Source organism: Terriglobus sp. ADX1, from assembly GCF_036877645.1.
GTDB lineage: Bacteria > Acidobacteriota > Terriglobia > Terriglobales > Acidobacteriaceae > Terriglobus.
Map to the genome: position 1 here is coordinate 1 of NZ_JAEDXV010000017.1, position 102,190 is coordinate 102,190.

Annotated in this window: 80 protein-coding genes, 2 tRNA genes, 3 rRNA genes, 1 other RNA gene and 2 pseudogenes; 43 read left to right on the plus strand and 45 right to left on the minus strand. The window is 57.5% G+C overall.

Translation table 11 applies throughout. From position 1 onward, the window contains the following. Window positions 1-413 (plus strand): annotated as a pseudogene (locus JAO32_RS12305) (EF-Tu/IF-2/RF-3 family GTPase); the annotation flags it as partial. A gap of 178 nt (window positions 414-591) precedes the next feature. Here JAO32_RS12305 and JAO32_RS12310 read toward each other — a convergent pair. Further along, window positions 592-1,779, minus strand: coding sequence for an acyltransferase family protein (locus tag JAO32_RS12310; RefSeq protein WP_334240778.1), 1,188 nt, complete (start codon window positions 1,777-1,779; stop codon window positions 592-594). Window positions 1,780-1,966: 187 nt separating this feature from the next. Further along, entirely contained in the window at window positions 1,967-2,656 is a 690-nt protein-coding gene (locus JAO32_RS12315; protein ID WP_334240781.1) for an SGNH/GDSL hydrolase family protein, read from the minus strand. Between the two features lie 183 nt (window positions 2,657-2,839). On the opposite strand from JAO32_RS12315, the gene JAO32_RS12320 reads away from it, so the two are divergent. Then, window positions 2,840-3,670 (plus strand): alpha/beta fold hydrolase, encoded by an 831-nt coding sequence (locus JAO32_RS12320; RefSeq protein ID WP_334240783.1) that lies wholly within the window; start codon window positions 2,840-2,842, stop codon window positions 3,668-3,670. A 308-nt stretch (window positions 3,671-3,978) separates the two neighbouring features. Here JAO32_RS12320 and JAO32_RS12325 read toward each other — a convergent pair whose 3' ends face one another. The 5 genes from JAO32_RS12325 to tsaB all read right to left on the minus strand — a co-directional run bounded on the left by JAO32_RS12325 (window position 3,979) and on the right by tsaB (window position 7,843). Beyond that, a complete protein-coding gene (locus JAO32_RS12325) occupies window positions 3,979-4,974 on the minus strand; it encodes an Asd/ArgC dimerization domain-containing protein (RefSeq protein WP_334240786.1) in 996 nt (331 codons plus the stop codon). A 189-nt stretch (window positions 4,975-5,163) separates the two neighbouring features. After that, window positions 5,164-6,003: a CDP-diacylglycerol--serine O-phosphatidyltransferase gene (gene pssA, locus JAO32_RS12330; protein ID WP_334240788.1), complete on the minus strand. Its 840-nt coding sequence runs from the start codon at window positions 6,001-6,003 to the stop codon at window positions 5,164-5,166. A gap of 1 nt (window position 6,004) precedes the next feature. Beyond that, the gene (locus tag JAO32_RS12335) at window positions 6,005-6,640 is read right to left on the minus strand and encodes a phosphatidylserine decarboxylase family protein (RefSeq protein WP_334240790.1); all 636 of its coding nucleotides are present in this window, start codon (window positions 6,638-6,640) and stop codon (window positions 6,005-6,007) included. Window positions 6,641-6,692: 52 nt separating this feature from the next. Continuing rightward, window positions 6,693-7,175 (minus strand): ribosomal protein S18-alanine N-acetyltransferase, encoded by a 483-nt coding sequence (gene rimI / locus JAO32_RS12340; protein WP_334240792.1) that lies wholly within the window; start codon window positions 7,173-7,175, stop codon window positions 6,693-6,695. Continuing rightward, the gene (gene tsaB, locus JAO32_RS12345; protein ID WP_334240793.1) at window positions 7,166-7,843 is read right to left on the minus strand and encodes a tRNA (adenosine(37)-N6)-threonylcarbamoyltransferase complex dimerization subunit type 1 TsaB; all 678 of its coding nucleotides are present in this window, start codon (window positions 7,841-7,843) and stop codon (window positions 7,166-7,168) included. The genes rimI and tsaB overlap by 10 nt, the downstream gene beginning before the upstream one ends. Window positions 7,844-8,128: 285 nt before the next feature. Here tsaB and JAO32_RS20060 point away from each other — a divergent pair, with 285 nt between their 5' ends. From JAO32_RS20060 to JAO32_RS12360, 3 genes are all read left to right on the plus strand, one after another. Continuing rightward, window positions 8,129-8,701, plus strand: coding sequence for a Fic/DOC family protein (locus tag JAO32_RS20060; RefSeq protein WP_443082596.1), 573 nt, complete (start codon window positions 8,129-8,131; stop codon window positions 8,699-8,701). 442 nt (window positions 8,702-9,143) lie between these two features. Then, window positions 9,144-10,751, plus strand: a complete 1,608-nt coding sequence (locus JAO32_RS12355; protein WP_334240797.1) for a hypothetical protein — start codon at window positions 9,144-9,146, stop codon at window positions 10,749-10,751. Further along, window positions 10,751-12,367, plus strand: coding sequence for a PQQ-binding-like beta-propeller repeat protein (locus JAO32_RS12360; protein WP_334240799.1), 1,617 nt, complete (start codon window positions 10,751-10,753; stop codon window positions 12,365-12,367). Before JAO32_RS12355 ends, JAO32_RS12360 begins: the two co-directional genes overlap by 1 nt. A 212-nt stretch (window positions 12,368-12,579) precedes the next feature. Here the strand turns inward: JAO32_RS12360 and JAO32_RS12365 are convergent, their stop codons facing one another. Continuing rightward, window positions 12,580-12,999 (minus strand): helix-hairpin-helix domain-containing protein, encoded by a 420-nt coding sequence (locus tag JAO32_RS12365; RefSeq protein ID WP_334240802.1) that lies wholly within the window; start codon window positions 12,997-12,999, stop codon window positions 12,580-12,582. A 125-nt stretch (window positions 13,000-13,124) separates the two neighbouring features. Here JAO32_RS12365 and JAO32_RS12370 point away from each other — a divergent pair, with 125 nt between their 5' ends. The 4 genes from JAO32_RS12370 to JAO32_RS12385 all read left to right on the plus strand — a co-directional run bounded on the left by JAO32_RS12370 (window position 13,125) and on the right by JAO32_RS12385 (window position 20,311). After that, complete coding sequence (locus tag JAO32_RS12370; protein WP_334240804.1) at window positions 13,125-14,735, plus strand: hypothetical protein; 1,611 nt, start codon at window positions 13,125-13,127, stop codon at window positions 14,733-14,735. Beyond that, on the plus strand, window positions 14,732-16,822 hold the full coding sequence (locus tag JAO32_RS12375) for a PQQ-binding-like beta-propeller repeat protein (protein WP_334240806.1): 2,091 nt from the start codon (window positions 14,732-14,734) through the stop codon (window positions 16,820-16,822). Before JAO32_RS12370 ends, JAO32_RS12375 begins: the two co-directional genes overlap by 4 nt. A 73-nt stretch (window positions 16,823-16,895) precedes the next feature. Further along, window positions 16,896-19,493: a RelA/SpoT family protein gene (locus JAO32_RS12380; RefSeq protein WP_334240808.1), complete on the plus strand. Its 2,598-nt coding sequence runs from the start codon at window positions 16,896-16,898 to the stop codon at window positions 19,491-19,493. 2 nt (window positions 19,494-19,495) lie between these two features. Then, entirely contained in the window at window positions 19,496-20,311 is an 816-nt protein-coding gene (locus JAO32_RS12385) for a DUF5677 domain-containing protein (RefSeq protein ID WP_334240810.1), read from the plus strand. A gap of 26 nt (window positions 20,312-20,337) precedes the next feature. Here the strand turns inward: JAO32_RS12385 and JAO32_RS12390 are convergent, their stop codons facing one another. Beyond that, window positions 20,338-21,672 carry a hypothetical protein gene (locus tag JAO32_RS12390; RefSeq protein ID WP_334240812.1) on the minus strand — a complete coding sequence of 445 codons (1,335 nt, stop codon included), beginning with the start codon at window positions 21,670-21,672 and terminating at the stop codon, window positions 20,338-20,340. A gap of 358 nt (window positions 21,673-22,030) precedes the next feature. Between JAO32_RS12390 and JAO32_RS12395 the strand changes: the two genes are divergently transcribed. From JAO32_RS12395 to JAO32_RS12410, 4 genes are all read left to right on the plus strand, one after another. Further along, window positions 22,031-22,498, plus strand: a complete 468-nt coding sequence (locus JAO32_RS12395; RefSeq protein ID WP_334240814.1) for a hypothetical protein — start codon at window positions 22,031-22,033, stop codon at window positions 22,496-22,498. Between the two features lie 138 nt (window positions 22,499-22,636). Continuing rightward, window positions 22,637-22,981, plus strand: a complete 345-nt coding sequence (locus tag JAO32_RS12400; protein ID WP_334240815.1) for a hypothetical protein — start codon at window positions 22,637-22,639, stop codon at window positions 22,979-22,981. 114 nt (window positions 22,982-23,095) lie between these two features. Then, window positions 23,096-23,254, plus strand: a complete 159-nt coding sequence (locus tag JAO32_RS12405; RefSeq protein WP_334240817.1) for a hypothetical protein — start codon at window positions 23,096-23,098, stop codon at window positions 23,252-23,254. Window positions 23,255-23,364: 110 nt separating this feature from the next. Next, window positions 23,365-23,835, plus strand: coding sequence for a hypothetical protein (locus JAO32_RS12410; protein WP_334240820.1), 471 nt, complete (start codon window positions 23,365-23,367; stop codon window positions 23,833-23,835). A 32-nt stretch (window positions 23,836-23,867) separates the two neighbouring features. Here JAO32_RS12410 and JAO32_RS12415 read toward each other — a convergent pair whose 3' ends face one another. Next, on the minus strand, window positions 23,868-25,226 hold the full coding sequence (locus tag JAO32_RS12415; protein WP_334240821.1) for an SGNH/GDSL hydrolase family protein: 1,359 nt from the start codon (window positions 25,224-25,226) through the stop codon (window positions 23,868-23,870). Between the two features lie 141 nt (window positions 25,227-25,367). Here JAO32_RS12415 and JAO32_RS12420 point away from each other — a divergent pair, with 141 nt between their 5' ends. The 3 genes from JAO32_RS12420 (at window position 25,368) to JAO32_RS12430 (ending at window position 28,628) form a co-directional block, all read left to right on the plus strand. Further along, window positions 25,368-26,669, plus strand: a complete 1,302-nt coding sequence (locus JAO32_RS12420; protein WP_334240823.1) for a cell division protein FtsQ/DivIB — start codon at window positions 25,368-25,370, stop codon at window positions 26,667-26,669. A gap of 94 nt (window positions 26,670-26,763) precedes the next feature. Further along, a complete protein-coding gene (ftsA, locus tag JAO32_RS12425; protein WP_334240826.1) occupies window positions 26,764-27,993 on the plus strand; it encodes a cell division protein FtsA in 1,230 nt (409 codons plus the stop codon). Window positions 27,994-28,037: 44 nt separating this feature from the next. Continuing rightward, window positions 28,038-28,628: a hypothetical protein gene (locus JAO32_RS12430; protein WP_334240828.1), complete on the plus strand. Its 591-nt coding sequence runs from the start codon at window positions 28,038-28,040 to the stop codon at window positions 28,626-28,628. Window positions 28,629-28,702: 74 nt separating this feature from the next. On the opposite strand, the gene JAO32_RS12435 is transcribed toward JAO32_RS12430, so the two are convergent. Then, window positions 28,703-30,028, minus strand: a complete 1,326-nt coding sequence (locus JAO32_RS12435; RefSeq protein ID WP_334240829.1) for a sugar porter family MFS transporter — start codon at window positions 30,026-30,028, stop codon at window positions 28,703-28,705. A gap of 291 nt (window positions 30,029-30,319) precedes the next feature. Between JAO32_RS12435 and ftsZ the strand changes: the two genes are divergently transcribed. The 4 genes from ftsZ to JAO32_RS12455 all read left to right on the plus strand — a co-directional run bounded on the left by ftsZ (window position 30,320) and on the right by JAO32_RS12455 (window position 35,896). After that, complete coding sequence (gene ftsZ / locus JAO32_RS12440; protein ID WP_334240832.1) at window positions 30,320-31,945, plus strand: cell division protein FtsZ; 1,626 nt, start codon at window positions 30,320-30,322, stop codon at window positions 31,943-31,945. A 142-nt stretch (window positions 31,946-32,087) separates the two neighbouring features. Then, on the plus strand, window positions 32,088-33,485 hold the full coding sequence (locus tag JAO32_RS12445; RefSeq protein ID WP_334240834.1) for a penicillin-binding transpeptidase domain-containing protein: 1,398 nt from the start codon (window positions 32,088-32,090) through the stop codon (window positions 33,483-33,485). A 66-nt stretch (window positions 33,486-33,551) separates the two neighbouring features. Further along, entirely contained in the window at window positions 33,552-35,147 is a 1,596-nt protein-coding gene (locus JAO32_RS12450) for an NAD(P)H-hydrate dehydratase (protein ID WP_334240836.1), read from the plus strand. Between the two features lie 32 nt (window positions 35,148-35,179). After that, the gene (locus tag JAO32_RS12455) at window positions 35,180-35,896 is read left to right on the plus strand and encodes a M15 family metallopeptidase (protein ID WP_334240838.1); all 717 of its coding nucleotides are present in this window, start codon (window positions 35,180-35,182) and stop codon (window positions 35,894-35,896) included. A 9-nt stretch (window positions 35,897-35,905) separates the two neighbouring features. Here the strand turns inward: JAO32_RS12455 and JAO32_RS12460 are convergent, their stop codons facing one another. Beyond that, the gene (locus JAO32_RS12460; RefSeq protein ID WP_334240839.1) at window positions 35,906-37,075 is read right to left on the minus strand and encodes an FAD-dependent monooxygenase; all 1,170 of its coding nucleotides are present in this window, start codon (window positions 37,073-37,075) and stop codon (window positions 35,906-35,908) included. Window positions 37,076-37,241: 166 nt separating this feature from the next. Here JAO32_RS12460 and JAO32_RS12465 point away from each other — a divergent pair, with 166 nt between their 5' ends. Then, window positions 37,242-37,763 (plus strand): hypothetical protein, encoded by a 522-nt coding sequence (locus JAO32_RS12465; RefSeq protein WP_334240841.1) that lies wholly within the window; start codon window positions 37,242-37,244, stop codon window positions 37,761-37,763. A 12-nt stretch (window positions 37,764-37,775) separates the two neighbouring features. On the opposite strand, the gene JAO32_RS12470 is transcribed toward JAO32_RS12465, so the two are convergent. Continuing rightward, complete coding sequence (locus tag JAO32_RS12470; RefSeq protein ID WP_334240843.1) at window positions 37,776-38,231, minus strand: peroxiredoxin; 456 nt, start codon at window positions 38,229-38,231, stop codon at window positions 37,776-37,778. A 58-nt stretch (window positions 38,232-38,289) separates the two neighbouring features. Between JAO32_RS12470 and JAO32_RS12475 the strand changes: the two genes are divergently transcribed. Together JAO32_RS12475 and JAO32_RS12480 are read left to right on the plus strand one after the other, a co-directional pair. Further along, complete coding sequence (locus JAO32_RS12475) at window positions 38,290-39,993, plus strand: hypothetical protein (protein WP_334240845.1); 1,704 nt, start codon at window positions 38,290-38,292, stop codon at window positions 39,991-39,993. Between the two features lie 125 nt (window positions 39,994-40,118). Next, window positions 40,119-40,793, plus strand: coding sequence for a ribonuclease HI family protein (locus JAO32_RS12480; RefSeq protein ID WP_334240847.1), 675 nt, complete (start codon window positions 40,119-40,121; stop codon window positions 40,791-40,793). A 284-nt stretch (window positions 40,794-41,077) separates the two neighbouring features. Here the strand turns inward: JAO32_RS12480 and rrf are convergent. The 6 genes from rrf to JAO32_RS12510 all read right to left on the minus strand — a co-directional run bounded on the left by rrf (window position 41,078) and on the right by JAO32_RS12510 (window position 49,113). Continuing rightward, window positions 41,078-41,194 (minus strand): 5S ribosomal RNA (rrf, locus tag JAO32_RS12485). Between the two features lie 148 nt (window positions 41,195-41,342). Then, window positions 41,343-44,287: ribosomal RNA gene (locus JAO32_RS12490) — 23S ribosomal RNA — on the minus strand. Between the two features lie 281 nt (window positions 44,288-44,568). Then, window positions 44,569-44,644, minus strand: a tRNA-Ala gene (locus JAO32_RS12495). Window positions 44,645-44,696: 52 nt separating this feature from the next. Continuing rightward, a tRNA-Ile gene (locus JAO32_RS12500) sits at window positions 44,697-44,773 on the minus strand. 292 nt (window positions 44,774-45,065) lie between these two features. Beyond that, a 16S ribosomal RNA gene (locus JAO32_RS12505) occupies window positions 45,066-46,567 on the minus strand. Together the 16S, 23S and 5S rRNA genes with 2 tRNA genes alongside form the textbook arrangement of a ribosomal RNA operon. Window positions 46,568-47,580: 1,013 nt before the next feature. After that, the gene (locus JAO32_RS12510) at window positions 47,581-49,113 is read right to left on the minus strand and encodes a S10 family peptidase (RefSeq protein ID WP_334240849.1); all 1,533 of its coding nucleotides are present in this window, start codon (window positions 49,111-49,113) and stop codon (window positions 47,581-47,583) included. 48 nt (window positions 49,114-49,161) lie between these two features. Here JAO32_RS12510 and JAO32_RS12515 point away from each other — a divergent pair, with 48 nt between their 5' ends. The 4 genes from JAO32_RS12515 to JAO32_RS12530 all read left to right on the plus strand — a co-directional run bounded on the left by JAO32_RS12515 (window position 49,162) and on the right by JAO32_RS12530 (window position 52,159). Next, on the plus strand, window positions 49,162-49,833 hold the full coding sequence (locus tag JAO32_RS12515) for a DUF4126 domain-containing protein (protein ID WP_334240851.1): 672 nt from the start codon (window positions 49,162-49,164) through the stop codon (window positions 49,831-49,833). A 63-nt stretch (window positions 49,834-49,896) separates the two neighbouring features. After that, complete coding sequence (locus JAO32_RS12520) at window positions 49,897-50,838, plus strand: branched-chain amino acid transaminase (protein WP_334240853.1); 942 nt, start codon at window positions 49,897-49,899, stop codon at window positions 50,836-50,838. 40 nt (window positions 50,839-50,878) lie between these two features. Next, complete coding sequence (locus JAO32_RS12525) at window positions 50,879-51,319, plus strand: RidA family protein (RefSeq protein ID WP_334240855.1); 441 nt, start codon at window positions 50,879-50,881, stop codon at window positions 51,317-51,319. A 99-nt stretch (window positions 51,320-51,418) separates the two neighbouring features. After that, window positions 51,419-52,159 (plus strand): class I SAM-dependent methyltransferase, encoded by a 741-nt coding sequence (locus JAO32_RS12530; protein ID WP_334240857.1) that lies wholly within the window; start codon window positions 51,419-51,421, stop codon window positions 52,157-52,159. Between the two features lie 119 nt (window positions 52,160-52,278). Here JAO32_RS12530 and JAO32_RS12535 read toward each other — a convergent pair whose 3' ends face one another. The 7 genes from JAO32_RS12535 to JAO32_RS12565 form a co-directional block, all read right to left on the minus strand. Next, window positions 52,279-53,451 (minus strand): Gfo/Idh/MocA family protein, encoded by a 1,173-nt coding sequence (locus JAO32_RS12535; RefSeq protein WP_334240859.1) that lies wholly within the window; start codon window positions 53,449-53,451, stop codon window positions 52,279-52,281. Between the two features lie 107 nt (window positions 53,452-53,558). Further along, on the minus strand, window positions 53,559-54,890 hold the full coding sequence (locus JAO32_RS12540; RefSeq protein WP_334240861.1) for an NAD(P)/FAD-dependent oxidoreductase: 1,332 nt from the start codon (window positions 54,888-54,890) through the stop codon (window positions 53,559-53,561). A gap of 69 nt (window positions 54,891-54,959) precedes the next feature. After that, window positions 54,960-57,797, minus strand: coding sequence for an IPT/TIG domain-containing protein (locus JAO32_RS12545; RefSeq protein ID WP_334240863.1), 2,838 nt, complete (start codon window positions 57,795-57,797; stop codon window positions 54,960-54,962). Then, window positions 57,794-58,459 (minus strand): hypothetical protein, encoded by a 666-nt coding sequence (locus JAO32_RS12550; protein WP_334240865.1) that lies wholly within the window; start codon window positions 58,457-58,459, stop codon window positions 57,794-57,796. The genes JAO32_RS12545 and JAO32_RS12550 overlap by 4 nt, the downstream gene beginning before the upstream one ends. A gap of 40 nt (window positions 58,460-58,499) precedes the next feature. Then, entirely contained in the window at window positions 58,500-59,945 is a 1,446-nt protein-coding gene (locus tag JAO32_RS12555) for a sodium:solute symporter family protein (RefSeq protein ID WP_334240867.1), read from the minus strand. A gap of 47 nt (window positions 59,946-59,992) precedes the next feature. Then, window positions 59,993-61,051, minus strand: a complete 1,059-nt coding sequence (locus JAO32_RS12560) for a YihY/virulence factor BrkB family protein (protein ID WP_334240869.1) — start codon at window positions 61,049-61,051, stop codon at window positions 59,993-59,995. Window positions 61,052-61,135: 84 nt separating this feature from the next. Then, the gene (locus JAO32_RS12565; RefSeq protein WP_334240871.1) at window positions 61,136-61,906 is read right to left on the minus strand and encodes an ATP-binding cassette domain-containing protein; all 771 of its coding nucleotides are present in this window, start codon (window positions 61,904-61,906) and stop codon (window positions 61,136-61,138) included. Between the two features lie 38 nt (window positions 61,907-61,944). Between JAO32_RS12565 and JAO32_RS12570 the strand changes: the two genes are divergently transcribed. From JAO32_RS12570 to JAO32_RS12580, 3 genes are read left to right on the plus strand one after another with little or no spacing between them, the layout of a single operon-like run. Next, complete coding sequence (locus tag JAO32_RS12570; RefSeq protein ID WP_334240873.1) at window positions 61,945-62,322, plus strand: CidA/LrgA family protein; 378 nt, start codon at window positions 61,945-61,947, stop codon at window positions 62,320-62,322. Beyond that, the gene (locus JAO32_RS12575; RefSeq protein WP_334240874.1) at window positions 62,319-63,023 is read left to right on the plus strand and encodes an LrgB family protein; all 705 of its coding nucleotides are present in this window, start codon (window positions 62,319-62,321) and stop codon (window positions 63,021-63,023) included. Before JAO32_RS12570 ends, JAO32_RS12575 begins: the two co-directional genes overlap by 4 nt. 54 nt (window positions 63,024-63,077) lie before the next feature. Continuing rightward, window positions 63,078-64,379 (plus strand): MFS transporter, encoded by a 1,302-nt coding sequence (locus tag JAO32_RS12580; RefSeq protein ID WP_334240876.1) that lies wholly within the window; start codon window positions 63,078-63,080, stop codon window positions 64,377-64,379. A 2-nt stretch (window positions 64,380-64,381) separates the two neighbouring features. On the opposite strand, the pseudogene JAO32_RS20065 reads toward JAO32_RS12580, so the two are convergent. After that, window positions 64,382-66,279, minus strand: a pseudogene (locus tag JAO32_RS20065) (amidase). 105 nt (window positions 66,280-66,384) lie between these two features. Here JAO32_RS20065 and JAO32_RS12595 point away from each other — a divergent pair. Next, window positions 66,385-67,674 carry a glycoside hydrolase family 18 protein gene (locus JAO32_RS12595; RefSeq protein WP_334240881.1) on the plus strand — a complete coding sequence of 430 codons (1,290 nt, stop codon included), beginning with the start codon at window positions 66,385-66,387 and terminating at the stop codon, window positions 67,672-67,674. Between the two features lie 68 nt (window positions 67,675-67,742). Here JAO32_RS12595 and JAO32_RS12600 read toward each other — a convergent pair whose 3' ends face one another. From JAO32_RS12600 to JAO32_RS12610, 3 genes are all read right to left on the minus strand, one after another. After that, a complete protein-coding gene (locus tag JAO32_RS12600; protein WP_334240882.1) occupies window positions 67,743-71,264 on the minus strand; it encodes an efflux RND transporter permease subunit in 3,522 nt (1,173 codons plus the stop codon). A 60-nt stretch (window positions 71,265-71,324) separates the two neighbouring features. Beyond that, a complete protein-coding gene (locus JAO32_RS12605) occupies window positions 71,325-74,489 on the minus strand; it encodes a multidrug efflux RND transporter permease subunit (protein WP_334240884.1) in 3,165 nt (1,054 codons plus the stop codon). 120 nt (window positions 74,490-74,609) lie between these two features. Then, window positions 74,610-76,370, minus strand: a complete 1,761-nt coding sequence (locus JAO32_RS12610) for an efflux RND transporter periplasmic adaptor subunit (RefSeq protein WP_334240886.1) — start codon at window positions 76,368-76,370, stop codon at window positions 74,610-74,612. Between the two features lie 237 nt (window positions 76,371-76,607). Here JAO32_RS12610 and JAO32_RS12615 point away from each other — a divergent pair, with 237 nt between their 5' ends. Genes JAO32_RS12615 through pheT form a run of 4 tightly spaced genes read left to right on the plus strand, consistent with a single transcriptional unit; the run spans window position 76,608 to window position 81,868 of the window. Further along, window positions 76,608-78,134, plus strand: coding sequence for a UbiA family prenyltransferase (locus JAO32_RS12615; protein WP_334240889.1), 1,527 nt, complete (start codon window positions 76,608-76,610; stop codon window positions 78,132-78,134). A gap of 34 nt (window positions 78,135-78,168) precedes the next feature. After that, the gene (gene pheS / locus JAO32_RS12620) at window positions 78,169-79,278 is read left to right on the plus strand and encodes a phenylalanine--tRNA ligase subunit alpha (protein ID WP_334240891.1); all 1,110 of its coding nucleotides are present in this window, start codon (window positions 78,169-78,171) and stop codon (window positions 79,276-79,278) included. Beyond that, window positions 79,275-79,691, plus strand: a complete 417-nt coding sequence (locus JAO32_RS12625) for a four helix bundle protein (RefSeq protein ID WP_334240892.1) — start codon at window positions 79,275-79,277, stop codon at window positions 79,689-79,691. The genes pheS and JAO32_RS12625 overlap by 4 nt, the downstream gene beginning before the upstream one ends. Window positions 79,692-79,744: 53 nt before the next feature. Next, on the plus strand, window positions 79,745-81,868 hold the full coding sequence (gene pheT / locus JAO32_RS12630) for a phenylalanine--tRNA ligase subunit beta (RefSeq protein WP_334240894.1): 2,124 nt from the start codon (window positions 79,745-79,747) through the stop codon (window positions 81,866-81,868). Window positions 81,869-81,967: 99 nt separating this feature from the next. Here the strand turns inward: pheT and JAO32_RS12635 are convergent, their stop codons facing one another. From JAO32_RS12635 to JAO32_RS12645, 3 genes are read right to left on the minus strand one after another with little or no spacing between them, the layout of a single operon-like run. Next, window positions 81,968-82,990: a VWA domain-containing protein gene (locus JAO32_RS12635; protein WP_334240897.1), complete on the minus strand. Its 1,023-nt coding sequence runs from the start codon at window positions 82,988-82,990 to the stop codon at window positions 81,968-81,970. A gap of 12 nt (window positions 82,991-83,002) precedes the next feature. After that, complete coding sequence (locus tag JAO32_RS12640) at window positions 83,003-84,433, minus strand: RluA family pseudouridine synthase (RefSeq protein ID WP_334240899.1); 1,431 nt, start codon at window positions 84,431-84,433, stop codon at window positions 83,003-83,005. Further along, a complete protein-coding gene (locus JAO32_RS12645) occupies window positions 84,423-85,163 on the minus strand; it encodes a prolipoprotein diacylglyceryl transferase (protein ID WP_334240901.1) in 741 nt (246 codons plus the stop codon). Before JAO32_RS12645 ends, JAO32_RS12640 begins: the two co-directional genes overlap by 11 nt. 108 nt (window positions 85,164-85,271) lie before the next feature. Between JAO32_RS12645 and JAO32_RS12650 the strand changes: the two genes are divergently transcribed. Then, entirely contained in the window at window positions 85,272-86,213 is a 942-nt protein-coding gene (locus JAO32_RS12650) for a DUF1684 domain-containing protein (RefSeq protein WP_334240902.1), read from the plus strand. A gap of 51 nt (window positions 86,214-86,264) precedes the next feature. Here JAO32_RS12650 and ssrS read toward each other — a convergent pair. The 8 genes from ssrS to JAO32_RS12685 form a co-directional block, all read right to left on the minus strand. Further along, window positions 86,265-86,451, minus strand: a non-coding RNA gene (gene ssrS / locus JAO32_RS20070) — 6S RNA. Window positions 86,452-86,547: 96 nt separating this feature from the next. Further along, complete coding sequence (locus tag JAO32_RS12655) at window positions 86,548-87,597, minus strand: TlpA family protein disulfide reductase (RefSeq protein ID WP_334240904.1); 1,050 nt, start codon at window positions 87,595-87,597, stop codon at window positions 86,548-86,550. 80 nt (window positions 87,598-87,677) lie between these two features. After that, on the minus strand, window positions 87,678-88,421 hold the full coding sequence (locus JAO32_RS12660) for a ThuA domain-containing protein (RefSeq protein WP_334240906.1): 744 nt from the start codon (window positions 88,419-88,421) through the stop codon (window positions 87,678-87,680). Window positions 88,422-88,645: 224 nt separating this feature from the next. Next, the gene (locus tag JAO32_RS12665) at window positions 88,646-88,978 is read right to left on the minus strand and encodes a cell division protein ZapA (protein ID WP_334240908.1); all 333 of its coding nucleotides are present in this window, start codon (window positions 88,976-88,978) and stop codon (window positions 88,646-88,648) included. Between the two features lie 21 nt (window positions 88,979-88,999). Continuing rightward, window positions 89,000-89,257, minus strand: coding sequence for a hypothetical protein (locus JAO32_RS12670; RefSeq protein WP_334240910.1), 258 nt, complete (start codon window positions 89,255-89,257; stop codon window positions 89,000-89,002). A 126-nt stretch (window positions 89,258-89,383) separates the two neighbouring features. Further along, a complete protein-coding gene (cysS, locus tag JAO32_RS12675; RefSeq protein ID WP_334240912.1) occupies window positions 89,384-90,871 on the minus strand; it encodes a cysteine--tRNA ligase in 1,488 nt (495 codons plus the stop codon). Between the two features lie 80 nt (window positions 90,872-90,951). Further along, complete coding sequence (gene tsaD, locus JAO32_RS12680; RefSeq protein WP_334240937.1) at window positions 90,952-92,076, minus strand: tRNA (adenosine(37)-N6)-threonylcarbamoyltransferase complex transferase subunit TsaD; 1,125 nt, start codon at window positions 92,074-92,076, stop codon at window positions 90,952-90,954. A gap of 168 nt (window positions 92,077-92,244) precedes the next feature. Beyond that, the gene (locus JAO32_RS12685) at window positions 92,245-93,294 is read right to left on the minus strand and encodes an AI-2E family transporter (RefSeq protein WP_334240913.1); all 1,050 of its coding nucleotides are present in this window, start codon (window positions 93,292-93,294) and stop codon (window positions 92,245-92,247) included. 85 nt (window positions 93,295-93,379) lie between these two features. Between JAO32_RS12685 and JAO32_RS12690 the strand changes: the two genes are divergently transcribed. Both JAO32_RS12690 and JAO32_RS12695 read left to right on the plus strand, forming a co-directional pair. Further along, a complete protein-coding gene (locus JAO32_RS12690; RefSeq protein ID WP_334240915.1) occupies window positions 93,380-94,795 on the plus strand; it encodes a CCA tRNA nucleotidyltransferase in 1,416 nt (471 codons plus the stop codon). Then, entirely contained in the window at window positions 94,792-96,120 is a 1,329-nt protein-coding gene (locus tag JAO32_RS12695; protein WP_334240918.1) for a flavin monoamine oxidase family protein, read from the plus strand. The genes JAO32_RS12690 and JAO32_RS12695 overlap by 4 nt, the downstream gene beginning before the upstream one ends. Here the strand turns inward: JAO32_RS12695 and JAO32_RS12700 are convergent. Further along, on the minus strand, window positions 96,117-97,028 hold the full coding sequence (locus JAO32_RS12700) for an EamA family transporter (RefSeq protein ID WP_334240921.1): 912 nt from the start codon (window positions 97,026-97,028) through the stop codon (window positions 96,117-96,119). The two genes, JAO32_RS12695 and JAO32_RS12700, sit on opposite strands and share 4 nt — an antisense overlap. Before the next feature lie 52 nt (window positions 97,029-97,080). On the opposite strand from JAO32_RS12700, the gene JAO32_RS12705 reads away from it, so the two are divergent. From JAO32_RS12705 to JAO32_RS12725, 5 genes are all read left to right on the plus strand, one after another. Further along, complete coding sequence (locus tag JAO32_RS12705; RefSeq protein WP_334240922.1) at window positions 97,081-97,452, plus strand: energy transducer TonB; 372 nt, start codon at window positions 97,081-97,083, stop codon at window positions 97,450-97,452. A gap of 55 nt (window positions 97,453-97,507) precedes the next feature. Next, on the plus strand, window positions 97,508-98,596 hold the full coding sequence (gene ruvB, locus JAO32_RS12710) for a Holliday junction branch migration DNA helicase RuvB (protein ID WP_334240923.1): 1,089 nt from the start codon (window positions 97,508-97,510) through the stop codon (window positions 98,594-98,596). Between the two features lie 9 nt (window positions 98,597-98,605). Continuing rightward, window positions 98,606-99,337, plus strand: coding sequence for a YggS family pyridoxal phosphate-dependent enzyme (locus JAO32_RS12715; protein WP_334240926.1), 732 nt, complete (start codon window positions 98,606-98,608; stop codon window positions 99,335-99,337). A gap of 276 nt (window positions 99,338-99,613) precedes the next feature. Further along, window positions 99,614-99,952, plus strand: a complete 339-nt coding sequence (locus JAO32_RS12720) for a hypothetical protein (RefSeq protein WP_334240928.1) — start codon at window positions 99,614-99,616, stop codon at window positions 99,950-99,952. After that, window positions 99,949-100,245, plus strand: a complete 297-nt coding sequence (locus tag JAO32_RS12725; RefSeq protein ID WP_334240930.1) for a DUF167 domain-containing protein — start codon at window positions 99,949-99,951, stop codon at window positions 100,243-100,245. The genes JAO32_RS12720 and JAO32_RS12725 overlap by 4 nt, the downstream gene beginning before the upstream one ends. Before the next feature lie 11 nt (window positions 100,246-100,256). On the opposite strand, the gene JAO32_RS12730 is transcribed toward JAO32_RS12725, so the two are convergent. Genes JAO32_RS12730 through JAO32_RS12740 form a run of 3 tightly spaced genes read right to left on the minus strand, consistent with a single transcriptional unit; the run spans window position 100,257 to window position 102,000 of the window. Continuing rightward, window positions 100,257-100,574, minus strand: a complete 318-nt coding sequence (locus tag JAO32_RS12730; protein WP_334240932.1) for a helix-turn-helix domain-containing protein — start codon at window positions 100,572-100,574, stop codon at window positions 100,257-100,259. After that, window positions 100,555-100,989, minus strand: a complete 435-nt coding sequence (locus JAO32_RS12735; RefSeq protein ID WP_334240934.1) for a type II toxin-antitoxin system RelE/ParE family toxin — start codon at window positions 100,987-100,989, stop codon at window positions 100,555-100,557. Before JAO32_RS12735 ends, JAO32_RS12730 begins: the two co-directional genes overlap by 20 nt. A 33-nt stretch (window positions 100,990-101,022) precedes the next feature. Beyond that, window positions 101,023-102,000 carry an MBL fold metallo-hydrolase gene (locus tag JAO32_RS12740; protein ID WP_334240935.1) on the minus strand — a complete coding sequence of 326 codons (978 nt, stop codon included), beginning with the start codon at window positions 101,998-102,000 and terminating at the stop codon, window positions 101,023-101,025. Between the last annotated feature and the right edge of the window lie 190 nt (window positions 102,001-102,190).

Genomic DNA, 102,190 nt, shown 5'->3' on the forward strand with positions numbered 1-102,190 from the left:
GCGTGGAAATGTTCAAGAAGCAGCTGGACGAGGGTCTTGCCGGTGACAACGCAGGTCTGTTGCTGCGTGGTACGGCGAAGGACGACGTGGAGCGCGGCATGGTTCTGGCGAAGCCGGGATCGATCACGCCGCACACGCAGTTCAAGGGCGAAGTGTACGTGTTGTCGAAGGAAGAAGGCGGTCGTCACACCCCGTTCTTCAACGGCTACCGTCCTCAGTTCTACTTCCGTACGACGGACGTAACCGGATCGGCGAAGCTGCCGGAAGGCACCGAGATGGTGATGCCGGGCGACAACGTGCAGCTCGAAGTGACGCTGCACACGCCGGTGGCTATGGAAAAGGGTCTGCGCTTCGCTATCCGTGAGGGTGGACGTACCGTAGGCGCCGGAACCATCTCCGAAATCATCAAGTAGTGCTTCGCACCGTTCTCGACATCGCTCTTCGCGATGCTCGAGAACGGAAAGAAGATCAGTACAACAAAAGGCCAGCCGAAAGGCTGGCCCTTTTTTGTATTCAATGGAAGGACACCACCAACCCTCTCGTTTTGCAGCTCCTTCTATTCTCTGTTGCGGGGATACTAAAACCGCATTTTTAACCGCGGAAGGAGAGTCGCTTTCTCAACTTGGGTACGGGACTGTCGTCCTGAAAATGTCGCTTTAGAGACAGGATAGGCTTCTCAAAAAAGTGAAAAGAGAGCATAGCTACAACCACCGAAATAGCCATGGTCAACACTCCTGTTCCAACGATGGCAAGAGCGTTCGAAACATGCTCCCTCAGTAAGGGACGAAAACGAAGCTCGAGCAGTCTGGCGACTGTGAAATGAAAAACGTAGAGTCCGTAGCTGTAGGTTCCGAAGAAACGCAATACGGAAACAGAGAAGGTCCGCTGAGCCAAACTCTCCGGACGAAGCGCGGATGCGATGACCGCGCATGCTACGATCCCCACCACGCTATAACCAATGGTACTCATCCCCGGGTCTCCCACATGGTGAATACCTTTGGCGTGTACGCCATACAGCACCAACATCACAAAACCGAGGCACGCCAATGTGGGCGCAAGCCTCAACACACGATCACGGTATTGAGACCGGACTAACATGGCGAGTACAGCACCAAAGAGAAGCGTATCAAGGCGGGCTGGCGTCCAATCATATGGAAGATAGGGAGACGCCGCAGCTTTTCCGCTAAAGAACAGCCAGAAGCGCACGCCTATAGATATTGCGGCCAGGATAAGAGCGCACGTGACGATTCTCTTTTTCGAACGAAGCAAATATATCGCGGAGGGCCAAAAAAGATAGAAGTGCTCTTCAATCGCCAACGACCAGAACGGAACGAGATTGAACCAGTTCGCAGTCGAGACAGGCCCTGCGGAAAGCAGATTCTGAGTGTATGTCAGATGGATGAGCAGAGACCGGCCAAACCACTGATACCCGATGAGAGTGACTACCAGAATGCCGAAGCATATAAATCCGTAATAAAGCGGACTTATACGCAATGAACGTCTGACATAAAAATTTTTGAAATAATGCTTGCTCTGAACGGTGTCGTACAGGATACCCGTGATCAAAAAACCTGAAAGCGCAAAAAATAAATCCACACCGACCCAGCCTGCATCCGTCGTGCGCGCAAGTAGGCGACCTGCGAAACCTCCGTTGTAATTTGTATTGAAGCCAAATAAGTGGACGACGAGCACCAGGAGAATCGCTACCCCGCGGATCCCGTCAAGGGCAGGAATATGCCGCCCAGTGGTGGAAGTATCAATGGATGATTGCGTGGTCATTCTTAGATACAAACTCGCATGATGGTTACGGGCGGATCAAGCCATGCATTCGAAAGACTGCGTGGACTGGCAAAGATGGAAGAGGGAATTCCCGGTTGGCATGAGACAGATGGGAACACCGCAGCTACTCGGATGCACAATGAGAACTCGTCAACTACTCTCATTATCATCGCGCATAAAATCTGTTTTATTGCCTCTGCAACCAATGACGTAGCTGCGAAGGATAGGTCTCAGGAGTCTCCGGTGCACCATTTGGCGGCCGCACGCCAATGCCGTACGTGAGGCTATCCCCAAAACAAAGAATGGTCGTATTCGCAGGCAGATTCTGAGGAAGCTGCTTGCGGACAGCCTGCGCTAACAAGCCATAGCCCTTCGGCGTAAGGTGAACGCCGTCCAAACTCAACTGGTGGTTTGCACCACCGGCCTTGTTCAGCACATCTCCAAAACGAACCAGCGCTGCGTGTTCCTTCTGCGCAATCTGCGCAATGAAATCGTTCACCACGGCAAGGCGCTGCAACGGCCCAACGCCCCCATACTCTTCCAGTTTGTGACGACTCATCAGCCGAACCATATCCGGCGCATGGATCTGCACCATCACCACCTGCGCTCCAGTGGCCGTAACGCTCTTCACCATCGCTTCCAGATGTCGTTCGGTAAACGCAGTGGGGAGCAGCTTCTTATCATTCAAAGCATCATTGGCACCGACGAACAACACCACAATCTGCGGGTGAAACTCACGCAGCGCATGGTCGATGCGCGAATCCAACTCCTCAGTGTTTTCGCCGGGAAATCCATCATTGATGACACGTACCTGCGCACGAAGAGACGTGCAGCAAAGTAAGCAGCCAGACAGTAGAAAAAGTCCAAGGGAGCGCACGAAGAGAGTATAGGCTCCGCATCCAACTTCGTAGAGTTCCGCTTCATCAGCAATGCCATCGGTTTTTCATAGTCAGTATCCGTGGACGCGGTGATACTGAAGTACCTGACCTCTGCCGTTGCCTACTTCTAAGGCAGCGATGCGCTTCTCTAACAGCCCCGAACGACAAGGAGACGAAACGCCATGGACACAATCACCACGCAGGACGGAGTCAGCATTTACTTCAAGGACTGGGGTCCCAAAGACGCACAGCCCATCGTCTTTCATCACGGATGGCCTCTCAGTGCAGACGACTGGGATACGCAAATGCTCTACTTCCTCGGCAAGGGCTTCCGCGTCATCGCGCATGATCGCCGCGGCCACGGCCGTTCCACGCAGACCGATACCGGCAACGACATGGATACCTACGCTGCCGACGTAATCGCGCTGGCCGACGCACTCGACCTGAAGAACGCCGTGCACATCGGCCACTCCACCGGCGGCGGCGAGGTCGCTCGTTACGTCGCGCGTTCCAAGCCCGGCCGCGTAGGCAAGGCCGTCCTCATCAGCGCAGTACCGCCCATCATGGTCAAGTCCGAGAGCAATCCCGGTGGCCTGCCCATCGAAGTCTTCGACGGCTTCCGCGCAACGCTCGCAGCCAACCGCGCGCAGTTCTACATTGACGTGGCAGCAGGCCCGTTCTACAGCTTCAACCGTCCCGGCGCCAAGGTAAGCCAGGGCGTCATCGACAACTGGTGGCGTCAGGGCATGATGGGCGGCACAAAGGCGCATTATGACTGCATCAAGGCCTTCTCAGAAACCGACTTCACGGAAGACCTGAAGGCCATCACCGTGCCCACACTTGTTTTGCATGGCACCGACGATCAGATCGTCCCCTATAAGGACGCCGGCCCGCTTTCCGCAAAACTCCTGCAAAACAGCACGCTGAAGCTCTACGAGGGTTTCCCGCACGGCATGTGCACCACACATGCTGACGTCATCAACCCGGACCTGTTGGCGTTCATCCAGGGCTGAAACTGGCACGCACCACACACGCCCAATCAGGTACGATAGAAGTGTTCCTGAAGGAGATCTCCATGAGCGACCACCATCACGAAGAACTGTCCCTACCGGACCGCCTCTGGCAGCCGTTTGTTATCAGCCTTGGCGTAGTGGGCGTTCTTTGCCTCATCTTCTTTCATCCCGTCATTCGCTAGTTCGGACGAGGATCACGAAACAGCAAAAAGCCCCGGTATCCGGGGCTTTCGCATGTGCAACAAGAAAAACATTGCGGTCTTTGCAGAGCTTTCTTTGCGCTCGTTGCGTTCTGCTTTTCGTATCACCTACTGCACTTTTCCCAGCGGCCGCAACCGCGTCAGTTCCAGCGCACAGGCCACAGCCGTCCGTGCCGTCAGTTTGAGATTATCCGCAGTCATCCACACCGCATAGCGAGCGCCTTCACCCTTCACCTGCACCAGCACCTGTCCCTGCCCGGCAGACGAAAGATTGCTCGGCGGATCGCCCTCTTCACCCACCAGGTCCATCGACTCGGAAGTGATCGCCGCGCTCACCGCTTCCAGCGTTACGGGCTTCTCAAACTCCACAAACAACGACACCGAAAACCCATGGAACACCGGCGCCTGCAACCACTGCAACATCGGCACAGGCCCACCCGGCAGCAGCGACTTCAACTCGCGCACGACGCGCTCTTCTGTCTTCGCCAGCGGATTCTTTGCAGCCTCCCCCAGCGCGGGCAAAAGGTTAAACGCCACCTGCGTATCAAACTCCTCCGTCGGTGCCGACTGGAAGTTCAAAAGATTAACGCTCTGCTGCTGCAACTCATCCAGCGCCGCGCGCCCATTCTCACTCGCAGGCTGCAACACCGTCGCATACGCGGCCTTCACCGGGGCAACACGCCCAGCCTGCGCCAACGCCAGCGACAACATCGTCGCCACCGGATGCGCCACACGCACCTGTGCCGTCTCCAGATCCAGCGGAGCCGCATCGGCCAGCAGCGGCAACCGGACCGGCGCATCCACATCCGTACCCGTTGCGTCGACTACAGCCGCGCCCATCGCACGCGCCGTACCAGCGTACTCACGCAGCATCTTCGCATCTGCAAAGATCGCCACGTCGACGTTCTCCAGCGCCGCAGGCTCCATCGTCTGCAGAAACGCGGCTTCATCGCCCATCGATTCCAGCGTGCCGCTTGCCTCTTCGTTATCCAGCAGGATCGTCACAGCAGAGGCCAGCGGGCTCTCAACGATCTCGTCGCCAATCTCTTTGCCCAACAGCGACCCTGCGCCTACCACCGCAATGCGGTAATTCGTCTTAGCCATATCTCTCTTTCAGATGCCAGGAATCGCACCACGACTCCACCAGCGAAGCTCATACGGTCAAAGACCGTCATCCTGAACGAAGCGAAGCGGAGAGCTGAAGGACCTGCATTCTTCTCAACCCTCTACAACGCCTCAGGAAGCCGGCAATGCCCCAACAAACGCGCGGCTCTTCGAGAACAGTACGAAGTACTAATTCGTCCCCGGCAGCGGCATGCCCATCCGCCGTGCTCGCCGACTCTGCGCCGCATACATCAACCGAGCCCACATACCGCTGACCATATATGCCAACGCCATGCTGATCAGCAAGTACTCTGAGAACTCCTCCAGCAACACGGCCATCAGCACCAGCAGAACCAGCAACCGCACCGGCTGCTTATCCACCAGCGTGATCTCTTTACCGCTCCAGAAGCGCCAGCGACTCACCATCAAAAATCCGGTAAACAACAACAGGCACAACCACACCAGCGCAATCCACGGATTATCAATGGGCGATCCATTGAAGCAATGCACCACGCTGGCAATCACACCCGCGGCCGCCGGAATCGGCATGCCCACAAAGTACCTGCGCCCCGGTCGTCCGGGATTGCTCGGCTTCGGATTGATGGACACATTGAACCGCGCCAACCGGCACGCGCCGCAGATCAAAAACAAAAACGCGGCCACCAGCCCAAACGCAATCAAACGATGATGGAGGTGTGGATACGCGGTCGCGGGCAGCATACGAAAGCCCCACGTATAAGCCAGGATCGCAGGCGCAACACCGAATGTAATCACGTCGGCCAGCGAATCCAGTTCGCGGCCAAAGTCGCTTTCCGTATTCGTCATGCGCGCAATACGACCATCCAGTGCATCGAACGGCAGCGCAAAAGCAATCGCCAAGGCAGCATGATCAAACGCCGCGTAATCCGTGGCTGTCGCACGCATGCTCTGCGTAATGGCATAAAAGCCAAGCGCAATATTGCCGCCGGTAAAGATCGACGGCAATACATACAGTCCGCGTCTTGGCCGGCCTCCCTTACGAGGCTCCACGTTAGCCTTCCACCGTGTTCTTAGCAGGAACCACTGCCAGGATGGTGCTTCCGCCCTTCACGCGATCGCCGTTCTTTACCTTCAGATTTGCATCCGCCGGCATCAGCACGTCCACACGCGATCCAAACTTGATCAACCCAAACCGCTGCCCACGCTCCAGCGTGTCGCCTGGCTTCACCCAGCACACAATGCGGCGTGCCAGCAATCCGGCAATCTGTTTCACCTGCACCGAGCAGTTCTCGTTCTCAATCACCACAACGTTCTGTTCGTTCAGCACGTTGCTGTCCGCACGCATGGCATTCAGGTATAGGCCGGTCTTGTAGTTCACCAACTTAACCGTGCCTTCAATGGGCGACCGGTTTACGTGAACATCAAACACGTTCAGAAAGATGCTCAGACGCAGACGGCTTCCGTCCGGCGTCTCAAGCCACTCCGCCTCGGTCACCTTTCCATCGGCAGGCGATACCACCGCACCCGGCTCATTCGGGATTCGGCGTGCAGGATCCCGGAAAAACCACAAGAAAAAAACTGCCAGCACCAGCGGAATCGCACTGACGCCAATCGACCGGGTCAACCACCAAAGCAACAGCGCGACCACAATCAGGCCTAGCGCGTAGAAAATACCATCACGAACCATACTGCTCCATGATACCCATGCCGCCGGATTTCCGTCGGAGAGTTTCCCCTACTTATACTTCCCGGGCCATCGTTTCGCGATTCATGCAAACCGCATCTTCCACGGGGTTCGCATAATACTTCGGCCGCATTCCACAGAGCTTGAAGCCTATTCCTTCATAGAGTTTCCGAGCAACAACATTGCTCACCCGAACCTCAAGCCGCAACTCCCTAGCCCCCACAGACTCCGCCCACCACAGCACATCCTGCATCAGCGCCCGTCCCACGCCCTGCCCCTGCCACTCCGGGGCCACGGCAATGCTCTCCAGTTCAGCCTCCACCGGATACACCACAGTCACTGCGGAAACCACAGCAAATCCCACGACCGCCGCACCTGCCGCCGCCACAAGCAAAACGCGCGTCACCGCGCTCTCGCCAGCCGACAGAATCTCCTCAAACTGCGCCAGCGTCCATTGCGGCGCAGAGGGGTTTGCCGCAGCAATTGCGTGCACCTGCGGCAGATCGCCGGCAACAGCCGCGCGCACCGTCACGCGCATTGCCGCGCCCGCAGCGCCAACTCCGCATCCGGCACACGCAGATAGTTCGCATCCAGCAAAGCCGTGTCCGCAAACTCGCCCGCCAGAAACTTGCGCAACGCAATCCCCAGCGCCTCGCGGACACCCACCGGGTTCACCCGAAGCGCCCGTGGCAGCAGCTCCGCCAGCCGATCCTCCATCACCACCACCGGCACATCGCCAGCGCCAGCCACAGCGGCCGTTCCCGGCAGCATCACTTCCTCTTCGCACACCGTTCCGCGATATCGCCCCACAAACACATCGCCACGACCGGCATCCAGCCAGGCCTGCACCGTCTCGCTTCCCGCCTCAGGACCACGGCTCACAAACCAGCGCGAAGCCAGCGACTCCAACCGGGAAACCGCAATCAACGGCACATCCAGCGCGTCCGCCAGCCCCTTCGCCGCCGCCAATCCAATCCGCACCCCGGTAAACGATCCCGGCCCATGCACCACAGCAATCGCATCCAGGTGTGCCCCTGCGACGCCAGCCTCGGCAAAGACCTCATCCAGCGCCACCATCAGGCGCTCCTGCGTCTCGCGCCCGGGCAGCGAACGCTCCGTAACCAGCGCAGCCGCCGCCCCATCCACACGAGCCAGCCCAACACCGCCGCCTTCGCCACAAGTATCCAGAAGCAGCAACCAAGCCATCCCTTGATGATATGCATTCCCAGCTGTCACAGGCTGTTGCCTTTGGGGCTGGCCTTCCAGACGCGATGCTAGACTAACAACGTGGAAAAGTCCGTTACCAAAACGTCTTCCGCAAAGGCTTATGTCATCGGCCAACGCGCTTTTGCCGCCATTACCGCGGTAGAAGGGCTCAAGCTCTCACGCAGCAGTGAAGAACGTCTCAAGGGCAATGCAGCGCTTCCGCCCGCAGAGCGGAGAGCAGCGACGCTACGAGCGTTTTCAGGATCTCGTACCCGCTAGAAGCTTATGTATGACGCATTCGATGATCCGTATGCGTACTCAGGGTCGACAGTCCTACAGAACCTCCTCGACATACGCGATCCCGTTCAACTAGAAGCATTCGAGATAGAGATCTCCACCCTGCGCGCGGAAGAACCACTCCCTGAGGGAAACTTCGATGCACAGCATTACTGTCGCATCCACCACCACCTCTTTCAGGATGTCTATGCCTGGGCTGGGAAATACCGCACAGTCCGAACATCCAAGGGTGGCAACTCCTTCTGTTATCCCGAGTACATTGAGCAAGAGATGAACTCTCTGTGCGACCACTTTCAAAACGGTCAGAAATTCGCGAACTGCGAACGAGCAACATTTGCGACTCTGGTTGCAAAGTTTCTGGGTGAACTCAATGCAATCCATCCCTTTCGTGAAGGCAATGGGCGTTCCCAGCTGGCCTTCATCGGCCTCATAGGCCAGACTTTCGGCCATCCATTCCACTTCGAGCGTCTGGAGAAAGATTCCTTTCTAGCCGCAATGATTGCCAGCTTTGCCGGTCAAATCGATCCACTCACGCATGAACTGGCTCGCTTATCGGAATAGGCCCCTTGCAGCGGGTGCCCCACGTCTCGCTTCTGAGACGTGGGCCAGCGGCAAAGCCCCTCATTACGATTCAAAGAATCGTCATCCTGAGCGAAACGAAGTGAAGCCGAAGGACCTGCATTCCCCTCAACCCTCTACAAATCCCCAGGAAATCCCAAACACATCGTAAGCCGGATCGATGTCTCAAGCGACTTTAGCCGCTCCATCGTGCGAAGAACGTCGACAGAAGCCCGGCTGTCATGACACCCGAAAACAACCTCTTGACAACCCCTCTCCGCGAATGGAATAAACAGTTCGCTTCCACTCGGACCCACTGGGACGCGTTCTCTGAAACGCACCGCCACATTGGCCTGTCGGAAGCAGTTTTTTACGACCCATTGTGAGACGTCTCAAAACGCCCTCAATGGACATGCACTTTTCAGCAATTGAGTGAGGTCTCTGCATGCGGAAACAAGCTCTCTGGTCGCTTTGCGTCGCGGCCAGTTCCTGCGCCTGCCTTTGGGCAGCCAACTGGCCGACCGTGGCCGGTAATCCTCAACGCGATGGTTGGGCCCAGCAGGACACCCACCTGTCCCCAGAGACTGCCAGCAAAATCGTGTTGCTCTACAAGCACAAGTTCGCGGCGGTGAAGGCGGCTGGCCTCAACTCCATCACCTCCACCATCGACGTCGCCACGGTCATCGGCTACACCGGCTTCCATGAGTTCCTCTGGACCGGCTCCGCATCCGGCACCACCTTCCAGAACGACGCCGACCTGAACTACGAGTTCAAAACCGCCACCACCGTCCCCGGCAAGGAAACCGTGAAGGCCAGCGCGCCCACCGTTCTCTGCCCTGGCGGTGTGACGGCAGCACCGGTTCTTGCCGGACTCTCCAGCACCTCTCGTTTCGGCGGCGGCGGTGGCTTCGGTCGCCTCGGCCTTCTCTGGAACATCGGTGAAGACGGCTACGTCTACACCATGCGCCAGCAGGACTCCAATAACAGCTGGGTTCCGCCGCAGAAACTCGCGCCCGCCGGCGCCAATGTCTCCGCCCTGAACATCAGCGCAAAGGACACCTTCATCGCAGCCACCATCAACGGCTGCAACGGCACGGCCAACGGCCTCTACGCCTCCACCTTCACCCCGCCCACGATTGAGAACGAACCGGACAAGCCCTTCAAGACACAACCCAAGTGGTCAGAGCCTGTCAGCTTCCTCACCAACGGTGAAGGCTTCGCTGGAGCCGGTGGCACCGCCATGGATCTCAAGGGCGACTTCGTCTACGGCACCGTGCCTACCGGCAAAGGCGACGTAGCAGGCAACTACAGCGACACGCTCCTGAAGCTCGACGCGGCCACGCTCACCGTGAAGGATTACTTCACGCCAGCCAGCGAGCCCGCATTCCACCCCGGCGATCCCGGCGTTACGCCCGCTGTCTTCACCGAAGGTGGTAAGGAATACATCCTCGCAGGCGATCGCTCCGGCCACGTCTATCTTCTGGATGCCTCGGCCCCCGGTGGCAGCGATCATCACTCGCCACTCTTCGCCTCGGAAGCTCTGGTAAAGCCCGGCAGCGGTGCAGGCATCTTCGGCCACTTCGCCACCGCAGTCGATGAAAAGACCAAGACCCGCTACGTCCTGGCTTCCGTCCACGGCCCGCTGGCCACCACCTTCCCCGGCTCCAAGGGCCCCATCACCCACGGCGCCATCGTCGCGTTTAAGTTTGACGCCTCCTCCGGTCGCGCCAAACTCGTTCCCGCATGGACGTCCGGCGACATGCTCGCACCTGTTGGCCCCGTCAGCATCGGCGGCCTGGTCGCTGGCGTCAGCTCCGGCCTGCCCAGCCTCACCACCGCCAGCGGCAAACTCAAGTCCGTCGCCGAAGTGGAGAAGGAAGCAAAGCCCGGAAAGCTGACCATCTTCAACCTCGCCACCGGCGCAGAAGTCTTTAACAGCGGCGCGTCCATCACATCGTTCGTCAACACGCCGCTCGCCGCTGCCAACGGCCACATCTACGTCACCGCCCACGACAACACCCTGTTGCAATTCGGCATTCCGGAGGAGCGCTAATGTTCAACACCACCAAACTCAAAACGCTCTCCGCAATTGCGACTGTCGTCCTCGGCTGCGGCATGGCCGTTGCGCAGAACGGCAACTGGCTCATGTCCGGCGGCGACATCGAACGCTCCGGCTGGAACAAGGATGAGCACATCCTCTCCAAGACCAACGTGGGCAAGATGAAGCTCCTCTGGAAGACCAAGACCGACGTCTATCCGCAGGGCCTCCACACCCTCATGGATCCGCTCGTCGTCCAGAACGTGCCCACCCCCGAAGGCCCGAAGGAAATCGTCTACATCCTCGGAGTCGGCGACACGCTCTACGCCTTCGACGCGAAGTCCGGCAAGCCTTTCTTCGAGCACCACTTCAAGTACAAGGCGCCCGAGGTGGAAGTCCGCATGGGCCCTGACGGCCAACCCCGCCAGATGCCCGCGCCACCCAAGGACACGCGTCACTACAACTTCCTCAATCCCGGCGGCTCCACCGACGTTCCCGTCATCGGCGAACCCGATGCCAAGGGCGTCCGTCCCATCTACGTCATTGACGGCGGCGGCAATCTGCACACGCTCTCCAACGTCACCGGCGAAGACATTCAGGAACCCATCAAGGGCGGTTCCACCAGCAAGTTCGCCCTGCAGCTCTACAAGGGCAGCATCATCTGGGCAGGCCGCGGCGGCATCTTCTCCGCCGTTGTCGCACCCGGCCCTGACTACGGCAAGGTAACCACCTCCAAGGGCTTCGGCGGTGGCGGTGGCCTGTGGGGTCGTCGCGGTCCCGTCATCACCTCGGACGGCACTGTCTGGACCACCACGGGTGACGGCCCCTACAACCCGTCGAACCCGAACAACCTCGTTCTCGGCAACTCCGTCGTGGGCTTCCACTTGAACGAAGGCCACTGGGAAGTGAAGAACTGGTTCACCCCGCCCAACTGGGACTGGCTACGCCGTCGCGATCTCGATCCCAACAACACGCCGACCGCATTCAACTTCAAAGGCAAGGAATACATGGCTGCCTCCGGTAAGGAATGCCGCCTGTACCTCCTCGATCCGCAGAACCCCGGCGGCACTGCTGATCACCACGAGCCCTTCATCAAAACGAACTACATCTGCAACGAAGCCGTCGACTTCGCTTCCGCCGGATCATGGGGCGCTGTCTCCTCGTGGGAAGACAAGGCAGGCACACGCTGGGTTCTCGTTCCCTTCTGGGGTCCGAAGCACTCACAGTTCCACTTCCCCATCGAAAACACCCCAGCCACCAAGGAAGGCGGCGTAGCCGCATTCAAGCTGGTGGAAGAAAACGGCAAGCCGACATACAAACCAGCATGGGTCTCGCGTGACATGTTCCGCGGCGAGCCGCCCATCATCGCCAACGGCGTGGTCTACACCTGGGGTTCCGGCGACGATACGCAGCAGGTCTGGCCAGACATCGGCCTGAACTTCGACTCCACCAACCGCGCAGCTCTGTCCAACCACGTTACGGTCTACGCCCTCGACGCGGAAACCGGTAAGGAACTGTGGTCCTCGAAGGACACCATCACCTCCTTCAACCACTTCACCGGCATCACCGTAGCCAACGGCAAGGTCTACATGAGCAGCTACGACGGCAACGTCTACTGCTTCGGCCTCTAACCCAACTTTCGTTCGCCTCCAAATGCAACGAAAACCAGAAAGGCCCGCGAAAGCGGGCCTTTTCTCACGCATCGAAATTGACCAGCTTCATTGATTAGCTTTCGCAAGCGAAGCTCATACGGTCAAAGACCGTCATCCTGAGCGAAGCCGAAGGACCTGCATTCCTCTGTGCCCACTACGATGCAAACGAAAGGCTCCAGGACTGAAACCAGCTAAACCTTAAGATCTGCCTTCTTCGCATCCACCTTCCGCGCATCCATCCCCGGAGCCTTCTTCAAATCCTCGACAGACTTGAACCCACCAACCGACTCCCGATACCGCACCACCGCCGCGGCCTCTTTCCGCCGCAATGAAAACGCCGCCTCCAGCTCCACCTGCGAAGCTTGATTGATATTCAGCTTCGGCCCCATCTCCGCCGGAAAGGCCGCAGCCAGATACGCCACAATCTTCTTCTGCTCTACCGCATCAATCTGCGCTCCCAGAGCCTTCATCTTGTTCACGGTCGTCTGCCATCCATCGGCATCCTGCCGCTGACTCATCACGCGATCCGTGTCATGGCACACGGTGCATTTCTTCTGCACCAACGCCGCATCATGCCCCGCCGGCAACTGCGCCAAAGCAGTTCCAGACACGCAACCAAGAACGCCTACGAAGAAAAAAGAACGCCGCATCACGCCCGAATCGTAACACCGATTGACGACCGCGCACTGCCCCGGTAGCCTCTTTTTCTGAGACGATTCAACTTACAGAGGCCGCAGTGAATTTTCGCCACGCCGGAACCCTCCTTCTCCTCGCCCTCGGCCTCTCGGCCAAGGCCCAAACCACCGACTACCTCACCGAAGGCGTCGACAACGGTCGCACGGGCCAGCTCCACGGCGAAACCCTCTTCACCAGGGACAACGTCGCCCAGACGCACCTCCTCTGGAAGCTCCACGTCGACACCCCCACCCGCGAAATGCACAACCTCTTTCCGCCACTCATCGCCTCGCAGGTGCAAACGGCAGACGGTGTAAAGCAGATCGGCATCATGGCTGGCATCTCGGACGACCTCTGGGGCATTGACCTCGCCACTGGCAAGCAGCTCTGGCACCGCCACTACAACTCTGCCTACACACCGCCGCCTAACGCGCGCCCTGCAGGCACGCTCTGCCCCGGTGGCCAGACCGCCATGCCTGCCATGACAAAGAGCAGCGATGGCCACTACACCGTCTACGCCGTAGGCTGGGACGGCCGCCTGCTCACCATCGACCCAGCCACCGGCAAAGACATCGAAGCCCCGCAAAAGTGGCTCCCACCCAACGCCAAGCCTTACGCCCTCAACATCAAGGACGGCGTGGTCTACACCTCCGTCTCGCAGGGCTGCGGCGGCGTAGCCTTCACCTTCTTCTCGTACGACATCGCTTCGAAAAAGAGCAGCCTCTTCGTTCCCACCGGCGGCGGTCTCTGGGGACGCCGCGGTGTCTCCGTCTCCCCGCAGGACGTTGGCTACATGGGCACCGGCGACGGGGAATGGAATCCTGAAGCGGGCCATTTCGGCGACGGCATCGTCGGCCTCCACCTCAACGGCGGCAAGGAATTGCGTCTGCAGGACTACTTCTCGCCTCCCAACGCCGACTACATGTTCAAGCGCGACCTCGACATTAACGTCACACCCGTCGCCTTTGACAGCAAGGGCCGCCATCTTCTCGTCGGCACATCGAAAGAGTGCCGCGTCTGGCTCCTCGACCGCGACGAACTCGGCGGCGACGACCACCGCACCACCCTCTACAGCACACCGCTCATCTGCAACGTGCAATCCAACTACGCCAACGAAGGCGTCTGGGGCGCCATGAGCACATGGGACGACGCGCAGGGCCAAACATGGCTCACCGTCCCGTTCTACGGCCCCATCAACCCTGCCTTCCACGCGCCCATCGACAACGGCACAAACAGCAAGACCAAGGAACGCAACAAGCGCGGCGGCCTCGCCACCTTCAAAGTCAACGAACGCAACGGCAAGTGGTCACTCGATCCCGCATGGATCAGTGAAGACATGGACAACGGCGAAACCGCCATCATCGCCAACGGCATCGTCTTCGCTTACGCCTCCGGCGAAGACGCCATGCAGGCCCGCGTCGATCAGGCCTGGAACGAGCCGCCACCACCACCGCTGCCGCAGATCGCTACCTCCATGCAATCCGCCGTGCGCATCCAGCACTCACGCCGCGCCGTGCTCTACGCCTTCGACGCCGCCACCGGCAAAAAGCTCTGGGACAGCGGCACACAAATCGCAGGCTGGAACCACTTCAGCTCCATCTCCGTAGCCAACGGCCGCGCCTACATCACCACCTTCCAGGGTGACCTCTACTGCTTCGGAGTCGCCAAATGAATCGTTCCCATCGCACGCACGCTTTCACAGCAAAACCCAGCGAAGCTCATACGAACGAAGTTCGTCAGCAGCGAAGCTCCACGGGCGAAGTTCGTCAAGAGCAAAACCATACGGTCGAAGACCGTCATCCGCGAAGCCATACGAACGAAGTTTGTCATTCTGAGCGCAGCGAAGAATCCCAACGCACTCGAACGCACGAAGGCATCATCCAGCTTCCCGCCACAAAAACCAGCGAAGCTCAAACGAACGAAGTTCGTCAGCAGCGAAGCCATACGAACGAAGTTCGTCATCCTGAGCGAAGCGCAGCGAAGTCGAAGGACCTGCATTCCTTCACACCCTCTACAACGCTCAGGGAACCCACGAACCTGGGTATCGCACGAAATGCGGCCATCCACAGCGTCGAGAACAGTACGAAGTACTCGGAAGGGCAGGGCTTTAGCCCTGCCGTTAAAGCCGCCAGGAACAAGCGGCTTCAGCCGCTGAGGGGAATCCTCCTCGCTGCGCTCCTAACCAGCACAGCCCACGCCCAGTTCTCACGCACCGGCCCCGAATGGACCACCTCCGCCATGGACGCGCAACGTTCCCGCTCCGTACCGGCCGACGTCCAGATCACCCCGGAAACCGCAAAAGACTTTCAACTACTATGGAAAGTCTCAGTCCAGAACAAAGGCGAACTCTCAGAACCGGTACAGGTCAACACCTTCATCGCCTACACCGGCTTCAAAGCCTTAACGGTAGTCGGCGGCACCAACGCACTCTTCTCCATCGATTACGACCTGGGCCGCGCCTACTTCGACAAACACTTCACCACCACCGCCAAAGCCTGCCCCACCGCACTAGCAGGCCCCATCGGACGACTCACACCACTCGTCCCGCCACCCATTACCGGCACAGGCCGCAAAGGCGGCTACCACTCCTCCGTCTCCACTCCCGGAGCAGGCGTCAACCTCAGCGAAGTCAGCCGCGCCCGCCCCGTCGCAGCGCCTGTCCCGGCACCGGCATCCACGCAAACACCCGCACCTGCCAATGCCCCTGCACCCAACGGCCCAGCTATCGGCGGAGCATCCGGCCCCGGCGGCATCCCCGCAGACAACAAGCCCATCACCGGCCCTGTCCGCACCGGTCCTGCGCCCGGCACCGGCCTCTACAAAGGCTCGCAGCCACTCTTCTACGTAACGACAGACGGCATCCTGCACGGCATCAGCCAGGGCAGCTTCAAAGAACTCCACAAGCCCACGCCATTCCTGCCCGCAGGCACAGGCGTAGCCTCACTCATTGACGTCGACGACACCATCTACGCCAGCACCGCCAACAACTGCGTCCCCGCGTCCAACTCCGTCTACGCCATCGACGTTTCGCACCCCATCGTCTCCGGCATGGACCCCAACTCGCCGCAACCAGCGCCAACAAAATGGCAATCCGCCACCGGCCCCATCATCGGTATCCCGGCATTCACTGAGTCCGGCATCGTCAACGTCGCCACGCCCAGGGCCATCGCGCAACTCGAACCGAAAACACTCACGCATCGCCTCGATATCCCCGCACCAACAGGCACCACCTTCGCCTCGCAACCCGTCATCTTCCGCGACGAGTCCAGCAAGGAACAACTCGCCATCACCACCGCCGACGGTCGCATCCACGTGCTCTCCGCCACCGCCGCAGCAGGCACACCCGACAGCACCAGCGCAGCCGAAGCCAGCTTCAAACCGAACGCGCTCACCACCTTCGAGAACGAAGGCACACGCTACCTGCTGGCAGTCGACACCAACGCAACCACCGGCACCATCCACGCCTACAAGCTCACCGGCACAGCGCTCGAACCGGCATGGACTTCCGCCACCATCAACACACCATCCGCGCCCATCGCCATCAGCGGCGTCGTCTTCGTCCTGAGCAAAGGCAGCCACAAAACCAACGCCACGCTCTACGCCCTCGACGCCGCCACCGGCAAACCGCTCTGGAACAGCGGCACCCAGATCACCAGTCCCGTCACCACCAGCAACCTGAGCTTCAGTCCCGGCCAGATCACCTTCGCCACCGCCGACAACACCATCTACGCCTTCGGCCTCAAAGTCCCCGCGCAATAACAAAACGGTCCAGCACTGCAATGGCACACAGACACCTGTGTGCCATTGCCATCGGCGCAAGCTAAAATAGCTCATGGACCTCCCGCAGGCGTCTCCTGCGAATCCCGGAAATTCTGATCTCTCCTCGAGCGACTCTGGTCGCAACCTCGAGGCGGCTGTACCTGCGCTCACGCCGCTCTCCCCGCAGAACTCCCATCGCCGAGGACAAACCCTTCCAGTAGCCAACGGCATCGAAGCCATGCTGGAAATGGACAACACCACAAACCTCGCTGAGCCCGAAGGCTCGCTGACGCCCGCAGAGACCACACCTGCGCCTCAGCCCTCCGGCAACCCGAAGTCCGCGCAATACCTCCCCGACTTCCCCGCAGCGCTCACCGCCAAGATTGACGCCGACTTCGAGACCCTGCTCGAAACCGTCCACGACGCGCGCCCCGCCGACGACCTCGAAATCATCCGCAACGCGTGGCTCTTCTGCCTCTCGCAACACGAAGGCCAGAAGCGCGCCAGCGGCGAACCCTACGTCATCCATCCGCTCGAAGTCGGCCAGGTCCTCGCCGAAATGAAGATGGACAGCACCGCCATCGCCGCTGGCCTCCTCCACGACGCCGTCGAGGACACCGACGTCTCCACCCAGGAGATCTCCCGGCGCTTCGGCCCGCAGGTCGCCCACATCGTCGAAGGCGTCACCAAGCTCGACCGCATCAAGTTCGCGAACAAGGAAGACCACCAGGCCGAAAACATCCGCAAGATGCTTCTCGCCATGGTCAGCGACATCCGCGTCGTCCTCATCAAGATGGCGGACCGTCTGCACAACATGCGCACCCTCGCGCACCTCAAGCCTGAGAAGCAGACGCGCATCGCCAAAGAGACCCTCGAAATTTACGCGCCACTCGCCCACCGCCTCGGCATGGGTAAACTCCGCGGCGAATTCGAAGACCTGGCCTTCCAGTACGTCGACCCCGAACGCTACCTCCAACTCGCGCAGGACGTCGAGATGCTCCGCAACCGCGGCGGCTCCGAGTTCCTCAGCACCATCGCGGACCGCCTCAACCTTGAGCTCACCCGCCACGGGCTCCCCGGTCGCGTCGAGTTCCGCATCAAGCGCCTCTACTCCATCAACTCCAAGCTGCAGTCCCACGCATCCGAAGGCGGCTCCACCGAACTCAACTCCGTCCACGACCTCTTCGCCGTCCGCGTCATCACGCAGACCGTGCAGGACTGCTACGCGATCCTCGGCCTCCTCCACAGCATCTGGCGCCCCGTCCCCGGCCGTATCAAGGACTTCATCGCCATGCCCCGCCCCAACCTCTACCAGTCGTTGCACACCACGCTCGTAGCGGAAGGCGGCTATCAGTTTGAGGTCCAGATCCGTACCGAGGAGATGCACCGCATCGCCGAAGACGGGATCGCCGCCCACTGGAAATACAAGGCCAACGAAACCGTCAACGCCAAGGACGAGCAGCGCCTCGCCTGGGTCCGCCAGCTCATGGAATGGCAGAAGGAGATGACCGACCCCAACGAGTTCATGTCGACCCTCAAGATCGACCTGTACCCCGAAGAGGTCTACACCTTCACCCCCAAGGGCAAAGTCGTCGTCCTGCCCAAAGACGCCACCCCCATCGACTTCGCCTACACCATCCACACCGAAGTCGGACACACCACCACCGGCGCCAAGGTCAACGGACGCATCGTCCCCCTGCGCCACCGCCTCCGCAACGGCGACATCGTTGAAATCACCACGCAGACCGGCCACACGCCCTCGCGCGACTGGCTCAGCTTCGTTAAGTCCTCACGTGCCCGCAACAAGATCAAGCACTGGCTCAACGAGCATCAGCGCGAACGCGCCATTGAGATAGGTCGTAAGTTACTCGAACGCGAAGCCCGTAAGTTCAAAGTAAGTCTGCATAAGTTATCCGACGACGATTACACCCGCGCCGCCAATGACTATGGCCTCGGCAACGCCTCTGACTTACTCGGAGCCATCGGCTTCGGTAAGTACTCCGCACGACAAACATTAAATAAGTTAGTCCCCGGCAGCACCACCGGCCACAACGCCGAAGGTCAGAGCAGCGCAGAGTCCACCCAACCCGGCACCGTAGGCTCCGCCATCAATGCAGGCAGCCTCTCCGCCGTGCCGCCCTCGGAACTTAGCAAGATGTCTGACGCCATCAAGCGCGTCTACTTCGGCAAAGGTTCTGAGTCACTCCAGGTCGAAGGCCAGAACGACTTACTCGTCTACCGCGCCCGCTGTTGTAACCCCATCCGCGGTGAAGAAATCGTGGGCTACGTCACAAGAGGCAAAGGAGTCGCCGTCCACGCCCGAAGCTGTCCCAACGTCCAGAACCTTCTCTACGAGAGCGACCGACGCATCAACGTCGAATGGGCTCCCGAGGCCCCATCAGCAGCAGGAGGCCCCAAGCCCACCCGCTACCCCGTCCGCCTCATCATCACCTGCGACGACCGCTCCGGCATGCTCAAAGAGCTAACGGCCATCATCTCCGACGACGACACCAACATCCGCTCCGTCGACAGCCGAGCCAACGAAGACGGCACCACAGCCACAGTCGAATTCGTAGTAGAAACCCTCGACCTACGCCACCTGAACAAACTCACCGTAGACCTACGAAGAGTCCCAGGCGTCCGCGAAGTCCAAAGGGTATCAAAAATCTAATCATGACTGAGACGGAGGTTATCGAGTACATCGCTCTCGCCTCTGACTTCATCGCAGAGTTGCGTTCTCAATTGAATGATCTCGGCGTGGTAAGGCGAGTCGCACACAGATACCCGTTCGACCACTTGGCGTTTGAGCTACTAAGCAAGACCTTTTCACTATGCGACGCTTGCCTCTCACTCATTCGTGACGGCTGGTGCAATGAAGCCTACGGGCTTTCCAGAAGTATTGTTGAGTGTGCGCTCACGTTGAGGTACATCACAGCAGTCCCAGACTTACTTATCAAACGAACGATGAAGTTCGCTTCTGCCTCGAAAGCTGATCGTAGGCTGTGGCTTCATTTTGCTCAGGCCGAGGCGCAGTCTGAGCCTGAGAAGCAACACATCGCAAGGTACGCTGCAGAATGGGGTCTGTATCCAGATACTAAAGCCGCATACGACCATTGGTCTGGAGAGCGATCATTCGCGAAGGCAGCTACCGAAGTCGAACATCCACTCGACCCATCAGATGCTGACATAGGCTACAAGAGAATCCGGAGAGCGTTTGATTACTACTACACATCGCATTTCGTTCACTGCTCACAGACTGCGATGGATTACAGCAAAGTGCTAGACGGTGATCTATTCGCATTTCGAGATGATTCAACGGAGCGCGTACCCGCAATTTCAGAACGCTGCATCACTTTGCTCATTTCTTATTCAAAACAAGTCACTTCTTATGCGATCTACGGAATGGGTATTGTCGTCCCTTCTACGTTCACCGTCCTAGAAAAATTCATCTTCAGTCGTGAAGTAGGTAGATTTATTCGCAAGGAGTAAGAAACGACCGGATCGTCTCTAAAGCTTTAGGAATCACGCCGACGGCTCTGAAACTTTGCTACTGCAGCATCTTTCGGGCCAAATAAAAAAGTAATTTTGTCGTCATCTTCGTCCCTGCATTTCTCGACAGATACTCCCGAAATCAAGTGGCCCGATTCACGCAGACGCGCAAAGACATTTTTCCCGGATTCCGTATGATGCCTATCGAAGCTTTCAAAGCTTAGCCGGCCAGCGAATAAATCAAGCAACTCTCTCGTGGATATGGTGACTTCTACTGAGCCAGTACCATACTTCATTGACCATCCTCCTCGGTATGGAGCATCAGTGATCGTCGCTTGGTGATGCTTCATTTCCAGATCTGAATTCTGTGGGGTCTGTTGAATAGCAGGTAGTCGAACAACCATCGCATCAAATAGTTCTTTGAGCTCGGTTGCCCAGTTTGGAATCTCATTCGCGTTGACGAACAGTTCCGCCTTATAAGCTCGTTCAAATCGGCTGAATACGCCAAAGCTTGTATCTATCGCTATCGTAAGAACAAAATTCACAGAGCTGTTCTGACGGAAAAATTCATTCACGACTTCATGCTTGGTAAATGTTGACCAATTAGACATTTCCCGCAAGATCGTAGCGTCACGGTCACATACGATGATGCCTCGTAAGCCTACATAGCCCGACTTCTTCAATTGTTTGGCTTTTGATTTGAGAGCATTGAAAAGAGGATTGTCGTCTTTAGCTGTGGTTGAGGTGTAGGACACATATGCTCCGACAGTAGCGTGGCCATTTCCGATGCCACTTTCATAAATGAAAGCTACGTCTATTTGTGGAGACTTTCTGACCAGTCGGAAAGATGCCTTAATTCCAGTGGTTTTGACTACCCGAAGGAAATCCTGAAATTCTTCGTCTTGCAAAATTTCCTTCATCTGCGTAACGGGTGGAAGCTGCAATCTCTTACGCCGATTATGAAACCGAGTCACAGACGGTTGTTCTTCGTTTATTTGGACTGTGAAGCGACCAGTAGTTATTCCAGCCGACCTAATCGAGTTGTTAGCGTGTCCGAGAAATACCTCGATTGGATTTCTCTCATGCTGGCTGTGATCTGAAATGGCCACACAATCGGCGCCAAAGTTCAGCGTTCCACGACTAAAGACGATATCGATACGAGATGTTCCAAGTGATGGCTCGTGATGAAGCTTTCCTAGTCCCGACAGACAGTGAACAATGGCAACTTCCCATTCGATTGCAGAATAATCGCGCAACGGCATGTTTAGGCGACGCACCCAGTCATTGATAGTTTCTTGCGCAACTACAAGTGCGAGTTCATCAAGTGCGCGCTGAATGTATCTCCTCGCGAAGATCCCCATGTCCCGAGCATAATTGCGGTGTCATCCAAACCCTCATGGCGAATCATGTCAAGCCTCAAACCAGTTAATCCCAACAAACCAAAGCAAATAGAGTTGGCATGGTATTTCCTCAGACTCGCTACAATAGAACTAGGGACAAAAATTAGGGTCGCGCATCGCGCGGCCCTAACTCGTTTAGAAAGACGATTTTGCCCCTAACCCCAATGGGCAGACGATTTTAGCGCCACCAGCGCCGTAAACCCAATAGAAAGAGGATTTTAGAAAAACAGGGGGGGGGGGGGGTACCCCTCCCCGCCACAGGCCAGCCGAAAGGCTGGCCTTCTGCTTTTCCAACCACAACAACGAAAGGGAACGAACCATGAGAGAAGCGAAAACCTACTACCGAATCTGCCGCCACATCCGCTCCAACGGAGACCGCTGCCAATCGCCGCGCCTCCTCAAAGCCGACTTCTGCTACTTCCACAACCGCCTGCACCAGCAGCATCGCAGCGCCATCGCACCGCAACGCAGCTCTGAGGTCATGCTTCCCGTCCTCGACAAGTCAGGCACGCTCGTCGGCATGGAACCCGCTCCAACCCAGACACTCGACCTCGGCCCGCTGGAAGACCGCACCTCCGTCCAGATGGCCATCTCCACCGTACTCAACGCCTTAGCCGCAGGCCGCCTGGAGCAGTCCCGAGCCACCGCCCTGCTCTATGGCCTCCAGCTAGCCAGCACCAACTGCGTCTCCCGCCGCTTCGACCACAGCTACGCCGTCGAACCCGTCTCCGAAGTGGAGGTCACCCCCGAAGGCAACATGATCGCCCCGGAACAGCGCGGCAGGTGAAACATACTACTCTGCGTCCGGCACGCTTTCCCGGAAAGGACTATGCTAAGAACAGCACACCTTTCTCGCCTCTAGTCCACCTTCCGGACTTCACCTCTAGACGAGCGCACTTCCGCAAGTCAGCCGTCTGGAGTGAATATGACTACCTACGAAATGAAGGATGTCGTCTTTTGCGGCACTCTACAGCCCGCACCGAAACGTGCTGAGGCGCCGGAGATGGGTTCGGGACTCGAGCTCTGCCGTCATTCAGAACACCCAACTCTCTATTCCATCCTCTCCCAAAGCCGCCGGGAGTTGGACAATCCGAACAACTCACCCGCCATCAGTATGTGGCCTTATCTGATTGCCTCTGCCCAAACACAGCGACTAAGCGAGATCAGCATCTACGCCGAGAAAGGCACCACCTCGGACAAGCTGCGCTTCCTCTACCTGAACGACTTCGCCCTGCGTATCTGGGGTGAGATGGACAAGAGCATCCAGTGATGGGTCGCCTGCACCGCCCCCCACGGTGCGCGATACTCTCCTTCGGCATGCCCTTTTCGGATTAAGGTCAACAGCTCAACCAACTTGCAAACTTGTACGACGAAAGGCAAAACCATGAATCTGGATCAAGCAAAGGCAGCCCTCGCCACAGAACAAACCGCATGGGATCAGGTCGTAAAGCAGCCCAACACCCTTGAGCGCAACATCGTCCTCGCCACGCACCGCGAGGAGATCGGCCGACTGCAGAAGTTCATCCTCAAGACCAAGCAGTAAGCGGTTCCGTCCTATTCCGGCGCAGCAGGACGATGATGTCGTCCTGCTTCCCATATCCGCGCAGCCGAAGTCAGAGTCCGTAGAGTAAACTTCCCTCTTGGAGGCGTAACGTGACCCTGAAACCCATGCGATGGACCGTATTACCCGTGTTGCTGGGGATCACCGCCACGCTCACCGCCGCCCGCCCCACCCCCTTCACCAACCAGTCCAAGCCCATGAAGGCACAGGTTCGCATCCTGGCCGTCAGCAGTTCGTCCCATCAGAGCTTCGCGGGCAATCAGGACGTATATCTCGCGGACGTCAGCACCAAAGGCACCGAACACCAGTTCGTGAAGCTGGTCGACCAATACCCCGGCTTCGGCCTGCCCATCCGTCAGGACCTGTTGCACCACGAGCAGGTGTTTGACATGGAAGTCACACGCGAACCCGAGTGCGATGCCGCTGCAACGGACATCTTCCTACGCCCCGGGGACTCCGTACTGTACGACGCCAGCGTCCGTGACACCCTCACCACCCACGCCGCCGACGCCATCCCCTGCTACAAGACTCTGCACCAGACCATCAAGCTGGCCAAGAAGTAGCGAAAACGCGCAAAAAAACAGCGAATAACTCGCTATTTGCGGAACAGTTTCAGGTCAATTCCCGCAGCCATCGCCGTGTAACCTGCGTCCGAAGGATGCAGATGATCGCCCGAATCGTACTTCGGGTTGAAGCGCAGCGGATGTTGCGGATCGCCAATGATCTTGTCGAAGTCGATCACACCATCGAATAGCTTGCTTGTGCGGAAGAACGTGTTCAGATGCTCGCGGATCTGTTCGCCATCTTCGCTGTAATACTTCGCGCCTTCATACGGCAACAGAGTCGCAGCGATGATCTTCAGTCCCGCAGCATGTGCCTTGTTGGCCAGCGTCGTATAAGCATCCAGCATCTCCTTCTCGGTGATCGCGTCCACCGGCGCACGATGCATGTTGCCAATGTCGTTGATGCCATCCAACAGCACCACATACTTCGCGCCCGGCTGCTTCACCACGTCCCGGTCAAACCGATCCAGCGCACTCGGCCCCGCCCCAAACTTCAGCACCCGATTCCCGCTGATCCCCACATTCAGGATGCTCAACCGCTTGGTCTTCTTATTGGCTGCCAACAAAGGAGCAAGCTGATCCGGCCACCGCCGATTCGTATCCGGAGTAGACCGCGCCCCATCCGTAATGGAATCGCCAATGGTGACAACGGCAGCAGAGTGCCGCTCCTTATCCACTTCCACGGTCTTCAGGAAGTACCAGGAACTCGTCTTGATTACACCTGCAGTCGCAACCATCTTCGTGCCCGCACCCGGTTGCGGTTTCACAACCGGTTCCTGTACCGGAGATTCACCACGTGACAGGCTGCGCACGGGCGCTGACACATCCGGAGGCTGAACACCCGGCGAAACGGCTGCAGGCGACTCAAACTCCGCCGCAGCTACATCGCCACCCGGAGCGAACCAGGTCGTCGTCATCCCCAGCGCGTGGTAGGTAATCGTCGGCATGGTCTGTGCCGGAATAGCCGTCGTGATCACGACATCGGAGAAGATGGGCACCGTCTCCTTGACGGCATCGGAGTAGGCAAACTGCCCGGGAGCAATGGTGACCTCAGGGCTTCCCGCGAAGGTAAGCGCCTTATCTGTTGCGGGCAGAATCCTTGATCCCGCAGCCAGAAACGCCACGTGGGCGCTGCGGATGTGCAGGGGCGTGGTGCCGAACTCGTTAGTGAACGCGACGCGAAGCCTCTTGCCACCCTGGCTGATGTGCACCACCTGCCGCACGGCGACATCGTCATAGCCAAGTGGCAGCTTCGCCTTGTCAGAGGGCTGCGCCAGCGGCATGGCTGCGCTGGTCCAGGTACCCACCCAGTCCGAATCTTTCTGAGCAAACCCAGCAGCAGGAAGAAGAGAGGCCAGAACAAACAACGGCGCAGCAAAGGAAAGTCGCATGGGCGGAATTGTATTTGGTCGCAGCCACCAGCGGTCCAGGGATTGCCCAGCTAGGTTCCGGCAAACCACTGTTTCCGTGCGAATGCCGCATCTCAGCACTGTAAGATGGCCGCAGGCGATTCTCCGCGGCCCTGCTCAGGCATGCGGAAGCTTCAAAAGAATGGTGGCGCGCTCGCTGCAGTCCTCGATGATGAGGACGGTATGGCATCGCGTCCCGGGCCAGTTCCTTTCCGCCGTCCGGCGGTGGAATCGGTGCGTCCGCGTCGTGAGATGGTGGATGACTTTACCGAAGACGCCGATACGGAAGCCTTCCTCCGCGCCAGTGGGCGCAATCGTCGCATTCGCCGCGGTCTGATCCCCAAGACTCGCAATGGATGGATTATCGCGGGCGTGTCTGTCGGTTTGTCGCTCGCTGCGGTGGCTGCAGGATGCTACACCGCGATGCGCTATATGACCACCAGCGACACCTTCCGCATCACGTCGTCGCAGCAGATGGAACTGGATGGCAACAGCCATCTCTCTCGCGCGCAGATGCTCAGCGTCTTTGGTGAAGACGTAGATCGCAACATCTTCCACGTACCGTTGCAGGAGCGCCGCACACAGCTAGAGCAGATGCCCTGGGTTGAACACGCCACTGTGATGCGGTTACTGCCGAATCGTCTACGCGTGCATGTTACGGAACGTGTTCCCGTTGCTTATTTGCGACAGGGCGGAGACATTGGCTTGATTGACGCGACCGGCGTTGTGCTGGATATTCCGCCGGACGCTCCTGGCAACGCACGCTATACGTTCCCTGTTATCACCGGCATCAAAGCGGCAGACGCTGCGACATCACGTCAGCAGAAGATGCAGCTTTATGCAGCATTTCTGAAGGATCTCGATTCAGACGGCAAGAACACATCGGCGCAGTTGAGTGAAGTAGACCTCTCTGATCCTGAGGATGTGAAGGCGCTGATTCCGTACAGCAATCAGGATGTGATGGTGCACTTCGGCACGCAGGACTTCTTGAAGCGCTTCCATAAATTTCAGGAACACATTGCAGAGTGGCACACCACATACCCACGCCTGAGCGGTGTGGACATGCGCTACGAACGGCAAGTCGTACTGCAAATGCCAGTCAAGGATTCCACCGTGGTGAATGGGCCTGCGGCTCCGGACGCAACAACGGCGCAAAACGCTGCGCCTGCGCAAAAGAATGCACCGATCCAGGTGGCGAAGGCTAACGTTCCAGTGAAGGCGTCTGCTCCTTCGGCAAAAGTGGCGGCGGTGAACACTCCTGCAAAGCCAACGGAACCGAAGCCACATGCACCAGCCGCACACAAGGCACCGACAAAAGCACAGGAAAAGGAAGCCGCAACGCGTAAGCGGGTAGAAGCTATTAAGGCTTGGATGGCAAAGCGGGAGAAGGCCCGCAACGCCACAACGACAGCAAAAGCGCAATAGCCGTCAGGAGTAGAAGCCCTGCACAAGTGTTCGTTGCAGGCTCGAAAGGTGTCGCAACACCCAAGTATCATGCACGAAGGAGCCGTGGCGTTCTGTGAAAGAGAAGAACGACAACCTGATCACCGTACTGGACGCCGGTAGCCAGAAGAGCTGCGTGCTGGTGGCGGAGTTGCAGGACGGCGTGCTGCGTTATCGCGGCCACGGGATCGAACGCTCCAAAGGCATGCGCAAGGGTTTGATCGCGGAACTTGGTCCTGCAGCCGACGCCATCAATCGCGCGGCCCTGACCGCAGAACGCATGACGCGCATCGGTATTGAAACGGCTGTTGTCGGCATTGGCGGCACGCATGTAAAAGGCATCAATTCACGCGGTGGCATCTCCATGGGTAGCCGCATGCGCGAGATCACACGCGAAGAAGTTCGTGCCGCCGTGGATCGCGCACGTTCGGTCGCATTGCCCGCAGACCGTGAGATTCTGCACCTGTTGCCTCAGGAATTCATTCTGGACGACCAGCCCGGCATTCACGACCCCATCGGCATGGTGGGCACCAAGCTGGAAGTGAATCTTCATCTCTCTACCTGCAGTGGTGGCGTAGCGCAGAGCGTGGTGACATGCGCGAATCGCGCAGGGTTGGAAGTGGTGGATACGGTCTACGAAGGCATTGCTTCCGCTGAATCTGTTCTGAGCGCCGATGAGCGTGAACTGGGCGTCTGCCTGGCTGACATTGGGGCCAGCACCACGGAACTGGTGGTGTTTTTTGAGGGATCGGTCGCTCATACAGCTGTGCTTCCGATTGGTGGCGATCACTTTACGAATGACCTTGCTGTCGGTCTGCATGTGAGCACGGAAGAAGCCGAACAGCTGAAGCTGATGTACGGCAACTGCGTTGTCACCAGCGTGCCTTCCCTGAACGAGATTGAAGTGGGCGGCAATTTGTCCACTGGCGGTTCGACAGCGCCACGGCTGGTTCGACAACGTTTTCTGGCAGAGATTCTGGAACCGCGCGCGCGTGAACTGTTCACCATGTTGCGTGACAACCTTCGCCAGGGCGGCGTTTTAGAAGCACTTGGCACCGGTGCCGTACTGACTGGTGGTGGCGCAAAACTGGCTGGGCTGCTGGATGTGGCGGAAAGCCTGTTGCGCACGCCTGCACGCGTAGGGTCGCCTGTGCCGCTGTCACGCATGCCTCAGGAACTGGCCGGACCAGAGTTCGCCACAGCTATCGGAATGCTGCTGTACACCCACCGGACCCAGGTACGCCGCGCCAGCGAAGAGATGGGCCTGAAGCAAAAGCTGAAATCGCTATTTGCAGGTAGCTTCTAAAGGACTCCCCGGTTCCTGCTGCCATGCAGGTAAACTCATTGCATATGAAGTTGAAGTTCCTGCATCTGGTTCTGGCGGCAGCTGCCCTGCCTCTCGTCACGGTTCATGCAAATGCCCAGGTGGGCGTTTACGGCACCATCAACGTGGAACGCGCTGCGGGTGTGGCCTGCAAGGACGCTCCTCTGCCCTGCTCGTATAACGATGGCGTAGATCGCGCGATTGGCGGCGGTGGCGGCGTGTACTACCAGTGGAAGCAGATGGGACCGGCTCTGCTGGGTGTCGATGTACGCGGAGACATTTACAAGAGCAACAAGTCTGCCTCGTATGTTCAGTCTGGCCAGAATGCATTCCGCATGGACGAAGCATTGGGCGGTGTCCGCGCCAGCTTCTCCGCAGATAAGGGCTTCCTCACGCCATACGGTGAAGTACTTTTCGGATGGAATCGGCGTGATCGTATCGACAACTTCTTCGCCTATCGTGTTGTCGGTGGCCTCGATATAAATCTGCTGCCGATCATGGCAGTGCGCATCCCCGAAGTGGGCATTGGTCAGAACATCGGCATGGGCGGCGTAAAGTCCAACTCTGTGGAATCGGTGAGCGTTGGTATCGTCTTTCACACGCTTCGGAATCGGTAAGATGCAACGAATTTGATGACATAAGAAAGGCCCGGCAAAAGCCGGGCCTTTCTTCATTGCCGTACACGTTGGATTTAGTGACTCAGATGTGCGGAGATATCTTCCAGCGACACATTGCTTGTCTCCGGATATAACGTGCTCACCAACACCAGGTCCAGCACCATCATGGCGGAGAAGAACCAGAAAGTCGCAGCACTGGAGCGGCGCAACATCACTGGGAATGCGTAAGAGATGATCGCGTTGAAGATCCAGTGAGACGAGCTTCCAAGAGCCTGTCCCTTCGCGCGAACCGCAGTCGGGAAAACTTCACTGATGTACACCCACACCACTGCGCCCTGCGAGAAGGCAAAGCAGGCGATGTACGCCATCAGCAGCCAGACCAGCAGGCTCTTGTGTGTATCCATGTGGAAGATCAGACCTACCAGGAAGAGGCAGATCACCAAGCCAACAGTGCCAGTCAGCAGCAGTTTCCTGCGACCGATCTTGTCGATCAATGACATGGCAATTAACGTTGCCACCAGGTTCGTTGCGCCCACTGCAACAGACTGTCCTGCGCTGGAAATGCTGGTAGCACCGCCAAGACGGAAGATGTCACTCAGGTAATACAGGATGGCGTTGATACCGGAAAACTGCGTAAACGCGCCAACCGTTACGGCAACGAAGATACCGCGCGCATGCGCCTTGCGGAACAGCGGCATGTGGGCCACGGCGCGTTCTTCGTTGATTTCGTCTTCAATGCGCTGGTAACGCTTTTCCGGATCGGGATCGCCAATCAGGTTCAGCACTTTTAGAGCTTCTTCCTTGCGGCCCATCATGGCCAGCCAGCGCGGGCTGCGCGGAATGCCGAACAGGGCAATCACAAACAATGCTGCCGGAATTGCCGCAACGCCAAGCTGCCAACGCCATTCCGTTGCGCCAAGCCGCAGCAAACCAATCGAATAGTTCGACAGGTAAGCGATCAGAACACCGACCACGATGTTCACCTGGAAGAAGCCCACCAGGCGTCCGCGATACTGCGCCGGTGAAAGCTCAGAGATGTACATGGGACCCAGTACGCTGGAACCGCCGATTGCCAGGCCGCTAAGAACGCGGAAGACGATCAGAGAGGGCCAGCTCCACGCAAAGGCGCAGCCTAATGCTGCGATGAAATACAGCGCAGCCATAATACGGAGGCTGTCACGACGTCCCAACCGCTGGCCCGGAATGCCTGCGGTCAGAGCACCAATGACGGTGCCAACGAGCGCGGAAGCTACTGTAAAACCAAGTCCACTGGGCGACAGATGATAAAGCGCTGTCAAAGAGGCGTTGGTGCCGGAAACTACAACCGTGTCAAAACCGAAAAGCAAGCCGCCGAGTCCTGCCACTGCTGTTGCGCGTACTACCTGCGCATTGATCTGCATACGCCTCCGAAAAATTGCCAGAAAGTGTTCACTGCGCACTGTACATGGACGAACCCTCTCCGCGAAACTTCCGAACTACCTTTCCTGTAAGTCCCTCTGAAAAGGTCACGGTTTTGAGAAATTGCAGGGGAGGAATCAAGTATGGAACTCTGCACAGGATTCGGCAGGGTTTTGCACGCGCATCCGCACAGTCCAACGTGACAGAATCAGAAAGCACGTTATGTAAATGCGCAAAGCTATTTCGCATTTGCGATTGTGTCTTCCCCCTGCCGGATAAAGGAGTCCCCAGCCATGATGCCCGATGAAGATCTGCGAATCCACTACCACGACGACATGCAACGCGGAGCGCGTATCAAGGTCATCGGCGTAGGAGGCGGCGGAAATAACGCTGTGAATCGCATGATCGCCGCAGGCGTGGAGGGCGTGGAATTTATCGCAGCGAACACAGACGTGCAAGCGCTGAAGACTTCCATGGCACCCGTGAAGCTGCAGCTTGGCGTGAAGCTCACCAGCGGCCTGGGCGCAGGCGCAAACCCGGATGTGGGTCGCCGCGCTGCATTGGAAGACTCCGACAAGATCATTGAAGCGCTGGAAGGCGCAGACATGGTCTTCGTCACCACCGGCCTTGGCGGAGGCACCGGCACTGGCGCAGCCCCGGTCATCGCATCGCTGGCCAGCGAGATGGGCGCGCTCACCGTTGCTGTCGTCACGCGGCCATTCTCCTTTGAAGGAAAGCGCCGCATGATGCAGGCCGAGCGTGGTCTGCAGGAGTTGCTGGACGCTGTCGATACGGTCATCGTGATTCCCAACGAGAAGCTGCTGGCTGTGGCAAAGGACGCTGGTTTCTTCGAGTCCTTCCGCATTGCCGACGACGTGCTACGACAGGGCGTGCAGGGCATCTCCGACATCATCACCATCCCCGGCATCATCAACCGCGACTTTGCCGACGTGAAGACCACGATGGCAGGCATGGGTTATGCGGTCATGGCCACCGGTGTCCGCAGCGGCGACAACCGCGCCCGCGAAGCAGCTCAGGCTGCCATGGCATCGCCTCTGCTGGAGGCTGGCGCCATTGACGGTGCACGCGGCATTCTCATCAACATCACAGGTTCGTCGTCCCTCAAGCTCAGCGAAGTCAATGATGCGGCTGTGCTTATCCAGGACGCTGCCCACGAAGACGCCAACATCATCTTCGGCGCGGTACAGGACGAAAAAATGGGTGACGAGATCAAAATCACCGTCATTGCCACCGGTTTCAAGGAACCGAAACAGGACGGTTTGGAGCGCCGCGAGCGTCTTCTGGAACCCGGCCCAGCCCGTTCCGTAGCTGCCGCAGAGCAGGGTTACGTTCCGCCCATTCAGCCGCGCTACGTGGCACCGCCCCCTGTCCAACAGCAGGATCCGCCCCAACAGTCCGCTGCACCACAGCCACGGCCAGTTCCGCAGCAGACATTCCCTGTGGCGCAACCTACCTTTGGAACGCCAACTCCTGTAGCGCAGCAGCCACAGAACTTTGTGCCGCAGCCCATGGAAACGCCACAGGCACCCGCATTCTCATCGCAACCGCAAACGATTCGCACAGAAGCAGTTCCGGTCTTCCAGGCAGAACCGCAGACAGGCGCCGCTCCGGCCAATCCGGTCTTTACCACCGCACCGCAACCGCAGACTTCCGCCACGCAACCGGAACCTTCGGAACTGGTGCCCGTGCCTGCCAGCGTCTTTGACGACGACTTTTTCCTCCGGCCGCGCCGCGCTGACGGCACCTATATTGTGGAAGAAACCACGATCCGGGTAGAAGAGACCACGCTGCGTACTGACGTTCGCGTGCCCTCCTTTGGAGGACTTGCACCAACCGAACCACAAGAAGAGCACGACGAGCTTGATATCCCCGCATTTTTGCGCCGGGGAAGCATGTAACGAAGCAACTGAATCGTCCTGAAGGCAGTGAAGGACGTCTAAATTAGCAGGGACCGGGAGATCTGCGGCAGGGACCGTGGGCCGGGCGTCCTTCCCGCCTCGCTTCATTTGCGAGGCGAGTCTATGAAGGAGTTTTGTGCCGATGAGTTTCCTTTCACCGCTGCGTGTTGCGGCCTGTTCCCTGCTCGCTCTTTCCGCTGTTGTGGCCACGCCGGCCATGACCAAGAACACGAAGCAAGCCCACCACAGCAAGGCGCAGCTTGCGCACAGCTCCACGGCACGCACCGGTACTGCACGCAACACCAAGAAAACTCGTAAGGCTGCCACCGCCACAAATGTTGTCGTAGTGACCCACGGCAAGCGCCGTGTGGTTCGTCGCGTACGTTACGTGGAGCACTTCAGCGCACCGTCATTTGCCACGAACGTCGACAACATCACCCTGGGCGATGTCACTGCCGGAGAAGATCCGCTCATCCGTGCATCCCTGATTCAGGCTCTGGGCAACATGAACGGCACCGCACTGGCCATCGACCCGCAGAACGGCCGCGTTCTGGCCATGGTGAATCAGAAACAGGCGCTTGGCCCTGGCGCGGAGCCGTGTTCCACCATCAAGCTCACCGTCGCGTTGGCGGCGCTCTCCGAAGGCCTCATCACCAAAGACACTCCTGTGAACCTGGGGCACGGCTACAAGATCGATCTGACCTACGCCCTTGCCCGTTCTATCAATCCGTACTTTGAAGAGCTGGGCCGCCAAATGGGCTTTGAAACCGTCAAGCATTACGCCAACCAGTTTGGCCTGGGTGAGCTTGCGGGCTACAACATTGCGGGTGAGCAGCTTGGCGTGTATCCCGACCATCCGCTGCCGGAATCCAAGGGTGGCGTGGGCAAGATGTGCTCGTTCGGCGAAAGCATTGAGATGACGCCGCTGCAGCTTGGCGCTATCGTTGCAGCCATTGCCAACGGCGGTTCGCTCTTCTACCTGCAACACCCCACCACACCGGAAGAGGTCGCCAATTTTCAGCCGCGCCTGAAGCGCACGCTGAACATTCAGAAGTACATTCCGGACATGCTGCCGGGCATGGCAGGTGCAGTAGACGCATCTTATGGCACAGCCCGCAGCCTTCGCACCAACTTCAGCGAATTTCCCATCCTCGGCAAGACAGGCACATGCTCTGACAACGGGACACGCTTTGGCTGGTTTGCAGGTTACGGCGACGGTCCCAACGGCCGCATCGTAACGGTCTTCTTCCTCACCGGCGGACGTCCCACCTTCGGCCCCAAGGCCGCTGAACTCACAGGCATCTTCTATCGCGCGCTCGCAGATAAGAGCTACTTCCAACAGCACGCCGTTCCGCAGGTAGCAACCTCACCGGCAACCGATCCGTCGGCTGCAACCACTGCGGTTCCGGGACAAAGCCCCACTCCTGCGGCCTTGCCTGCCAGCACTCTTCCAGCAACGGAGACAACGGGCACACCGGCAACGGCTCCGCTGCCAACAGGATTTGCCAAGCCCTGCGCCGTCAACGCCACCACTTGCTAACGCGACGCATTTTGGACGAAACGAGCCCGGCCCATCGCCGGGCTCTTCTTCTTAGAATGGAGCAGCATGAAGATCCTGACCGCAGCCGAGATGTCCGCCACAGACCGCGCCACCGCCGAGCATTTCAGCGTTCCCTTTGGCGAACTGATGGAACACGCAGGAACCGCAGTGGCAAAGTTCACGCTGCAGCAGTATCCAACCGCGAAGAGCATACTCGTTCTCGCCGGAACAGGGAACAACGGCGGCGACGGATTCGTCGCAGCGCGTGTGTTGCTTCAATCCGGTCGTAATGTGGCAGTGTTTCTTCTGGGCGATGTCGCCAAATTAAAAGGTGATGCGGCTGCGGCATACGAATCACTTGAGTCCTCTGTTATCCATGTGCTTACAGACGATGCTGCAGTGAAGGAACTGCTGCCATCTGCAATTCGCGAATCCGATGTTCTTTTGGACGCTCTTGTCGGCACAGGCTTTACGCCACCGCTGCGGGGCTCCGCGGCGGTCGCACGCGATATCGTTGCAGATACAACGATTCCGGTCATCGCGGTTGATCTCCCCAGTGGGTGGGACGCAAACCTTGCTGACACATACGCTGCAGGAGCCTTCCGAGCGAATGCAGTTGTAACTTTCACCGCGCCAAAGCTTGCGCATGCATTCGGTCATCTCACTGCACCAGACGTTTCTGGTCCTGTCATTGTTGCTCCCATCGGCTCTCCTGACGCAGCCATTGAAAGTGAGCAAAAACTCACATGGACGGGCAGCGCGAAACGTATCTTGGAAGAGCCACGGCCTTTTGAATCGAACAAGGGCATGTATGGCCATGTATTGCTCATCGGTGGCGCTGCAGGCAAAGCAGGCGCACCTTCCATGTCATCACTTGCAGCGCTGCGTGCAGGCGCAGGGCTGGTCACCGCCGCAGTACCAAAGTCGATTTTGAATACTGTTGCATTGATTACACCGGAGCTCATGACGCATCCGCTCAGCGAAGATGCAACCGGCTCAGTTGCACTTGCAAACCTCGGCACAAAAGACCAATGGCTAAAGAAAATCTCGGTTCTTGCCGTTGGTCCTGGGTTAGGCACAAACGGCGAAGCCCCGGAATTTGTGCGTCGCCTTGTACTTGAAAGCGATATACCTCTGGTGCTGGACGCCGATGGCTTGAATGCATTTAAAGATCAGGCTGCATTCCTGAAGGAAGCTTCACATCATGGCGCACGTACCATCGTGCTCACACCACATCCCGGTGAGATGGGTACTCTGCTCGGCATCACCGCAAAGCAGGTGCAGGCTGATCGCCTGAACCTCGCGCGCAGTTTCGCACAACAGCACGGCGTGACACTTGTGTTGAAAGGTGCACGCACGCTTATTGCCCACCCTGATGGCTCGGTTGCGGTAAACACCACAGGGAACCCCTCAATGGCCAAAGGGGGTTCCGGGGACATTCTCACTGGCATCGTGGCTGCTTGTCTGGCGCAGAAACCCAACCAGCCACGCGAAGCCGTAGAGGCTGCCGTCTACCTTCACGGCCTTGCAGGCGACTTCGCGGCTCGCGAAATGGATGAACACACGGTACTCGCTACCGATACCGTCGCACATCTCAGCAGCGCCTTCCGCTATCGCACTGCCGACAGCATTGGCGAATGGATCTGCGGTCTGCACGATTGATTCCGCAACCGTCTCGTGCAAACATCAGCAGCATGAAGCGAATACTTCATTTCTTCTGCGGTGCAGTTCTTGCATGCACCACGCTTTATGGGCAGGTGCCTTCTTTCCGCATCACTCCGCTGCATCCCGTGGAAGAGCTTCGCGAGAAGGCGCTTCAAGAGCAACCGCCAAAAGAATCCGGCAACTTCCGTACACCCGATCTGGTGGAACTCATCACACTTGATCCCACCATCAAGCTCGACATCCGTTATGCGACTTCCAATAACTTCCTCGGGACGCCGGTCTACACGCAGGCTCGCGCTTTCCTGCAACGCCCCGCAGCTGAAGCTGTGATGCGTGCCAGCAGTGCATTACGACCGCTTGGTTACGGGCTCATCATCCACGATGGATATCGCCCGTGGTACGTGACAAAAATCTTCTGGGATGCAACACCGAACAACCAGAAGATATTCGTTGCCGACCCCAAAGCTGGCTCAAAACACAACCGTGGTTGCGCAGTCGACCTGTCTCTCTACGATCTGAAAACAGGAGAAGAAGTAACCATGCCCAGTGGCTATGACGAGATGACAGCACGCGCCTACGCTGATTATCCCGGTGGCACTGAGGAAGAGCGGAAATTGCGCAGCGTTCTTCGTCATGCCATGACAAAGGAAGGCTTTGAGATAAACCCAACGGAGTGGTGGCACTTTGACTATCGTGATTGGAAGCAATACCCCATCCTGAATATTCCATTCGAGAACATTCGATAGGAAACTTCCCTAACGGTTATCAATCTCTGACAATCGCCTTGCTACCGCATGTTCCAACGCTGGCACATGCCCCATTAAACCCAGCATCGATTCGCGCAATAGATGCGCCAGTGGATTGGAAGACAGCGCCAGCTTCGTCATCTTATCCGTAGTGTTCACGACGGAATGCGCAATCTTCAAACGCTTCTCTTCCCATGCTGCCAGTTCTGACTCGTCGCCACTGCGGATTGCCGTAGTCAGCGCATTTGCAAGTGTGATGGCGTCCTGCACGCCAGTGTTCATGCCCTGTCCGCCAGCCGGTGAATGCACATGCGCAGCATCGCCTGCGAGTAGCACGCGCCCCTGCCGCAGCTTATCGGCCACGCGATGTTGAATACGAAACCGCGACGACCACACCACGCGATGCACCTTTGCTCCAGCAACTGTGCGTGCATCCAGAATCGCCTGGCAGTCTTGGACATCGGGATGTTGCGGCGGGTTGGCCTGCGTAGCGATGATGCGCCAGATGTTGTTCGGCAAAGGAGCAATCAACGTAATGCCCTCGTCGCCAAGAAACAGCTCCAGCGTGTTCGCCGCCGCATGTGAGGACATTGGCCAGTCCATCTCAACATCTGCAAGCACGAAGGACTCTTCATAGGCCCCGCCGGTGAAGTCAATGCCAACCGCCTGCCGCACCATGCTGTGCAGACCATCGCAACCCACCACCCAGCGCGCTGATAGTTCCTGCACCAGCGTGCCTGCGGCTGTATACGTTAGCGTTGCGCATTGTGAAGTTTGAGTAAGTGACGTGGCCTCAATGGGACGAACGATGGAACCACCTAATTCGCGCAACCTGGCGACCAGAATCTCTTCCGTCAGGTTCTGCGGCAATGCCAATACAAAGGGGTACTTCGTGGGCAACTCATCAAATGCGATGGTCGCCTTGATTTTGCCGCCTTTCTCCCGCAACTGCCCGGCGCGTAACTGGATGCCGCGCGCCACCATTACATCGCTGATGCCAAGCGGTTCCAGCACTTCCAGCGTTCTTGCATGAACCACAGTGGCGCGCGACGTATTCGCGCCTTCTACTAAACGATCAAACAACATCGCCCCTATGCCGAGACGCCGCAACTCTGCTGCCAGGGCCAGTCCCGTGGGGCCTGCGCCCACAATGATCACATCTTCCATGCGTGTCGTCATGCGTCCCAAGTCCCCTCGTGCACTCACGTTACGGTCGTACGACCGAATTGATCACGACCTTTATAGAACGGATGCGTTTACAAAACCTTGAGATAGCCGCAGAACCGGCAACGGCGCCAAAATGCGCGACAACCCAGCCAGCGATAGAATTCATCCCAATAGGCTGATGCGAATTGTTATACAGAGTGCGTTCTTGCTGTTCTTTGCGTGCAGCCTGCCAGCGCAGAGTAGTTCTCTCGCCGCTGCCCCGCCTGCACAGGGCACGCTCTCCATCGTAGGAAGCAATGGAACCGCAAGCGGTGATGCTTCTCTCCCCATAGTGACCATGCGCGGCAACCTGGGCATTGCCGCCGGTACACCGCTTGAGGTCCATCTGGATCAGACAGTCGACAGCGCACACGCCTCCAATGGCCAGAGGCTGCACGGCAAACTGGTCAAAGCGGTTGGCAATGCTCCAGCAGGAAGTCCCGTGGAGCTTACCGTAGTAGCCGTCGCCGCAGCCGGACAGATGTCCAGCGCTGGAGAACTGAGCCTTCAGATCGTGCGCGTAAACGGTCAGGATGAGCTGAGTGAGGTGATTACCGCACAAGGCAAGCAAGGGGCACGCCTGACGGCCGATGCCGCCCCTGCAAAAGGTACAGAGGCGAGCATCTCCCCACAGCAGACCCTCATTTTTCCAGCCTACTAAGCTGTCCGGTAGCTAAGCCTTCCGGATAGCCTCCAGCATTTCTGCTGCATGGCCTTCCGGCTTCACCTTGCGAAACTCAGCTGCGAGCTTGCCCTCGCGATCAAACAGAAACGTCGATCGCTCAATCTTGATCACCGGCTTGCCATACATGGTGGCGTCGCGCACTACATCAAATTGTTTGGCCACAGCCAGTTCCGGATCTGCCAGCAGCGTGTAAGGCAGTGAAAACTTCGTGGCAAATTTCTTCTGCGCCTTTTCCGTATCGCGCGAAATCCCCAACAGAACCGCGCCTGCAGACTTTAGCTTGCTGTAGATGTCTCGAAACTCGCAGGCTTCCACGGTGCAGCCCGGCGTGTCGGCACGAGGATAGAAAAACAGCACCACGGGCGATCCGCGAAACTGTGAAAGAGAGACACTGTTGCCGTCCTGATCCCGAAGCGTAAAGTCTACGATGTCGCCAATCTTCATAGTTCCTAGCTTACGCCGCGTATGCTGTTGAGAACGTTTCACCGTCCAATGGAGTAGTATGCACGCCCGCTCGTCCGCCCTCCGATGGCTCTCTGCCGCAACCCTGTTGTGCTCCCTGCCCCATGCAGCGGTAGCGCAAATGCACAAGGTTGCGAAACCGGATCAGGTTACGCGCGCCGTCGCTCTCTACGAATACGTGGGCGACGATCCCATCAAGCCAAAGGCTGCGCGGCTCATCCCCGTATCGCTCTTCATTGGCGGTCATTATGAGGACGCCGGCATTTACCTTGCGCGCCCCGTCCCCTTTGCTTTGGAATCGGGTATCCGCTATGACCTGCAAAAGAGCGGCGTACCGAAGAATGTCTTCGACCTGATCGCCTCGCGAAATTTTGCAGGAAGCGCCATCGCCGCTAATCTCCCCTTTGATGACGGCTGGTTCGGTTACGGCCATGTCTCGGTGCCAAAGGCACCCAAGGCTGGGCGCATCCGTCCGAACTGCGGCAACGCCCACGTTGTGCAGGAAGCTCCAAAGGACGATGGCAAACCCCACTTCGGCTCCAAATCTGCCCCCGATCCTAAGGCTGCCGCGGCCGCAATTCCTGAAGATTGCCGCGAAGAGGACACACCCGCAAAGGTGACGTTGGACGATTACGGTTCCGGTAAGAAGGACAAGGACGCGGCCGACCCAGAGCGCCCCACGCTGCACCGTTCTCCTGAATCCTCCGCGCACAACACCGGGGATCAGGGGAAGGCAAATAAGAAGGACTCCAAGAAGCCACCTGAGGCGACCGTCACGCAGAACAGTTCCCCTGCAGATGACCCTGATCGCCCCACCATCCGTCATCGTGCCGTTGATGAAGACGATCCGAATGCTCTACCGCCAGATCCGATGGAACTGGCCAGCCGTAGCACTGCGAAAGCGGCGGAGACACGCGCAGCTGGACCGACCGATGCTCGCTCCTCGGCGAACGAAACCGTGACGGAAGGCGGCACCATCTCCAGCGGAGATACGATGTCGGGTGGTCCCGTTTTACGGCGTGGCGCAATCACCGCGGCAAAGGATGACACCCAGGCTGTCGTGAAGGTGAAAGCAACTACAGGTTCAACGCTTTCGACACCGCTGGAATCGATCATTGCCGTCAGTGATGCGAAAGACCGCCCACAACACGACTTCACGTACAAATTCGCCAGCAACACCGAACGCGCAGCGGCACTGAGCGCCCTGGAAGATCTGGCGAGAGCAGTTGTGCTGAATCCCGCACTTGCTACGGATGCCCCGGACGGAACAGCTGCACCTTCAACTCCTCCTGCTCCTGCAAGCAAAGCAACGACCAGGAGCAAAATACCCGCAACTCGCAGCCGCAGCGCAAAACTCGCGAAAGCAGCGGCCCCCGCTGCGCCTTCCGTCACGTTTGCAGACGAACAGATGAGTGCCTACCAGCTCTATTTCAGCGCCCCCGTCAGCTACACCTTCTTCGCCCGAGTTCCGGCGACGGATTCAGCACCGGAACGCTATGTGACAGTTGTCGCGAATACCGATCCTGATGGGACACTTCATCCGGCCATGCGAACCGTCACCGACAGCATGCACCTTGATCGCATCCCACGTTACCGGCCCATCGACGTAGTCGACGCCGATGCAACAAACCGCGCCGAAATCCTCATGGAGCTTCGCCACGGCAGTTCACGACAGTTCGCTCTCTATCGTCTCCTCGGCAATAAAACGGATCAGGTCTTCATCAGCGGAACCACCGTTTTGTAATAGACGATTCATCCGGGATGGGAACTTATAGGACGAATCACGCCGAAGGCATCGAGAACGGTACGAAGTACCTCGCTGACTCGAAGGCGTCGAGAACATTACGAAGTACCTGTTTTAATAGATCGATGTCTACCGGAGATCTATTCGCGTCGCCTCAGCCCTCGTTCCCCCGCAACACCGCAGCCGTTACTCTTTTGGCCCATTGCGATGGCGGAGCACGAGGCAATCCCGGCCCTGCCGGGTATGGCGCAGTCATAGCAAAAGAAGACGGCGCTGTTCTTGCAGAGCTAAGCGAATTTCTGGGATTCAAAACGAACAACTTTGCCGAATACAGCGGTCTGCTCGGCGTCCTGCAGTGGACTTTGGATAACGGCTACACCCGTCTCAAAGTTGTCAGTGACAGCGAACTGATGGTGAAGCAGATCCAGGGCAAGTACAAAGTGAACAGCCCCGATCTCCGGCAACTCTTCGAAGAAGCCAAGCGGAGAATTGCACGCTTAGAACTCTTCAACATTTCGCACGCTCTGCGTCACAAGAACAAAACGGCCGATCGTCTCGCAAATGAGGCCATGGACCGCGGCATGGGAAAGACACCTACCCCCACCAAAGCCACTCCATATCCCCAAAAGTCTTCAGAACCAGCAGCCCCACGCCGCATGGATCCAGCCACGCAACGGTCTGAAGCGTCCGCTACACCCCAAGGCGAGATGCTACGTGGCTTCGTCCGCGATGGTGGGATTCATTTATTGGGTGGAAAGTCGTTACCAGATGGTGTCTTCGTAAAGATCATTCGCGAGTAGATCGCTGCGTGCTGCGGGCGCCGATTGAACTTTTCAATGAGAAGTGTTGGTTAGCACAACCGTCCATAGGCAAGACAAGGGAAGCAAACAAAGCAGTAAGCATTTTTCCCTTCTTTGTTCGCCGCAGGCGAGCAAAGAAGGTGCTTTTCCATGCGACTTGGGCAAGGCCGTCGAGGCTTGAGCTCACCACATGTCTCCGGCAAGTTTCTAAGTCGATGATGTTGATGCAATAACTGCTCAAACAGCAAAAGCCCACTCCGAAGAGTGGGCTTTTCAGATTTAATTGCTGGCGATCACCTAATCTCCCACACAGCTACCCGTGCAGTACCATCGGCCCAGCGAGACTTAACTTCCGTGTTCGGGATGGGAACGGGTGTGACCCTCGCAGTATTCTCACCAGCAAATTGTCGAAACTCGCATGTGCGAGGTTTCACGACTGAATAGATTGAGTAGACGATATACCAATATTTGGATTTGTCTTAAAACCTAACTACTTGGCTTGTATTGAATATCTCTTGGATCGCAGAGTTTCTGCGCAGAGTAAATTCTATGATCAAGCCGAACGGGCGATTAGTACTGGTAAGCTACATGCATTACTGCACTTCCACATCCAGCCTATCAACCTGGTGGTCTTCCAGGGCCCTTCTTATCCCTTACGGGTTGGGAGATCTCATCTTAGGGCATGCTTCCCGCTTATATGCATTCAGCGGTTATCATAACCGAACTTCGCTACCCAGCCGTGCCTTTGGCAAGACAACTGGAACACAAGAGGTTCGTCCATCCCGGTCCTCTCGTACTAAGGACAGCCCCCTTCAAATCTCCTACGCCCACAGCAGATAGAGACCGAACTGTCTCGCGACGTTCTGAACCCAGCTCACGTACCGCTTTAATAGGCGAACAGCCTAACCCTTGGAACCTTCTACAGCTCCAGGATGCGATGAGCCGACATCGAGGTGCCAAACCATTGCGTCGATATGAACTCTTGGCAATGATCAGCCTGTTATCCCCGGCGTACCTTTTATCCGTTGAGCGATGGCCCTTCCATACAGAACCACCGGATCACTAAGGCCTGCTTTCGCATCTGCTCGACTTGTAGGTCTCGCAGTTAACCACACTTATGCCTTTGCACTCGACGGCTGATTTCCAAACAGCCTGAGTGTAGCTTCGCGCGCCTCCGTTACAATTTAGGAGGCGACCGCCCCAGTCAAACTACCCGTCTTACTATGTCCCTCTCCCCGATCAGGGGAGGAGGTTAGAGTCACAACAATCGCAGGGTGGTATCTCACCGTTGGCTCCTCCGAACCCGAGAGTCCGGGATCAAAGCCTCCCACCTATCCTGCGCAGCAATTGCCGTAACCCACAGTAAAAGTATAGTAAAGGTGCACGGGGTCTTTTCGTCTAGCTGCGGGTAACCGGCATCTTCACCGGTACTACAAGTTCGCCGAGCAACTCGTTAAGACAGTCGTACGATCGTTACTCCATTCGTGCAGGTCGGAACTTACCCGACAAGGAATTTCGCTACCTTAGGACCGTTATAGTTACGGCCGCCGTTCACTGGGGCTTCAATTCAGAGCTTCGCTTGCGCTAACCCCTCCTTTTAACCTTCCAGCACCGGGCAGGAGTCAGCCCCTATACGTCGTTTTAGACTTTGCAGAGACCTGTGTTTTTGTTAAACAGTCGCCGTACGCGTTTCACTGCGACCACCTCGGGCTATGAACCCTACCGTGGTGACCCTTCTCCCGAAGTTACGGGTCTAATTTGCCGAGTTCCTTAACAAGCCTTCACTCGAGCGCCTTTGGATATTCTCCTCGTCTACCTGTGTCGGTTTGGGGTACGGTTCCCAATCGTTCTCCTTAGAGGTTTTTCTTGACAGCGTGAAATCAGCAGCTTACACCCTAAAGGGCTTGCTTTGCACCTCACTGTTAAGACCAAACGGATTTGCCTATCTGGTCCAGCTTACGTGCATCGACCGCCATAGCCATATGACGACCTGCCTATCCTTCTGTGTCACCCCATCGTAATAACGACCAATTGGGAGGTCCGGAATATTAACCGGATGTCCATCGCTTACGCCTTTCGGCCTCAGCTTAGGGACCGCCTAACCCTGAGCGGATTAACCTTCCTCAGGAAACCTTAGACTTTCGGCGTGAAGGGTTCTCACCTTCATTATCGCTACTTATGCCGGCAGGGTCTCTTCTCGAAACTCCATACGTCTTCTCAGTCGTACTTCATTGTCGCGAGAATGCTCTCCTACCACGCACACTAAAGTGTGCATCCGCTGCTTCGGTATATAGTTTTAGCCCCGTTGTATTGTCGGCACCGGACCGCTTGACCAGTGAGCTATTACGCTTTCTTTAAAGGATGGCTGCTTCTAAGCCAACCTCCTGGCTGTCTGAGCGTTCCGACTTCCTTTCCCACTTAACTATAATTTGGGGACCTTAGCAGGCGGTCTGGACTGTTTTCCTCTCGACTGTGAAGCTTAGCCCCCACAGTCTGACTCCCGGGCTGGTTGTCATTGGCATTCGAAGTTTGGCTGGATTCAGTAAGCCGGAAAGCCCCCTAGTCCAATCATGTCTCTACCACCAACGCAAATCACCCGAGGCTAGCCCTAAAGCTATTTCGGAGAGAACGAGCTATCACGGAATTTGATTAGCCTTTCACCCCTACCCTCAGCTCATCCGAGCTTTTTTCAACAAACACCGGTTCGGTCCTCCAATGGGTGTTACCCCATCTTCAACCTGGCCAAGGGTAGATCATCCCGCTTCGCGTCTATTCCTGCCAACTTAACGCCCTATTCAGACTCGCTTTCGCTGCGGCTCGCTCACGCTTAACCTTGCTGACAAGAATAACTAGCCGGCTCATTATGCAATAGGCACGCGGTCAGACATTCCCTTACGGGCATAGTCCTCCCACTGCTTGTAGGCACACGGTTTCAGGTACTTTTCACTCCCCTCAAAGGGGTACTTTTCGCCTTTCCCTCACGGTACTGGTTCACTATCGGTCAGAATCGAGTATTTAGCCTTACGGGATGGTCCCCGTGGATTCAAGCAGGGTTTCTCGTGCCCCGCCTTACTCAGGTACCTGCTTCGAGTCCAGATCAATTTCGTTTACGCGCCTGTCACGCTCTGTGGGGCCCCTTTCCAAGGGCTTCGACTATCGACTGGATTGGTAACTCTACTGTTGCAGGCCCTACAACCCCCGTGTTACCGAAATAAAACGGGTTTGGGCTATTCCGAGTTCGCTCGCCACTACTATCGGAATCGAGGTTTCTTTCTTCTCCTGGGGGTACTGAGATGGTTCACTTCCCCCCGTTCGCCTGAGCCCGCCTATGTATTCAGCGGGTCATACATACGGTTTGCGTATGTGGGTTTCCCCATTCGGAAATCTCCGGATCAACGCCTGTGTGCGGCTCCCCGAAGCTTATCGCAGCTTGCCACGTCCTTCATCGCCTGATTCTGCCAAGGCATCCACCGTGCGCCCTTAGTAGCTTGTTCATAGAATTTACTCGCACGCAGATTACTCTGCTGCGAGCTTGTCCATTTATATTCGCCTTGTTACTTATCCTAAAGACACATTCATTACTAAATCGTCAGTTTTGCAGAGACTACCTGCAAGCTGACGGCTCAGCCTTGTAGTTATGTTTACCCAATCTATTCAGTTGTCAAACATCACACACGCTTTGCGTGCTGCACCCTGAGGTGCTGGACGATGCTCTGTCCAAGGCTCAGACCATTTGGTCTCAACCTCATCCAGATTCTTATCTTGTCGAGAGTATTGGTGGAGCTGACCGGGATCGAACCGATGACATCCTGCTTGCAAAGCAGGCGCTCTCCCAACTGAGCTACAGCCCCATTCGCACCAACTTGACTAGAGTATCTCCATCAAGGAGGCTCGTCAAGAGGATGGTGGGCCTGGGTAGATTCGAACTACCGACCTCACCCTTATCAGGGGTGCGCTCTAGCCAACTGAGCTACAGGCCCAGGTCAGAGGTTTGCACCCGGCAGCGCAGTCGCTACCAGGTGCAGCCCCTAATTTCCCTTGAGCTCCCTGCCGAAGCAGTTGGCTCTCGAAAGATTTTCGAGGACACAGTTGAACGTGCGGGATGACTAAGTCATCCGTTGACCATCGTGCAGACAGTCATTAACCAAAGAGAGGTTTAGTTCAGACTCTTACTTAGCCGAAGCCTCGTAAGGTGTCCGGGCCAGAAGAAACTCACTCAAGGTGCTCGCGATACGCGAGACGCTTCTTCTTTCCGGATCGGTTTCTCTTTAGAAAGGAGGTGATCCAGCCGCAGGTTCTCCTACGGCTACCTTGTTACGACTTCACCCCAATCATGAATTACACCTTGGGCGGCTGCTCCCTTGCGGTTAGCGCACCGACTTCTAGTGCAACCCACTTTCGTGATGTGACGGGCGGTGTGTACAAGGCCCGGGAACGTATTCACCGCAGCATTCTGATCTGCGATTACTAGCGATTCCAGCTTCATGGAGTCGAGTTGCAGACTCCAATCCGAACTGAGGCCGGCTTTTTCCGATTGGCTCCCCCTCGCGGGTTCGCAGCGGTTTGTACCGGCCATTGTAGCACGTGTGTAGCCCTGGACATAAAGGCCATGAGGACTTGACGTCATCCCCACCTTCCTCCCCGTTATCCGAGGCGGTTTCGCCAGAGTGCTCAACTAAATGGTAGCAACTGGAGATAAGGGTTGCGCTCGTTGCGGGACTTAACCCAACATCTCACGACACGAGCTGACGACAGCCATGCAGCACCTATATACGGGCCTATTGCTAGGCGCACCTATTTCTAAGTGATTCCCGTACATTTCGAGCCCAGGTAAGGTTCTTCGCGTTGCGTCGAATTAAACCACATGCTCCACCGCTTGTGCGGGCCCCCGTCAATTCCTTTGAGTTTCAGCCTTGCGACCGTACTCCCCAGGCGGATTGCTTATCGCGTTAGCTTCGACACGGCAGGATTGGGTACCTGCCACATCAAGCAATCATCGTTTAGGGCTAGGACTACCAGGGTATCTAATCCTGTTTGCTCCCCTAGCTTTCGCGCCTCAGCGTCAGTAATGGTCCAGTGAGCCGCTTTCGCCACAGGTGTTCCTTCCGATATCTACGCATTTCACCGCTACACCGGAAATTCCACTCACCTCTCCCATACTCAAGCCCGGCAGTTTTCGGTGCAGACTTCGAGTTGAGCCCGAAGATTTCACACCAAACTTGCCAAACCGCCTACGCGCCCTTTACGCCCAATAATTCCGAACAACGCTTGCCCCCCTCGTATTACCGCGGCTGCTGGCACGAAGTTAGCCGGGGCTTCTTCTATAGGTACCGTCATAATCTTCCCTATCGAAAGGAGTTTACGTCCCAAGAGACTTCATCCTCCACGCGGCGTTGCTGCGTCAGGGTTTCCCCCATTGCGCAAAATTCCCCACTGCTGCCTCCCGTAGGAGTCTGGACCGTGTTTCAGTTCCAGTGTGTCCGTGCGCCCTCTCAGGCCGGATACAGATCATCGCCTTGGTGGGCCATTACCCCGCCAACTAGCTAATCTGCCGCGAACTCCTCTCCAAGCGCATTGCTGCTTTGACTCGTAAGTGTTATGCGGTATTAGCTAAGGTTTCCCTCAGTTATTCCCCACTCGGAGGTAGATCATTCACGTGTTACTCACCCGTGCGCCACTTTACTCACAGACCGAAGTCCGCTTTCTCGTGCGACTTGCATGTGTTAGGCACGCCGCCAGCGTTGATTCTGAGCCAGGATCAAACTCTCGTTTGAATACTGGTTGGCTGCGCTACAGGACGGAGGTCCGTAGCTGTCAGCCGCCTCGCAGCGCTCGAAAAGGCTGCGAGGATAAAACTAGTGAGATGACTAAACCGTAAGGTTTAATGATTCTCACGACTGGCACGTTCAACCATGTTGTCAAAGATCCTAGTCAGATCAGGCCTAAGCCGTCTGCTTTGGATCAAGGACGCCGTTAGTCATCGACTCAACGGTTGTGTCCTCGAACTTGTATGAGCTAGTGTCTTATACGCTTTTCGCGTCTTGGCTACTTGCTCGCCGTATTCTCGCTACTTAGTAGCTGAACCGCGTCGCTTTCGCTCTCGACTGCCTCGCTGCAACTTTTATAGAGTATCGCGTTTTCGCTTGCTTGTCAACCCGCTTCGTCGCTATACTATTTAATCTCGTTCGCTCGATCCTCTTGGTCGACGCTAGCCCCGCGGGCAACGATCTTAAACACTATAGTGACGGCGGCGACTATCGAAATCGCACTCTACGCTTGCTGCGCAGGCATTACCGCTCACAATCTCTCAAAACATCTCAAGCGCAAACCGCGATAAACATCGCGAAAGTTTGGCCCGGGGCTTCTGCCCCTTCCAATCTCTACTTACAGTGCTTGGGTTTGTCGATTGGGTTGCTGGAACTTTCGCTCTCAGCAGAACCTCGCGTGACAAACGCTTGGACTGAATTGCTGCTCTTTCGAGTCTTACGCTGCAGGCTGCCTTTCGGCTACCCACTCGACCGCTTCATACTGACCGCTTGTCGACTTTTCTTTTATATCAAGCCTTTCGGCTCTTGTCAACTCGCTGCATTTCGCTTGCTTGCTGACTTTTCATTTATACAAACCGTTTCGGTTTGCGTCAAGCGACTTACTTCATCGCTCTTTCGTTTCGCGCTCAACCACTGCGCTCGACTTGATTGACATTACAGGGTCGGTCGCCACAGTGCAACCGCAAACGTGGAAAAGGCTGCGGAAAACATCGCCGCAGCCTCATATAAACCACTTCATATTAATGAGTTGTGAAAAGTTCGCGAGCATCTTGTTTCAGGCTCTTTTGGCTTCCGGAGCGTGTGTAGAACATGTGTCCACCGGGGTATTCATGGATCAAAATTCTTTGGGCGGTGGCTTGCGGTATCTGATTCACAGTCACAATCGATCCCATAAACGGGCAAGAAAGATCATTCCAGCCGTGTGCAATCAAAACATGCAGCTTCGGATCAGCAGCAACCGCCTGTCGTAACTGCGTTCCAGACCCACTCCGTTCATCCCGCCCGGAGCGATCCCACATACGGCCAACTTCATAGCTAAGCGCGTTATACCGAGCGTCCACCTTCCAACCCACAGTCTGAGTAACGAAATTGACCATGCTCTGGGTTAGCGGGGCAATGATCGTATCCAGGATGGGATCCCCGGTCTTCTGATCGCGGTTATACGGGAACGGATCCAGCGCCGTGACATTGGAGTCATAGACGCTACCCAGCTTGCCTTCCTTTCGGTGTACCTCTCGCAGAAAGACATCCGGCTCAATGCGGCCACCCTCGGCACGCACAAAGTCCGGATCCAACCCGGTGAGCTGCGTCACCTTCGCGACCATGCGATCCTTTGTACCGGGATCGGAGCTGCCACGGATGAGGTCTGTGGCGTATTCCCCTTCGGCATAGTCAATGACATCCTTCATCGATGCGGACGTCAGTTTGCCCTGGCGCTCCAGGTTCGCTGCAGCCATCGACGGCATGGTGACAATCCACGGGAGCGGCGACAGATCCCCGTTGTCTGTAATGCTGGGATTCAGATAAGGCGACACCAGCACCACGCCGTTCAACCCCACTCCGAGCTGCGTCTGCAGATAACGCGTGATGCGAGGTCCGCGGAAGCCGCCGTAGCTTTCGCCAATCAGATACTTCCGCGACATCATGCGGCCGTTCTTCAGCAGCCAGTCATAGATGATCCGCGAAAGATAGTTCACATCGGCGGTTGGCGCATAGAAAAGCTTCTTCGATTCAGCTTCCGAAACCTCAGAACGACTGAAGCCTGTGCCGATGGGGTCAATGAAGACAAGATCGGTAAAGTCCAGCCATGTGCCGGGATTGTCAACCAGCGTGGGCGTATCGGAAGGGGAAGAGTTGTCTTCGCCAAACGGAACTCGCTTCGGACCAATGGCTCCGAAGTTCAGGTAGACACTGGCAGCGCCGGGACCACCATTGAGTGCAAACGTCACCGGACGGTCCGCTCCCGGCACGGTATAGGACGTGAAGACGACCTGTCCGGCCACCTTGCCATCCGCGTTACGCACCGGCAACGTGCCCACCGTAACGGTGTACTTCAGCGGCTTGCCATCCACAGTAATGCTCTGCTCCACATGCGCATCCGGAGGCAGCGGCGGAAACGATGGCTTATCCTTCGCATCCTTGGCTGCATCTTTCGCGGCGGCGGTAGGAGTTCCCTGTGGCGGTTCATCGCCATGTTCCTGCGCAAAGCAGGAAGCAGAAACACACAGAACAGCGGCCAGCGCCAGAGGATGAGAAAGCAGGGGAAATCGCATGGGTAACACGGTATCAGCAAAGTGATTGCCAGTTGCGAAAGCGAAACCATGGCACTGGCCTGCTCCCCCGCCGGGCAGTACACTGGGCCCGCCGCATCGGAGGCCATTGTGAACTTCACTCCCGGCAACCTTACCGCGTTGATTATTGCCGCCAGTTTCTCTGCCGGCCTCAATACCTACGCCACTCTGCTGACTTTGGGACTGGCGGCGCACACGCGCTGGGTGCAACTTCCGCCTGGCCTGGATGTCGTGGGCAACTGGTGGGTGATCGGGGTCTGCTCTGTGCTTTTTCTTGCGGAGTTCATTGCAGATAAAGTTCCGGCTCTGGACGTAGCCTGGAACGCACTCCATACCGTGGTGCGCATTCCAGTAGCGGCGCTGCTCGCATATAGAGCCACCGAACACCTCACGCCGCCGATGCAGATCGCCGCCATTGCCGTGGGGACGGCCATTGCCGCCTTGGCACACACATCCAAGACGGCGCTTCGCGTGGCCGTTGCACCATCGCCGGAACCCCTGTCGAACATTGCTCTTAGCAGCACGGAAGATGTGGCTGCCGTTGGCCTGACATGGTTAGCCACCTCGCACCCTTGGGTCTCCGCCTCCATTGTGCTTGTGCTTCTTGCCATCGCTTTGTTTGCCATCCGATGGGTGATACGGCTTTTTCGACGGGCCTTCCGCAGCGGTGTCGCCACGCTTCCGCAACCGCCTATGCCATAAATCCCAAAGAACCATTGGGTATACTGACCTTCACCGGAAGCTCCCTTCCGGCCGGAGCGATTCATGCCCATCCAAACAACTGACAAAATTTGGCACAACGGTACCCTGATTCCCTGGGCCGATGCCAACATTCACGTGATGTCTCACGTGGTGCATTACGGCTCGTCCGTATTTGAAGGCATCCGCGCCTATACACAAGGCGAGAAGGCGGGTATCTTCCGACTTCGTGAGCACATGCAGCGCTTTATTGACTCTGCGCGCATTTATCGCATGCCACTTCCCTACTCACTTGATGAGCTTTGCCAGGCAGTTGTCGATGTGGTCGATGCAAACGATGTAGCCCCTTGCTACATCCGTCCCGTGGCTTTCCGCGGATACGGTGAGATCGGCGTCAACCCGCTGAAGTCGCCGGTTGAGATCTACATTGCAAACTTCCCCTGGGGCAAGTATGTTCCCGGCAACCAGGGTGCAGATGTCTGCGTATCCAGCTGGAACCGCCTTGCGCCGAACACCATGCCTTCACTGGCAAAGGCCGGTGCTAACTACATGAACTCGCAGTTGATCCGCATGGAAGCCGAGATCAACGGCTACGTAGAGGGCATCGCGCTCGATCGCAACGGCTATCTCTCGGAAGGCTCAGGCGAGAACCTGTTCCTCATCCGCGAAGGCAAGCTCTTCACTTCACCTCTTGCGAACAGCGTGCTCAACGGCATCACCCGCGCCTCGGTCATTCAGATCGCGAAGGACTTCGGCATTGAAGTTGTCGAGCAGGCGCTGCCGCGCGAACTCCTCTATCTGTGCGATGAAGCTTTCTTCACCGGCACGGCTGCAGAGGTTTCGCACCTGCGCTCGGTGGATCGCATCCTCATCGGCGACGGTTCCATGGGTCCTGTGACGAAGAAGCTGCACGATGAGTTCTTCGCACTGGTCAACGGCACCAAGAGCGATCGTTACAACTGGCTTACACCGGTCAAGGTGAGAAGCAACGAGCTGGCAGAGGCGTAAAAGCGGCTTGTAAAAACCAAACACTCACCAGGGAGATGCAATGCTGACACGACGCTTGTTCGCCACCTCAACTGCGCTCGCGGCTTTCATCCCTGCCACCAAAGCCGCAGCGAAATCTGCAAAACAAATTTTCGCTGCAAATCCCAATGCAACTCCGAAGCCACCGTACTCCCCTGCGGTTGGCTTCGGAGATTTGCTCTTCGTCTCCGGCAAAGCTTCTTATAACGCGCCCGATCCGAAAGACATTCGATCGTGCGTTCGTTATGCCTTTGACCAAGTTGAAGCAGAACTGAAGAACGCCGGTTCATCCATAGACAACGTGCTCAAAGTGCAGGTCTTTTTGCGCAACATGGATGATTACGCCGCAATGAACGAGATCTTTTCCGAGCGCTTTCCCAAAGACCCTCCCGCCCGCACAACCATTGCAGCCATCATTCCGCGCGAAAGCCTGGTAGAAATCGACGTGATCGCCAGTCGATAGAAAATAGGCTTCATTAACTGAAGCTTCAAGAAGGGGTGCTAGTGGCAACCCTTCTTTCGTTTGCTAGACTCGGAACCACTTCATTCGCGAGTCAACCCGATGCCCCCAACACACGCTCCCGGAACGGACTACGGCGTCGATGCACCCGCCGTCATGCGCAATCTTTTTCTTGTTGGCATTGCCTGTCTGTTGGCAGGCCTGCTACTGCCTCGTGTGTTGCATCTTGGTCCAGTCGCATTACAAACACGGCCATCGTTTCTTTGGCCCGCAGGATTTTTCATCGGCGAAGCTCTGCTCTTCCTGCTCTATGTGAAGTACGGCAAGTTTCGTCATCGCGACTTGATGCTAAGTAAGCACGCGTGGCAAGGCGACGAACAGGTTCTTGATATTGGCTGCGGACGTGGCCTTCTGCTTGCAGGTACTGCAAAGAAGCTCACATCCGGCCATGCCACCGGCATCGACATCTGGTCTACAGAAGACATGGGTGGCAACGCCGAATCTGCAACGCAGAAGAACCTGCAACTGGAAGGCGTCGCGGATCGTTGCACCCTCGTCAGTCTCCCGGCGCAGGAGATGACGTTTGCAGATGCCAGCTTCGACGTCATCGTCTCAAACCTCTGCCTGCACAACATCTATGACAAACCCACACGCGAGCAGGCTCTGAGTCAGATCGTTCGCGTTCTGAAGCCAGGTGGCGTGGCGCTCATCAGCGATTACAAACTTACCGGCGAATATGCCGACCACTTCCGCAATGCTGGCCTTAATGTCACAACGCAATGGGGCAGCTTCCTCACCACGTTCCCACCACTACGCATCGTCGTCGCTAGAAAGCCCGCATAAACGCGGGCCTTCTAGTTACCACTCTGAGCGGAGGCGAAGAATCCTAAGGATCTCCACCAGCCACAGCTAACGACCGCTTACTCTTACAAAAGCCCGTAGCACCATAGGCACGGGCTTCATTAAGCAACACGACGCGCTTCCCGCGGAGCCTGTTCTTCTTCGCCATTGCTGCCGCCTTCACTTGGCTTGTTTGCACCAATCAACTCAGGCGGCTTCACTGGGCTCAGCGTCTCCTCCTGGTCCAGCGACGCACGTCGTGAACGCGCATACGGAGCCAGTTTCACCGGCATGCCGGTCTTCAACGATTGTTCGCACGCCACCAGCACGCGAACATCCAACAAGCCCTCTTCCCCATCTGGCTCGGGGTCTTTGTTGTTTATCACGCAATCAGAGAAGTACTTCAACTCACCGCCAAACTGATCGGTCTTATCAAAGCTTTCCGTCGACTCTTTTTCACCAATCATCGTGGTGTGCTTCATGCCGCCCGGCATGGCGTAAGCGGGACTGCTGAAGAGACTGCCCAGATCGCCAGTAACACGGAAATCATCCAGATCCTGCGCGTTATAGCTCAGAACGAACGAGCCAATACGTCCCTCTTCAAACTTCAGTGTCACCGCGACAGTGTCTTCAAAATTGAATTTGTCATCTGTCTTCCATCCCGTCGCATACACCTCGATCGGCTCCGCACCAAAGAGAGTACGCACCATGTTGATGGGGTATGGCCCCATATCTGGAATCGGCCCCGCCCAGTAGCCGCTCTTTGCGCGATGATTCAACGCACTCACCGGCTGAGAGAAACTCGAGTTGAAATAACGCAACTTCCCGAGCTTTCCTTCACGCACCACCTTCAAAGCCTTCAGCGCACCGGGCTCAAAATGCATGCGGTACGCCACCATCAGTTTCGCGCCGGATTTCTGCGATGCCTTGATGATCTGCTGACATTGCTCCACACTCACTGCCATCGGCTTTTCCAGCAGCAGATGCAGCCCCGCCTCCAGCGTCTTGATAGCAAGCTCCACGTGATCCCAGTTGGGCGTTGCAAGATATACAGCATCCGCAACATCATCCTTCAGAAACTGGTCATATTCTTCGTAGCTGTAGCTGTGCCGAATGGTGGGATATTTCTCCGCCAGCGCCTCTGCCTTGTATTCATGGCCGGTCACAATCGCAGTGACCTCCGAGTTGCCAGTATGTTCAACGCCCGGTAGCAGCGCAGTCTGCGATATCCATCCAGCAGCCACAACCGCGTAGCGTACCTTCTTTCCCGGTTCTATTTTCTTCGCATTCGACATAGCTTCATCTCGTCCCTTCGCTGCGTTGGGACGGCGACAAGGAACGCAAGGATGCCCCGATCATCACAGCGGCGTGAAGCTGCGTTGAAGTGTCGGGCGTCCGACGCTCAGGACTGCGAAATGGGTCGCGTCGTCAGATCGCCTTTAGGATCATCCTGCGTATCCCAGCCCGGCAATGTCTGGTCGCCCACGATGAGGCGCGAGCCTTCCTCAAAAAACGCATAGGTATAGGCCCAGTTGCGGAAGACCGAAAATCGATTGCGGAAACCAATGAGAAAGAAGATGTGTACGACCAACCATGTAAGCCATGCGGGAAATCCGCTGAGGTGGCCCTTGAACGGCCACTTCACATTGGCCACGGCAGCGCTGCGGCCAATGGTAGCCATATCGCCCTTATCGGCATAGATGAACGGCTTCTTCATGGTTTCGCCGCGCACTTCCAGCGCAATCGTGCGTCCGGCGTATTCGCCCATCTGCATGGCAGGCTGAGCGACTCCGGGTACAGGCTTGCCTTCACTGGTAGCAGCCGCAAGATCGCCACAAACAAAAATCTCTGGATGCCCTTCCGGGTGAAGCTGACCATCCACAATCACGCATCCACGTTTATCCACTGGCACACCCAGTAGTTCTCCCAGAGGCGAAGCTTTCACACCCGCTGCCCATATCGTCACTACTGCATCGATGCGTTCATCACCCACCATCACATAGCCAGGCTTCACGTCAGTCACACGCGTATTCGTGCGCACCTGTACGCCCAGTGCCGCAAGCTGTTCCACAGCCTTCTTCTGCAGGTCTTCGGGATATGCGCCCAGAATATGCGGCGAACCTTCCAGAATCAGCACCTGCGCCTTTGCAGGATCAATATGTTTGAAGTCGCGGCGGATATACAACTTGGCGATATCGGAGATGGCGCCTGCAAGCTCCACACCCGTCGGGCCGCCACCAATCACCACAAAATTCAGCGCCGGATGACGTCCCGTCTCCTGCATTTCGCCTTCAGCCAATTCAAAGGCAAGCAACACACGGCGGCGAATCTCCACCGCATCTTCAATCGTCTTCAGCCCCGGAGCCAGCGGAGCCCAGTCATCTCTGCCAAAGTAGGAATGTGTCGAACCCGTGGCCAGGATCAGGTAGTCATACTCCAGCACCACACCGCTCTTCAACGTAGCGCGCTGCGCAGCTACATCGAAGCCCACCACCTCATCCATGAGCACCTGCGTGTTCGGCGCACGAAGAATCGCACGGATAGGCTGCGCAATCTCGTTGGGCGATAGCACTGCAAGTGCTACCTGGTAGAGCAATGGTTGAAACGTGTGGTGATTGCGACGATCCACCAGCGTGATGCTGACGTCTGCGTCCTTCAATGCTTCCGCGGCCTTCAGCCCCGCAAAGCCGCCACCCACAATCAATACCCGCTTGCGCACACCACCTGTTGCCATTCAGGCCGCTCCTTTTGCTGGTCACTCTGTCTGATGCACGAGGAGATGCCTTGGTCGCTGCCGAAGACATCAGGGCGTCTTCACCAGCGTAACCGTAATGGCTCCCTGAGTCCCAACGGATGCCGTGATCTTTGTTACAGCAGCCGTATTTGCATACTGCAATGGAGACACCGTCACCAGTCCATCGTCGTCACTTATGGTGCTCGATGTCGCCGTGCCGTAGACCGGAGCCGTGGCACATCTGCCCGTGGTGCAGGCGGGCTGCCATCCGGACACAGCCTGATACACGGCAACCGTAGCACCCGCAACAGGATTGCCGGATGTATCCAAAACGCGCAGCGCCACATTGTTAAGAGAATCCGTTGCAGATCGACTCTGCGCATCGCCGCTAACCACTGCTGCTCGCAGATTCGCAGCAGCAACCGCAATCAGATTCTGCGTACCGCACACCGTGGTCCACGCACACGCCTGCACGGTTGCCGCTTCACCATCACGTAAAGCACCTGTCGTAGCAATACTCGACATGCCTCCCGCATTCGCAGTAGAAACAGACGAAGTAAATCCTGCGCGCGAAGTGGACGCAGTCCACAGAACCGATGTTCCTGCAGCCGCCGCACCATTCACAGTGACATCCGCGGCGGGCGTAAAGGTCGCTCCAGAGCCAGCAGCAACATACTCGGTAGGACGCAGCAACGTCACAGCACGCGATGCAGCCGTTGCGGTGAACGAAGCCTGAACCGCCGAACCGCCCGAGGACACGGCGTTCACCGTGATTGCACCAGCAGCGCTGGGCGTAATGTACGTCTGAGCCACACCGTTGGCGTCCGTCACCAGCGTGCACCGCGCAAGATTGCATGCCCCCACAACGACGCTTCCCGCAGATGCTGAAACCGCGATCTCTCCGTTACGAACGGCAGCGCCATTTCCATCTTTCAATTGCAACGCAAGCAACGAAGGCGCACCAACCGCAACAGTAGCTGCAGGCTGAGAAGTCATGGCAAGAACGTCAGACGAAACGCCACCGTAAGTAATAGCGCCGGTCATCGTAGTGGTGCCGCCTGTAGAAAGATCGGTGACCGTAACGTTCTTTGCGCCACTGGAGGTTAAGGCTGGCGCAACCACTCGGATAGAAGTGGCTGAAATGCTGACAACGTTTGCAGCCAATCCACCAATAGTGACCGTATTGCCCAGCGCAAATCCCGTTCCGGTAATAACGACTGTTCCTCCGGAGGAAGAGAGCCGCGTTGGTGAAACCGAATCAGCATAAAGAACACGAGCGCGATAGGTGTAATCAGGCCGACCATCACCACGCGCATCCGTAATGACAAAGCGAACATTCTCCGTTGCAGTAAACGAAGCGCGCAGCTGTGACATCCCTGTACGCGCTCCGTTGAATGCAACCGTCTGCGCGGCAAGTCCAGGCAATGTACCTGTGGCGTCCGATCCATGCCACATACCGATCAACGGCATTGCCTTGGTGCTGCTCGCGTTGCCGTTTTCATCGGTAGCGGTCACCTCCACCGTTGCCGTCCGGCCAGCTTTCACGGCAAACCCCATCCATGACGAATGGCCTACACCGCAGAGCCGCGAAGACCATGTGCCTCCTGCTGGAATCGCGCCTGGCGCACTCTCCGTACCATCCTGTGCAGTGGAACATTCAGACGCTGCGTTGGGGACGATATAGGAGACGAACACATTCGCCCCCGGCCCATACGCTCCGTTGCTGATGGAGATGGCAGATCCCGATGGAGTGGGACTTCCCATCTGGTAGGGGCCCACTGCATATGCTCCCTTGTAAAGCGGGTTCACAGGTTCGGACGCAAGCGTAATGTAAGTGCCTGTACTCAGCGGAATAGCACCAAAGTTGAAAGAAGATCCAACATCGCCCACGATAGGACCGTAGATTCCCTGCGTATCTCCAGAAGCGCCGGTGACTGGATTGCCTCGATCAAAGGACATGTTGAAACCGGTGACATTGGAGACGGACTGAAAGCCATCCACTCCATAACTTCCCCATCGCTGATAACGCGTTACGGTAAGGTTCACCCCGCTCAAAGGATGCACGCCTGAGGAATAGATATTCCCATTGATGCTCATCATGTTGGAGGCCGCCAACGATGTCGTACTGTCCGCATACAGCAGCCACATCGCCGCAATATCGTCCTCGCGCAGCGTGAATGGCTGCGGCAGGCACTGATACGTGTATGGGCCACAGATAATGTCCATCGGATGCATGATGGGCCAGTGCATCTGCTGCGCATAGGTCGGCGCCGGGCTACCTGTAAAAACGTTGTCGTTGAGCTGCGACCAGCCAATCCCCAGCACACGGCCAAACGCACGCATCAATTGATACTGAAGCTGCAATTGTTGTTCCGCAGCGGCTCCACTGCACCGGCCATTCACAACGATGCGTGCATGCGCAATCTTTCCCGGTTGAATGAACAGGTCAACCGATTCCGTCACGCCATTCGTGCGACAATTCGAGGGCTCACTCGCTCCAGATCCCAGAAGTGCGTCCGTGATGGAGCCATCTGCATCCAGCACAACGGCGATCTGCTTTGAGGTGTAGCTACTGCTGCTAACATCCGTGGGCCAGATCAATCCGCTGGAGCCCGTATACACATTGATCGAGCTGACGTCCTCAGCCAGTGAGCCGCCATTCTTCAACGTGAACGGCAATGCGTTCAGATTCCACACAGACGCCGCAGCATCTACCAATGACACGGCAGCATCGTGATTCACGGCAGAACTCAGTGGCCCGATATCCACGAAATACTGCACATCATTGCGATACCAGGTCATCGCCTTGCCCACGTTAGTCCATTGCGATCCCGCCACCCATCGCGGATTCGCCGCATGCAAAACGCTCACACATAAAAGCAACACGCAGAACGCCACGCGCTTCACTGCGTCACCTCCATGCGATGCCACGCACGCAACATGGAAATCACGACCACGCGATCCATCTGAGCAACATTCGTTGGTGTAACCGGAGCTACGTCTGCGAAGGCCTGTGTTGCGAGTTGCGCAGTATTCTGCGCAGAAGTCGAAACCTGTGCAGCCAGCCATCGCAAATCGATGCTTCCCTGTGCGCTATCGCCATGCAATGGAAATGCGCCAACACCACCGGCAGGCGATGCATAACCACACGCCGAATTCGCACGCAGCAGCATCAATCGCTGCTCTTTCACGACGTAACGCGAAGGCTCATCCACCCAAAGCCCTGCCCATTCCCGCAATACATACGTCGCGCTGTCGCTAACTCCACGGATACCTTCCAACACCTGAAAGCGCACCGTGACGGTATCGCCACTGCGTTCCACTGCCGTTACTTCGCCGGTAAAGACCACATCTGCACTCGTGTAAAGCGAATGCAGAGCGTCCTCCAGATTAGACGGCGGAGGTGGCAAACCATCCGTATCAACTACCGGCATAGTCCCGTTCACCATCGCCGAGGAACGCAACACATCTGCAAGGCTTTGTTGCGCACGCGTTGAAACCGCAAGCACCATACCTATCCCCGCGATCACCAAGGCCTTGCCGCACAAACTCAAGTGGAAGCACCGCATGTGTCCTTTATCGACACACTGCGACGCAAACTTCAGCCCCTCACGACTGGAACGGCTGCAACTGTTCCACCGTCGGCTTCGGCGTCGCCAGACTCACCACTAGAAGCGCCAACAGGCTAACCAGAAGTGCCGGCAAAATCGCATCGCGCTCTGCGATCACAGCAGGAAACACACGATGCACCCACACGCTATCCCAACCAACGGTAACGACGGTTCCCAGTGCAATGGAAGTCACCGCACCCGCAGCCGTAGCCCGCTTCCAGAAAAATGCCGCCAGGATCACTGGCGTCAGCGCCGCGGAATAAATGGTGTACGCATAAAGACTCTTCTTCAGGACACTCTCGGTGCCCAGCGATTGCCACAACGCCCACACTCCCAGCAGTACCACCATCAACCGCGATACCAACAGCACTTCGCTATCACCCGCCGTCGGTCGCAGATAACGAACAAACACATCGTTCACCAGATTCGTCGCAGGGCTGAAGAGATAGTTGTTCGCCGTGGAGATGATCTTTGCAAAGATCGCACCCATCATCAGCGCGCCCAGGAACTCCAACATGGCATTCCCGCGCAGTCCGTTCATCGCCAAATACGCAAGAATTTCGCGTGGATGCTGACTCACTTCGCCCGTGGGGAACATCGCGGAACCAACGAGTGCCAGCGCCACAATCGCCGTTTCCAGCACCACTGTGCCAATCACCCACCCAACCACGGCGTTGCGTGCATCCCGTTCACTCTTCGCAGAAAAAAACTTCTGATACATCGACTGATTACCCAACATCAGCAAACACGTAGGCAGAAACAACTCAGCCGCCTGCACCGGCGTAATATCACCCAGCACCATGAAATGCGTAGCAGGAAGCGCCGCGTGCACCGCATGCCATCCGCCTGTCAGATGAATCAGGATCGGCAGCGACAAAAGAATCGTCACCGTTGCCAACGATCCAATCACCACATCCATGTACGCAACGGATCCCATACCAGCAATCGCAGTAAAGACGACGACAAATCCTGCAATGATGTAACGGCCCATCACCGGGCTCACACGATCCGGAAAGATGAGGTGAAGAATGTCGCCGCCACCAATCAACTGATAGCTGGTGATCGCCGTGTAAGTGAACAGCACCGCAATCACACCCAACACGCGCGCGGTCTGGTTATAGCGAGCTTCTAGCAAATCCGGAATCGTGAACTTCGCGAACTTACGCGCGCGTGGTGCAATGAAGAAGATCAAGGCCAACCCGGCCCATCCGCCGCCGCCCTGCCATAACGCAGCAAAGCCATGACGATACGCGTTCTCCGCGCCGCCCAGCAGCGACCCCGAACCAATCCAGCTTGAGAGCAGCGTGAACACCAGAACAGCCGCAGGCAACGTTCGCCCGGCCACCAGGTAATCCGCTTTGGTACGCACCTGCCGAACGCGGGAAAGCGACACCGCTAGAAGCGTCACCACGATCAGCCCAATCACAATTCCGTAAAGACTCATGTGCGAATGAGTCTACTCCGGCAGAAGCTCTGGGAAATCGGCAAGACTCAACTTGCCGTCTTCAAATCCACTTTCGCGACAGCCGACGCAGGTGGCAACTCGCCATTGACGATCTTCTTCTCTGCCACCGCACGCTCAATTTCTGAGTTCACTTCGCCACCCAGCAGAATCATCACGCCCGACAGATAAAACCACAGCAACAGGATGATCACAGCGCCAAGCGATCCATACGTCACCGAATAGCTGTTGAAGTAATGCAGATAGATGCGCAGCGCGACCGAACCCGCAATCCATCCCAGCAATCCGACAAGGCCGCCTGGCGTGAACCACCGCCATACACGGTGCTGCACATCTGGGCAGAAGCAATACATCACTTCAAACGAAAGAATCATCAGCAATGACGCAGTAACCCAGTACACCACACGCAGAATCATTGCCAACACGTATGCACCGCGAAACATGTGGGCCAGATGATTCGCCGCGACATCTCCTCCGAACAGAACCAGCACCGATGCAAGAATCGGCGCCCCCACAACCAGCGTAAGCCCCATCGCCTCCATGCGAGCCTTCCAGAAAGGCCGCGTCTCTCGCACGCGATAAACCGAATTCAACGTGTCCTGCAATGCAGAGATGCCGACGCTTGCGGAGAACAGCGCAAACAACAATCCGAACGTAACTTTTCCTGTTGTAGATGCACTCGTTGTTTGGCGAAACGTATTCGTCACCAGCGCAAATGCAGAAGGTGGAATCAACTGCCCCAACTTGTCCAGCAGTGCAAAGTACAGATGACTCGACGACTTCGCGAACAATCCCATCAAAGATGAAATGGCAATCAACGCTGGAAAGATAGCGGAAAAGAAAGCATAGGCAAGCTGCGATGCGCGACCAAACAGGTTGTCGTCATCAATGCCCTTCCACGTCCTCTTCGCCACTTCTTTCAGTGGAATGCCGCGCAGATCCCACATGCAATGCAACGGTGAACTCTGCACCAGCGCCCACGCATTCCTCTCCATCACATGCACGCCCCCACCTTCTGTTGCCTGCGGTTGCAAATTTTCCGGGATGTGCGTTGCGGGCTGCGCCATTGCAGGTTCCTCGTACGCCATGACTGCCATGGCATAAGCGGACACAAAGGTCCGTGGGGGATTCGGGTGCCTGCGTTGTTCAGATGCCGGAAAAGTAAAAGAGGTTTAGAGCCCGGCGAACTCTGGTGTTGCTGCAATCAAAGCCTGTGTATACGCCTCACGTGGATGTTCGCAGATACTGACCGCGTTGCCCACCTCTACCAACTCACCGCGACGCATCACCGCAACACGATCACACAGATATCGCACCAGCGGCATCGAATGCGAAATGAACAGGCACGTCAGTCCACGTGTCTGTTGCAGAGAACGCAACAGGTTAATCACCTGCGCCCCCACCGAAACATCCAGAGCGCTCACCGGCTCGTCCAGCACCAGGAACTCCGGCCGCAATGCCAATGCACGTGCAATGTTGATGCGCTGCCGCTGGCCGCCACTGAACGCATGCGGATAGCGATCCAGTGCAGAAGCGTCCAGCCCCACCTCGTTCAGCATGGCCGTCAACGTTTCTTCCATCGATTGCCCCTGCGGCGCATGTTCGCGATGGACAGCAAACGGTTCTGCAAGAATGTCGCGCACACGCATCCGAGGATCAAGCGCAGCAAAAGGATCCTGAAACACGACGCCCATGCGGCGACGCAGCGACTTCATCTCGCCGCGCCCAGCCTTCAGCACATCCACGCCATCAAAATGAACTGCGCCCTGCGTTGGCTCAATCAACCGAAGCACCATGCGCGCTACGGTACTTTTGCCGCTGCCGCTTTCACCCACCAATCCCAGGATCTCTCCCCGAGCGATCGAAAGCGAAACACCGCTGACCACGCGGCTGTTGCCGTATTCCTTCACAAGCCCTTCGGCAACCAGAAGCGGAGTACTCATAGTGCGGATGCTATCAAACGCGCTACGCTGGTGTGCGTATGGCCACGCTTCGATCCTTCCTGATACTGCTCGCGGCGCAACTGGCAGGCGAAGCGGTGCACCGCGCGCTGCATCTGCCGCTGCCCGGCCCAGTGCTGGGTATGGCGCTGCTTGCCACTATTCTCCTCCTGCGAAAACGAGAGCCGGACACCGCGCTGGTGCAAACCTCCAACGGTCTGCTGCGTTGGCTCGGTCTCCTATTCATCCCCGCAGGCGCAGGCGTAGTGGCAAATCTTGACCTGCTGCGCTCCGCGTGGCTGCCCATCACCGTGGCCCTCCTGCTCTCCACCGCATTCACAGTGGCCGCAACCGCGCTCGTTATGCAATGGCTGCTACGTCGTGGCGAACGCGTCTCCATCACCGTGGAGCAGCGATGACACTCCTTACCCTAAGTACAGAACCGCTATTGTGGCTGCCACTAACCATCCTGTTTTATCTGGCAGGCGTATGGCTGCAACGCCGCACACGCTCCCCGCTAGCCAATCCAACGCTCATCGGCATCGTTCTCGTCGGCATTGCGCTTTGGCTTCTACACGTCTCTTACGCGCAATACTTCTCCGCCGTGCAGTTACTGCATTTCCTGCTGGGCCCGGCAACCGTGGCGCTCGCCATCCCCATGGTGCAGTCGCTGGAGCATCTGCGCCGCGGCCTGCTTCCCACACTCGTCGCCCTCCTCGCTGGCTCCATCACAGGAGCAGTCAGCGCCTACGCCCTGGCCCGACTCTGCGGAGGAAGCCGCTTCCTCGCGCTCTCCATGCTGCCAAAGTCGCTGACAACCCCCATCGCCATGGGAGTCTCCGACACCATCGGCGGCAGCGCGTCACTCACCGCCGTCTTCGCGATCCTGGCGGGCATCCTCACCGCCATCGCCCTGCCCATGCTGCTGAAAACCCTGCGCGTCCGTCATCTCGCAGCCACAGGATTAGCCGCTGGAACCGCCGGAAGCGGCATCGCTGCAGCCAGTGTTATCCCCCTCGGCCCGGTCCCTGCAGCCTTCGCAGGCATTGCCATCGGCGTCAACGGCCTTATGACTGCCCTGCTGGCTCCGGTGCTCGCCCGCATCTTTGCTCACTGGTAAATCACCTTCGCACTTGAATCCGGCACACTGCGACAAGCATCATGGAATGCATCCATGACAAGTGCCGGATCGACTAAGCCCATCAATACGCCCGCACAGGTGCTGTTTGCCTCACTCGTAGGCACCACCGTAGAGTTTTTCGACTTCTATATCTACGCCACAGCCGCTGTAATCGTTTTTCCGCTGCTGTTCTTTCCGGCAGGTGATCCCACCGCGGCCACGCTGCAATCGCTGGCAACCTTCGCCATTGCGTTCATCGCGCGCCCCATCGGATCGGCTCTCTTCGGTCACTTCGGCGACCGCATCGGACGCAAGACCACGCTCGTGCTGGCGCTTTCGACCATGGGCCTCTCCACCGTCGGCGTGGGACTTTTGCCAACGTATAAAACCGCTGGCGTCATCGCATCCCTGCTGCTGGCCCTCTGCCGCTTCGGTCAGGGCATCGGACTGGGCGGTGAATGGGGCGGTGCCGTTCTGCTGGCCACGGAAAATGCCCCGCCGAACAAGCGCGCCTGGTACGGCATGTTCCCGCAGCTTGGAGCCCCCATTGGTTTCTTCTTCTCCAGCGCGGTGTTCCTTGTGCTTTCGAAGTGGCTCACACCCGCGCAGTTCCTGTCTTTCGGCTGGCGTCTGCCCTTCCTTGCCAGCGGCGTCCTCGTGCTGCTTGGCCTCTACGTACGTCTCACCATCACAGAAACGCCCGTATTCGCCGAATCCATGGCGCGCCGCGAAGCCCAGCGCGTGCCCATCCTTTCCGTGTTGAAGAACCACTTCGGTACAGTCATTGCGGGCATCCTCACCAGCTTGTCCGCCTTCGTCGCCTTCTACCTGATGATCGTCTTCACGCTCACGTGGGCAACCACGGCGCTCGGCTACTCCAAGTCGGACTTCCTGAAGATGCAACTGGTCGGCGTACTCTTCTTCGCTCTTGCGATTCCAGCCGCCGCTCTGCTCGCAGAGAAGGGCCGCAAGCCCGTCATGCTGGCCATCAACGTCGCCATTGCAGCCTACGGCTTCGCTTTCGCACCGCTGTTCCAGGCTGGCCACGCGGGCGCACAACTCATGCTCATCCTCGGACTCACACTGATGGGCCTGGTCTACGGGCCGCTCGGTACGGTGCTCTCTGAGCTGTTCCCCACCCCCGTACGCTACACCGGTAGCTCTCTCGCCTTCAGCATCGCCGGAATCGTCGGCGCTTCACTCGCGCCCTATGTCGCGCTGTGGCTCGCGAAGAACTACGGCTTGAAGTACGTGGGCTATTACCTCACGTCGTCGGCTGTGCTCACTATGATCGGCCTGCTCGCCATCCGGGAAACCAAACACAGCAACATGGCCGCAGCCATCGAAGCTCCATAGCCCTACAGCGCAGGATGTGCCAGGTGGAAGCGCGTCTTCTCCTGGTACATCCGCGCAAAAGCCAGCAGCCTCGCATCGTCATAAAGCTGGCCAAGGAACGTAATACTTACCGGCGTTCCCGGTCCCCCAACATTAAAGCGGCTTCCATCACTGGTGTCCTGTGGCAAAGGCGCATCCTCACCGCGCAATCCATTCGGCACAATCACCGCCGGATGCCCGCTCAGGTTGGTCGCCGTCAGTTGCGGCCCACCGCTCGGTGTAACAATGATGTCCACTTCCGTAAACAACTTCGCCATCGCCGCAATCACTAAAGATCGCGCACGCATGGCCTGCACATAATCCACACCGCTATACATGCGCGACGTGCGGAATTGATTAGGCCAGTCATTGGGCGATTGCTCCGTCAACAAGTTCACGCGGCCGTTCCGCGTAATCTCATCGAACGAAGCCGCAGCCTCCACACCCAGCACTTTGCTGATGGATGAAAACGGCAACGCAGGCAACTTCACCGGAATCAACTTAATTCCCATGCCACGCAATACATCCAGCGTCGCGCGATCATAGCGATTGTCATACCGTTGCTGCTTAAAGTAATGCTCGCGCTGTTCACGCTGCTCCGGTTTCTCGTCCTTCTCCGCAGCGCGCAACGTCGGCTCTGCGAATGTGCTCTCCAGGTAGCCCACACGCAGCGAGTCGATCTCAACCGTCCCTGCTTGCATAAAGCGAACGTCGGAGCGCACAGACAAATCCTTGTCATCCGCACCGGCAATCGCAGCCATCACCAGCGCAGCATCTTCCGCACAATGACAGATTGGCCCCAGCTTATCCATGCTCCAGCTCAGCGCCATCGCTCCCGTGCGCGGCACCAAACCAAACGAGGCCTGTGTCCCGTTGCCCCGCACCGCGTACTAGGCGATGAGATCGAACCAAGCGTCTCCGATCCAATGGCAAACGCACAACATCCCGCAGCCACAGCCGAAGCAGGCCCCGCCGACGACCCACTTGATCCCTGTTTTGGATTCCACGGATTACGAGTCTTCCCGCCGAACCAAAGATCTCCCTGCGCCAAAGCACCCAGCGTCAACTTCGCAATCAGAACCGCACCAGCAGCATCCAGCCGCTGCACCACCGTCGCATTCTCGTCGATCACCTGGTGCTCAAACCCGCCCGCACCCCACGTCGTGGGATAGCCCTTCACTGCCAGCAAATCCTTCGCGCCCCAGGGAATGCCATGCAACGACCCGCGATATTTCCCGGCGGCGATCTCGCGATCTGCCTGCTCCGCCTGTCGCAACGCACGCTCTTCCGTAAGCGTGATCACGCAGTGCAACTTCGGATCGAGCCGTTTCAATCTACGTAGGTATAGTTTCGTAAGCCCTACTGAAGTAATGGCGCGTTGGCGAAGCCAATCCCCCAACTGCACAATCCCCGCAAAGGCAAACATTACCTCGTGCTCTGCGTTCTCTGAAGCCAAAAGACTGTGCAGATTCTCCTTGGGCTTGGTCTCAATCTCCTTCGCCGGGGTCGACAGAGACACACGGTGACCTGTCGCATACGGCAACTTAAATCCCACCGGACGCGGATCGAACACATCCGCAGGCGCAACAGAATTCAGCAGATGCAGATCCCGAATTGCCTGCAAACTCTTAAGCTGTGTGATGACGTCGCCCAGCATCATCTTCTTCTGTTCGTCCGTCAGCGTGATGCCTGCAATCGCCGCAGCCGCATCCAGCATCTCTGTCGTAATCGCAGGATTCTCGCTGATCCGCGGCGCTTCATACTTCGCTGCCTGCTGCGCGGACGCACTCTGCGCCATCAACCCCAGTAACGCACCGGGGAACAACGTCTGCGCCAATCCCGCTGCACCGCAGCGCTCCAGAAACTCTCGCCTGTCCATCATGCCCTCACTCTACCGCGCTTCCCGCGCCGCGACATACCAAACTTGCAACCGCATCGCACAGAAAACTAGCGCCATTCCATCCACAACTCGCGTCTAAGCCTGAGAATGATGCGTTTCCCCACAGCACTCCACAACGGCATGGCGATGACCTGCCTGCTGGCCTCTCTTTGCGCCGCGCAGTCGCCAAAGACACCGGTCACGAAGACGCCGCTGCACACACAGCCCGCGCAACGATCCGAGATCGTTGGTTATTTCCCACAATGGGGCATCTATAACCGCCGCTACATCCCCATCGACCTCATCCACAGCGGCGCCGTGCGCTCGCTAACGCAATTGGATTACTCGCAGGCCAACATCAGCAACAACGCGTGCGCCCTTGCCGATCCGAAGGCAGACACGGAGATGGTGTTCAAAGCCGAAGACTCCATCGACGGCATGGCCGATGAACCCGATGCGCCCATACGCGGCAACTTCCATCAACTACAACTACTGAAAGCGCGCTATCCCAAACTGCGTATCCTGATATCCATTGAAGGCAAGCCAGAGCTCTTCGCAGAAGCGGCAAAGCCGGAAAACCGGGTAGCCTTTGTCCATTCCTGCATTGCAAGATTCCTCGAAGGCCATATCGCTCCCAGCATCGAAATACCGCATCTCTTCGACGGCATCGACGTGGATTGGGAATATCCCGACGCAGATCACGCTGACGACTTCTATGCGCTGATGGCAGAGTTTCGCCGCCAGATGGACACCATCCGATGGAAATCGACAGCATTGCGTGCAGGCACCTCGCAACGCGGCTATACGCTCTCCATCGCCAGTGCTGCCGCGCAGAAACACATCACTCCCATTGACTGGAAACGTGTCGCCGCCAGCGTCGATCAAATAGGTGTCATGGCCTATGACTACTACGGCCCCTGGGCACGCGACACCGGATTCCACGCACCACTCGCGTCTGCCAACCCAAAGGCAGAGACCGTCACCACCACCATCAATGCGTACCTCGCCGCGGGTGCACCTTCAAGGCAACTTTTACTGGGCGTCCCGTTTTATGCCTATCAATGGCACAACGTCGCACAGGGCGGCAGCTACGGATTAAACAGCAAGGGCGACCCCGTTCGCGGCAATTTGAATCAATCCACCGCTGCCACACTCATGCAGAATCCGGGCGCGCATCTTTATCGTGACCCACTGTCGCACGCTCCGTGGATATACGACGGCGACAACTTCCTCACCTTTGAAGACGCCGTTTCGCTGCAGGCGAAAACCGCTTTCGCACACGACAACAGTCTCGGCGGAATCATGGTCTGGGAGTTGAGTGGCGACACCAACGACGCGCAACTCCTCCACGCCCTGGCGAAAGACACTTCCACAAACAAAGTCAGTTCAGAACACTAACTTGTTCGCAAACACGAAGAGGATGCCGAAAATGGCATCCTCTTCGTGTTTCTGATTCACGTGAAAGATTAATCTCCAGCAACAGGCTCCAACTGCCCGTGCGCCTGCGTGACCTTCTTGCGCGTCAGCTTGCGGCCCCAACGCTCCACACGCTCGCGCCAGCGATCGAAGTACAGGTAAACCACCGGCGTGGTGAACAGCGTCAGGCACTGCGACACAATCAGGCCACCGATGATGGTGATACCCAAAGGCCGACGCAGTTCCGAACCAACACCCGTACCAAATGCCAGAGGAACGCCGCCCAGCAGCGCTGCCATCGTCGTCATCATAATCGGACGGAAGCGCAGCAAGCATGCCTCATAGATGGCCTGCTCTGCGGTCTTGCCATGCTCACGCTCGGCAACGATCGCAAAGTCGATCATCATGATGGCGTTCTTCTTCACAATGCCGATCAGCAAGAGGATACCGATCATCGCAATAACCGACATATCCACCTGCGTCAGCAGCAGTGCCACAACCGCACCTACACCTGCTGAGGGCAGCGTGGAAAGAATCGTCAACGGATGGATGAAGCTTTCATACAGAACACCCAGGACGATATACACCGCAGTCAGCGCCAACAGCACCAGCACAGGCACCGTGGAAAGCGAATCCTGGAAGGCTGCCGCCGTTCCCTGGAATCCGCCACTGATGTTTGCAGGCATACCGATTGCGTTACGTGCGTTTTCAATCGCAAGCGCAGCATCTGACAACGCCACACCCGGCGCCAGGTTAAACGAGAGAGTTGCTGAAGGTGACAAGCCCTGATGGTTTACCTGCAACGGAATACGCTGATTTTCAAAGTGCGTAATGGCCGACAACGGAACCTGTGTTCCATTGCTGGTCTTCACAAAAATCTCACGCAACTGTTCTGGCGTGGCCTGCCACTGCGGAGCCACTTCCATCACCACGTGGTATTGGTTCAACGGCTTATAAGTCGTAGAAACCTGGCGCTGACCAAATGCAGCATTCAGTGTCTGATCGATAGTGAGTGCGCTGATACCGAGTCGCGATGCGGTATCGCGATCAATCACCAGCTTCGCTTCCAGACCATGGTCCTGCTGATCTGTTGCCACATCGCGAAGCTGCGGCGTCTTCATCATCTGCGCCATCATCAGTGGCGCCCAATGATTCAGGTCCGAGACAGAATCTGCAGACAGCGTGTATTGATACTGCGTCGCTGACTGGCGACCGCCGATATTCAATTCCTGCTGCGACTGCAGATACGCCACAACACCCGGTGTGCGCGACAGCTTCGGACGCAGACGATTGATGATGTCGTCTGCATTCGCCTTGTCCTTACGCTCATCCAGCGTTTTCAGCGAAACAAACAGGTTGCCTTGGTTATTCGCACCACCGCCCGGACCACCGCCACCCACAAACGCCATTACATTCTGAATGTCCGGGTCCTGCTTCATGATGGTGGCCATATCGATGATCTTTTGCTTCATCACGCCGAAGGACACATCCTGCTGCCCTTGAATACGGCCGCCCAAACGCCCCGTATCCTGCTGCGGGAAGAAGCCCTTCGGAACAATCGCAAACAGATAGATATTCAGAGCAAACGTAACCAGCCAGATGATCAGCACGGGCAACTGATGACGCAGCACCCAACTCAATCCGTGTTCATATTCCTCACGAAGCCAAATGAAGAACTTCTCGCTCCACAGATACAGCTTGCCGTGCTTCCGCGCACTGTGGGGTTCAAGAAACTTCGCAGATAGCATAGGCGTCGTCGTTAGCGAAACTACCAACGACATCAAAATCGCCACCGACAACGTAACAGCAAACTCGCGAAACAGGCGGCCCACAATGCCGCCCATCAGCAGAATCGGAATGAACACCGCGATCAGCGAAATGCTCATCGACATCACGGTGAATCCGATCTCCTTCGACCCCACCATGGCCGCATGATACGGATCAAGCCCGTCTTCCAGGTGACGTGAGATGTTCTCAATCACCACGATCGCGTCGTCTACGATGAAGCCCGTCGAAATGGTCAGCGCCATCAGCGACAGGTTGTCCAGCGTATACCCGAGCAGATACATAATGCCGAACGTGCCAAGAATCGACAGTGGCACAGACACCGATGGAATCAGCGTCGAACGCACTTCGCGCAGGAATGCGAAGACCACCAGCACCACCAGCACGATGGTCAGAATCATCGTCTGGGTAATGTCTTTCACTGAAGCACGCACCGTCTGCGTACGATCCAGCGAAACCTGCAACTTGATCGCAGGATTGATCGACGCCTGCAGCAGAGGAAGCTGCGCCAGCACACGATCCACCGTCTCAATCACGTTCGCGCCTGGCGACTTGAATACCGTCAGCAGGATGGCAGGCTTACCGTTGAACTGACCATAGGTCAGGTTGTTCTCAACAGAATCCACCACGTCCGCTACATCACCAATGCGAACAATACCCACGCCCTTCGAAGGTGTTGGCGCAGTCTGATTTGAAGTAAAGTTGCTAACCGCCGCAGAGGTATAGCCGGCGCTACCATCAATGTTTGCGTTCGTGCTGGCCACGGTCGCTGTATTGGCACTGCTGATCGCACTGGACACGTTTGATTGCAGCCCGTTGTTCGCGGTCGCATTCGTAACCGAACCGCCAGTGATCGCCACAATGCGAGGCCGATACGCATTCGCACCAAAAAGTTGATCGGTGGTTGAAACAGACCAACGCCGCTCGTCACCGTTCAGATATCCCGTCGGCTCAAGCACGTTGATGGTCTGAATTGCAGCTGCCAATTGCAACAGCGACAAGTTGTACGACGTGAGCTGATTCGGGTTCGCCTCCACGCGCACACCCGGTTTTGCAGAACCGCCCACAAAGGTCTGTCCCACACCCTGAATCGCAGCAATCTTCTGCGCCAGGATGGAGTCGGCAGCATCGTAAATCTGCGGCACAGTCAGCGTGTCGCTCGTCATCGCCAGAATCAGAATCGGAGCTTCTGACGGATTGATCTTGCGATAGCTCGGATTCTGCGGCATGTTCGCCGGCAACTGCGCACGCGCCGCACTAATCGCAGCCTGCACATCGCGCGCAGCACCGTTGATGTCGCGGTTCAGGTCAAACTGCATTGTGATGTTTGCAGATCCCTGTGACGACGTCGACGTCATCTGATTGATGCCTGCAATACGCGAGAACTGACGCTCCAGCGGCGTTGCAACGGACGACGCCATTGTCTCCGGATCACCGCCCGGAACACTGGCGCCAACGCTGATCACCGGGAACTCTACATTCGGCAGCGAAGAAACCGGCAGCATCTTGTACGCGACTGCGCCGGCAAGAATGATGGCGAACGAAAGCAGGAACGTCGCAATCGGGCGCTGAATAAACGGCTTGGAGAAATGGACGCCCGCAATTCCGCCCAGCGGGTCTGACTCGCCCTCGGCAGAATCCGCATTTCTGCGTTCATCTCTCGACGTGGCGTGCTCATGCGGATCATGATCCCCACCGCGCACAACGCGGTCATCCAGACGGGCGCGATCCCCCGGATGCACGTGCTCCGTGGGTGTCTTATCGCCGGGTTCGGGTGCTGTATTCATTGCATCGGTCCTTGTGTTGGACAGGAAAAATCAGTCATTGAAACGATTGCGAATGCGGTCTTAATCTCCGGTCGCATACTGCGGTTCGTCTTCGTGCAGATGCTTCAGACGTTCGCGGTCTCCCTCTTCCGTACCCAGATACTTGCGTCCAATGCGGTCAAAGAACAAGTACACCACCGGAGTCGTATACAGCGTCAGCACCTGCGAAACAATCAGGCCACCAATAATCGTGATACCCAGCGGACGGCGCAGCTCCGATCCAGTACCGGTACCCAATGCCAGCGGCACACCGCCCAGCAGCGCGGCCATCGTCGTCATCATGATGGGACGGAAGCGCAGCAGGCAGGCCTGGTAAATCGACTCTTCCGGCGTCTTGCCACCTTCGCGCTCTGCCTCCAACGCAAAGTCGATCATCATGATGGCGTTCTTCTTCACAATGCCGATCAGAAGAATGATGCCGATCAACGCGATCACCGAAAGGTTAGTCCCGGTGACGAACAACGCGAGGATCGCTCCCACACCTGCGGACGGCAGCGTGGAAAGAATCGTAATGGGATGAATGTAGCTTTCATACAGAACACCCAGAACGATATACACCGTGATCAACGCGGCCAGAATCAGAATCGGCTCATTCGAAAGCGAAGCCTCAAACGATGCCGCGGTTCCCTGGAAGTTCGCGTTCACACTCAGCGGCATGTTCAGTTCTTTTTCCGCTTTGCGTACCTGCGATACTGCGTCGCCGATGGAGTATCCGGGGGCCAGATTGAACGAGATGTTCACCGACGGGAACTGCCCTTCGTGCGAGATCGCCAGTGTTGTCTTCTTCTGCTCAAAATGCGTGAAGGTAGATAGCGGCACCTGTGTTCCGCTGGATGACTTCACATAAATGTTATCGAGCGCCTTGGGGCTCTTCTGATACTGCGGAGCTACTTCCAGAATCACGTGATACTGATTCTGCTGCGTAAACATCGTTGACACCTGACGCTGACCAAAGGCGTCGTACAGCGTGTCATCAATGTTCTGCGGCGTAATACCCAGTCGTGACGCGGTATCACGATCAATCACCAAAGATGCTTCCAAACCATCAGTCGTTTGATCCGATGCAACGTCAGCCAACGCAGGTAGTGTCCTGAACTTCTGCAGGATGCGGTTCGACCATTGCACAAGCTCGTCACTATTCGCATCTTCCACGGAATACTGGTACTGCGTACGGGCCGTACGATTCTCCACCGTCAGATCCTGCAACGGCTGCATGTATGCCTTGATGCCTTCCACCTTATCCAGACTCGGCTGCAGGCGACGGATGATGTCGGAAGCGCTGGTCTTGCGCTCTTCACGGTCTTTCAGATTGATCTGAATACGTCCAGAGTTCAGCGTCTGGTTCGTCGCATCAATGCCAATGAATGACGAAAGCGAATCCACGTCCGGATCCTTCAGGATGGCATTCGCCAGTGCTTGCTGCCGCTGGCTCATCGCACCAAAGCTGATGTCCTGCGGCGCATCTGTAATGGCCAGAATCACGCCGGTATCCTGCACCGGGAAAAAGCCCTTCGGCACCCACATATACATCAACAGCGTCAGTACAAAGGTCGCTGCCGTCACTAGCAGAGTGAGTGTCTGATGGCGCAGCACCCAGCGCACACCCGTGGCATAACGCGCAATCACCCAGTTGAAGAAGTCTTCGCTGACCTTGTAGAACTTGCCCTTCTCATGCTCTGGCGTGTGCTTCAGCAGCTTGGCCGCCATCATCGGAGTCAGAGTCAAGGAGACAACGGCAGACACAAGGATCGTCACCGACAGTGTTACGGCAAACTCGCGGAACAGGCGTCCCACAATATCGCCCATGAATAGCAGCGGAATCAGCACGGCGATCAGCGAAATGGTCAGCGACAGAATCGTGAAGCCGATCTGCTCTGATCCCATCAGCGCTGATTCAAGCGGCGAATGTCCTTCTTCCAGATAGCGGTCGATGTTCTCGACCATCACGATGGCATCATCCACCACAAAGCCGGTCGAAATCGTCAGCGCCATCAGTGACAAGTTATTCAGCGAATAACCCAGCAGATACATCACCGCGAACGTGCCCACAATGGACAGCGGTACCGCAACAGACGGGATGATCGTTGCACGCCACGAACGCAGGAACAGGAAGATCACCAGGATGACCAGTCCGATGGTCAGCATCAACTCGAACTGCACATCTTCCACGGAAGCGCGAATCGTTCCGGTACGGTCAGTCAGCGTCTCCAGCTTGACTGAGGCAGGCAGCGTCGCCTGCAACTTCGGCAGCAGCGCCTCAATACGATCCACCACGCCAATGATGTTCGCGCCCGGCTGACGCTGGATGTTGATGATGACGGCAGGCTGCGTATTCGGATTGCCATCCGCATCGCGGCGTCCCATCCACGCTGCCTGGAAGGCATTCTCCGCACCATCCACAGAATTTGCAACGTCGCTCATGCGCACCGGCGATCCGTTGCGGTACGCCACGATGACGTCCTGATAATCCTTCGCGGACAGCAACTGATCATTCGCGCCGATGGTGTAGCTCTGCAGGCGACCGTTCAGGTTACCCTTCGCCTGGTCCACGTTCGCCGCGGCCAGCGCGGTGCGCAGGTCTTCCAGCGACATGCCGTAACCAGCCAGCGCCGTCGGGTTCGCCTGAATACGCACACCCGGCTTCTGTCCGCCCGCAATTGATACAAGACCCACACCCGAAAGCTGCGAAATCTTGTTGGCCAGGATCGTGTCGGCCAGATCTTCCACCTTAGTCAGCGGCAGCGTCTTTGACGTCAAAGCCAGCGTCAGAATCGGCGCATCGGCCGGGTTCACCTTGTTGTAGATCGGAGGATTCGGCAGATTGCTGGGCAGATAGCTGCTGGCAGCATTAATGGCTGCCTGCACGTCCTGCTGCGCCACGTCGATGGATTCTGACAGATTGAATTGCAGGGTAATGATCGATCCGCCACCGGACGACGTGGACGTCATCTGCGTCAGACCCGGAATCTGGCCGAACTGGCGCTCCAACGCACCCGTCACGGCGGAGGTCATCACCGAGGGCGATGCGCCGGGGTAGTAGGTCTGCACCTGGATCGTGGGGTAATCGACCTGCGGCAGCGCCGAAACCGGAAGCTGCGTGTAGGCAACGCCACCCGCCAGCAAAACGGCAACCATCAATAGAACTGTGGCAACCGGACGAAGAATAAATGGCCGGGACGGACTCATGCGCGGAGGCTCCGGAAAGGGTAAACAGGCCGGGACGGGGCATTCAGCAGCCCGTTCCGGCCTGGAACATCAGTTGTCAGCAGCATTGGCCGCTGAGTGACGGCATCGCTGCCGGAAAATCTACTGCGTTTGGCGACGACCACCCGAACCACGCTGCCCGCCATTCATCTGGCCATTCGCGCCTTCACGATTCTGGTTAGGACCGCGGCTCGTTCCAAGCCCGCTGCTATCCGTGCCGCTCGGCGCCTGTCCTTGCCCGCGTCCGCGCGTCATCGCTGGAGAAACATCCGAATCGCGACCATTGCTGAAATCGCCAGCCCCCGGATTCGGGTTCGCCTTTTGCCCATCGGAATTCTGATTCTGGGCTGCCTTGCGCGCCGCCTGCATATCGTCAGACGGACGCGGGATCACACGGCTACCCGGCTGCAGCTTCTCCTGGCCATCCGTCACCACCTGGTCTCCAGCCTTCAGACCACTCTTCAGGATCACATTCGTGCCCTGCGTGCTGTCCACCACAACCTGAACCACCTCTACCGGGAAGTTCTGGCTGCTTGGACGAGCGCCACCGCTTGCCTGGCCGGCGCGTCCGCCCGCACCACCCGATGCATTCGCATCTGGCGATCCCGGACCAGCCGCAGTATTTGCGCCAGTTGCGGCATTCGCGTCACCGTTAGCATTCGCAGCCTTGCGTCCACCGCCGTTGCCGCCACGACCTGCACCAGCAGCACCGCCGCCCGCAACAGGATTGGCTTGGCCCTTGGTGCGATCAATCACGTAAACAAAGCTGCCGCCATTGCCGGTCTGAATCGCCGCCGCCGGGACCACCAGCGAGTTCGGACGATTCTCCAGAATCAGGTGGATGTTCACAAACTGATTCGGATACAGCTCATTGCCTTCGTTCTGGAAGACGGCCTTCAGCTTCGCAGTGCCGGTGGTCGTATCAATCTGGTTGTCCACCGTCAGCAGCGAACCCGTCGCCAGCTTCTGCGAGTTGGAACGGTCCCAAGCCTCAGCCACCAGCTTCTGACCGCCACGCATGTGCGAAAACACCTGCGGAATCTGGTCTTCCGGCAGCGTGAAGATCACGGCAATGGGCTGCACCTGCGTAATCACCACAAGTCCAGTCGTCGACGCCGCCGAAACGATGTTGCCCACGTCCACCTGGCGCAGACCCACAACACCATTAATAGGTGACGTGATGCGCGTGTAGTTCAGATTCACCTGTGCCGCATCGATCGCCGCGCGGTCAGCAGCCAGCGTTCCCACAGCCTGCCCTGCGGTAGATTCCTGTGTCTGCGTGCTTTCCTTGCTGACAACGCCAGCCTGATAGAGCTGGTTATAACGCTGTGCCTGAGCCTGCGCATATACGGCGTTCGCCTGATCGCGCGTCAGATTGCCCTTCGCCTGTTCCAGGGCCGCCGCATAGGGTCGCGGATCGATCTCAATCAGCAACTGGCCCTGTTTCACGCGCTGACCTTCGGTGAAGTTCACGCGCGTAATCTGGCCATCCACGCGGCTGCGCAGCGTCACGGTGTTGTATGCCGTCACTGTTCCCAGCGCCTGCAGCGAAATCGGCATCGTCTTCAACGTGGCCACGTCATAGGCCACCGGGATGATCTGCCCTGCGGCACCGGCACCACGTCGACCGCCCGGTCCGGCTGCCTCCTTCGGCTTGTTGGTCACAATACGGTACACAACAAAGCCAATCGCGCCACCCACCACCAGGATGAGAATCAGGACGCGCAGCCACGAACCGCCCTTCTTCGGCTCCTCCGGATGCTGAGACGCATCATTGGTTAGGCCGGTCGAAGAAGGAGAAGCGTGATCCGGCAACGCCGGGTGCGAGGAAGAGACTGGGTGCTCGCTGGCAGAAAGCGACATACGTTTGCGTAGAACCGTCCTGATTATTTTTTCAGATGAGGTGGGTCACCGGTATGCGCGAAACTCCGGAAGACTCTCTTTGACTATAAGGAATGACGGACAGCCCTGACAGAAGGTTTCGTGAGAATTCATCGCAGGCACCCCTGTACGCAAATGTCGCGTCTTTATAATCGCCTTGTTGCAGGGGTTCTATCCCGGCATCCCGTATAACCGACAAAGACAGGGAGTCGCAAGTTTATGGAAGACGATCGCCTGTCCGGCGTCGCCGCAACCGCTTATCCAGAGTCAAATGGAGCCGCAGATGTGCCTCTGTGCGTGGATCTGGACGGCACCCTGGTCAAAAGTGACACCCTGGTAGACGCCGTTCTGCTCCTGGTGCGCCAGCAACCCACCTCTCCCCTGTACTGGCCCAAGTGGGTCAGCAAGGGACGCGCCGGGTTCAAACGCGAGATCACCGGACGCGCCCAGGTCGATGTCGAATTCCTTCCCTACAACCAGCCGCTGCTGGAATACCTGTGGGAACAGCACGCTCTTGGCCGCCGCATCTACCTTGCAACTGCTGCAGACATTGGGTTTGCGCAACAAGTCGCAGCACATTTCGGCGACCTGTTCACTGGCGTGCTCGCCTCTGACGGAACCCTGAACCTCGCGGGTGCCAACAAGCTCAAAGCCTTCCAGGATCGATTTCCCGAAGGCTTCACATACATAGGCAACGCCATTCCGGACCGCACACTCCTGCGCGAAAGCGTTCTACCGATGGTGGCCAACCCTCACCGGAAGCTGCGCAAGGCTCTCCAGCGCGATCGCACCGCCATCCATCGCGAATTCATTGACCGCCGCTCCACCTCCGCGGTCTTTCTGAAGACGATCCGGGCGCACCAGTGGGCAAAAAACGCCCTCATCTTCCTGCCCGCAGTCCTCGCCCACGACTTTTCGACGCGCAGCATGATGGCCTGCCTCCTGGCGTTCTTCTCTTTATCGTTCTGCGCCAGCGCGACCTACATCATCAACGACCTGCTCGATATCGAAGCCGATCGCCGCCATCCGCGAAAGCGTCGCAGGCCCTTTGCCTCCGGCGACCTCTCTCCTATTGCGGGTGTTGGCATTGTGGCAGCGTTTTTCGTCATCGCACTGGCACTCGCGCTCTTGGTGCCGCACATCCCCACCCACACACCTCCAAAAACAGCCGGACTGCTCTCCGGACCTCACAGCTTTGTCATCTGGCTCGGCATTTACACCGTCACCACTCTGGCTTATTCCTTTGTTCTGAAGCGGATGATGCTGGTCGATGTGATCGTACTCAGTGGCCTTTACACCATCCGCCTTCTGGCAGGTGCTGCCGCCAGCGGCGTGTTCATCTCCGAATGGCTGGCCGCATTCTCCATCTTCTTCTTCCTCTCGCTAGCCTTCGTCAAACGCTTCAGCGAACTGGATCTGATGGTCGCCAGCGGCCAGGACAAAGCCTCCGGACGCGGCTACGGCACCGGCGACATCGAGCAACTGCGCGCCCTCGGCACCTCCAGCGCATTTGCCGCGGTCGTCGTGCTCAGCATGTACATTTCCAACCTGACGGCAGCACACCTCTACACCCACATGAGCCGCCTCTGGCTCATCGAACCGGTGCTGATCCTGTGGGTCAGCCGCGTCTGGCTACTCGCAAGCCGCGGCCAGTTGCACGAAGACCCGGTCGTATACGCCATCACCGATCGCATGAGCTGGCTGCTGGGTGCTCTTTGCGCCCTGATCGTGTGGCTCGCCCTGTAGTGGGCCGCACTCATTTATCCTGTAAAGACGCACCATGACGGATACCATCACACCCCTGAGCGCGTTCGATGACGCCTCGCTCGACCAGGCATTCCGCGCACTCACGGACGAAGTTCGCTCCGCAGCCGCGCAACTGACCACGCCCGAAGCGCAGGAAAACTTCCGCCTCGACTGGCTTGGCCGCAAACAGGGACGCCTGAAACTGCTCAGCGAAAGCTGGCTGAAGACCGCGCCGCCCGAAGCGAAGAAGTCGCTCGGCATGCGCTTCAACGCTCTCAAAAACGAGATTGAAGCCGCGCTCCTCGCAGGCCCTGCCAGCACCGCGGCAGAGGGTTCATCGCTGGACCTCTCCCTGCCCGGCATTCGCCGCACCATCGGCACGGAGCATCCGCTCACGCGCACCATGCGCGAGATGACCGCTGTCTTCGCCGCGTTGGGCTACTCCGTCGGCATCGGGCCGGAAGTCGAAAGCGACTTCTTCAACTTCGAAGCGCTCAACTTCCCGCCGAACCATCCCGCACGCGACACGCAGGACACCCTCGTCGTCGCCGATCAGGATAAGAAGCCGCTGCGCGAGCGTCTGTTGATGCGCACACATACCTCGCCCGTGCAGATTCGCACCATGATTTCGCAGCCACCGCCGCTGCGCATCGTCATCCCCGGCAAGGTGCACCGCAACGACGAAAGCGACGCCACGCACTCGCCCATCTTCCATCAGGTGGAGGGTCTCTGCGTCGACACGAACATCACCTTCAGCGACCTGAAGGGCACGCTCGACCACGCGATGAAGGCGTTCTTCGGCTCGTCAGTAAAGACTCGCTTCTTCCCTTCGTTCTTCCCCTTCACGGAACCCAGCGCCGACGTGCAGATCTCCTGCCCCTTCTGCGGACAGAAGGGCTGCCGCAAGTGCAAATACTCCGGCTGGATTGAACTTCTGGGATGCGGCATGGTTGACCCTGCCGTCTTCGCCGCCGTCGATCAGCGTCGCATCGAAAACGGACTCGAACCCGCATACGACAGCAAGAAGATCAGCGGCTTCGCCTTCGGCATGGGTGTGGAACGCATCGCCATGATGAAGTACGGCGTCGGCGACATCGGTCAGTTCTACTCAGGCGACCTCCGTTTCTTGTCGCAGTTTGTATGAGTAACGCAGCGAGTCAGCAGGTCAGCGAGTCAGCAAGTCAGCGCGGGAGAACACGCAACTACCGCGACCTGATCGCATGGCAGAAAGCGATGCAGCTTGCAAAGCAGGTAAACCTGACGACAGAACGATTTCCTGCTGAAGAACGCTTCGGACTAACGGTGCAAATGCGTCGATGCGCAGTCTCTGTTCCAAGCAACATTGCGGAAGGCCATGGAAGACTAAGTGATCGTGCATTAAGAATGTTCCTCGGCAACGCACGCGGCTCACTGTTTGAACTAGAAACACAGATACTGCTTGCTGCTGACCTTACGTATTTCAAAAAAGAAGATGCCGACAAGCTGCTTTCTTTAACCGCAGAAGTGGCCCGCATCCTCAACGGACTCTTAAGAACTCTGGAGGTCGACGAAGCTTGAGCGACGAAAGCTGACTTGCTGACTCGCTAACCCGCTGACTCGCTGCTTTTCACATGAATATTCTTTCCAACTGGCTGCGCGAATATCTTCCCGCGCTCGAAGTTTCCGACCGCCAACTGGCGGATGATTTGACGTTGCGCGGCATCGCCGTGGAAGGCGTGCATGCTCTGCCCAGCGGCGGCCATCTCTTTGAGATGGACATCACTACCAACCGCGTTGACGCCATGAACCACTACGGCATCGCGCGCGAGGCCGCCACCATCTACGGCGTGCCCCTGCTGCAACTGGAAGATCGCCGCGTGCTCAACGCAGAAGGCGAACCCACCGGTTCAGTTCACGCACATGCGAACAGCGCTTACCCCGTCCGCATCGACGCCCCGGAACTCTGCGGCCGTTTCACCGCACAGGTCATCCGCGGCGTCACCGTCAAGCCCAGCGAAGGTATCGTTGCCGAGCGTTTCGCGCAGATCGGCCAGAAGCCCATCTCCAACGCCGTCGACATCACGAACTACAACTGGCTCTCCATGGGCCACCCCACCCACGTCTTTGACCTCGACACCATCGAAGGCGGCATCATCGTGCGCCGCGCACACGCAGGCGAGAAGATCACACTGCTCGACGGCAGCGAAAAGACGCTCACTACCGACGATGTCGTGATTGCCGACGAAAAGAAGGCACTCAGCCTCGCCGGTGTGATGGGCGGATGGGACTCGCGCGTCACGGAAGCCACGAAGAACATCCTCGTGGAAGCTGCGTGGTTCGATCCCGCAACCATCCGCGCCACCTCTCGCCGCCACGGTCTGCACACCGACGCATCGCACCGCTACGAACGCGGAGCCGACCTCGGCGCCTGTGCTCTTGCAAATCGTTTGGTCACACGCGGAGTCATCGCAGCCTGCGGTGGCGAAGCCATCGGCCCCATAACTGACGTCGTCATCGAAGCGCAGGAACTTCGCACCACCAAGCGTCCGCACGTCACGCTCAGCGTGGAAGAAGTCCAGCGAATCCTCGGCACCACGATTGAGGAAAGCACTGCGGGCCATCTCGTTCCTGCAGATGTCGTGGAGCAGTATCTGCAGGCGCTCGGCTGCCATCTCCGCCCCAGCGCAGACGCAGGCACATACGAGGTGACACTGCCCTCGTGGCGTCTCGACCTCGAACGCGAGATCGACCTCATCGAAGAGATCGCACGCGTCTATGGCTACAACCGTTTCGCAGACACACTGCCCAGCTTCTCCGGCGGCGTCATCGCCCTGCCGCACGCGGCAAAGGAAGAAGTCGTTCGCACCACGCTGCGCGCCCTCGGCTGGACCGAAGCTATCAGCAGCACCTTCGCCTCCGAAACAGATTCCGCTCTGTTCACCACGGAATCCGCAGTACCGATGGGCAATCCGCTCAACGCGGAAGCGGGCAACCTGCGTCCGTCGTTGCTTCCCGGCATGGCAGGCATGCTCCTGCTCAACAGCACACGCGACGTCGCTGCGGTGCGCCTCTTTGAATACGGCACCGTCTTCATCGGCTCTACAGCGCAAGTGGACGAACATCCTTCGCTCACACTCGGCGCATACGGCAACGCATCTGCCACACGCACCATCGACGCCGCCGATGCACTCTTCTTCGAAGTAAAGGGCGCAGTGGAAGAGCTGCTCTCGCGCTTCGTCGCAAGCGCACCTACGTTCTCCGCAGATAATCTGCCCAAATGGATCGCACCCGGTCGCGGTGCATCCATCACGCTTGAAGGCAAGACGATTGGTTGGTTCGGTGAACTAACCAACGAAGAACGTGAGCGCCGTAAGCTGAAAGAAAACGTCGTCCTCGCAGAACTGAACATTCCTGCACTCTTTGCCTTCGATTTGAAGCAGCCCGCAGCGAAAGAACCTTCGCGCTACCAGGCCGTCGAACGCGACTTCTCGTTCCTCTTCGCAGACAACATCACCTGGGCCGCTGTTTCGCAGGCCATCGCTGGCTTGAACATCGCAGAGATGATCTCGCTGCAACCCATCGAAATCTTCCGCGATGCCAAGGGCAAGGCTGTTCCTAAGGGCGAATACTCGCTCCTCCTCCGCACCGTCTTCCAATCACCGGAACGCACACTACAGGAAGAGGAAATCACCGGTTGGCAGGAAGCAATCGTCGCCGCCCTGATCAAACTCGGCGGCAAACACCGCGCAGCCTAACCGAACTCAAACCAAAACAGAGGGGATGCCATCAAGGCATCCCCTTTCACTTGCATTACACGCCGAAGGCGTCAAGAACAATACGAAGTACCGAAGCACCTATTGCGGAGGCTTCGGCGCAAAGTATCCCTTACGCGCGCGTACGTGGTAACGCTGATCCAGCGTCGTCAGGTAAATCGTACGGAACGCACCATCCTGCTTCAGGTCGGCCGGACGATACCGCAGCGAATACTGCGAGCGCAACTCTTCCTGAATGTCCTGGAAGCCCTTGGCCACATCTTCAATCTTGTTCGGGAAGAAGGTGCGTCCACCCGTAGCTTCGCTCAAACGCATCAGCACATCGTCGCCCTTGTCGCGCGACGGCGAAACATTGGTGGAGATGGTGTACACCAGCGTATCCGCACGCTGGCATTCCTTAATGGCTTCCTGCTCCTGCACGCGCGAGTAGTTATCCTCTCCGTCAGAAACCACAATCAGCGCCTTACGGATCGTCTCGTTGCTGGTCACCGTCAGCATCTGATCGCGACACGTCTGATAGATCGCATCAAAAAACGCCGTACCGCCACCGGGCCGCAGCTTTTCAATCGCCGTGCTCAGCTTGTCAATGGAGTTGGTGTAATCCTGCACCAGATCCAGACGCACATCGAATCCGCTGACAAACGCTGCATCCTGACGGGGCCGCAACACCTGTAGCAGAAACTCCGTCGCAGCCTGCTGCTCAAACTGAAAGCGCGTGCGGATGGAGTTGGACGTGTCCAGCATGATGCCAATGCGCAGCGGCAGATTTGCCTGTTGCGTAAAGCTGATCACGCGTTCCGGGCGCTTGCCATCGTCCAGCAGACCAAAATCCTGCTGCTTCAGACCGGTAACAAAGTGACCCTTCTTATCCGTCACCGTGAACACCTGGTACACCTCGGGCACGAAGGCCTTCAGCGTATAGCCGCCACCCTGCGCATCGCCCGTGGGCTGTTCGCCCTGCGGCGGATTCGTTCCTTGTTGTGTATTCGTATTCGCCGGTGGAAGCGGTGCGGACTGCTGCTGCTGGGCGGACAAAGTGATCGAAGCCGCCACCAGTGCTACGGTGCCAGCGGCTTGAACAGCGAACTTACGAAAAACTGCCATACGGGGCGTAGTTTACCAATCCTCGGCGTGTTTTGGCTTGGCGGGCGCTGCCGGTATTTCCAGCGCACGAAGCTGCTCTAAGAGAGACGCAAGTTCCTCCGGCAGGGGAGCCTCCAGATCCAGTTCTTTTCCTGTAATCGGATGTTCCAGTACCAAATGCGCCGCGTGAAGAAAATTTCGGTGCAGCGTCGGCCCGGTGCCATCTGCCTTGATCCCCGGAATCTTCGCCGGCGCGCCATACAGCGTATCGCCCACCACCGGATGCCCCAGCGACTGCATGTGAACGCGGATCTGATGCGTGCGTCCCGTTTCAATCTTCACGTCCAGCAACGTGAAATCGCCAGCAGTCGTATGTAGACGCTCCAGTACGGTGTACAGGCTGCGCGCCGGACGCGGATCGTTGGGCCTGCGCGAGGCGCGCTCTTCCGGCTCATCCGGATGACGCTTCGCAGGCGTGCCGTGGCTGTCCGTGGTCAGGTAGCGGTTCCCCACACGCGTCGTCATGCGCGTACGACGCAGACGATCGCGCGCAATCGGAAGATCGATGATGCCGCGATCGCTCTTCACATCCCGATGCACCAGCGCAATGTATCGCTTCTCAAGCGACCGCTCCGAGAACATCTCTGCCAACGCACGATGCGCCGCATCGCTCTTGGCCACCATGATCAAACCGCTGGTCTGCTTGTCCAGGCGATGCACAATGCCCGGCCGCAGCGCGCCGCCCACATCACTCAGCTTGTCCTTGAAGTGAAACAACAACGCATTTACCAACGTGCCGCTGCTGCGCGCATCATCCGTCAGGCCACTGCCCGCATGCACCATCATGCCCGCAGGCTTATCAATCACGGCCATGTGTTTGTCTTCGTAGACAATGCTGAGCGGAATATCTTCCGGCGTCGCACGAAGCGGCGCAGGCTGCGGTTCACCTTCCACCACAATCTGCTCATTACCGTTGAGCTTGTACTTCGCCTTCGCGGGCGAACCACTCACCCGCACCTGCCCATGTTCAATCAGCAACTGCGCGCGCGCGCGGCTAATCTCCGGCAGTGCCCACGCAAGATAAGCATCCAGCCGCATACCGCGAGACTCTGGCGTAGCAACCAGCGTACGCGTCGAGGTCAATCGCCCAGGGGAAGCAACAGCCTCCACAGGCAGAATCAACTCATCATCTTCATCCATGGAAGACGAGGGCAGATCCTTCGCCACCTCAACAGTCCGTTGCTGCCGCTTACCGCTCTTCTGATATCCCTTGCCACGCTTATCCGGCACCGCAGTATTCGGAATTGCAGGCTTCGCTACAGGAGCCTCTTCGCCGTAAAGCGCCGCTTCCGTAGCCGCCAGCTCCGCAGCCTCCGCATCACGAGCAGCATCCCGCTGCGTGCGGTAATCCGCCTTCACAGAGTGCCGACGCTTGCCCTTGGGCAACATATTTTTACTGGGCATAACGCACGCCCTTTCGTTGAAAGAAAAAACTCAAACCCACCACCGCCAGCACCATCAGCACAAGCTGATCCACGCGCAGCAGGTTGCCAATCATCGTCTCCGGAAGAACCCAACCCGGACGAAGTGTATCCACAAAAAACCGAATCAGCGCAGCCAGCGTCAGCCCTAGTCCAAACGTCTCGCCCGGCTGCGACTCACGATGCAGCCACGCAAACGCCACCGCACATGCCACCAGCGTCAACACCGCCGAATACAACGCCACAGGGTGATATCCCTCGTCGCCAAACATCACACCCAACCGCGACGTTGTCGCCAACCCAAGATCATCGCCCGAGAAGTGCGTACCAAGATGCAGAAACGCCTGCAACAACAACGCCGCAGGAGCCAGCGCATCCAGCGTGCGCAGCCACGGCAATCGCTTCACCAGCATGTACACCGCGCCACTGCCCAGCGCCAGCAGCAATCCCCACTTCGTCACCGTGGGCAGCGTCAGGATATACAGCGGATACTTCGCAAACGACTTCCAAACCTGCGCCACAATAATCAGCCGCGACAACACCAGCGTTCCCGCCGCCATCCACAAACACAGGTTCCACACAGCATCTTCGTTCAGCCGCATCACCCGAGCGCCACGTGCCGCCAGCGAAATCGCCAACACCAGCCCCAACGCCGCAATCGCCCCAAACGTGGGGACAGTAACCGGGCCGATACGGAATAAATGGGGATGCATAAGACGCTCTCTGTAAGAATACTTGGGTAAGCTCTTTGGCGTTTCGATCAAAGAGCTTCCAACGGGACGACACGGCCCCACGGCCGGTTATACCCGGAAGGAAGAAGCATGAAACGGCTGTTCGTTGTCCTGGGCATGGCGCTCCCCGCGCTCTGCTCCGCGTGCCTGCCCGCACAGGCACTTTCCGCGGCAAAAGCGCTCTCCCCGGCAGAACGCGAGGAAATCGCACACTTCCGCAAAGCACAGTCGAAACTGCTGACCAGTCCGCAAAGCGCACTCGGCATGGTGTCACTGGAAAAGTTCGCAGAAGGCGACACCTCCATCGGCTCGGCAGCCACCAGCAAAATCCGCATCGACCACCTCTCATCACAGATCGGCCTCGTGCGCCTGCACGGCGAACAGATTGAATTTCTGCCACCACCCTCGGGCTTCCCCAAAGACCTCACCATCGGCGGCAAACCCGCCACCGCAGGCGCCGTCACCTTCGACGCAGACGGCACATCGCCCACCTTCCGCGAAGGCAGTGTTAACTTCGTCCTGCGCCACAAATTTGGCTTCTTCCTGGTAGCCCGAGATATGCAGGCACCCGCGCTGCTCGCCTTCCGCGGCCTCGACTGGTACGCGCCCAACGCGCACTACCGCATCACCGCCGCATGGAAGCCCTGGCCGCAGCCACACACGCTACGCATCGCCAATATCCTTGGTCAGGTGAATGAGGAGACATCCTACGGCATAGCCGAGTTCACGCAGAACGGTCGCACCTTCCAACTGGAACCAACGTTCGTGCAGCGCAAGGACAAACCGCTCTTCCTCGTCTTCCGCGACACCACCAGCCGCACCACCACTTACGAAGGCGGGCGCTTCCTCGACATCGCCATGCCCAGCAACGGCCTCAACAAACCCGGCACCGTCGTGCTCGACTTCAATCAGGCACGCAATCCGTTGTGCGCATTTTCATCGCACACATCCTGCCCCATTCCACCGCAACAAAACCGCCTGCCCATCGCCATCTCCGCTGGCGAGAAGAGATACAACGGCAAGCATTCGTAAAAACAAACGGGCGTCTACCGCTGAGGTAGACGCCCATTTGAATCTTGCGAGGACCGACCCGCTGGGCCGTGTTGGAAGCGCCGGTGAACCCGCCAATAAGCGGTGGGATTCAGCCGTGGCTCTTTAGGCATTCCGGACTGGCGGACACTGCACACCGAACCATGTATACGAGCCGAACCCCTGTTCAATGAATGTTGGTTCAACCGACGTTGTTCCCCCACCTGCTTTGCAGGTCGGTCATCTAAAGGCAGATGCTACGCAATGTGCGAAGGGTTTGCAAGTTGAGCAACAAAGCCGTTTTGTGCTAGCCAAACACTTGCAAAGACCTCGTGTTTTATTGCCCTGCAGTTGGCGTGCTGACTGCTGCGGCTAACTGCTTCTGTTCCTTCGCTTGCGCCACCAGTTTTCGAATACGCCCATCAATATTTGACCCCGATCCCACATTCTCTGCCATCAACACGCCATTGGCATCAATCGTGAAGTAATGCGGAATGGCATCAATGCCAAACATCTTCGTCACACTGTGATCCGCGTCCAGGTACTGGTTCCAGCTCATGCCATTGTCCGCAATGAACTGCCGCCATTTGTTGGCGTCAGAATCCCAGGAGATGCTGATGATCTCCAAAGGCTCATCCTTATACGCCTCCGCCAGCTTCTTCATGTGGGGAAGTTCCTGTTTGCATGGACCGCACCACGTCGCCCAGAAGTCAATCAACACCACACGGCCATGCATATCATCCAGGTTGAATCGTTTTCCACCCAGCGTGTTCACCAACACCGCTGGTGCCATCTTTTCGCGTGCCATCTCAGGGTGCGTAGAGAAATAAGTTGCCCGCGACAGTAGCGGATCATCCTTCCGCGTCAACTTCGCATACTGGCCAAAAGCCGCGCCTGCATCTGCATCCTTCTTCATCAGAGCCAGCACTTGGCCGTCGTAGAAGTAAGCCGCCGTGGCATGCGCCGCTGTCGCCTTCTTTAGCTCTTCATCGGCCTCTTGCAGAACAGCCATATTCGGCTTATTCCTGTCGACCATTGCAATCGCGACGCGCCCTTCGGCAAGCTCCGCACGCACATGATCAAGCGACTGATTACTGGCAGCATCCCACTCTTTCGCAGTTTTCAGCGCATCCTTGTATTCGCCCAGCCGCAACTGCGATGTGAACACGCCTTCCAAACACTCCATGCAGTGGCCACCCGCCACTTTGTTCGCCTTCTTCCAGGTTCCCGCGGCAAAAATGATCTTGCTACTGGAGTTTTGTTCGTCCTTTGCCTCTGCGCGAAGCTTCTGGAACTCTGGCAGACTTTCATAGGAGTTAGCAGTGGAAGTTTGCGCAATACACGCGGAACTGAGAACGAGCAGCAGAACAGACGAGAGAATTTTCACAGCAGCAGCTTACCCGAGCCGTAAAAAACGGCAACAGAAATCTTCTTTCCTCTGTTTCATTTAGGGAATCCGGCGCAGCGTTACTTCTTCGCCGCCCACAAAATCGCCCGCTTCAAAATCCCCTCAAACACTGGATCTTCGTAATAGCTGTTGTCGTGTCCCAGCGCGATATAAAACTCGCGTCCGCCATCAAATTCCTGCCACCACGCAATCGGCAGCGGATTCGGAAAGTCCTTGCGATCCAGCTTGAAGTTCGTCACATCCAGCTTCGAAGTATCTACCGTCAACAGCGGATGGATCGTATCGCTGAAGCGCTTGGTGAAGTAGCACTCATCATTCACGGTGAACTCCGCAGGCACGCCCTGCATCGCAGGAAACTTCGGATCAACCACCTTCACCGTGAACTGTTGCTTCTTCGGATGCATCAGGAACCTACCGCCCACCATCTGCGCGAACCAGTCCCAATTACGCTCATTGCCTGACGCCGAGTGAATACCCACCCAGCCGCCACCATGCTCAATCCATCCCTTGAAAGCATCGCGCTGCGCCTGCGTGCTGAACGCCTCGTTGTTGCTGTTGCTGAACACCATCACGGTGTACTTCTTCAAATTTTCCGGTGTAAACACGATCGGATCATCCGTGTTATCCGTGGGAATCTTCAGCTCTGCCGCAATCTTCTCCAACGCCACCACGCTGCTGGCACGATTGCCGTGCACGTACCCTTTGCCGTCCGCCGTGTAACTACGCGTGTAGATCAAAATGCGATCCTGCGCGACCGCCGCAGCAGAAGAACACAGCAACAACAAGGCAAGCAGACGTTTCATCCCAATCCTTTCGCGCCTCCGCAACCCGACAGAAGCACATCGGCGGCATGGTATCGCGTGCTTGGAAGCGTTTGCAAACATCGCACCATCACCGCAGCCCGTCATTCTGGCGCAGCGAAAAAGCCGACGAATCCTCACTGACACATAGTGCTTCCAGGTTCCAGCCACGAAAACAAAAGAGGCCCAGCCGAAGCCGGACCTCTTTTCATCACTTTGCGAAGAAACTAAACAGCCACACGATACTCATCGCGCAAAGCTTCATCCAGCATGGATGCCAGCGAATGCGCCCGATGCCGGTTTGCTGTCTCTGCATGATCCAGCGAATCCAGCAATTCCCGGTGCCGCTCGCGCAGCTCCATCAACTCATCCGCAATGTTCAACGCCGCCAGCACCGCCACACGCAATGAATCCACGGTAGCGCCCTGCGACGACACCGCACGCATCTTGCTGTCTACAAGCTGCGCCAGCGTTTCAATGTGCTGCGGGTCAATGCCGCGCAGATGATAGTTCTGGTCGTAGATGGCAACCGTTACGGACTGGGGGACGGAATTCTGCATGCCTTCTCTTCTTTTCTTCAGTTAGACCAGTTCGTCAAGCTGCTTCAGCATCGCGTCCACGCGACCCTTCACCTGCTCGCGCTCACTCTTCAACGAAGAAAGTTCTGCGGTAAGCTGCGAATTCTCCGCAGAAGCCGTGTCCAGCAATTCCTTTAACGCCACAATCTCAGCCTCAGCCGTGGCGCGTGCCTCGCGCTCTGACCGGATCAGCTCCACGGTGCGTAGGACGCGCTGTTCTAGCGCCTGAAACTCGTCAACGCTGATGGTGGTGGTGGCCATAAAATCCGGTACTCCTCTGCGAAATAGATTGCTCGCTTCCGCGAGTATAGGTTGGTGATTTGTGAATGCCGAATAGCAAATCGCATTGGGGGTATCTTCTTCGGCTCCCCCCGCCGCTTCACGACACTACTTACGCTTCCACGTAACGCCGTCTTTGCCGTCCTCAATAACGATGCCCTTCTCCAGCAACTCGTTGCGAATGGCATCCCCACGAGCAAAATTCCGCTTCTTGCGCGCATCGGTACGCTCCGCAATCAGCGCCTCAATTTCTTCGTCCGTGATGCTCTGCGCCTGCAGCAACTCGGTCGCAATGTCCGTGCGGCCCTCTGCCTTCGCCCACTCCACGGCAGCCTTGCTGACGGCGGCATCGCGATCCGTCAACACATCGAACACAGCGTCGAAGTCATTCAACAGCTTCTGCACTGCATCCACGTTGCCACGGCCAAACGTGCCGTTATCCAGCGTGATATTCGCCGCCCGCACCATGTCAAATACGGCAGCGCGAGCCTCCGCGGTATTCAGATCGTTCTGCAACGCCGCATGAAACGCGTCGCGCTTTGCCACGGTCAGCGCCAGCAACTCCTCATTCGCAGCCTCAGGCAACGCGGGATTCTTCACCGCGGCATCCAGCCTGCGCACGAACGTCCGCAGACGCTCAATCGCATTCGCGCTCTCCGTCAGCCCTTCAAACGTGAAGTTCATCTGGTTGCGATACGGCACGCTGATCAGCAGGAAACGAATCGCCGACGCGCGATATCCCTTCAGCAACAAATCGCGCAGCGTGAAGAAGTTGCCCTCGCTCTTGGACATCTTCTTGCCCTCGACGAGCAGAAAACGCACATGGAACCAGTGCCGCGCAAACGGCTGATGCGTGGCGCATTCACTCTGCGCAATTTCGTTTTCGTGGTGCGGAAACGTCAGATCCTCGCCACCGGCATGAACGTCAAAGTTCGGCCCCAGGTGCTTCAGCGCCATCGCCGAGCACTCAATGTGCCAGCCCGGCCGCCCTTCACCAATCTCTGTCTGCCACGATGCCTCGCCGGGCTTTGTTGCCTTCCACAGGGCAAAGTCGCGCGCGGCATCCTTCTCGTACTCGTCCACGTCCACGCGCGCGCCGTCTTCAATACCTTCCAGGTCCTTGCCGCTCAGCTTCCCGTAATCCGGAAACTTCGCAATGCGGAAGTACCACGAACCATCATCGGTCTTGTACGCAATGTCTTCGCTGGCAAGCTGTTCCACCAGCGCCACCATCTCCGGAATGCTCTCCGTCGCATGCGCCACAATCTCCGGACGCTCCACGCCCAGCGCGTCCATGTCCTCAAAGAAAGCCTTCTCGTACTTCGCCGTGTAATCGGCAATGGACATGCCCGCAGCGCCAGCATTGCGGATGATCTTGTCGTCCACATCCGTGATGTTCATCACGTGCTTCAGTGCAAAGCCATTCAGCCGCGCTGCGCGACGCAGCACATCCACGTGCAGGAATGTGCGGAAGTTGCCAATGTGGCCGTAGTCATACACGGTGGGGCCGCAGCAGTACATGCGCAGCGTGTTGTCCCGCGACGCAGTCAGCGGCTCCACGCGGCTGCCAAGAGTATTAAAGAGTTCGATGGGCATCCGGCGGGTTCGCGTGCCTTCCGGGACTTGCGAGCGCGCCCGGGCCACCGCCCCGCCGCCGCATTCCGTCGTTCTTGATTCTACCCAAGACGAAGCTGTGGCGTGGCATTCAAAGCGGGTCCGGCAAACTCCCCCTGTGCGAACTTCGGCCACGCCGCCGCCGCAATCATCGCCGCATTGTCCGTGGACATCGCCGCAGCGGGAAAACGCACCGTCAAACCGCGCTTTCCTGCCTCCGTCTCAAACCGCGAGCGCAACTCACGATTCGCCGCCACACCGCCGCTCACCACAATCCGTTTCACGTCAAAATGCTGCGCTGCCGCCATCGTCTGCCGGATCAGGTTTCCCACCACCGCCGCTTGAAAACTCGCGATCAGGTCCAGCGTCTCCGCATCGCAAAGCGCATGAACATCCTCCAGCGTCGGCGAAGCCATCTTTTCCAGCGCAGTGCGCCGCTCCTCAATCGCCGCCTTCATCCCATGCGTCTCGATGTACCGCAGCACGGCCGTCTTGATCCCGCTGAACGAAAAATCAAACGAAGGCTCATCCACCGTCCCGCGATTGATCTCCACAAACCGGAACGGCACCGCCTTCGGATTCCCAAACGCACTCAGCCGATCAACCCACGGCCCACCGGGATATCCCAACCCCAGCAGCTTCGCCACCTTGTCATACGCCTCACCGGCTGCATCATCCACCGTCCGCCCAACATTGCGATACGACCAGATGCCTTGATCAAGAGAAGCAAGATAAAGATGCGTATGCCCACCACTAACCACCAAGGCCAGCGTAGAACCCTCTGACTCCATAGAGCCCGCTGACTCGCTACCTTCCATCAGTACCGCATGAATATGCCCTTCCAGATGGTTCACCGCAATCAGCGGCTTTCCTAGCGCATACGCATACGCCTTGGCATACGAAATCCCCACCAGCAGCGCCCCCGCCAGCCCCGGCCCTGCCGTCACGGCAACCGCATCCACATCCTTCGCTTCAATGCCAGCCTGCCGCAGCGACTCCCGCACCACCGGCACAATATTCCGCAGATGTTCTCGACTGGCCAGCTCCGGCACCACGCCGCCATACAGCGCGTGCATCTGCATCTGTGTCGCCACCACGTTCGACAGCACATCGCTGCCCGCACGCACCACCGCCGCCGCAGTCTCGTCGCAGGAGCTTTCAATCCCTAAAATCAGGCCATTGCCCATCTCTCTATCGTACCGGGACACAAACACCGGGGTGCCCCACGTCTCGCTTTTGAGACGTGGGCCAGCGGCAAAGCCGCTCATACGATTCGAAGACCGTCATCCTGAGCGAAACGAAGTGAAGCCGAAGGACCTGCATTCCTTTCCCTCACTACGATTCCTCGGGAAGCTCTATCCCGCCTCCGCCAGCCGCAACTTCCATATCTGCAACAGCAAAATCGCGGACGCCACCAGAACCGGCCCCAGGATGAACCCGCTAATCCCAAAGAAAGCCAACCCGCCAAAGATGGCCACAAAAATCACACCGGTATGCAGATCCGTCTTCTTCCCCACAAACACCGGGTAAAGAAAGTTATCCATGGTGGACACCACAGCGCTGCACCAGATCGCCAGGATCAGGCACTTCGTCCAACTCAGCACCAATCCCACGTACAAACAAATCGGCACCCAGGCCAGAAACGCGCCAAACGCCGGAATCAAACAGCAAACAAACGTGACAAATCCCCACAGCAGCGCGCCCGGCACACCCACCAGCCAATACGCCACGCCGGAAGCCACTCCCTGCAACATCGCAATCAGCAAACGCCCCGCGAAGATCGCCTCGATAATGTCGCGCAGCTTCCGACTGAAATCAAACGACTCATCCGTGCGAAGCGGCAACACCGACTCCCACGCACGCAGTGCCACGGCCTCGTCCCGCACCAGGAAGAAGTAGAAAAACAGCAGCAGCACAATGCTCACAATGCCGTGAACCATCGCACCAAATGCCTGCCCCAGCTTCGGCGCAGACCATCCTGCAATCGCGCGGCCTGACATCCCCGGAGCAAACTGCGCAATCGCATTCTGCACCGCATCGCCCAGCTTCGGATGCTTCACTGCAAGCTCTGCAAGAAAATCGTCCACGCCGCCCGACTCCACGTAGCGAGCCAGCGCAATCGCCTGCACCACCAGATGCTTAATCAGCAGATACATCGGCGCAAATAACACCACGCTGACCAGCACCACCATCGCAATTCCCGCCAGCGTAGGCGACCATCGTCTGCGCAGCCACGCAGACAATGGCTGCGTAACCACAGCCAGCGTAATCGCGCCAATGATGGGAAACATCAGCGTATGCGCAAACAGCAGCGTTGCCACGACGCATAGCAGCGTCAGTGCAAACAGCGCCGCAGTTCTCCACTGCACATACCCTGATCCCGGTTCCGTCGTGAAATGGCTCATGCGTTCTTCACACACTCTGATGCAGATTTCCTCACCACTGCTGCCGCAAAGACATCCTCACACGAAAGGAGCATCCTAGAGAGTGATGAGCGCACTGGAAGACGCAAAGGCAATACCGGCATTTCAAGCTGCACTGCACATCGTGGAAGAACTGCGCGAACGCGGCTTCCACGCCTATTTCGCAGGCGGATGTGTCCGTGACCTACTCATGGGCATCGCCCCCAAGGACTACGACGTAGCCACCAACGCCCGCCCGGAAACCGTGATGATGGGCTTCGACCGCACCTTCAGCGTGGGCGCACACTTTGGCGTGGTCATCGTATGCAGCGCCAACAAGGACGAAGGCTGCGAAGTGCAGACGGAAGTCGCCACCTTCCGCTGCGACGGCGAATACGTCGACGGCCGCCGCCCCGTCGAAGTGGAGTACGCCGAAAAACCGGAAGACGATGTAAAGCGCCGCGACTTCACCATCAACGGCATGCTGCTCGACCCCATCGGCCTCACCGAAGACAACATCCAGGAAAAACTACTCGACTTCGTCAACGGCCAGCAGGATCTGCAGGCAGGCATCGTGCGTGCCATTGGTGATCCTCAAAAGCGATTCGAAGAAGACAAGCTCCGCATGTTGCGCGCTGTCCGTTTCGCCGCACGCTTTGATTTCGCGATGGAAGAGCAAACCATGCGCGCCATCCAGCAACAAGCCGCCACCATTGCGCAAGTCAGCAACGAACGCATCCGCGACGAGCTGACAAAGATGCTCACGGAAGGCCATGCAAAACGCGCCTTCGAACTGCTCGACGAGACCGGCCTTCTGCAACACGTACTCCCCGAAGTCGCCGCCATGAAAGGCGTGGAACAGCCGCCCGAATGGCACCCCGAAGGCGACGTGTGGATTCACACGCTCATGCTGCTCGATCAACTTCCCGCAAATGTAAAGGGCACTCTGGCATGGGGCGCACTGCTGCACGACGTAGGCAAGCCACCCACCTTCCGCGCACCCGATCCTGCCGATGCAAAGCCGCGCATACGCTTCAACGGTCACGCGGAAGTCGGCGCCACCATGACCCGCGCCATCATGAATCGCCTGCGTTTTTCTTCCGCAGATATCGATCAGGTCGTCTCGCTCGTCGCCAATCACATGCGCTTCGGCGACGTAAAACACATGAAGCAGAGCACACTCAAACGCTTCTTCCGTCTACAGGATTTCCCCGAGCATCTGGCACTTCACAAGCTTGACGTCACCAGTTCGCACAACCTGCTGGACCTCTATCACTACGCAAAAGAAGAATTCGAGAAAGCGCCCGAAGAAGTTTACAAACCCACGCTGCTACTCACCGGTCGCGATCTCATCGAAGCAGGCTTAAAGCCCGGACCACGCTTCAAGCAACTGCTGCAGGACCTGGAAGACGCGCAACTCGACGGAGCCATCCACACACGCGAAGAAGCCATCAATCTATTGCGCGACCTGCTGGCAAAATCGCCCGTGGAGACAGCCCGTTGAAACACATCATCGTCATCGGTGGAGGAGTCGCAGGCCTGATGGCCGCAGTAAAACTGCGCGCCAGCAGCAACCTGCAAGTAACGCTGCTCGAAGCGCAGGGCCGCGTTGGCGGCCGCATCCGCACGGTGCAACAGGACGGCGACTTCATCGAACTCGGTGCCGAATTCATACACGGCAAGCCACCGGAACTTCTCGCGCTGCTGGAAGACCTCAACCTCGAAACCTACGAACTTGAAGGCGAAAACTTCAACTACGATTGCAGCGACGACTCGCTCCATCCACAAGATGAAGGCTCACACAGCGACGAAGACTCACCCTTCAACGTCCTCGAACGCATGACGGAGTGGAGCGAAAAACATCCGGCAGAAGACCTCACATTCGACGCATGGTGCGAACGCGAAAACATCGCACCTGGCATTCGCTCCGGCGCACGAGCCTACGTCGAAGGCTTCAACGCTGCCGACGCCGCGCGCATCTCCGTGCGCTCACTCGCCATTCAGCAACACGCGGAAGACAGCATCGACGGCGACGCCCTGCACCACGTCAAAGGCGGCTACCACCGCCTGCCCGAAGAACTAGCTGCACGCTTCACTCGTCTGGGCGGCACGCTCCGTCTGCAGTCACAAGTGAAATCCATCACATGGTCACGCGGATCGGTGGACATCCATCTGCACTCAGGCGAATCCCTGCACGCAGACACCGCCATCATCACTCTGCCACTCGGCGTCCTGCAATCGACAAGCGTCACATTCCACCCGGCACCAGCAAACATTCTGCTGCAAGCCAGCCGCATGGCGATAGGCCCCGTCCTCCGCATGAACCTGGTCTTCCGCAACCGCTGGTGGGCACAACTCGATCACCTGCAGAAAAAGGCATTACAAAAACTCTCGTTCATCCTTCCCGAACGCCAACGCAGCGATCTGAACTTTCGCGTTTTCTGGACAGGCTATCCCTCGCTCGCCCCTGTACTCACAGCATGGGCCGGCGGCCCACCCGCCGAAGCTTTCGCCCCCAAAAGCGACGAAGAAATTGCCGAAGCCGCATGCCATGACCTCTCTCGCATCTTCGGCGTTCCAAAACAGCAGATACTCGAAGAACTTGTATCGCACCATCGCCATGATTGGAGCCACGATCCGCTCTTTGGTGGAGCCTATTCATGGGTTCCCACAGGTGCAGTAGACGCTTCAGAAAAGATGACGCATCCCGTCGAGAACACACTCTTCTTCGCAGGCGAACACACAGACACCACGGGCCATTGGGGCACAGTTCACGGCGCATTGCGTAGCGGCATCCGTGCTGCGCAGCAGCTTTTGGATTTGCACTAAGCCGCCTTGGGCTTTGCCTTACTCGCAGTCACCAACGCGACAGAAGCCAGAATGATCGCCATCGCAATCCACTGCGATCCATGCAGCGACTCATGCAGCAACAGCGAACTCAGTGCCACACTGACAATCGGATTGACATACGCATACGTGGCCACCTTCGCCACCGGCACATGATGCAACAGCCACATGTACGCGGTGTAGCCCACCAGCGATCCAAACACGATCAGCCACAACACCGCCAACAGCGCGCTCTTATTCCAATGTGCACTCTGCCATCCGCCCAATGCTGATCCCAAAACGATGCTCAACGTACCACCCAGCAGCATCTGCCAACCCGCGCTCAGCAACGGATCAACCTGCGAAGACTTGCGTCCCGAATAAAGCGAACCCACCACCCACAGCAAATCCGCCACCAGCATGATCACAACGCCTGTCGAAGCAGAACCAACACCGCCTCCCAACAACGGAGCCAGCAAAACAATCAGACCAACAAAGCCGATGACCGTGCCAAACCATCCCATGCGATTCAACGGCGTGCCGCCAGGAATAAACGTCTCCGCCAGCGCAATCATTAAGGGGATAGCCGCAGCCAACAACGCAGCCAACCCGGCAGACAGCGATTGCTCTGCCCAACTGATCATCACGTTATTGCCCGTCAGCATCACCACGCCCAGCAGCAGCGCACGCTGAAACTCCGCACGTGGCAGCACAATCCGCACACCACGCAGCGCCAGCACCGTCAGCATAATCACGCCAGCCGCGCAGTAACGAAATCCCGAAACAAAAGCAGGCGAAAGCGACTGCACACCCACGCGAATCGCAACAAACGTCGATCCCCAGAAAAAGTAAACGCATAGAAATGCGGCAATCACCAGCCAGCGATGCCGCGTTGCAGTCAGTTCACTCATAGGAGGGCATCTTCAGGCTATCAACAAAAGCACATCGGATATCATCTCTGCCATGCGCACGTCCCTTGTACAACTTGTTCTCATTGGCCTCCTTGCCAGTCCTGCCATCGCCCAGACACAACCACCCACGGTTCCCGTGAAAGCTCTCATGGAACACGCCACCCATCAGGAAAAAGCCCTATACCCAGCCATTGCAAAAGCAGCACATATCACCGGCGACGTAGTGGTAGGCGTCGAGTTGGATGAAACCGGCAAGGTGACGAAATACGTCCTGATCAGCGGCCCGGAGATGCTTCGCAGCAACGCCATCGATGCCGCCAAACAATGGACTTTCTCTCCCGTGGAAGTAGATGGCAAAGCGTCCACCGTCCGCAGCGCCATCATCTTCAAGTTTCACGACCTCTATGCCAGCACCTCAGAGTAGCTACGCATTGCCTCGCAGCCATCTTCGCCGTACCATCGCCTTAGCGACCTGAACGATGGACTTCCTCAATAAAAAGCGCTTTGACCTGAATCGCTCCACTCCCTCCGCGGACGCGGAGCGCCTCGTCAGCGCCATCAGCATGGGCGAAGACGCAGCCTTCGAACTCAAGCTGCGCCCCAACCGCCTTGGCGAATTCATCGGCCAGCACAAGGCCAAAGAGCAACTCGCCATCGCGCTCGAAGCCGCCAAATCACGCGGCGAAGCCCTCGATCACGTTCTGCTCTACGGCCCTCCCGGTCTCGGCAAAACCACGCTCGCCACCATCATCGCGAACGAGTTGAACGTGGGCTTCCAGCAGACCAGCGGCCCCGCCCTGCAAATCCAGGGCGACCTCACCGCCATCCTCACCAACCTGCGCGAAAAGCAGGTGCTCTTCCTCGACGAAATCCATCGCCTGCAACCAGTGCTGGAAGAAAAGCTCTACACCGCGCTCGAGGATTACAAGCTCGACATCATCATCGGCCAGGGCCCCGCAGCGCGCACCCACGTGATGGAGATTCGTCCCTTCACTTTCGTCGCTGCCACCACGCGGCCCGGCCTGCTTTCGTCACCACTGCGTTCGCGCTTCGGCATCCTGCTGCGGCTCGAGTTCTACAACGACGACGACCTCCGCTTCATCGTGGAACGCAGCGCAGAAGTCCTCGGGGTACAGATCGACGCAGACGGCGCAGCCGAAATCGCCATGCGTTCACGCGGCACTCCGCGTATTGCCAACCGTCTGCTCCGCCGCGTACGTGATTACGCACAGGTGCGCGCCAACGGCGTCATCGACCAAAAGACCGCACAGGCAGCACTGCAAATGCTTGAAGTCGACCCCCACGGCTTCGACGAACTCGACCGCCGTCTCCTTCGCACCATCATCGAAAAGTACGACGGTGGCCCCGTCGGCTTGAACACACTCGCAGCCGCACTTGCTGAAGAAGAAGACGCGCTCGAAGAAGTCTACGAGCCCTTCCTCATGCAGATCGGCTTCCTCGACCGCACCCCCCGCGGCCGTGTCGCCACACGCCGCGCCTACGAGCACTTCGGCTACCCCGTGCCCACCAAGGCAAATCAATTCGATAAGCCAACCCTGTTCGACTAAGCTGGATGTATGTCGATTGCAGAAAATTTAGAGCAGGTACGCGCGGAAATCGCAGCCGCCTGCGCCAAGTCCAACCGTAACCCCGCCGACGTGAAGCTCATGGCCGTCTCGAAAACCTGGGGTCCCGACGTCGTTGCAGAAGCCTTCCGCGCAGGTCAGCGCCTCTTCGGTGAAAACCGCCTGCAAGAATGGGAACACAAGCAGCAGCAACTCCACACCATCCTGGGCGAAGACGTGGGCCAGCTTGAGATGCACCTCATCGGCAACCTGCAATCCAACAAGACCAGCAAAGCCGCATGGGTCTTCAGCGCCGTCGACTCCGTGGACAGCGTAAAAGTCGCGCGACGCCTCAACGACGTCTGCGAACAGGTGGGCAAAGTCCTTCCCATCCTCGTCGAAGTAAAACTCTCTGAAGAGGAAACCAAGCACGGCATCGGCGAATACGCACTCCCCGGCCTGCTCCGCAACATCCTTGAAGAGATGGACGGCCTCGAAGTCCGCGGCCTGATGATGGTGCCGCCTTACACCGACGATCCCGAAGGCGCACGTCCCTACTTCCGCCGTCTGCGCGAACTCCGCGACGAAGCCGTTGCCACCATCGAAGGCCTCTCGCTCCCCGAACTCTCCATGGGCATGTCGCACGACTTCGCAGTAGCCATTGAAGAAGGCTCCACCTGCGTCCGCGTAGGCTCAGCCATCTTCGGCACCCGCACCAAGTACCGCGAAGACGACGAAGAGTAAAATATCCGCATGGATCGCACGATTCGCAAGGTCACCGATGCAAAGAGCCAGCTCATGGAAACACTCCGCTATTGGCAAAGCAGACCTGACTATGAGCGAATGGAGGCCGTCGCGGAAATCGTCCGTGAAGCATACGCATGGAAGGGTGTGAACCTGGATGCTGAAGGATCAGAAAGATCTCTTACGCGCATTCAACGATCATGGAGTTGAATATCTCGTTGTCGGTGGACACGCCGTAGGCTTCATTCCGAACCACGCGGAACGAAAGATCTGGATGTGTGGATCCGCTCTGACGAAGCCAATGCAAAAGCTGTGTTTTCCGCCTTGCAAGACTTCGGCGCACCGTTGTCAGGTATTTCGCCAAGTGATTTCAATGAACACCCTGAAACCGTATTCCAGATAGGTATGCCACCTGCCCGCGTGGATGTCCTACAGGACATTCCGGGCATTGCATTTGAAGAAGCGTGGCAGCACCGCGTAGACCGTATGGCGGATACAGACCTCACAGTTCATGTAATTTCCAAAGAAGACCTCATACGCAACAAAGAAGCATCCGGTCGATTCATTGATCTTGCAGACGTTGAAAAATTAAAGCTGTCTGGCGAAGGACAATGAACATCCGCAACATCGACGGCGGTGTAAGCTTCGCAGTCCGCGTGCAGCCCGGTGCATCACGCGAAGGCGTCATCGGTCTTTATGGCGACGCCATCAAGATCGCCCTGAACGCCCCCGCCGTCGATGGCAAAGCCAACGAAGCTCTCATCCGCTATCTCGCCACAGCGCTCAAAGTCCCCAAGGCCAGCATCGCCATCGCATCGGGCCTCACGTCGCGCTCCAAAGTGATCCACGTTCTCGGCATCACAAATGAGGAAGCCGCGGCAAGGCTCTCGCCCGCCGCGGCCGTTTAGAAGATCTTCTTTTAGGCGACCATCTCCAGCCCATTCTTCGCAACCAGAGAAAGCAACTTCAAAGAAGCCCCCTGGGGACGCTTCTCGCCACGCTCCCACTTGCTCACCAGGCTCGGTGTCACATTCAGATACGCAGCAAAGACAGTCTGACTTGCCTGCTCCTTTTTGCGAATGGCACGAATGCGCGCCGGCGTCATCTCTTCAATCGGCGTCAGGCAAAGCGCATCGAACTTGCGCATCGTTTTTTGATCCATGCCGCCCGCGCGGTGCAGGTCTGTAGCGGTCTCGTGGATCGCGGCCATCGCATTGCTACGATATTTTTTTGCCATCGCTCTCCTCTCCCGGTCCTGCTACGGCAATCAGGGCGCCATCGTTCACTCGATCAAACATCTCCGCATCGGTATATCCCAGAACCACTGCGGCAAGTTCTTTAAAGGCTTCTACTTCTTCAGGCCTGATATTGGGCCGATCCTTCTTTTCAAAGCCATATACATAAACTGCGCGGTTTCCCTTGCGAAACAAAACAATCGAACGCGATCCGCCGGATTTCCCTTGCCCAGCCCTTGCAATTCTCTGCTTGATCACGCCACCGCCAAGGTCAGCATCAATCAAACCGTTTTCGGCTGCCTGAACAGCCATCCAAAGATCACGATCCGTCAGCTTCGCACGTTTCTGAAAACGAGCGAAAGACTTGCTCTTGTAGACCGAAACAGATTTCACGGGTACCGGTCTCACCGGAACCACTATAGCACTCAGTGCCAGAGATGCTTCTGCTTATCAGCGTGCCATAGATGGCTGGGTTTCGTTCACCTTCACCACAAACGTCTCGCCCTCGCCCATCACATCCACACGATCCGCCACACCAAGCTTCTTCGCCGCAGTCATCAACCGCACCGGAGGCTCATCCATCGGCTCCTTGCCCAGCGGAAACGTCCCGTAGTGCATCGGTATCATCGTCGTTGCAGATTCCAGATCAAGAAACGCCTGCAATCCCTCTTCCGGCGAAGTATGCACCGCGCGATAGCTATCCGGGTAGTAAGCGCCAATCGGCAGCAACGCAATCTCCGGCTGTAGCCTGCGCCCAATCTCTCGGAAGCCGTTGAAGTAAGCCGTGTCACCTGAGTGATACACGCTGTGTCCCGCACCCTCAATCACATACCCACCAAACAGCCGGTGCGTATCGCTGAACATGCGCGCGCCCCAATGCTTCGCTGGCGTCATCGTCACCATGACATCGCCGCCCTCAAGCGACGCATTCTCCCACCACTCCAGCTCCGTCACCTTGCGAAACCCAACCTTGGCCACAAGATCGCTTACCCCGCGAGGCACAATCGCCTCCGGCGCCACGCCCGTCAGCTTCTTCGCATGACGAACAATCCTCCGCAACGACGGCAGATTCAAATGATCCATATGCGCATGCGTCAGCAGAACTGCATCAATCGGTGGCAGATGCGCAATCTCCACCCCCGGCAGCCGCGCACGACGCAGCAGAATCAACCGCGTTGCAAACACGGGATCCACCAGCACATTGCGGCCAGCAATCTGGATAAGGAACGAAGAATGCCCAATGAAGGTAACGCCAAGCTCTTCCGGGTCCACCAGTTTCGGCGGATTCGGTTTGCCCAGCATCGGTTGGCGGTGGCTCTCACGAACAACATTCCAGAGCTGCCGCAGTTTACGTAAAACAGACGGATGATCCTGAACTTTGCTCACGGTCATATTGGATGTTCCGGGCCGAATAACGATGCGAAGCATGCCAAGCCCAGCTCTGACAAGCGAAGCTCCAACGGACAAAGTCCGTCATCCTGAGCGAAGCGAAGTCGAAGGACCTGCTTTCCTCTCAACCTATGAACCAGCTTCCGGGAATGCCGCAAACCGCTCGGTAAAATGGAAATGATGCCCACAATGCTGTCCACGCACGCCCATTACATCCTGCTGGTGGTGG

What these genes read in the sequence shown, in the direction of transcription:
- JAO32_RS12610 (WP_334240886.1), bottom strand. Translation starts at nt 76,370, where the DNA reads ATGTCGCTTTCTGCCAGCGAGCACCCAGTCTCTTCCTCGCACCCGGCG.
- JAO32_RS12615 (WP_334240889.1), top strand. Translation starts at nt 76,608, where the DNA reads ATGGAAGACGATCGCCTGTCCGGCGTCGCCGCAACCGCTTATCCAGAG.
- JAO32_RS12445 (WP_334240834.1), top strand. Translation starts at nt 32,088, where the DNA reads ATGAGTTTCCTTTCACCGCTGCGTGTTGCGGCCTGTTCCCTGCTCGCT.
- JAO32_RS12455 (WP_334240838.1), top strand. Translation starts at nt 35,180, where the DNA reads ATGAAGCGAATACTTCATTTCTTCTGCGGTGCAGTTCTTGCATGCACC.
- JAO32_RS12415 (WP_334240821.1), bottom strand. Translation starts at nt 25,226, where the DNA reads ATGCGACTTTCCTTTGCTGCGCCGTTGTTTGTTCTGGCCTCTCTTCTT.
- JAO32_RS12400 (WP_334240815.1), top strand. Translation starts at nt 22,637, where the DNA reads ATGACTACCTACGAAATGAAGGATGTCGTCTTTTGCGGCACTCTACAG.
- JAO32_RS12580 (WP_334240876.1), top strand. Translation starts at nt 63,078, where the DNA reads ATGACAAGTGCCGGATCGACTAAGCCCATCAATACGCCCGCACAGGTG.
- JAO32_RS12375 (WP_334240806.1), top strand. Translation starts at nt 14,732, where the DNA reads ATGAATCGTTCCCATCGCACGCACGCTTTCACAGCAAAACCCAGCGAA.
- JAO32_RS12475 (WP_334240845.1), top strand. Translation starts at nt 38,290, where the DNA reads ATGCACGCCCGCTCGTCCGCCCTCCGATGGCTCTCTGCCGCAACCCTG.
- JAO32_RS12380 (WP_334240808.1), top strand. Translation starts at nt 16,896, where the DNA reads ATGGACCTCCCGCAGGCGTCTCCTGCGAATCCCGGAAATTCTGATCTC.
- JAO32_RS12525 (WP_334240855.1), top strand. Translation starts at nt 50,879, where the DNA reads ATGCTGACACGACGCTTGTTCGCCACCTCAACTGCGCTCGCGGCTTTC.
- JAO32_RS12650 (WP_334240902.1), top strand. Translation starts at nt 85,272, where the DNA reads ATGAAACGGCTGTTCGTTGTCCTGGGCATGGCGCTCCCCGCGCTCTGC.
- JAO32_RS12515 (WP_334240851.1), top strand. Translation starts at nt 49,162, where the DNA reads ATGGCACTGGCCTGCTCCCCCGCCGGGCAGTACACTGGGCCCGCCGCA.
- JAO32_RS12550 (WP_334240865.1), bottom strand. Translation starts at nt 58,459, where the DNA reads ATGCGGTGCTTCCACTTGAGTTTGTGCGGCAAGGCCTTGGTGATCGCG.
- JAO32_RS12725 (WP_334240930.1), top strand. Translation starts at nt 99,949, where the DNA reads ATGAACATCCGCAACATCGACGGCGGTGTAAGCTTCGCAGTCCGCGTG.
- JAO32_RS12460 (WP_334240839.1), bottom strand. Translation starts at nt 37,075, where the DNA reads ATGACGACACGCATGGAAGATGTGATCATTGTGGGCGCAGGCCCCACG.
- JAO32_RS12450 (WP_334240836.1), top strand. Translation starts at nt 33,552, where the DNA reads ATGAAGATCCTGACCGCAGCCGAGATGTCCGCCACAGACCGCGCCACC.
- JAO32_RS12520 (WP_334240853.1), top strand. Translation starts at nt 49,897, where the DNA reads ATGCCCATCCAAACAACTGACAAAATTTGGCACAACGGTACCCTGATT.
- JAO32_RS12430 (WP_334240828.1), top strand. Translation starts at nt 28,038, where the DNA reads ATGAAGTTGAAGTTCCTGCATCTGGTTCTGGCGGCAGCTGCCCTGCCT.
- JAO32_RS12480 (WP_334240847.1), top strand. Translation starts at nt 40,119, where the DNA reads ATGTCTACCGGAGATCTATTCGCGTCGCCTCAGCCCTCGTTCCCCCGC.
- JAO32_RS12605 (WP_334240884.1), bottom strand. Translation starts at nt 74,489, where the DNA reads ATGAGTCCGTCCCGGCCATTTATTCTTCGTCCGGTTGCCACAGTTCTA.
- JAO32_RS12575 (WP_334240874.1), top strand. Translation starts at nt 62,319, where the DNA reads ATGACACTCCTTACCCTAAGTACAGAACCGCTATTGTGGCTGCCACTA.
- cysS (WP_334240912.1), bottom strand. Translation starts at nt 90,871, where the DNA reads ATGCCCATCGAACTCTTTAATACTCTTGGCAGCCGCGTGGAGCCGCTG.
- JAO32_RS12395 (WP_334240814.1), top strand. Translation starts at nt 22,031, where the DNA reads ATGAGAGAAGCGAAAACCTACTACCGAATCTGCCGCCACATCCGCTCC.
- JAO32_RS12405 (WP_334240817.1), top strand. Translation starts at nt 23,096, where the DNA reads ATGAATCTGGATCAAGCAAAGGCAGCCCTCGCCACAGAACAAACCGCA.
- JAO32_RS12690 (WP_334240915.1), top strand. Translation starts at nt 93,380, where the DNA reads ATGAGCGCACTGGAAGACGCAAAGGCAATACCGGCATTTCAAGCTGCA.
- JAO32_RS12560 (WP_334240869.1), bottom strand. Translation starts at nt 61,051, where the DNA reads ATGGCGTACGAGGAACCTGCAATGGCGCAGCCCGCAACGCACATCCCG.
- JAO32_RS12565 (WP_334240871.1), bottom strand. Translation starts at nt 61,906, where the DNA reads ATGAGTACTCCGCTTCTGGTTGCCGAAGGGCTTGTGAAGGAATACGGC.
- JAO32_RS12470 (WP_334240843.1), bottom strand. Translation starts at nt 38,231, where the DNA reads ATGAAGATTGGCGACATCGTAGACTTTACGCTTCGGGATCAGGACGGC.
- JAO32_RS20060 (WP_443082596.1), top strand. Translation starts at nt 8,129, where the DNA reads ATGTATGACGCATTCGATGATCCGTATGCGTACTCAGGGTCGACAGTC.
- pheS (WP_334240891.1), top strand. Translation starts at nt 78,169, where the DNA reads ATGACGGATACCATCACACCCCTGAGCGCGTTCGATGACGCCTCGCTC.
- JAO32_RS12685 (WP_334240913.1), bottom strand. Translation starts at nt 93,294, where the DNA reads ATGAGCCATTTCACGACGGAACCGGGATCAGGGTATGTGCAGTGGAGA.
- JAO32_RS12355 (WP_334240797.1), top strand. Translation starts at nt 9,144, where the DNA reads ATGCGGAAACAAGCTCTCTGGTCGCTTTGCGTCGCGGCCAGTTCCTGC.
- JAO32_RS12570 (WP_334240873.1), top strand. Translation starts at nt 61,945, where the DNA reads ATGGCCACGCTTCGATCCTTCCTGATACTGCTCGCGGCGCAACTGGCA.
- ruvB (WP_334240923.1), top strand. Translation starts at nt 97,508, where the DNA reads ATGGACTTCCTCAATAAAAAGCGCTTTGACCTGAATCGCTCCACTCCC.
- JAO32_RS12595 (WP_334240881.1), top strand. Translation starts at nt 66,385, where the DNA reads ATGATGCGTTTCCCCACAGCACTCCACAACGGCATGGCGATGACCTGC.
- rimI (WP_334240792.1), bottom strand. Translation starts at nt 7,175, where the DNA reads ATGCGCGTGACGGTGCGCGCGGCTGTTGCCGGCGATCTGCCGCAGGTG.
- tsaB (WP_334240793.1), bottom strand. Translation starts at nt 7,843, where the DNA reads ATGGCTTGGTTGCTGCTTCTGGATACTTGTGGCGAAGGCGGCGGTGTT.
- JAO32_RS12530 (WP_334240857.1), top strand. Translation starts at nt 51,419, where the DNA reads ATGCCCCCAACACACGCTCCCGGAACGGACTACGGCGTCGATGCACCC.
- JAO32_RS12540 (WP_334240861.1), bottom strand. Translation starts at nt 54,890, where the DNA reads ATGGCAACAGGTGGTGTGCGCAAGCGGGTATTGATTGTGGGTGGCGGC.
- JAO32_RS12730 (WP_334240932.1), bottom strand. Translation starts at nt 100,574, where the DNA reads ATGGCAAAAAAATATCGTAGCAATGCGATGGCCGCGATCCACGAGACC.
- JAO32_RS12465 (WP_334240841.1), top strand. Translation starts at nt 37,242, where the DNA reads ATGCGAATTGTTATACAGAGTGCGTTCTTGCTGTTCTTTGCGTGCAGC.
- ftsZ (WP_334240832.1), top strand. Translation starts at nt 30,320, where the DNA reads ATGATGCCCGATGAAGATCTGCGAATCCACTACCACGACGACATGCAA.
- JAO32_RS12435 (WP_334240829.1), bottom strand. Translation starts at nt 30,028, where the DNA reads ATGCAGATCAATGCGCAGGTAGTACGCGCAACAGCAGTGGCAGGACTC.
- JAO32_RS12740 (WP_334240935.1), bottom strand. Translation starts at nt 102,000, where the DNA reads ATGCTTCGCATCGTTATTCGGCCCGGAACATCCAATATGACCGTGAGC.
- JAO32_RS12635 (WP_334240897.1), bottom strand. Translation starts at nt 82,990, where the DNA reads ATGGCAGTTTTTCGTAAGTTCGCTGTTCAAGCCGCTGGCACCGTAGCA.
- JAO32_RS12600 (WP_334240882.1), bottom strand. Translation starts at nt 71,264, where the DNA reads ATGAATACAGCACCCGAACCCGGCGATAAGACACCCACGGAGCACGTG.
- JAO32_RS12325 (WP_334240786.1), bottom strand. Translation starts at nt 4,974, where the DNA reads ATGGCTAAGACGAATTACCGCATTGCGGTGGTAGGCGCAGGGTCGCTG.
- JAO32_RS12335 (WP_334240790.1), bottom strand. Translation starts at nt 6,640, where the DNA reads ATGGTTCGTGATGGTATTTTCTACGCGCTAGGCCTGATTGTGGTCGCG.
- JAO32_RS12320 (WP_334240783.1), top strand. Translation starts at nt 2,840, where the DNA reads ATGGACACAATCACCACGCAGGACGGAGTCAGCATTTACTTCAAGGAC.
- JAO32_RS12640 (WP_334240899.1), bottom strand. Translation starts at nt 84,433, where the DNA reads ATGCCCAGTAAAAATATGTTGCCCAAGGGCAAGCGTCGGCACTCTGTG.
- tsaD (WP_334240937.1), bottom strand. Translation starts at nt 92,076, where the DNA reads ATGGGCAATGGCCTGATTTTAGGGATTGAAAGCTCCTGCGACGAGACT.
- JAO32_RS12310 (WP_334240778.1), bottom strand. Translation starts at nt 1,779, where the DNA reads ATGACCACGCAATCATCCATTGATACTTCCACCACTGGGCGGCATATT.
- JAO32_RS12645 (WP_334240901.1), bottom strand. Translation starts at nt 85,163, where the DNA reads ATGCATCCCCATTTATTCCGTATCGGCCCGGTTACTGTCCCCACGTTT.
- JAO32_RS12535 (WP_334240859.1), bottom strand. Translation starts at nt 53,451, where the DNA reads ATGTCGAATGCGAAGAAAATAGAACCGGGAAAGAAGGTACGCTACGCG.
- JAO32_RS12670 (WP_334240910.1), bottom strand. Translation starts at nt 89,257, where the DNA reads ATGGCCACCACCACCATCAGCGTTGACGAGTTTCAGGCGCTAGAACAG.
- JAO32_RS12660 (WP_334240906.1), bottom strand. Translation starts at nt 88,421, where the DNA reads ATGAAACGTCTGCTTGCCTTGTTGTTGCTGTGTTCTTCTGCTGCGGCG.
- JAO32_RS12360 (WP_334240799.1), top strand. Translation starts at nt 10,751, where the DNA reads ATGTTCAACACCACCAAACTCAAAACGCTCTCCGCAATTGCGACTGTC.
- JAO32_RS12665 (WP_334240908.1), bottom strand. Translation starts at nt 88,978, where the DNA reads ATGCAGAATTCCGTCCCCCAGTCCGTAACGGTTGCCATCTACGACCAG.
- JAO32_RS12390 (WP_334240812.1), bottom strand. Translation starts at nt 21,672, where the DNA reads ATGGGGATCTTCGCGAGGAGATACATTCAGCGCGCACTTGATGAACTC.
- JAO32_RS12715 (WP_334240926.1), top strand. Translation starts at nt 98,606, where the DNA reads ATGTCGATTGCAGAAAATTTAGAGCAGGTACGCGCGGAAATCGCAGCC.
- JAO32_RS12420 (WP_334240823.1), top strand. Translation starts at nt 25,368, where the DNA reads ATGCGGAAGCTTCAAAAGAATGGTGGCGCGCTCGCTGCAGTCCTCGAT.
- JAO32_RS12700 (WP_334240921.1), bottom strand. Translation starts at nt 97,028, where the DNA reads ATGAGTGAACTGACTGCAACGCGGCATCGCTGGCTGGTGATTGCCGCA.
- JAO32_RS12555 (WP_334240867.1), bottom strand. Translation starts at nt 59,945, where the DNA reads ATGAGTCTTTACGGAATTGTGATTGGGCTGATCGTGGTGACGCTTCTA.
- pheT (WP_334240894.1), top strand. Translation starts at nt 79,745, where the DNA reads ATGAATATTCTTTCCAACTGGCTGCGCGAATATCTTCCCGCGCTCGAA.
- JAO32_RS12625 (WP_334240892.1), top strand. Translation starts at nt 79,275, where the DNA reads ATGAGTAACGCAGCGAGTCAGCAGGTCAGCGAGTCAGCAAGTCAGCGC.
- JAO32_RS12510 (WP_334240849.1), bottom strand. Translation starts at nt 49,113, where the DNA reads ATGCGATTTCCCCTGCTTTCTCATCCTCTGGCGCTGGCCGCTGTTCTG.
- JAO32_RS12705 (WP_334240922.1), top strand. Translation starts at nt 97,081, where the DNA reads ATGCGCACGTCCCTTGTACAACTTGTTCTCATTGGCCTCCTTGCCAGT.
- JAO32_RS12385 (WP_334240810.1), top strand. Translation starts at nt 19,496, where the DNA reads ATGACTGAGACGGAGGTTATCGAGTACATCGCTCTCGCCTCTGACTTC.